This window comes from Candidatus Sulfotelmatobacter sp. (assembly GCA_036500765.1).
Classification (GTDB): Bacteria; Acidobacteriota; Terriglobia; order Terriglobales; family Acidobacteriaceae; genus Sulfotelmatobacter.
Genome location: DASYBM010000009.1, coordinates 173,015 through 288,357, shown reverse-complemented (window position 1 = coordinate 288,357; position 115,343 = coordinate 173,015). Strand labels below are relative to the sequence as shown.

Below are 115,343 nucleotides of genomic sequence, written 5' to 3'. Positions count from 1 at the left end.
CCGATGAGATCAAAGGCGCAGGTCTCGGAGGCGAAGACGACGGTGTCGTGCTTCTGACCTTCGAGCGCGGCGATGCGCCCCATGGCGAGCGGGCGAAAGCCGCGCGGGTCGCGGACGGCGAACACGCGATCGTTGCTCATCATCACCAGCGAAAACGCACCTTCCACCCGCCGCAGCGCATCGGCTACGGCTTCCGGCAGAGTTTGTTCTTTTGAGAGCGCGATCAGATGAACGATGACTTCGGTGTCGCTGTTGGTCTGAAAAATCGAGCCTTGACTCTCAAGGCGGGCGCGCACGTGTTGCGCATTGGTCAGGTTGCCGTTGTGGGCAAGGGCGATCGAGCCTTTGTTGGACTGCACCAGGATCGGCTGCGCATTCAGCAGCGCGGAGTCTCCGGCTGTCGAATAGCGCGTATGGCCGATGGCGAGCGAGCCGCGCATTTTCGAGAGCACGTCTTCGGTAAAGATGTCGGCCACTGAGCCCATGGCCTTGTGGGCGTGCGAAGTCAGGCCGTCGGAGGTGACGATGCCGGCCGATTCCTGGCCGCGATGCTGCAACGCATGCAGCCCAAGGTAGGCCAACTTTTCCGCTTCAGGATGGGCGAAGATTGCGACTACGCCGCACTCGTCGTGAAATTTGTCGGGCATTAAGCTTCTAGCTCCTGGCTTCTAGCTTCTAGCTAGAAGCCTTTGACGCCTCTGTGTTTCTCAGTGACCTCTGTGGTTCAGATCTTTCCTTCTGCTTTAACTTGCTACCAGTTCAGGATCGGTTTGCAGCGCCGACTGCAACGCGTTTTCGTACGAGTTGCATAATTCTTTCACCGGCGCTGAGATTACGATTTTTCCATCCAGCGAAATTTCCAGATGTTCTGGAATTGTTTCTCCGATTACGTCTGCTGTGACGCCGTGACTCGCCGCTACTTGTTTGATTCGCGTTACATGGGCTGGGTCGCAAGAGATCAGGATGCGGCTGGCGTCTTCGCCGAACAGGGCATACTCGGGGAAAAGGCCGTCAGAGGCCAGGTTCACGCGTGCGCCTACATTTTTCGGGAATGCTTTCTCCGCCAACGCAACCGCGACGCCGCCGTCGGCGCAGTCGTGCGCCGATTCGACCAAGCCTTGCTGAATCATTTCGATGATGGCCTTCTGCAACGCGGCTTCCCTTTCGAGATCGAGTTGTGGCGGATATCCCCAGAGGCTGCCCAAAATTTCTTTCGCGTACTCGGAGGAGCCAAACTCGACTTCTGCATCGGTGATATCGCCGGGCTCGCCGGCGCGCAATAGCACGATGGTGCGTCCGGGGGCGGCGAAGTGCATTTTCGCGGCCTTGTGCACGTCTTCGAGAATGCCGACGACTCCGAGCACGGGCGTGGGATAAATGCCCTCGCCGAGCGTCTCGTTGTAAAAGCTGACGTTGCCGCCGGTGATGGGAATTTCGAGTTCCTCGCAAGCTTTGGTGATGCCGTCGATGGTTTGCGAGAACTGCCACATAATGTGCGGCTTCTCGGGATTGCCGAAGTTCAGGCAATTCGTGGCGCCGACCGGAGTTGCTCCAGAGCAAGCGACTTTGCGGGCGGCTTCGGCGACCGCGTGCATTGCGCCGAGGCGCGGATCGAGATAGCACCAGCGGCCGTTACCGTCGAGCGCCATCGCCAGGCCGCGTTGCGAACCTTTGATGCGGATCACGCCTGCGTCACCTGCGCCAGGGGCTTCGACAGTGTTGGTCTGCACCATGTGATCGTATTGCTGCCACACCCAGCGCTTGCCGCAGATGTTAGGGCTGGCGAGCACTTGCTTGAGATTCGCAGTGAAATCTCCGGCGGCGAATTTGACGTGCTCCGGCTTCTCGCGCGGAACCGGCGGTTCCCAGCGCGCCAGCGGACGTTTGTACAGCGGCGCTTCATCGGTCAATGCGGGATTCGGTATCTCGGCTACAAGTTTGCCGTGTTCGAGGACGCGCAGTTTGTTGTCGGGGATGACCTTGCCGACTTCGACGGCATCGAGTCCCCATTTTTCGAAGACGCGGAAGACTTCTTGCTCGCGGCCTTTTTGCGCGACCAGCAGCATGCGCTCCTGCGATTCGCTGAGCATGATCTCGTAGGGAGTCATGCCGGTTTCGCGCTGGGGGACGCGATCAAGTTCGATCTCGATGCCCACGCCGCCGCGTCCGCCCATCTCGCAGGTCGAACAGGTAAGTCCGGCTGCGCCCATGTCCTGAATACCAATAACGGCGCCGGTCTGCATGGCTTCGAGACAGGCTTCGAGAAGAAGTTTTTCGAGGAACGGATCGCCGACTTGCACGTTGGGGCGCTTGGCTTCGGAAGCCGCGCTGAATTCTTCGCTGGCCATGGTGGCACCGTGAATGCCGTCGCGTCCGGTCTTGGCGCCGACGTAGATCACGGGATTGCCTTCTCCCGCCGCCCTGGCATAAAAGATTTCATTTTTTCGTACGAGGCCGAGGGCGAAGGCGTTGACGAGCGGATTGCCGGAGTAGCAGGGCTGGAACTTGGTTTCGCCGCCGAGGTTGGGAACGCCGAAGCAGTTGCCGTAAGAGGCAACGCCGGCGACCACACCTTCGAGGATGGAATGGTTTTTGTGGAGTTCGGCTTGCGTGGGAACGGACGCATTCGTCCGTCCTTCGGAAGGAATGTCGGGCGTGATTTCGGTCGTACCCCGGACGAACGCGTCCGGGGCCACGTGTGGTGTGATCGGGCCGAACCGTAGGGAGTCCATGACCGCTACCGGTCTTGCGCCCATGGTGAATATGTCGCGGAGGATGCCGCCTACGCCGGTGGTTGCGCCCTGGAAGGGCTCGATGAAGCTGGGGTGGTTGTGGGATTCGATTTTGAACGCGCAGGCCCAGCCGTCGCCGATGTCGATGATGCCGGCATTTTCTCCGGGGCCCTGCAAGACGATCTTGCTGCGAGTAGGCAGGCGCTTGAGATGCACGCGGGAGGATTTGTAGGAGCAGTGCTCGCTCCACATCACGCTGAAGATGCCGAGTTCGGTGAGCGTGGGCTCGCGGCCGCCGAGAAGCTGCTTGATTTTTTCGTATTCGTCGGGCGTGAGGCCGTGCTGGCGGAGGGTCTCCGGGGTGAAGGCTTGGGTGACAGTCGTGGGCATGGGAGGAGCTTCTATTGTCGCATAAAGCGGTCGTCGGTCTGGGGTCGTTGGTCGTTAGTCTTCGGTCTTCGGTCGTCGGTCGTCGGCTTACGTCACGCATCCGTTGCGCTGAGATCCTTCCCTTCGCCTGAAGAACGGCTCCGGTCAGGATGACATCGCTCTTTGACTGCAACCTGCGACTGCACGCTCCTGCTACGATTCTGTTGAGATGAAATCGATCATTGTGGGAACGGCGGGGCATATCGATCACGGTAAGACGGCGCTGGTGAAGGCGCTGACCGGGATTGATGCCGACCGGTTGGAAGAAGAGAAGCGGCGGGGGATCACGATTGATTTGGGATTCGCGCACATGGATTTGCCGGCCTCCCCGGACGAGGGCGTCCGGGACTCCACGCTGCGGGGCTCCACACTCCAGGGCTCCACGCTGCGCGGCGAGACGCTGCGGCTGGGATTTGTGGATGTGCCGGGGCACGAACGTTTTGTACGCAACATGCTGGCGGGGGTGGGCGGGATCGATCTGGTGCTGCTGGCGATTGCGGCAGATGAGTCGATCAAGCCGCAGACCCGGGAGCACTTTGACATTCTGCAATTGCTGGGAGTGCAGCGCGGAATCACGGTGCTGACGAAATCCGACGCGGTGGATGCGGAGATGCTCGACGTGGCCCGGTTGGAGGTCGAGGAGTTTCTGCGCGGGACATTCCTGGAAACCCCGAAATCTCCGATTGTTGCCGTCAGCGCGCTGACGGGGGCGGGACTGGACGAACTGAAGCGGGCGATCGTCGCAGCAGCGGCGGAAGTGCGGCCGCGCGATGCGACGACGCTGGTGCGTTTGCCGATCGATCGTGTCTTTACGATGAAGGGATTCGGGACGGTGGTGACCGGAACGCTGGTGGCGGGAACCATTCATCGCGAAGACGAGTTGGAAGTATTTCCTATTGGTCGAAGAATTCGCGTGCGTGGAGCACAGGTCCACGGAGAATCTTCAGACGCGGCGGTGGCCGGGCAACGAACTGCACTGAATCTGGCGGGCGCGAGCAGGGAAGACCTGGCGCGAGGGATGACGCTGGCCCCGGTAGGAACATTCACGACGACGCGGGAAGTAGATGCGCGATTGTGCCTGCTTTCCTCGGCGCCGCGTTCGCTGAAAGATCGAACCAAGGTTCACTTTCATTGCAACACGATGGAGACGGTGGCCGAGATACGTCCGTATGGAGAAAAGAAACAGATTGCGCCCGGCGAGAACCGTTATGCGCGGATCATCCTGCGTGAAGCTGCGCTGCTGTTGCCGGGGGATCGGTTTATTCTGCGCCAGTTTTCTCCGGTCGTAACGATTGGGGGCGGAGTGGTGCTGGATGCGACTCCGCAGAAGCGGGCTAGCGGTGTCACGAGCTTCTTGGAATTGTTGGCGACAGGAAAGGTTGAACAAATTCTTCCGGCGAGGGTTGCGCGGCGGCGCGCGGCGGGACTGACTTTGGCAGAGTTGGTTGCCGAGACTGGACTGACGCGAGGGGCGATTGAGAAGTGGCTGGCGGGCGTGGTGCGGCAAGGGCAAGTTGTCCGCATCGGTGAAGTGCTGGTGGACGCGTCTGCGGCGGAAACTCTCAAGGTGGAACTGGTTCGGATGGCTGAACAATTTCACATGCGAAATCCGCTGGTGGCGGGCGTCGGACGGGAGCAGTTGCGTGAACAGGGGCGTGTTGGCGTCGTGATATTCGAGGCGATAGTCGATGCCCTGGTGCGCGCCCGGAAACTCGAAGTGACGGGCGATCTGGTGCGGTTGCCCGGGCAGGGCGTGGTGATGAAGGATGAAGAGGCGGAGTCGAAGAAGAAAATTGAAGTGGCGTTTGCGACGGCGGGATTGAAGGTTCCGGCGTTGCATGAGGTGATCGCCGGGCTCAAGGTAGATAAGACACGCGCGCAGAAAATTGTGACTTTGCTGTTGCGCGATAAATTGCTGGTCAAGATCTCCGACGAATTGGTATTTCACCGGACCGCGCTGGAAGAGTTGCGGCGGCTGGTCGCTGGGCAGAAGGCGAAGTCTCCGCGAATGGATGTGGCGAGGTTCAAAGAGTTGACCGGAGTCAGCCGGAAGTATGCCATTCCGCTGCTGGAGTATTTGGACCGGGAGCGGGTGACCCGGCGGGTGGGGGATGTGCGGGAAATCCTTTAGCCACGGATTTTCACGGATCGAGACGGATAAAACATTTTTTCGATTTATCCGTGTGAATCCGTGGACATCCGTGGCTAGCTTTTAGATTTTTTCTTCGGGGAATTCTACTTCCAGGCCGAGCGGGTCGGTGAAGCGGTTGGTGAGGTTGGCGAGACCGGTGAGGAGGTGGATGTCGACGATTTCCGGTTCGGAGAAATGCTTAAGCAGCGGAGCGAAGTCGGCGTCGGTCATCTGGGGCGTGCGGGTTAGTTTGTCGACGTAAATCAGCGCGGCGTGTTCTTTTTCGCTGTAGCGAGAATAGTCTCCCGCTTTCAGGGCCGACCAGTCTTCGGCGGTTAATCCCACGCGCTTCGAGGAAGCGACGTGATGTTGAAGGCAATAGTGACACCGATTGATGAACGAAACGCGAAGGTAGATGAGTTCATAGAGTTTGCGGTCGAGGGAGCGACCTACGCTGGCGTAAAAACCGAGAAAGTTCTTAAGCATCTCGGGGCGATGGGCGAGCGCTTTCTGGGCGTTGCCGGGTTTGCCGCGAAGCGTCTTTTCGTAAATTTCCTGAACTTCTGGTGAGGCACTTTCTGGTGTGACTAAAGCGATGCGAGCCATGCAATCCTCCCGGAGGTATCGAATCTCCACATGATAGAGGAAGCGCGGCGACCCAGGCGGGAGCAGAACAGGGAGTTGATAATGGTGCAGGTTGGCCTACGCATCGCGACCGTTGAGTGGGAGATGCTTCACCTTGCCTGAAAAGTGACTTTGCGCGCGATAACGGGAGCGGCTATTGACGCTGATTGAAACGCCCGAAGGCCGCCAGGGCAGCCTGTCCCAGACTTATTCCTCCATCGTTGGGTGGCACGGCATGATTGGTCCAGACCTGCACCGACTGGCCGCTGACAGCGTTCTCGAAATCTTCCAGCAGGAGTTCATTCTGAAAGACGCCGCCGGAGAGAACGATCGTATCGATCTCATTGGCCGCACTCATAGACAACACGGCATCGCGCAGGCCGTGGCTGATGCCCAACTGGAAGGCGCGAGCGATCTCGGCTGGATTCCGGCTGCGCATCCGGTCGTCGATGGCGGCACGCAGGAGAGGCCGGTAGTCGAGTTCTTTTTCCACCAGGGGAAATGGATAGGAATCCGCTGGGCGCGCATTGCGCGCGAGTTGTTCCAGCCAGATCGCGGCCTGTCCTTCGAAACTGATGGGCCGCGTGAATCCGAGAATCGCAGCCAGCGTGTCAAAGAGACGTCCTACGGAGGTGGTGGCGAAGCAGCGAACATTTTTTCGCACCAACTCCAGCGAAGCGCGGTAGCGGCCGGGAAAGTTGAAGGGAAATGCAGAGAGATCGGGCAGATTGTCAATTTCGGCGAGGAATCCAGCCGCCGCCTGCACGGGATTCTGCGCGGCAGCGTCGCCGCCGGCGAGCATCGCCGGCCGCAAGTGGGCGACGCGCTCGAAACCGTGAGTCACGCTGCCGATAAATATTTCACCGCCCCAAATGCCGCCGTCATCGCCGTAGCCGGTGCCGTCGAAGCTTACGCCGACGACGCGCTTTTCCCACGCGCCTCGTTCGGCCAGCACGGATGCAACGTGCGCACGATGATGCTGCACGGCTCTCTTGCGAGCGGCAGGCAGTTCCAAGGCATGCGTCGTTGACGCATATTGTGGATGGCAATCGTGCACCACCAGCAGATCGTCCCATGAGACTTCATACATCGAGACCAGGTCTTCAATGGTTTCGCGAAATGCGCGGAGGGCTTCGTAGTGAGAGAGATCGCCGATATGTTGACTTACAAAGGCCTGCCCTTCAACCACCAGCGTAATTGTATTTTTTAGATCTGGACCTACGGCCAGGATGGGCCTTCCGACTGGCAAAGCTTCGACTGGCAGAAGCGCGAACGCCCCGGGAGCATAGCCTCGAGATCTTCGTAGAATGAGAGGGCCGAAGGCGCCATCGCGCACGACCGAATCTTCCACGCGGCGCGCAATCGGACGCTCGCCGACCAGGAAAGCGTCGGCGATTCCGGCCAGATAGTCCAAAGCTTGCTCATCTTCGTAAGCGATGGGTTCGCTCGATCGATTCGCGCTCGTCATCACGAGAGCGTCGGGCGCGCCAGCGGCGAACAGCAGATGATGAAGCGGGGTGTAAGGGAGCATCAGGCCGAGTTCTCTGTTGCCAGGCGCAATCTCCGGGAGGTTGGTCTTGCCGGGCGCGAGGACGATGGGGCGCGCCACCGAGGAGAGTAGTTTTTCAGCCTCGGCGGAAAGCTCGGCGAGGGTGCGGGCCAGATCGAGATTCCGCACCATAACCGCGAACGGTTTTTCCTTGCGAAACTTCCGCTCGCGCAATGCCGCGACGGCCGCGGCATTCCGCGCGTCGCAGGCTAAGTGATATCCACCCAATCCCTTCACTGCGAGAACCTTGCCCAGGCCCAGAAGCATGGCGGCACGTTCGATTGCGGGCTCCCCGGCAGCGGTTTTTTCTCCGTGTTCGTGCAGGAAATAGTTGGGTCCGCATGCGGGGCAGGCTACGGGTTGCGCATGAAAGCGGCGGTTCCCGGGATTGTGATATTCGGAATCGCAATACGAGTCCAGCGGCCAGCGCTTCATTGTTGTGTTGCAGCGGTCGTAAGGCAGACTGAGCACGACGGAGTATCGCGGACCGCAGTTCGTGCAGTTGATGTACGGGTAAGCGTGGCGTCGATCTGCCGGATCGAAAAGTTCTTGCAGGCAGGCGTCGCAGACCGAAAGGTCGGGCGAAATGCGGACCGTGGGATGTTCCCGATGTTCGCTGCTGTGGATCGTGAAGTCTTGCAGACCTTGCGGCGCAGCGGGAGTGACTTCGATTTCAGAGATGCTGGCTGCGGCAGGCGCCTGCGTTTTCAAAGCGCGAATGAATTCCGACAGAGCGGCCTCAGAGCCCTCGAGGTGGATCTCGACGCCGGCCTCGCCGTTCAAGACCCAACCGGCCAGAGAGTTCTCACGAGCCAGACGATAGACGAACGGGCGGAAGCCGACGCCTTGCACAACGCCGCGGACTCGAATGGAACAGGCGTTTGCCATTCTTTACTCCGCGTCCGATCATAGCGCGTTGGCTTGCGCGCCGGGCTGGTTCCGCTTGAGATCCGCTCGACTTCGCTGAGGGCAGGCTCAGGATGACATCGCATAAATCTCGCGGCGGGTGCGGGTTATTCCTGCTTGCGAGCGATAACGTCAAACGTACACTTCACTTCATCTTTCAGCCTGATGGCTCCGGCGGCGGCGGTTACGGCGGGGATTTCATATTCGCTTTGGCGGATGGAGAACGTACCGCTAGCCCGCACCGAGTTGCCATTAATCACCGCGCGCGCCGAGACCGGCAATGCGCGCGTGACTCCGTGCAGAGTCAGTTCCCCGTTCAACGCGACCCAGTAGCGATCGCCGCCGCCGCTGGCCGAAAGCCGCGAGCATTGGTAGACGATTTCCGGGAAGCGATCGGTCTCCAGCGCCTCTTGCGTCATCTTGCGGTGGATCTCGCTGCGATCCTTCTCGCTGATATCGTCGGCTACTTCCAGAGCGTCGGCTGGAATGCCGATTCGCAGACGGGCATTTTCGATGATCGAGCCGGTCAGGCTGAAGCTCAGTTCGCCCTGAAAGGCTTGAATCGCAATCCTGGGATTGTGCCCGAACGAAGCCAGCAGTCCGGTGGCAAATACTTGCGCCACAAAAGTGCTGGCTTTGGCGTCGATGAAGTAGTGAGTGGTTGCGTGTTTCAACAGGGGTTCGGTGGCAGGCACTATACTTTCCCCCTCATCCATTGGTTCGGCCGATCTTGTTCGTATGAGATCCGGTTAGTCGTAGCTCTCGTTGGTCTTGGATTCGTTGGTCTTGGATTCGTTCGTCTTGGACTGTGACTTAGCTCTGCTTACGCCCGACCACGTAGAAAGAAAACTTGAGCTCGTCTTGCAGCTTCAGCGTCCCTCCTGCGATCGAGGCGATCCGGATTGAGAAATCGCTTTGCAACAACGAAAATTCCCCATAGGCCCGAAATGAATCCACGCCAAATGCTAGCTGGGCAAAAAACGATTGGCTGTTGGTCTCTCCGTGCAACGACAGCCGACCCTCGACATTGACCCGGTTCAAGTTCTCTTTGATCTGGTCGCTGCTGATGTTCGAACTCTGAAACACAATTTCGGGAAATTTCGTGGTTTCCAGCACCTCGTCATACATCACTCGATGCAGTTCCCGCTTGTCTGCTTCTCGTAGTTCGTCCAGAACCTGGAGGCTCGCACTCTTGACCACAACTTTCAGTTTCGCTTCGGCCAGCGTGCCTGGAACGAAATTCACGCTTGCCATATATTCTCGAATTGCGATCTTCGGGCTATGGGCTACTGATGAAATGAGTCCGCTGGCGAAGGCCTGCACCGTAAATTGACTCGCCTTAGGATCGATTGCATAGGTGACCAGCTTTTCCGTTTGCGGCGCCATACGTCGGAGACACCGTTGAACAAAGCTCGACTGAACAAAGCTCGACTGAACGAAGTTCTACTGAACAAAGTTCGAGAGTCACGATGTCATTCCCCTTTCTCGCTCTGGAAATGGGTCCTACCCGCAAACGAAAGCTACATTGATCTCAATTTTATATAACGGTCGAGATCAGGCAAAGCCCCCTGCACCAAGCTGCCCACTCCCATCTGGCCGAGGTAGCGTCGAACGATGGGGTTCGAGAGGATCAGGCCTGCGCCAAACACGATACAGGCCACGCCACCGAGCATCATCAGCGTATCTTTGTCGGTAGCAGAATCGGTATGGTTCTTCTCCTGCACGGTTAATCTCCTTTTGAAATGAGTTCTCGATTGCTTATTGTAGTGGCTTCAGAATCAGGTCGACCACGGACGCGATCATTTTAACTGCTTCGTCTATCGCCGCTGCGACTGGAGCGCTCAAGCCCATCTGGCCTTCTTCACCGCCGAAAGTCATGGGCTCGCAGCCGACGAGCAAAACTTTCTTCAGATTGCTATTGGTCAGCCCGCCGTTCATGGCCGACGCCATTCGCAGCACGTTCACCGGATTCATTCCGTGGGTTTCGAGGACGCCTTCCTGCGATTCGTCGAGATTGCTCAGATCCGGTTCGACCAGGGATACGGTTCCGGGCGCCTGGCCATGAGGGTAGGCATCGACGAAGATGGCGGTTTGGTAGCCATCCTGAAGGGCATACGCGAGATCAAAGCCGCGGATGCCGAAGTCGACGACTTTCACCCCTGTAGGAAATTGGTGAGACGCGAGGCGCTTCGCCACCTCCACGCCAAAGCCATCGTCGCCCAGAAAAATATTTCCAATGCCCGCTACTAGAATTTTCGCTGCGGGCTTGGCAAGAGTGGGATGCGCTTGCTGCGGCGACAAAGGCTCGATTTCTGAGACGTCAAAGAAAAATCTATGCCCCGGCTGCCGGAGCAATCCTAAATCGCGACCGGGATCGCCGTCGAGCACAACGCACACGTGACATTTGCCCTCATAGTCCTGCTCGATGCTTTCGATGAGCGCGACCTGCCCCGCCAAGGCAATGTCGAGCACATCGCCGCCCTGCCGGGGACGCAGGAGCACGCGATCTCCCACATGAACGTCAACGCCGCCGATGGTCGCTGACCGGACTGTGGTTTTGTCTTCCAGCAACTGCCATTCCCACTCGTTCATGGAGTTTCCTCCTTGTGGGGATGCAATCCGCGCATCGCGCCGTGGAGTTTCATGAACTGTTCCGCGGGCATGGACTCAGTCCTGTCCAGAATCTGGCGCGCCCGGTCGTCGGATTCGCGAATTTCGCGCTTTTCCTCGTCGGTCAGAGTCATGATGCGCAATGACAGAATCTCGTCGATCTCGGTGCCGTCGAACAAATCGCCCGGACTCTCCGGTGCAATTTGCGGATAGTCGTAGAGAATGATCGGAGAGGCCAGCAGGGTATCGCGCTGTCCCCGCTCGCCGACGAGCACCGGCCACGCGCCTACGTTCTGGCAGCCCGATGCTAAGTCTTCCAATTCTGCCGGAGGCTCCAGCAGCGAGATGAAGCCGCCATTGTTTATTCCCAGAATCGTGTGTGTCGAAACCAGAGATTGCATGAGGGCCGCGTCGCGATTCGCTGCGGGAATTTCGAGCGGAGTCAGATTTTGCACGTCGATACCGACTTTGTACAGATTGTCGCCAACTAGCTCTGCTGAAACTTCGACCGCTCCTTCGACCGCTTCTTGCCGGAGTTCGACTGCGTTTACCAGCCCGCGAACACGATCATGCTCCGCGCGGGTCCGCATCTGCGAGGGAAACAAGAAGGCTTGCTTCACCGTCTCCTGCAAAAGCTTTTCTAGCACGAGTTCCGGCAGACTCAGTTCCCGCTCGACTGCCTCTTGCCATCCGTCGGGAAGTCCACGTGTTCCCACCTCAACTCCGAGTCGAGTCGAGCGCGTCTGCAACTGCAAAAACCGCAGTCTGACTTCCAGGGTCGGACAAGCCTTGGAATCCGCTCCGCCCGAAACCAAACACTGGGTCCGCATGCCGCAAGGTTCTTCACCGCCGCCAGCCTCGCTGTACGACCGCGGATAGACCACGCCGAAATTCCAGCGCTGCCGATTTTTCACCGACGACGGCCGGTAGGGATACAACATATATCCCTCGTAGAGCACGGCCTTGGCGATCTGATCGACGCATGCCAGATTCATCGGTGCACCGCCCCTTCGGCAATCGCCACTTCCGGCTGCGCCTCCAGCAGGCTTTCGAGCGCCTGCTCCCAGGTGGGAATGCCGTGCTTTACTTTGTATTCGTACACGCGCTCGAAGAGGTCGCGGCGCAGGCAGAGCCATGCGGTGTTGGGATAATAGGAATCCATCATGTCGCGCCAGACTTTTACCGGCATGCTGAAACGCGTTTCTTTCTCCCAGGAGATGAGCGACACCTGCATGGATTCGCCGGAGTGCGAATAGCCGGGGTGCGAATAAAAGATGGTGCCGCTGAACATCACACAGAGCGGAACCTCGCCGTCTCCCAGTCCGTGGAAGTATTTGGTGGCGCCGACATTGAAATCGAATGTACACGGCACGGGCATATCGACCAGCGTGGAACCCTGAAATGGGGGCACGTTTAGGTTGACGTGGGTCCACAGCAGGTTGCGGAGAGTCTGGCTCCAACGATCGGGCTCGCCGAAAAGATCGCGCAGCTTTTGCTGATCTTCTTCGGTGTAGCGGCGGCGCGTGACTTCGATTTGAATCTGGCAGCGCAGTGCGATCGAGTGGATGGTTTCGGCGGGATCGCTGTTGCTGACGCGCAGCTTGAACGCAATCTGGGGCGTCGCAGAGAACTTCACTACTTCAGCGACTTCGATCGTGAACCCGAGATCAGGCATGCGTCTCCTCGGATTCGATTCTTGCCCTGGCTCGCAGTTCGGCGAAGAAGGCGCCAATCTGCTGCCAAACTTCCGTGCCGCCCGACAGCCCACGCCAGTGAAGCCGAATCAATCCCACCAGCTTGTAGCAGGCATCGATCGGCACGATGAAATATTCTGTTGGAGAAGAGCCACGCGCCAGGCCGACGCGGTTCACCAGCAGAGCTTCGACGTCGGGTTGCAGTTGGTTCAACACGGGATTCGCTTGCACGATACTGGTCCAGGCCTCCAGCGGCAGCAGCGACTCGGTCGCTCCCGCCGGGCTGGGATACAACGCGCTGACCCGCGAGTTCAGGCTGTTCTGGAAAAAGAAAGCGAGATTGATGGGGATCAGTAGACCGTCCCACTCGGCGTCGGTGATTCTGAAATTTGGCAGAATGCGCACGTCGCGAGGCACGCGACGATATTTGGTTCCCGCCTGGCCGCTGAACAACATGGCACAGGCCTCGCAGGCGCAATGCAGCCTGCGCTGCGTCAACTCAATCAGGTGCGAATGTTCTGGGTAGAGTTCCGCGCTGCACATCTCGCACTTTTCGATCGGACGGCGCGGCGGCTTGCGGGCGAACTGACGCAAGCTCTCGAAGGCTTGCGATGTTCCTCGAAGCTGTTCCGTCTTCATCATGCTTCGCGATCAAGTTCGCGTTCACGGTAGTGCTTTCAACTCATTTCTTCAACAGTCATACAGAGTGGGGCGACACTGCGAGCAATTTCTCAATGGCAATAAATCCGCCGGAAACCGCGGGCTCTTCCAGGCCTTCCACCACCAGCGAGGTTAAGTCGGGAGCGGCTTCGTAGATTGCTTCTTCCAGAGTTGCCTGCACTGTCCTGCCCGTCGATCCGCAGGCGTGACCGTCGATGCGGGCGCGCACGCGCACCTCGCCGGCATTCACGCTGACCAATTTTGCTTCCGCTCCCATCTTGTGCAGCTTGGACGCGATCTGGCGGAGCTTGCGTTCGACGCGGGTCTCCAATTCGTCCGGGTGAAGTCCGTAGAGCACGAGCAGGCTACCGATCAGTTGATCCTGGCCCAGTTCGTCGATGATTCGGTGTCCCGCATCGCCGGACTGAAAAACAATTTCGAGAATTCGTTCGAGACCGGTTCCGTGCAAATCCATTAGAAGTTGCACGAGTTCCTTGGCCGCGGCCCGCGATGCAGGATCCGCAATGGTTTCCAGGTCATGGACCAGGCTGCCGAGTTTCTGCATGCGCTGCTGGAAATCTTTTTCGTCTTCGTCGAGCACAATCCTCCTTCAGCTCCTCAGGGCTGAACGCCGAACATGGGCGAGTGCCGTGTCTCCAGCACCTTTCCGTTGCCTAGATACATGTGTACGCCGCAGGGCAGGCACGGATCGAAACTCCGCACCGCCCGCATGATGTCGATTCCCTTAAATTTTTCGGGACCGTTTTCCTCGAAGATGGGCGTGTTCTGCACCGCGTCTTCATATGGACCCGGCGTGCCGTAGACATCGCGTGGATTGGCATTCCACGGTGTCGGTGGATAGGGATGGTAGTTCGCGATCTTGCCCTTGCGGATCACGACGTGGTGCGACAGTACACCGCGCACGGCTTCGTGGAAGCCGCAGCCAATGGCCTCTTCCGGAACTTTGAAATCGTTCCAGGTTTTGGTGCGGCCGGAATGCAATTCCTCGAGAGCTTTTTCGGCGAAGTGAAGCGCGGCGCAGGCGGCGTAGACCTGGAAATAGGTCCGGGCCCGGTCGCGTTCAATGGCATTGCTCCACTTCGGAATTTTCCATTCGAATTCGACTTCGGGCAGGGAAGTGGTCTTGGGCAAATACATTTTGACGCTCTGCCCGGTGGACTTGATATAGCCGATGTCAACCAGCCCCGCCAGCGCCGTCGCCCACAGGCGGGCGATCGGGCCGCCGCCGGTATCGAGCGCAAGATGATCGCCGGTGCGCTTGTCGAGCCAGCGTGGCGACATGACCCACGTGTATTTCCCGCCAAAGTCGCGCTTCTGCGGCCGCGGAATCGTGGTCTGGTTCCAGGGATGACGCTTGTCCACCGGATTGCCTAAAGGATCCTGTTTCACGAAAGTTTCGGAATTCTGCCAGTCATCGTAATACGAACTGCCGAGCAGAATGCGGATTTGCAGATTGATATCGACCAGATCGGTCGTAACCAGCTTGCCGTCTACCACAACGCCGGGAGTCACAAACATTTTGCGGCCCCAGTCTGTCATGTTCTTGTAGGTGTAGTCGCAATAGTCGGGATCGTTGAATGAGCCCCAACACCCGAGCAGCACGCGGCGCCGTCCGACTTCTTCGTATCCTGGCAAAGCCTCGTAGAAGAAGTCGAACAGGTCGTCGTGCAACGGGAGAACTTTTTTCATGAACTCGACATACTTCATGAGACGGACGATGTAGTCGGTGAACAACTGGATCGTCGGAACGGTACCGACTCCGCCCGGATACAGCGTGGAAGGATGCACGTGGCGGCCTTCCATCAGGCAGAACATTTCACGCGTCATGCGGCTCATCACCAGCGCTTCCTTATAGAACGATCCAGTGAAGGGATTGAGCGCGGTCATGATGTCGGCGATGGTGCGGAATCCGTGCAGGTTGGAGTGCGGCGCCAAGGTGCTCTGCGCCTTCTCCCAAACTTTCGGGTTCGTTTCTTTCACCATCTGTTCGCAGAAATCCACGCCCACCAGGTTGTCCTGAAAAATATTGTGGTCGAACATATACTCGGCGGCTTCGCCGAGGTTCACGATCCACTCGGCCATGTTGGGCGGGCGAACGCCGAAGGCCATGTTTTGCGCATAGGTGGCGCAGGTGGCGTGATTATCGCCGCAAATGCCGCAGATGCGGCTGGTGATGAAGTGGGCGTCGCGCGGATCTTTGCCCTTCATGAAGATGCTGTAACCACGAAAAATCGAAGAAGTGCTGTGGCATTCAGCCACCTGGTGGTTGGCGAAATCGATCTTGGTGAAGATGCCCAGGCTGCCTACGATTCTGGTGATCGGATCCCAGTTCATCTCGACGAGGTTTCTACCTTTCGTCGCGGCCTCGTTAGTTGGCGCAGTAATCGTACTCATTTCGAATGCTCCTCTCACCGTCTTTCAGTCTTTCAGTGCGTCTCGGGACCGTTCGTCGAGCTTCTTTCGGTCGAGATTCCAAATAGTCGAGGTGCTTAATATGACCTCGGGTGGTAGCCGGTGGTGAGTTCCGCACGCGGATGCCGCCACTTGGGCTCCTTGTTGCAGGTTGACTGTGTCATCGAGCGGAGGGCAGAGATGGCTCGCCCGTAAGCGCCGACGGCAGCGGATGAAATTTTGGCGCCCGGCGGCTCATCCATGAACGGCATGAACTTGTCGGGAAATCCCGGCATGGTACAGCCGATGCAGATGCCGCCGACGTTCGGGCAGCCGCCGATTCCGGCCATCCAGCCGCGCTTGGGTACGTTGCAGTTGACCACCGGTCCCCAGCAACCGAGCTTCACGATGCACTTCGGAGATCCGTAATGCTCGGCGAAATCGCCCTGCTCGTAGTAGCCGGCGCGGTCGCAGCCCTCGTGAACGGTTTTGCCGAAAAGCCAAGTCGGCCGCAACTGGTCATCGAGGGGAATCATGGGCGCTCGGCCGGCCACCTGATATAGCAGGTAGAGCACGGTTTCCATGAAGTTATCCGGCTGCACCGGGCATCCCGGCACATTGACAATGGGTAGGCCGGCCTTCGAGGTCCACTGCCATCCCAGGTAGTCGGCCAGGCCCATCGCGCCAGTCGGATTGCCTTCCATGGCGTGAATGCCGCCATAAGTCGCGCATGTACCGCAAGCGATGACCGCCGTCGCCATCGGCGCAAGCCGATCGATCCACTCGTTGGTGGTGATGGGCTGATTGGTGTTGGGATCGGTGCCTAAGGCTGCCCAATATCCCTCTCGCTTGATCTTCTCGTTCGGGATGGAGCCCTCGACCACGAGGACAAAGGGTTCTAGTTTTCCTTTTTCCGCCAGATACCAGTACTTCATGAAGTCGTCGCCGACTTCGTAGGCCAACACGGGATTATGAAGGTGGACCTTGGGCAGGCCTGGAATGGCTCCCAGCAATACGTCTTCGATGCTGGGCTGGGTTGCGGCTGTAATCGAAACGGAATCTCCGTCACAGCCGAGCCCCGCTGTGATCCAGACTATATGCACCTCTGAGACGGCCGGCGCATGCTGCGTTACACGACCATACGGAACTGTTTCCGCTGCCATAGATCGGTCTCCTCTCCAATTTTTAGTTGGTTCGCGGGCCCTACTTCATAATTTGCTCCGCCGGATTTGCGACTGATCTGGCTGGCGCACGTTACAGGAGATGTCTTGGCAGAACGCTGTGCGAGTGTTGTACGTCCGTTGCATGGAAGTAATGTCGATACAAAGTTGAATCGAATTTCCTATGTTCAGAATTTAATAAATCCGATCTTGGTCACAAGCAGGAGCAGCCTCGTTTTTACCAAGGGGAAACCTAGAAAAAGCATAGGGGAAACCCTGTATCTGCCTAATAACATTGTGGATTTCGTGTGCGCGTTTGCGGACTTTGCGGTTAACTGCTGTTGATACCTGGCACCGCCAAAAAGAAAAATCCTAAAAATCGCAAAGGGCGCTAAGAAAATGCCGCAAAGAACGCCAAGAACGCAAAGAACGCAAAGACCGGCGCGCGTTTTAGGACCGTTACCCGCACGAATTGACGCGGAAACTTGCGCGAAAAGGCGTTCAGGAGCTTTTTTCGGTGACGCTCCATTGAATCGCATGTTGCACCAGTTCGCGGGCGCTGCGCAGCGAGAGCTTTTCCTTGATGTGCGCCTGGTAGGATTCCACGGTCTTCACGCTGATGTGGAGTTCTTCCGCGATCTGGCGGGTGGAGTGACCCTCGCCGATCAAACGGAAGACTTCGAGCTCACGGTCGGTGAGGTCGGCAATGGAGGAGGGCCGGCCGGTGTTCGGACTGCCGATGTAGCGTTGCAGCATGCGGTTGGCGATGCGCTCGCTGACATAAATTTCCCGGCTCAGAATGCGGCGCAGGGCAACCAATACTTTCTCGGTCGCTTCCTGTTTCATGATGTAACCCTGGGCTCCGGCGCGCAACGCGCGCTCGGCATAAATGGACTCGTCGTGCATGGACAGGATGAGTACCGGCAACTCCGGATATCGCAATCGAATGTCCTTCAGCAGATCCAGCCCGTCCGGCCCGTTCAGCGAAATATCGACAATCAGGATGTCCGGTTTAGCCGTGGCCACGGCCTGGACTGCGGTGTGCGCGTCCTCGGCCTCGCCGCAGACCATCAGATCGGACTCCCGGTCGATCAGCAAGGCCAAGCCTTGACGGATGATGGGGTGATCGTCGACTACGAAGACTCGGTTCTTTTTGGGCGCCATTGCGGTCTGGTACATATTCGTTCTCCAGAGTTAGAGGTTAATCGTTTAGAGGCTAATCATTGGTAACGGGAAACTGGCAAATGACGGCCGTGCCATTCGGGTGCTCGCGGCGGACCTCCAGATTCCCGCCGATCATGCCCGCGCGATAATTCATGATGTGCAGTCCGACGCCCGCGTGCGGCGGCAGTGGCCGCTGGATGCCGATTCCATCATCTTTGATGAGCAGGGTTCCCTGCTGTTGGCCGCAAAAAAGACGAATCCCAATATTTTTGGCAAGGCCGTGCTTGATTGCATTGTTCACCGCTTCCTGCGCTATGTGGTACAGGTGGGTGGCCATGGGCGCATCGTGAATCAAAACAGGCTCCTCACACTCAAAGCGGCATGCGATCCCGAACAGATCTTCGATTTCGGTCGCATAAAGCCGCAGCGCGGACATCAAACCGTGAGCCTCGGAAACTACGGGCAGCAGACCGCGCGACAACTCCCTGGTCTTACGGATTGCATCGTTGACTAACTCTACAATTTTCGCGGCATCCGCCGCCTCCGGAATCTGTCTCTCCGCCAGTTTGCGCTCCTGCACTTTGGTCATGAACGCGATTCCGGTCAGATGTTGCCCAAGTCCGTCGTGCAAGTCCTGGCCAATTCTGCGCTGCTCCCGTTCGCTGATCTCAAGAACGGTTTTTTCCAGGCGCTTGCGTTCGCCGATGTCACGGATGGCGCTCGACACCAGCACGCCCTCTTCGGTCTCGAGGGGGCTCAGGCTGATTTCCACGGGAAATTCGTGGCCGTCTTTGTGCATCGCATAGAGATCCAGGCCAGCTCCCATGGGGCGCACCCGGGGCTCGGCAAAAAAGTTTCGACGGTGCGCGGGATGATTTCCGCGCAATCTTTGCGGCACCAATTTTTCCATCTCTTCCCCCAGAAGTTCCTGCCGGGGATAGCCGAATAATTTCTCCACCTGCGCGTTGACCAAAACGATTCTGCCTTTCTGGTTGACCACGACTACGGCATCGGGCGCTGCCTCCAGCAAGCCCCGGAACCGAGTCTGCGCCTGCTTTTGGCCGGTCACATCGATTCCCGAAGCAATGACGTACATTGGCGTCTGCTTGGTTGCCGGCAATACCGTAGCCGACCATGTGATCGTTCGCTGCCTTCCATCGCGGGCCAGGATCGAGCTTTCGTACTCCCTTGGAGATTGCCGCTCGCAAATCTCCTGGAAAATGGTTTTAAATTGTTCCTTCTCTTCCAGTGCCACAAAAAGATCCCAAACCTTTTTTCCCCGCGCCTCTTCCACCGACTGCCCGGTGATTTGTTCGCTGGCGCGATTGAAGCGAACGATCCTTCCTTCCGGGTCCAGAACGACCACCAGAGCGCCGACTGTGTCGAGAATCGCCGATACCACGTTGCGCTCGTCCTGCAACTCCTCCTGAGTCCGCTTCAGATCGGTGATGTCGAACGCAACTCCGTGAATAAACCACGGACGTCCGTCGGGATGGCGGATCATCCGGGCTTCGCAATGAAACCAGATGACCTGGCCATTACGCGCGATTACGCGGTAGGCCGAGCGCAAGGGCCTGCCCGAGACGAACATCTCGGAGGCTTCCATGCTCCAGCGGCCTTTGTCCTCGGGATGCACCTGGCGATACCAGAGCACTGGATCCTCGAGCCACTCGGCCTGGGAAAAACCCAGCGTGGCTTCAATCTGCGGGCTCACGTAAGCCTCGCCAATGCCGCGATCGAGATATGCCATGAATACAACGGCGGGAAGTTGTTCGACCAGAGCGCGGTACTTGGCTTCGGGATTGGGAACCTGCGAGTCCGAGACCGGGGTTTGATCGAGCCGTTCAAAAAAATGGTGAAAGGCGCCGAGAGTGCCCTGCACGTCCGCATCGCTCAAGTATGTACTGGCAAGGGCATTCAGAATGGATTCCGCTTCGGCGGGGCTGAGCGCAGCCTCGTCCGGGAGTGGTGAGTTCGCATCGCTTCCTGCGCCATCGCCCATTTTCCAGAACGTGCTCATTCGAAAAAAATACTCCCGACGATATCAAACGTTACGGCGTGACGGGACTCTTCGCCCGGCTTCGCCAACTCGGTTCCTTGTTCAGCGAAGCTTGCGTAAACCGGCGTAGAGCGTGAATCGCACGACCGTAGGTTTGCACCGCCTGCGACGACAACAGCGATCCGGGCGGCTGATCCATGAACGGCATGAATTTATCGGGGAATCCGGGCATGGTACAGCCGATGCAGATGCCTCCGACGTTGGGGCAGCCGCCAATTCCATTCATCCATCCCCGCTTGCCGACGTTACATTGCACCACCGGACCCCAGCATCCCAGCTTCACAATGCAGAGGGGCGATCCATATTCTTCGGCAAACTGCCCCTGCTCGTAATAGCCGCCACGATCACAGCCTTCGTGCAACGTGCTTCCGAACAGCCATGTCGGCCGGAGCGCCTCATCCAGCGGGATCATCGGCGCACGGCCACCCGCCATATAGAGCAGGTAGAGAATCGTCTCCATCATGTTGTCGGGCTGCACCGGGCAGCCGGGAACGCAAACGATCGGAATCTCCGCCTGCGATTTCCATTTCCATCCCAGATAGTCTGCCAGTCCCATGCATCCAGTCGGGTTCCCTTCCATGGCATGAATTCCGCCATAGGTGGCGCAGGTGCCAGCCGCTATGACGGCCCAGGCCCGCGGAGCCAGACGGTCGATCCATTCGCAGGTCGTAATCGGCTGGCCCGTGCGCGGATCGGTTCCGAACGAAGCCCAGTATCCTTCCGCCTTATTATTTTCATTCGGGATAGATCCTTCAACTACCAGAATGAACGGCCGGTCTGACGCGCCGTCGGCCGCGTCGCGGAACGGCCGCACGAAGTCGTCTCCATTTTCGTAGGCCAGAAAAGGATTGTAGAACCGGACTTTCGGGATCCAGGGCAGAGCTCCCGACACAATATCCTCAATACTCGGCTGGGTGGCGCCGGTCATCGCAATGGTGTCCCCGTCGCAACCTAGACCGGCGGTCATCCAGAGGATGTCGATCGCTTCGATCTTTATAGGAGTCGTCATTGCAGGACGGGCTGGGTTGGAAACGTCGTGGTATTCCTGACCTTAGCAGATGTGGTCCACTTTTCGCCTGCGTATTCTACGCCAATTTGGGGTGCCGTCGCGTGGGTTGAGAGCAAGGTCTTTGACCGGACCCGACCCGGAAGTCGGGCGAAGGTTGCATTTCTGGGCCTTACCCACATTCCGCCTAACCCTATCAACTTCTTCGCCTATTATCATTTCACTAATGGCCCGTTCGAGCCATTCCCATCCCAAGACTGAAGCATTAGTCTCGTTTGTGAGCAGACTTCGGGGGAGGGCTGTTCGACGAACGTCCCAGGACTCAAATCGAGTCCGGGACGTTTTGTTTTGTGAGGAAGACGTTTTGTTTTGTGAGGAAGTCGTATCCAGGCGGGAAGTTTTCGCTTGGGATGTTCAATTACGAAATTGCCCGATTACCCAATTACCCCATTACTCAATCACTTAGACCGGTTTGCCGCGGAAGAAGTACACCAGCTCGATGATCAGGATGACCACCACCATCAGCTCCAGAACGAAGGCGCGGCTCTGGTTGAACTGGTCGACCATGAAGCGGTAAAGATCCTCCGCGGTCTGGAGTTTTTCTTTGACCAGATCTTTGTAATCGGGCACGCCGACCTTCGACGCAGCGAGCTTGTAAAGGCGCGCGGAAAACATGTCGCTGAGGAACTTGATGGCATTGTCGGCGCGCTCGGTGAGTTCGTTCACGTCGAGCAGCACAGTATGAAGTTTTGAAGCGGCCCGCGCAGTTCTCCATCGGGCCCAGGTCCCGGTCCCCCCTTTTTCGAGGAAGTCGTAGACTTTTTCGAGTTCCACGGTGAGCAACTCGTCGTAGTGGCGGAACTCAAGCAACTGCGAGTTGGCATACTGGAGCAGCTGAATCGCTGTCTCTGCGCCGGCGTCGTTGTCGTAAATAAATGCCGCGTTCCAGCCGATCACCGCCAGATCGTTCGGATAGTAGGAAATCCTGGACTGAAGAATCTCCTGGCGCTCGCCGTCGGAAAGCGTCGCCATCTCGCCGCGCACCACCTGGGCAATCTGATCTCCCTGCGTAGCCAGGAGGTCGTTGGCCGACGGAGAGCCTTCGATCTCGCGTACATGAAAGATGAAATAATCCTCCTGGAGCCATTCGCCCGACTTGACGTGATAGGGCTTGACCAGAGCCGGCGCGGCGCGTTCCAGCTTTTGCCGCACGATTCGCGAGGCGAGCGCTTCGAAGTTAGTGTCGGAGGTCCAGCGGCAGGAAAGCTGGATCAAAGTATCCCACCCGCCGGAAAATGGCAGCTCGAATACCAGGCTGAGAACGCCGTAATCGTAATACTTGATCTGCCCTTCCAGCCGCTCGCCATTCTCCAGAACCAGCGGCTCCAGCGTCTCCTCGACCGGAGGACGCTGGTAGCGGACGTATCCGGGAGCCTGATGCTTGAAGCTGGCCTCCGCCGTGCGGGCCCCGAAAATCTTGCGCAGCTCGTCCAGCTTAATCTCCTCACAAACGTCAAACTGGATCAGCACGAGAACCGAGCCGCGTAACGGCGCAGCCACGGCCTGCTGGGCTTGCTGGCGCCCAGCTTCGGCGATGCCGTTGCCGATCATCGTGGTTGTGAGTTCGCGATCCATAAGAACGGGTATCAAGAACTGAAAATGCCGCTGCAGGTCGAACCGGGACCCGGGAAGCGCCGGAAGAGACTTATCTATTGTCCCAGAAAGGAGGGCAATGAGCTATAGGGGAACGGTCGCCGGAACCAGAGAGCGCTAAATACATTATTATCAATGATTTCTGGAAAATTGCCAGAGCATCAATCCTCCGGCGCCAAGGGCCCCGACTCCCACCACAGCTCGCTTCATTGAAGATCGGACCTCGGCCTCCCGCTGCCGGACCGTCGCCGTTTCGGGATAGGGTTCGCCTTCAGAATCGCTCGCGCCGCATGGGGCCGACTCGATCGCCATCTGCAAGACTTCCGCGAAATGCAGCGCGCGCCGCCCGGTTCCCTGTGCGATTTGCTCGCGGCAGCTGAATCCATCGGCAATGATCAGCCAGTCCGGCGGCGCCTTTCGGACGGCGGGCAGAAGCTCTAACTCGCCAATCGCCGCGGAAATCTCGTATTTGTCATGCTCGAAGCCAAAGGACCCTGCCATGCCGCAGCATCCCGGTGCGGGCGCGTGAAAGTCGATGCCGATCCGGCGTAGCATCGACTCCTCAGCGGTCATCTTCATGATGGACTTGTGATGGCAGTGTCCGTGCAACAGGGCCTTCCGGCTGAACTGCGGCAGAGGAGAATTCCCGCACCTGGCGTCGAGAAATTCGCTCAACAGAAAGGTCTGCCGGGCCAGCTTCTGCGCTCGCTCATCGTGGGGGAACAGGTTGAGCAGTTCGTCGCGGAAGATGGCGACGCAGCTTGGTTCCAATCCGATGACTGGGATTCCCGCTTCAATCTCAGGCGCAAGCGCGTCGAGGATATCGAGCAGTAGAGATTCGGCCCGGTCGAGCATGCCAAAATCGTAGAGTGGCCGCCCGCAGCATAAATTCGCCCGTGGAACCATGACGCGGAAGCCGGCGGTTTCGAGAACTTCGACCGCGGCGCGGGCCGTCGCAGGCAGGAAGTAATTGTTGAATGTGTCCGCCCAGAGGATTACGGGAGCGCCATCACGGTTCTCTCGGCCGGTCTGACGTACCGCTGAAGCGCCGCTCTTCCGCCGGTTCTTCCACCCGCTTGTCCGATGCTCTTTGGTTCTACGGAACCATTGCTTGAAAGTTTCCGGGGCGAAGGCGGGGATACTTCGCTGTTTCGGAATTCCCGCAACCAGCTTTGCGATGTCGCGCAGAAACGGCAACTGCGTCGTGAGATTGACGAGGCCGGGAGCGTGCGACGCCAGACGAGCCCATACATCGATGTTGCCAAACGCATAGGCGCTACGCGGGCGCACCCGGCCTTCGTAGTAGTGGGAAAGGAATTCCGCCTTGTAAGTCGCGACGTCGACACTAACGGGGCAATCGCTCTTGCATCCCTTGCATGCTAAACACAGATCGAGCGAGTGCTTGACCTCTTCGCTGCGCCAGCCATCCCGAATCACCGCATCTTCCCGGACTTCTCTTGGGACTGGGCCTGGGAATGCGCCCTGCGTCATCTCCCATAGCAAGTGCGCGCGGCCGCGGGTCGAATGCTCCTCTTCGCGGGTGACGCGATAACTGGGGCACATCACGCCGCCCTCTTCGCGGCGGCACTTGCCCATGCCCACGCAGCGCAGCACCGCATGCGACAGACTGCCGTGATCGTCGGGAAACTGAAAACGAGTCACCGGCTCCCACGGAGCGTAGCCGGCGCCCAGCCGAAGATTCGCATCGAGCTTGTTCGGTCCGCTTCCCGCCGGTCCGATCAACTTGCCCGGATTCATCTTCCAGTTCGGATCCCATGCAGATTTGAACTCGCGGAACGCCTGCATCAACTCCGAACCAAACATTTTCGGCAGCAGCTCGGCCCGCGCCTGCCCGTCGCCATGTTCGCCCGAGAGCGATCCGCCATAGCTCACGACGAGATCGGCGGCATCTTCTACAAATCTGCGAAATTTCGCAATGCCTTCCTTCGATTGCAGGTCGAAGTTCAGCCGCGTATGCACGCAGGCGTGGCCGAAGTGCCCGTAGAGCGAGCCTTTATAGCCAAAGGCGTCCATCATTATTCGCAGGTCGCGAAGGTAGCCGCCCAGCTTTTCGGGAGCCACCGCCGCGTCCTCCCAGCCTTCCCAATTCAGCGGTTCCCCGGGCACATGCGAAGTGACACCCAGGCTTGACTCGCGAATCTCCCAGATGCGTTTAGCTTGCTGGCCGGCAAATAGGCTCATCTTCGGCGGACTTGCAGTGTGTGAAAGTGCTTCACCTAGTGCACGCGCCTGCGATTCGGCCTCCGGCAGCGTCTGCCCGCCGAACTCGACCATCAGCCAGCCTCCGCCCTCGGGAAGCATTGCGACTCCTTCCGTGTTGATCCCCTTGGTGCGCGTGTAGTAGATGAGAAGATCGTCGAAGCCTTCCAGCCCGATCGGCCGATGCGCCATGATTTCCGGAATATGATCGGCGCACTGAAAAATGTCGGGATACGCCACCACCAGCAGAACGCGCTCCGGGGGACTTTCGACGAGGCGGCAGGTTGCCTCGAGAACTGTGGCACAAGTTCCTTCGGAACCGACCAGAGCGCGCGCCACGTGAAAGCCATTCTCCGGCAGCAGGTAATTCAAGTTGTAGCCAGAGACGCGTCGTGGGATGTTGGGGAATTTTTGGCGGATCACGCTTCCGTATTGATCGGCGATTCGTTTCAGGGAGTTGTAGATTTGATCGCGGCGGCTGGAATCGTGTGCGGATGAAGCCGTAACGCTGCCAGGCCGGGCTTCGCCCGGCCGGGCGGACGAGGCGTCCGTCCCTCCACGAGCCGGGCCGACTTTCAGGCGCGTGCCGTCGTAGGTGACGACTTCGAGTTCTTCGATGTTGTCGTCTGTTTTGCCCGCCATCACCGAGTGAACGCCGCAGGAGTTATTGCCGATCATGCCGCCGATGGTGCAACTGGCATGGCTTGCAGGATCAGGCGCGAACGTGAGGTGATGTTTTTCCGCTGCGGCGCGCAGATGATCGAGCACAACCCCAGGCTGCACCCGGGCGATTCGCTGAGCCGGATCGATCTCGAGAATCTTATTCATGTGCCGGGAAAAATCCAGCACTACAGCGGCGTTGCAGCACTGGCCCGAAAGGGAAGTGCCGCCACCGCGGCAGAGCAGAGGCGCGCCGAATTCGCGGCAGATAGAAATCGCGGCGAGTACATCGTCGGTGTCGCGCGGAACGACCACGCCGATCGGGATCTGGCGGTAGTTGGAGCCATCGGTGGCGTAGAGCGCGCGGCTGCCCGAGTCGAAACGAACTTCGCCCTGAAGCTGCGAGCGTAGAGCCTCGGCCAGCCCCAAGGCGCCGGCCGTTGAAACCTTCAACTGCGGGGCTGAAACGGAATCGTCCACTCTCTCGTGCATGAGCCGGTTGCGCTGGTGAACTTCAGTCGCTGGACTTTTTGGTTACGTTGCTGATCGTGATTTTGGTGGTGTCGCCGTGGGCCTCGAGGGCGATCGTGATCATGTTCTTATGGTCGTTTGAGATGACGGTACAGCGGTTCTGGTCGGCGGATGTCGTCATCGCATTCGGAAATTTCGATTTATAAAAGTCGCAGACTTTGTCGAGCGCATCGCCGCTGGTGAAGCTGGCGGTGACGGTGCGAACGTTTCCAAAAGTCATCGTGGCATTGCCGTTCTTCTGAGCCTCCGCGCCCGGATAGATATCCACGCCCAAATCTTTGGCCACCTGGGCCGGGTCTTTGGAAGAGTTGACGCTGCCGAAGGGGGTGTCGATTTTCACGTCCTCGCCATTCTGCGAAACGTGGGCGCTATGGGCAATGCGATATACGAAGAAACTGAAGGCTCCCACACTCAGGATGCCAAGGCCGACAATGATCGCGATCACGATGAGAACGATTTTGAGCGCGCCGCCGCCTCCGGTCGATGCCGGAACCGGCGCAGGTGCAGACGCCATTGGTGTTACGGCAGGAGCAGCGGGCGCAGCCGCAACGGCCGCGCCGCACTTGTTGCAGAATTTCGTCCCCGCATCCAGAGCTGCGCCGCAGGAATTACAGAACGCCATAAGTCACCTCTTGGAGGGTGTCTACAATCTCGACGCGCGAGTATACCGCAGATTGCAAGCGGAAGCAGCGATGGTTGCGGTCGAACTGCATCGCAGCGTTGTTTTCGTGATTTATAGAGCGCTTCGGTAACCTCTCCAGCGATTACCGCTGTGACATTTACCGGCCTCGCCGGAGCCCGTACCTTGATGCTCATGCGCCACTCTGCTGCGGTAATCTGTCGCGATAAACGATCTCTCCAGACCATGGAGTCGACCCTCGAACAACTCGATATCGAGATGGTGAACTGCCACTCGGGCCAGGAAGCGCTCGAACTGGTCATGACCGGTTGCGCCTCCACGCTGATCGTCGACTTTGATTTGCCGGGGGCGGAAGAAGTCATTCGCATGGCCGCGCTATTGCCCCCGGGGCAAAAGCCGACTTTGCTGGCGGTGGCGAGCCGCGCCTGGCCGGGCACGGGACAGGCTTTCCAATCGGGCGCCAGCCGCATCCTTTACCGGCCCATCGAGAGCGAGCAGCTCAAAGAGGCGCTGAAGTCCGAACTGAAGTCCGAGCTAAAGTCCGGCAAGAAATCCCACAAACCCAGCCGCCGCAAGTCCGACCGTTACGAAGTCAAGACTCTGGTCTATTTGGGTGTCGAAAGCGGAACTCTTTCCGCCGTCAGCATCGATATTGGCGAGCACGGACTGGCCGTTCAGGCCACCGAGCCGGTTCCCATGAGTTCGAACCTGGCATTTCGCTGCCTACTGCCCGGCACCGACATTACGCTGCAAGGGCACGCCGATGTGATGTGGGCGAGCGATCAGGGCCGCGCCGGACTTTTCTTTTCCAAGCTTAGCCCCGTCGCGCGCAAACACCTGAAGCACTGGCTCAGCAGCCGCAACTCTCACAGCAAAGACAAGAATAAGAATAACAAGAATAAAGACCAGCACGACCTGCGCGACCTGATGCCGCCCGCCGACGCCAACGTGACTTTTTCGGCTACGGAATAGGCCCTGTCCACATTCCTAGAAAATCCGCGTGCGAACGAATCCGATCGCGAGCGAAGTCGAAGCGCGAAGCCATCACCGGCTCGCCAGTCCCCCCGCGGTCTCTCCTCCATCCATCGTGTACACATGCCCCGTAGCGTACGCCGCGTCGTCTGACGCCAGATAAGCAAACAGCCCGGCAATCTCGGCGGGCGTCGCATGCCGCCCCAGCGGAATCTTCGCATTCACCTCCGCCAGCATGGCGTCGGAATATTCCGCCCGCTGCATCGGCGTCAACACATATCCCGGAGCCACGGCGCACACGCGCACCTTCGGAGCCAGTTCCAGCGCCATCGACCGTGTCAGCTCAATCACTCCGGCTTTCGTCGCGTTGTAGTCGGCGTAGTACGGATATCCCATCACGCCATTGGTCGACGCAGTTTGCAGAATCACGCCGCTGCCCCGTTTAACCGAATCACGCCCGACCGAAGCACGCTCGACGGGATCATGCTCGACCGAATCACGTCCGACGGAGTAACGCTCGCACATGTGCCGCGCCGCAGTCTGCGCAACATAAAAGACGCCCGTCAGGTTCACGGCGATGACGCGATCCCACTCTTCCGGAGTGATGTCGAGAAACTTATGCCGAATGCTGATGCCCGCATTGTTGACCACCACGTCGACGCCATCCATAACCCGGATAGCCTCGGCAAACGCAGCCTCCACCTGCATCAGGTCGGTAACGTCGGCCACGATTGCCGCGGTTAGGCCCGCTTCTCCGAGCGCCGCCAGTTCGTGCCGAATCTGCCCGCAAGCCGTAGCGTCGCGATCAAGCACGCACACCCGCGACCCCTCCTCAAGAAAGCGCGCAGCCGTAGCCGCACCAATCCCACTCGCGCCGCCAGTAATAAGAATGCGTTTGTCTTTAAGTCCTCTCATGACGCTAATCATCGCAGGTTTTGCGAGCGCCCCAAGCTTCAAATTGTCATTCCGAACCTCCCTCACTGACAGGTTGCTCAGTTCTCTTTGTAACTAAAAAAACGTCCAAGAATAATCGCGTCTCGGTTCCCCTTCGCCCTCTCAATCATGTCTGAGGCTTCCTCGTCGTAGTTGCGGCTTTCGTCCACTGGATGCGCTCCTTCAACCGAGATCAGGTGCCATTTGAACGACTCCAGATAGTGCGAGATTTTATCTCTTGCCATCTCGCGAGAATCGGCCCACGTCGTGACGTTCGCAAAAGCTTTTGTAGAGCCGGATGGCAGGTCGCCGGGTTCCACAAGCACTTCACAGGTAGTCATCCAAATAGTTTCCATATTGATCTCAGTCCTCGGGGTAGTTGTTATGGGTGCTGTTCGGCTTCTTGTTTCCTTCGCGATCGGTGGGATGGAAGTGCGGCTTGCCCACAGCAGGATTAGTGTGCTCAACCGCGCCTGAGCCCTGGCCCAGCGTCCTGTTTCTTGCGCCTTCGCGAGTATTGCTATTTGTCTCGTTGACCTGAGGCTTGCCGCTCGGCCCCCGCTTGTTTCCATGGACGTCCGTGGCTTGGCCGCCAGCTGTCACACCGGGTGCATCGGCAGCTTTTGGGCCGCCGCTCGTCTTCGCCTGCGGCTGATCTGTCGAACAGGTGCAGACGTTCGATGTGCCCGGACCGACGAGGTAGGCGAATGCACCGGCCACAGCCACTGTTGTTGATGTTACTGCACCTGCCACTGCGTCTAGAGCTGTGGTCACGATCTTGCCAAGGGCCGGCAGTTCTGGGGCAACGGGGAAGGGCATGGTGTTCGCATTTTGCGCCTGTCCTTGCGTATTCTGGTTTTGCTGCTGCGCTCCACACATCTGCTGATCGTGGGCGCAGTCATTAACCTGCCCATCAGGAGTCAAGCCGCCATTCGGAGCCGCCGTAGTGTCGCCATGACCGTCCAAATCCCCAAACGATTCTGGATCGTCCGCCACCATAGCATACAGGTTCAGGGTCTGCGGGTTGGTCAGATTCGCATACGGAACCGGCACGGGCACAGCCGACCAGTCCGAACTCAGCCAGCGGCCAAGGCGCGAAGAATAGTAGCGTGCACCAAAGTCGTCGTTTTGGGTTTCGGTGTCACGCTCCTTGCCTTCGAACTTGTAGTTCTGGGCGCAGCTGGTGGTATAGGCACGTTCCGCACCGAAGGGAGTGAAATCGGCGTCGTAGCACAGCGTCCCGTTCGATTGCACAATGACGCGCGAGCTGCCCAGCAGGTCTTCGGCATAGTACAGAGCGCTGCCTGTGGCCGGCACCATCGCCACCCGCTTGCCGCCGAAGAAAATGTATTCGTTCTGCGTGTTGCCTGCGGCATCGGTCTCGGCCAGAATTTTCCCAGAACGGCAAGGACCCGCCACACACCGGCGCGCCCAACACCCAAACCCACAGCTAAAAGAAAAACTCCCAGAACACCCCGGCAACCCGAGCACCCACCCCGACCCTCACCCGCTCCCGGATCACTCGCCCTGGCCGCCCGGAAACGCAACCGGCAGCTACTCTACTCGGCGGTCGGATCGCGGACGGACTTACCGCCCCAGTTCGATCCAAGGCCGCATGTCAAACCAAGTGGGCGACCTCCACCGAGAAACCCTTAAGTCCGGCCTCTTGAAGCAGGCGATACATACGCTGCGAAACGATGATCAACGGCGTCGGTCTGAGAAGATTCCGACCTTGTCCGAAAAGAGCGCTCGTAATCGCGATGTCGGAACCGTCCCATGCACTTCTTTGCAGGTAGATTTCTGACAGAAACTCCGTCACCACCGAGTGCCCAAGCGGACATCGCCAACTGATCTGCGACGGGCTAAATGGATCTCGGCCAAGTCTCGTACTCTCAGCCAGTTCTCCCGCCTTCCCGGTGACTCGCAGTTGGTACCAGTCCATCGACTTCTTGGTGGGATTCTTGAACTCGAAAATCGGCCGGAACTCCGCTCCGGCCAGTTTGTTTTCGGTGAAAGTTCGAGCGAACTTCGAAGAGACAACCCACTCCACCCAGGCAATGGTTTCCGAGATGTCTTTGTGCTGAGGCACGCGGCGAAGGTCGAGGATCAAGTCCGAAACCTGGCGGCCCCAGTTGCAGTGATTGCAGAGAGTCTCGTAGATCGTGCCGCATTCTTCCCCAGACGGCTCGAAGTGAGATGCAATCGTGAGCCGGAGAACCTCTGCATTTTGCAGTTCGGCCTTCGTGTACTTCCGAAGGTACCAGCCTATGGTGAAGTCAGAGAAGCCACGCTGCCCTTGTTTCCTTCGTGCGTCGATAAACTTGCGGATTTCTTCGAACTCGGGCGAGTTCGAAGGTACTCGTACCTCGACGCATTCTGTCCCTTCAACAACCGCTCGACCAATCGGCTTTGTGGCCTCCGGGAACCGGGACTTCAGAAACGAAACCAACTCTTCCTGCCCTAAGGTTTCTGAAGCCCTCACATTTACGTATTCGGTCATTCGGCGCTCTTTGGTCTCGGCAATGCTAGATGCGTTCATGGCGTTCCTAAGGGAGCGGATACTTCGAGTAAACCTGCTGGAGGATTCGCCCCACTTCCTCCGCTGTGCGTTGTATCTTCTGTCCGTACGGAGCGAGTGCTCTGAACTCGTTGGTGATCAGTTGGTGGTAGGCGGCAGGTATGCGCGCAGTTGCCCCGTCTTTCGCTCCTCCCAGATATTGAGGAATGATGTGGTGCTCTTGGAACTTGCCGGCCAGTTTGGGATACAGCTTTTCTGCATCGGCGGTTATAGTCCCGATCTTAGTTGCGGCCTTCTCCTCGCCAGCACCGGTAAAGAAGCTGGCTATGAACACGCCAGCCATCGCGCTCTTCTCACCAGAAGTGGAACCTTGGTATTCCGACATCTGTCCAAACTGGAAGCTCGTGAAGTTGGAAAGCAGCGCGTCAATTGGCTTGTTCACGGTGTTTGCTGCATCTATGACCGTGTTAGCAACTTCTTTCGCTCCGCCGACAACGGTGTCCTGGACAACCTGCACCACCGGATTTTGCGCCTGCGCGTTCTGATTCTGAGAGGTCTGGTTTTGTTGCTGCGCTCCACACTTCTGCTGATCGTGGGCGCAGTCATCGGCCTGCCCACCAGGAGTCAGTCCGCCATTCGGAGCCGCCGTAGCGTCGCCATGCCCATCCAAGTCCGCGAACGACTCCGGATCGTCCGCCACCATAGCATACAGGTTCAGGGTCTGCGGGTTGGTCAGATTCGCATACGGCACCGGCACGGGCACCGCCGACCAATCGGAACTCAGCCAGCGGCCAAGGCGCGAGGAATAGTAGCGTGCACCAAAGTCGTCATTTTGGGTTTCGGTGTCACGCTCCTTGCCTTCGAACTTGTAGTTCTGGGCGCAGGTCGTAGTGTAAGCGCGCTCTCCACCGAAGGGAGTGAAGTCGGCGTCGTAGCACAGCGTCCCGTTCGACTGCACAATGACGCGCGCGCTGCCCAGCAGATCTTCGGCATAGTACAGAGCGCCGCCTGCGGCCGGCACCATCGCCACCCGCTTACCGCCGAAGAAAATGTATTCGTTCTGCGTGTTGCCCGCGGCATCGGTCTCGGAAAGAATTTCCCCTCCCGAGCCATACCAATAAAGTTTGCTGCCGACCTTGGCAACACGGCGTCCGTCACCGTCATAGGCGTAGGTAACACCAGCGGCACTCTTAAGCTGACTCTCGCCGTCCCAAGTGTAAGTGTAGCTGCCATCGCTCTGTGTATTGCCGGAGGCATCGTAGGTCAAGCCGCTGATGTGGTTGTATGCGTCGGCAGTGACAAAGCCCATCGTCGCCTCGGTGCAACTGTTGTAGGTGGGTGACCATCCAGCCTGGGAAAGCAGATTCCCCCAGGCATCGTAGGAATATTGAAATCCCCAGCAGTACGTGCCGGTGGTTGACGAGGTCCCTGCGGAACTGATCCGGTTTAGCTGATCATACGTATATGTTTGGGTGCGGCTGGAGTTCAGATTATTCGTGATCTGGTAGACGTGCCCTGCGTTGTGGCTCGTTGAGAGGGCAAAGTTGTAAGTAATATCGATGGCGGTGCCCGCTGTGGACGACGCTTTGATCTCGCTTGGCTGCAGCCGGTTGGTGAAGGTTTCGAGAGTATTGAAGCCGGTGAAAGATGTGGTTTGGCCAATGCTCAACGCATAGATGCTGCCTTGCGGCGTGTAACAGACGGCGCTCGCCGTACAGTTCGTACTGCCGGGCGGAGTCTTCCAGCCAGTTGCGTAGGTAATCCCGTTGGAAGCGTCTGTGGCGTTGCTTGGCCGGTTGGCCGAGTCGTAGCTGTAGTTAATCGTTCGTCCCGTGGGGTAGACGATCTGGGTCACGTTGCCCGCGAGATCGAGATAGTAGGTAGTGGTCTTGGTGATGTTGCTGGGAGAACTGTTTGTAGCGCGCTGCTCGCGGTGGATGCTACGGTTGTTAGCCTTGTCGACCTGATAGGCCCACGCCTCGGAGCCGCCGCCGTCGGTCATACCGGTGCGATGTCCGATATTCTGGCAAGCGGTGAGGCTGAGGCAGTTTGTGCCATCATAGGTGAATATGAGCGCCGGATCGCCGTTCGAATAGGTGACTCCGGTTTCGCGATGCAGTTTGTCGTAGGCATAGGTCGCCGTGATAGCGCGCGCGTCTTTCTTAGTAAGCACGGTACCGTCAGGGTTATAGGTGTAGGTAATCGAGCCCACTTCCGGATTGCTCGAGGTAAGCAGGCGCGACAGTGAGTCGTAGGTGAACGTGCGCGTGTGAGAGCCGTTCTGCACCACCTGCTTGAGATTTCCGAGGGCATCAACTGTGTAAGAAGTGACCCAAATGGGCTCGTTGGTCCCTGTGCATCCCGTTGAGAGCACGGTCGCGGTGGCGGAATTGGGCTCATCAACCTCAACGAGGTGACCAAGGCCATCGACGCGGCTGCGCCGCCACTTGCCAGTGGGGTCGGTGACAAGTGTGTTCGCGCCACAGTACGCAGTGGTGATGGTAGAACCATCAGGAAGGGTTTCCAGGGTCTTGCGACCCAGCGGATCGTACGAGTACGTTGTCGTGCCGGGGCTGCTCGTGGCATCGGTGCCGGTCCGATACGGATTGGAAACAGACGCAACCCGCCCGAGCGCGTCATAAGTGTTGTCGATGTAAACGATGCCTTGCGGGTCAGAAGTGTGCTGAGTCTGGCTGGTCCGTCCCAGGCCGTCAAACACGGTGAGAGGGATGGTGTTCTGACCGGTATTGATCGTGGAGGTCAGGGTCGCGGTGAATGGGTACGTCGATTCCTGGCGGGTGATTGTGTCGAGGGCATTATCAGGGTGATTGGCCTGATACAAGCGCCACATTGAGTCGAAGGTGTAACTCGTGGTGAGTTGATTGGGGTCCGTCGTCGATGTTTTGAGACCCGTATTGAAGTCGTAAACGTTGGTTGTCTGTTGTTGCAGGGCGTTCGTGACAGTGGTGGGAAAAGCTCCAGCGTAAGTCGATGAATAAAGATAGCTGGTGGAATTAGCGCAAGGGTCGCTAGCTGCGTTGACCATGCCAGTGTCGAAGAACGTCGTTTTGCTGATGAGGTATCCGCCGGAACCGCCGGAACCGCCGCCCGGGCAGGTAAACGTCCCGGAGTTGAGCCACATGTGAACCGAAGTGCGATTGCCTCGGTAGCTTCCGCCGGGCGGATTGGAATCGTGCTGGGTCGTGATGCCAGAAGAGGATGGGGTGTTTTCGTCGTAATTGTAGGTCGCGTAGGAGAGCTGGTTGGCGTTACCGTCCGACACCTGAACGCTGCTCACCAAGTTGAGCATGTTGTTATTCAGGTAGTTAGAACTATTCTGGAACATGTAACTGGTCGCGGTCGAGCGCAGCTTAGGGTAGGTGCCATTGGTAGTGTAGTCGGACTCGGCCTCTGAGATGACTTTGCCGTAAGGCCCGGTGCTATTTTGAGCCGCATTGTAAAAGCTGAATCCGCCGTCGTAAGTCTTTGTAACTTGACTCGCCTGACCATTCGGCCAGGTCGTTGTGATGCTAGTGGGAAATGCGGCAGCCGCGTCACCGGCGCCGTAGTCGATGATGTAGTTGTACTGAGTAGCAACGGTCTTTAGCACGGCATTGTTGGCCTTTGGTCCTAGAAAGAATTGAGTACTGGTTTCGAACTCCGTGCCGCTACCCGCTAGGGTGAATGTGTGAACAGTATCATTCAGAAGAGGATCAGTGACGGTTGTGGTGATCGGGCTGTTAGGATTGTAGGCATAAGTCCATGTGTGGTTTCCGGTCCCGTCGTTTGCGTTTACGATGCGACTGGCTGCCCAGCGGCTACCAATATCGTGGCCGCCCGTCAGGGTGCTGTACGTGTAGGAGATTGTTCCGCCCGTGGGCAGGGTGATCTTGGTCAGACTACCGTAATTAACCGGAAGGTTCTTATACGATGTTCCGTCCACGTCGTTGTATTCGAAACTCCAGGCAGTGTTGTTTGCGAGGAACACGACGCTCTGAAGCGTGTTGACTCCATGCGGGTTGCCGGGGTATTGGTTGACTTGTTCAGTGTCAATTGTGAGGGGCGGGATATTTACAGTTACCAGGGCATAGCAAAACTTGACCTGAAAACTCCCTCCGTTCAATCCCGGCAACGTCCACACAGTCGCAAAGTTGATGGGCAGAAGCGTTCCGCCCTGCGGGCATGAGCTTGAGTCACTGGGCGGGGATGTTGTGTTTGGAATGGAGGGGATGTTTCTCCCCATAGTGTCGATGATGCCACCGGTGGCTCTCGTCACCTGATTGCCGTTTGGGTCTTCTTTCCACACGGTTGGAACGCCGGACGCTCCGCCTTGATAGTATTTGACCCCTGCGGCGTCCGTAGTGGTCCAATTGCCCGAACCATCGACCGCAAAGCTGTACCCTGTCCCGTCTATGGCCCGGAAGGCTGCATTCGTCAGAGATGTGTTAGTTGTTTCCCAAACTCCGCTTGTCTGCCCTACCAAGTGGGAGGTTCCATCGGACCCAAACAGTCGCCCGTAGTAGTAATAATTCTGCGTTCCTCCAGGCAAGACGTTTCCTTTTACCTGTACCACACCGGCACCGGGTGCCTGGTCGTCCACCGCGAATACAGTAGCACTCACTCCTGCTCCCGCTTGAGATTTTGAGCTACCCGCGTCCCATTCGTAAAGGCACGAAACATCCGGCGGCGGGGTGCAGATTTCTTGCACCTGTAGAGCGTTGCTTCCGTTGACGAGTGAAAAATTTTCCTTGAGCAATCCGCCACGCTGAGGATAAGAGATTAACGGAACGTGAACCGAGACTCGACCGTTGGATAAATTGACGCTGTCGATATCACCGCCGTGATAGGACTGATAAGGAATGGACCCCAGTTGATCGGCCAACGTTTGGGAAGGCCCAGTTTGTGCGACGGCGGTTAGCTGAAAGCTTCCAGCGAATACTAGCATCGCGAATAGAGCTGTGCCGGAACACCTAAATGGAGTCATTACCATCCTTCTTAAAAAGAGAGTGACGATGCTACTTGGCGAGTTGCGAAAGCATCGAAGCAACGGTGCGGTCACAGAAGTACCCTCCGTCGATTCGAATCGACGCAATGTTCTCAAACATGTGGGGAAGCGGCGAGGAAAGATTAACGGAACTGAGATCCGCCGCTCTTATTGGCCGACCCTGTTCGCCGATTTGCATGGAACGATAATGGGAAGAGGCTGTGGATGTCAACGGCTAAACCTCTCTTGGGCCCCCATATTCTCGATTGACCCCGTTTGACCCTTCTTTTCTCGCGCCTGTAAGATCAGGAGTTAATCTTCCGCTGGCGGATTCTTCTGGGTCGAATCCTGTCATCGCGCACTATTTCAAAGATGCCTCACGAATTGCCCAAAGCTTACGAGCCGGGCGCGATTGAAACGCGCTGGGCCGACTATTGGATCAAAGAAAAACTCTTCTCCGTGGCCACGCCGCCGCCGAGCTTGTCCGAAAAAGAGACCCGGCCCGTGTTCACGCTGCTGCTGCCGCCGCCCAACGTTACCGGGCGTCTGCACATGGGCCACATGCTCAACCAGACGCAGATGGACATTATTGTGCGCTGGCATCGCATGCGCGGCTTCATCACGCTGTGGCTGCCGGGGACGGATCACGCCGGTATTGCCACACAGATGATGGTGGAGCGCGATCTCGCCAAAGAAGGCAAGAACCGTCGCGACCTGGGGCGAGAGAAATTCATCGAGCGCGTGTGGGAGTGGAAGAAGCTCTACGGCGGCGCGATTCTCGATCAGATGAAGCGCCTGGGCGCGTCCGTCGACTGGGACCGCGAGTACTTCACTATGGACGAACATCTCTCGTCCACGGTGCGCGAGGTGTTCGTTCGACTCTATGAAGAAGGCTTGATCTATCGCGGCAACTACATGGTGAACTGGTGCCCGTGGCACGAGACCGCGATCTCCGATCTGGAAGTGAAGCACGAAGAGGTGTCGGGGAAGTTGTGGGAGATTCGCTATCCGGTGGCGAGCGGCTCTTCCGTAGGAAAACAGGAGTTCATCACCGTGGCCACTACGCGGCCAGAGACGATGCTGGGCGATGCGGCGATTGCGGTGAATGCCAAAGACGAACGCTATACCCATTTGCACGGCAAAAAAGTTTTGCTGCCGCTGATGAATCGGGAGATACCGATCATCACCGACGAACTGGCGCAGCCCGAGTTCGGTACCGGCGCGGTGAAGGTCACTCCGGCACACGATCCCAATGATTTTCAGGCAGGCCTGCGCCACCATCTGCCGCAGATCAATGTGATGGATGGACGCGCGCGCATGAACGAGAACGCGGGCCGATACGCCGGTCTCGATCGATTCGAAGCGCGTAAGCGCGTGCTGGCCGACCTGCAGCAGCAGGGATTTCTGGTCGGCGAAAAAGATCATACGCTCGCGTTGGGAAAGTGCGAGCGCTGCGGAACCATCGTCGAGCCGCGCGTCTCCGAGCAGTGGTTCGTGAAAATCCAGCCGCTCGCCGATCGCGCCAAGGCCGCGGTGGAGAGCGGCGAGATCACGATCGTCCCGGACAACTACCGCACTATCTATTTGAACTGGATGAACAACATCCACGACTGGTGCGTGTCGCGGCAGTTGTGGTGGGGGCACCGGATTCCGGCGTGGACCTGTGAAGGTTGCAAGGAAGTAATCGTGGCGCGCGAAGCGCCGACAACGTGCACCAAGTGCGGCGGCGCAAAGCTGGAGCAGGTTCCTGACGTGCTCGACACCTGGTTTTCGTCAGGATTGTTGCCGTTTACGACGCTGGGCTGGCCGGGAAAGACGCGCGATCAGGCGGTGTTCTATCCAACCACGCTACTGATCACCGCGTACGAGATTTTGTTCTTCTGGGTGGCGCGGATGATCATGTTCGGGTGCCACTTTATGCAGGACCACGAGCAGGATCCCGCGATCAAGAAAGCCAATGGCTGGGCGGACAAAAAGGACGACAGCGTGCCTTTCCGCCACGTCTACATCCATGCACTGGTGCGCGACGCGGACCGCCAGAAAATGTCGAAGACCAAGGGGAACGTGATCAATCCACTCGATATCATCGAGCGTTTCGGCACCGACGCAGTGCGCTTTACGCTGGCTGCGATGGCCGCGCCGGGCACCGACATTGCGTTCAATGAGAGCCGCACCGACGGCTACCGGGCTTTTGCGAACAAAATCTGGAATGCGGCGCGGTTCATGTTCATGAATGTGGATAGAGTCGAGCCGGGCCTGCGGCCCGGAGGCGGACAGGAGTGTCCGCCCTACACGAGGAATGCGACTCTCGAAGATCGATGGATTCTGTCACGCTTCAATCGCGTTGCGGCCGATGTAAACGACACGCTCGCGGCCTACCGCTTCCATGAGGCCGCCAATCGCATCTACGATTTTTTCTGGGGCGAGTTCTGCGACTGGTACCTGGAGTTGATCAAGCCGCGGCTCATGTACGACGAGGGAGGCGACAAGGGCGCAGCACAGGCCGCTTGTGCAAATCTCGTCAATTTGTTCGACGTCTCGCTGCGCCTGCTGCATCCGATCATGCCGTTTATTACTGAAGAAGTCTGGCACGCGCTATACGACGGAAAGCCGCCGTACAAGTCGATTGCCCTGGCGAGTTATCCGCAAGCGGATGAGACACAGTTCGATATGGCTGCGGAAACCGAAATGGCGATCTTGCAGGACTTGATAGTAACCGTCCGCAATGTGCGCGCCGAACTTAAAGTCGAGCCCAAGCTGAAAGTGCCGGTCGAGATTTTCGCGCCGGAAGCGGGAATTCGTAAAATGATCGAACAGAATCGGGGTGCAGTCGAGCGCCTCGCGGGTGTCGACAAAATTATCTTTGCGGAAAGCTCGCTCTCCAACATGCCCGCGGCCCGCAGTTCCGCTCGCTTCGATGTGCATGTGGTCTACGAAAGAAAGATCGACGTCGCCGCCGAGTGCGACCGCCTGAAGAAGGAACTGGAGAAGATCGAGAAAGAGCTGACCAACAATCGAAAGCAACTTGGCAACGAGCAGTTTCTTTCGAAGGCTCCCGAGAAAGTAGTGGACGGACTGCGCAGGCGAGGCCAGGAGCTGGTTGTACTGCATGAGAAGTCGCAGAGTAAGCTGAAGGAACTAAATTGTTGAATGTGAGGACACCCACCTTCAGCTGACCCTCGAAGCGCAGCTCGACTGGTTTGTGGTGGTAGCCGGGCTGTCGCCCGTCTGGACCGCCGAAGGCGGCTGTTTCCACGGGAGCAAGAACTGGCCACTGACAATTGGCCACTGTTTTATGGACTGGAATTCACGACGCCTCACCGCCATTCTTGAGAACGCGCTGGTCGAAGACCGGGCCACGCGCGATGCGACCAGCTATGCCTGCATCGATCCCAATCAGCGTGCGTCTGCGACCATTATTTCCAAGCAGGACTGCATCCTGGCCGGGATTGGCTGCGTGGCGCGCATTCTCGACGTCTATGCCGCACTCGACGGCGCCGTTACGGCCCATTACGAAGTCACAACGCATCCTGAAATTTTCGACGGCGTGCGCCTGCACAAGGGACAGTCGGTCGCGGTCATTCGGCATAATGCGCGGGTGATTCTTTCCTGCGAGCGCGTCATCCTCAATTTTCTGCAGCGCATGAGCGGCATCGCCACTCTGACTCGCAAGTTCGTGGAAGCCGTGTCGGGCACTAAGGCTCGCATTCTCGATACGCGCAAGACTGCTCCCGGACTGCGCGTGATCGACAAGAATGCTGTGCGCTGCGGCGGTGGGCAGAATCATCGCCTCGACCTCTCCGATGGCGTGCTTATCAAGAACAATCACATCGCGCTCGCGGGCGGCATCGTTCCGGCTCTCGATCACGCGGTGCGCAATCGCCGGGGCTCGCAGATCATCGAAGTCGAAGTGCGTACACTGGAAGAACTAGAACTCGCTGTCGCGCATGGCGCGGAAGCAATCCTGCTCGACAATATGTCGGTGGACGACGTGCGCCGCGCGGTTGAACGTTGCGGCCAAACCGAAGCCCTCAAGGAGGGAAGGCGCATTCCAGTCGAGTGTTCAGGAGGAATTCGCCTGGAGAATGTTCGGGCGTACGCTGAGACCGGCGTCGATTTCATCTCTGTGGGCCTGCTGACGCACTCGCCTCAGGCCGTAGATATGAGCATGCGCGTCGTGCCCGCCTGAAAGGATGTTAGTCTTCGTTCTTTGGAACCGGTTTCCCGTCCCGAATCACCAGATCTCAGCGATGATAGACCGCCTTGCCTTTTAACTTCTTAGCGGGATTCTTAACCCCGAAGGTGTGAGTCCTGCCGCCACGACCTTCCCCAGCGGTGCTCTTTTCGTGCTTGGGCATCCCATAGCTACATTGACAGAGACGGGTCAATAACGCGGCGTTTGTCGTTTCATATTTGTTGTTTCATGGGGATTCGCGCATAATCTCCGCATCGGCAAGACCAGTACAATTCGCAACCGGCGTTCGGGCGCAAAGACGCTCGCGACGCACCATCCGCAGGCGACCGATTTGCGGCTCGGTCGCATCGTGCGCCTGCTGATGGAGCATGCTACCGTTGTCGTCAGCGGGACTAAGATCGCTCAGGAAATTTCTTGCACCCGTTCTGAAGTCTGGCGCTTGGTGCAGCAACTGCGGGGACTTGGCGTCGATGTGGCAGGCCATCCTGCCAATGGGTATCAGCTGCGCTCGGTTCCGGATTTGCTCTTACCGGAAATTCTGCGGCCGCTCTTGCGCGGCACAATCTTTGGCCAACATCTTCATCATTTCTATAAGATCGGATCCACCAACACCGCTGCCATGGCGGCCGCAGCCGAAGGGGCTCCGGAGGGCAGCGTGTTTCTTGCTGAGGAGCAAACCGCAGGCCGCGGCCGCGGCGCGAATTCATGGCAATCGCCGCGGTCGAGTGGTATTTATTGTTCGGTGGTTTTGCGTCCCGCGCTACCCCCGGCGGAGGTACTCGTTTTTTCTCTCGCTGCCGGACTCGCGGTGCGCGCCGCCCTGGCGCAGATGGACTCACGGGTGGCCGTCGACTTGAAGTGGCCCAACGACGTTCTGATCGCGGGCAAGAAAGTTTGCGGTATCCTCACCGAGATGAATGCCGAAGCGACCCGCGTTCGCTATATTGTGGCCGGCATCGGTATCAATGTGAATCAGGCGAACTTCCCGAAAGATTTGCCCGCAACATCTTTGCGCCTGGTGACCGGAAGCGAATGGTCGCGCGTCGAGGTATTGGCTGCTTTGTTAAAATCACTTGATCGCGAATATCGGCGTTTGATCGAAGATTCTGATGCTCGCGAATCGATTCTCGGGCGTTTCGCCGAGAATTCTTCGTGGGTACGAGGCAAGGCCATTCGCATCGAAGAAAATGGCTCGTCCTTTGAAGGAACGACCGAGGGGCTGGATTCGCGCGGATTCTTGCAGGTACGAACAGTGCACGGGCTGCGCACCGTTTTAAGCGGAACCGTGCGGGAACGGTAAGATTTGAATTTTGGTCTGGAGCTAGAAGCCAAGAGCTAGAAGCCAACAGCCAAGAGCCAAGAGCCACGAGCCACGAGCCAAGAACATGCTCCTCGTCATTGACGTCGGCAACACCAACACGGTCCTCGGCGTTTTCGCCGCAGCGGAAACTCCGTCCGGCGCTGTGCGCGAAACTTCGAGCTACGAGCGCCTGGTTGCCAACTGGCGCGTAGCTACGTCCCGCACCAGCACGGTCGATGAATATGGAGTGCTGTTTCGCAACCTGTTTTCCATGGCGGGCCTTGAGGCGAAAGGCATACAGGGGATTGTGATCTCGTCGGTCGTGCCGCCACTCGATTCCGTGTTGCGCCAGGTCTGCGAACGCTATTTCAATCTGCGTCCGCTATTCATCGAGCCCGGCGTCAAAACCGGTATGCCAGTGCATTACGACAATCCGGCGGAGGTCGGCGCCGACCGCATCGTGAACGCCGTGGCTGCGTTCGAAAAATATGGCGGCCCGTGCGTGATCGTCGATTTCGGCACGGCCACAACGTTTGACTGCGTATCGGCCAAGGGTGAATATCTCGGTGGCGTAATCTGCCCCGGCATCGGCATCTCCGCCGACGCTCTCTTTGAACGCACCGCGCGTTTGCCGCGCGTGGAGATTCGCAAGCCCGCCCGCGTCATTGGCTCGAATACAGTCGGCAGCCTGCAATCCGGACTTTACTACGGATATCTCGGTCTGGTCGACGGCATCATCGAACTGCTGCTCGTGGAGCTAGGTCAGGAAACGCGCGTGCTTGCCACCGGCGGCCTGGGTCCAATGATAGGCACCGGCTCGAAGTACATTAAAATCGTCGACGACTCGCTCACTCTTGAGGGCCTGCGCATCATCTGGGAGCGGAACAGTTCGTCGCGCAAAGATGTCGCTTCGCCGAAGCCTCCGCCACAGGCGGATGCGAAGCCGTTATCTAAATCAGTGCAGCCGAAGTCCGAGAACGGCGGAGCACCAACCGCCGCGCCTTCGCGTTCCGCTCGCTGACCCTGCCGTGGAAAAAGTAAATTACTTCAACTACTTTACCGAGATCGAAGACCGCTACCTGCACCGCCGCGGCGGCGGCCTTCTTCTTTCCACTCTCGATTGGGCGCTGATTGAAACCTGGAAAGAGGCCGGCGTTCCGCTGGAGGCCGTGCTGCGCGGCATCGACGACGCCTTCGACCGGTACGATCAGCGACCGTCGAAAACTAAGAAGGTGAACAGCCTGGCCTACTGCTCGCAGCTTGTGCTGGCCGCGGCCGAAGATATGAAAGAAGCCGCAGTCGGGGCGGCAGTCGGGGCGGCCGACGGGAACGAGACGCCAACGAAGTCCCGCTCCAGCCAAGGCTTTGAGCCGGACGTCATCGCGCCTTTCCTGCGGCGCAATGCCGACCTGTTGGAGACCGCGAAGTTGCCCGAAGGAACTGGGATCTCGGCGCGATCGGTGGCCCGCGATAGCGCGAAGACTCTTCGCCAACTAGCGGAAGAAATAGAGAACAAGCCCGCCGGCCGGTTGGAGGATCTGGAGCGTCGCCTAACCGTGCTCGAAGAAAAACTCTTTGCCGTGCTGTTGGCGTCTACCTCAGACCAGGAAATCGTCACGGTCCGCGCCGAAGCTGACCGCGATCTCGCTCCCTATCGCAGCAAGATGTCTGGGTCTCAGATTGATCAATTGCAGAAGCAGTACGTCCAGAAGCGTTTGCTGGAAAAGCATAAGTTGCCGCGCCTGAGTCTCTTTTATATGTAATTGCGTTTCGCCTGGCCTCCAACGTGACGACCCATCATTTCGATGCATTGATAGTTGGAGGCGGCGCCGCCGGCCTGATGTGTGCTATGGAAGCGGGCAAGCGTGGACGCCGCGTCGCCGTCCTCGAACATGCCGACCGCTTAGGCAAGAAAATCCTGATCTCCGGCGGCGGCCGCTGCAATTTCACCAACCTGCACTGCCGGCCCGAGAATTTTATCTCGGCCAATCCGCACTTCGCCAAGTCGGCGCTGGCTCGTTACACCCCGGCCGATTTCATCGCACTTGTCGAAAAGCACCACATTCCTTATCACGAAAAAACGCTCGGACAATTATTCTGCGACCGCGCCGCCCGCGACATTCTGGGAATGCTGGAGACCGAATGCTCTTCTGCTGGCGTAGCAATTTTCTTGAACACAAAAATAAACGAGATCAGCCACGCCGCTGATTTTGTGGCGCGCACGGCCCGCGAAGAATTTCACGCGCCGGCGCTCGTCGTCGCAACTGGAGGGCTTTCCATTCCGAAGATCGGCGCCACTTCGTTCGGCTACGAGTTGGCGCGCCAGTTCGGCCTCAAGCTTCGCGAGCCGCGTCCAGGCTTGGTGCCGCTGCTTCTGGACGATGAAGACCGCACCCGCTACTGCGACCTGGCTGGGGTCTCGGCCGATGTCATCGCCGGTTGCGACGGCCGGCAATTCCGCGAGAAAATGCTGATCACCCATCACGGCCTGAGCGGGCCGGCGATCCTCCAGATTTCCTCTTACTGGAAAAAGCCCCAGAACATCCAGATTGACCTGGCTCCGCAGCGCGTGATAACGAGCATCTTCCACGATCCAAGAATGCCGCGCACAATCGCGACGCTTCGAGCGGAATTTCGTAAGAGTCTTCCCGCTCGCCTTGCAGACCGCTGGCTTGACGAAAACGCGCCCACTTCATGGACGAACGCAGCGTTGGCCGACCTCGAGCGCCATGCGCATGCGTGGACTATTTTACCGGCAGGCACCGAGGGATACGAGAAGGCCGAAGTGACCTGCGGCGGGGTCGATACCGACGAACTATCCGCCAAAACAATGGAGAGCCGCAAAATACGCGGCTTGTTCTTCATCGGCGAAGGCGTTGACGTCACCGGCCACCTGGGCGGCTTTAACTTTCAGTGGGCCTGGGCCTCAGGCGCGGCGGCAGGCCGGGCGTTGTAAACTACGTGACATCGGAGGAAACATGAGCAGGGCGAGAAGGATATTAGGAGCTGTGGGTTGCCTCGTGATTGGAACATTTCTTGTGACCGTTGCCATTGCCCAGACCTCAAGTATCCTTGCGCTGTCCAAGGACGAACACACGGTCGCGATCGTAGACCCCGCGACGTTGCAGGTATTGGCGAAACTCCCTTCCGGCCCCGATCCGCACGAGATCATCGCATCCGACGACGGCCGCCTCGCCTTCATCTCCAACTATGGTGGCTTGGATAGCAATCTCAACACCATTTCTGTCGTCGATCTGGTGGCCCGCAAGGCGCTGCCGCCGATCGACCTTGGCGCGCTGCATTCTACGCACGGTTTAGCGTTCGCGAGCGGAAAACTTTATTTCACGGCGGAAACCAACAAAATCATCGGCCGTTACGATCCCGCTACTCAGCGCGTCGATTGGATTCTCGGCACCGGTCAGGATCGCACACACATGATTATGGTCTCGAAGGGTCTCGACCAGATCGTCACCTCCAACGTCAACTCTGCCACCCTCAGCATTATCAATCAAGTCTCTCCGCCGACCGGAGGATTCGGTCCGCCCCCAGGGAATCCGACCTCGGGTGCGCAGCCGCAACAACCGCCGCCGGGCATGCCTCCGCAAGGAGAACCGCGGTTAACGTGGGAAGTCACAAATGTTCCTGCCGGCCGCGGAGTGGAAGGCTTCGACATCTCTCCCGACGGAAAACAGATCTGGGCCGCCAATGCCCGCGACGGCTCCGTCACCATCATTGATGTTGCGGCGAAGAAAGCAGTGGAAACATTTCCGATCCCAGTGAAGGGCGCGAATCGCCTGAAGTTCACACTCGACGGCAAGCAGGTCCTGATCTCCGCGCTGGGCGCACGCGCCGCCGGTGACACGAGCCTGCTGGTGCTCGACGCCACGACTCACAAAGAGGTCAAGCAATTGAAACTTGGAGGCGGCGCAGCCGGAATCCTGATGGCGCCCGACGGTTCCCGTGCGTTCGTCGCCGTCAGCACCGCCGACAAAATCGCAGTCGTAGATTTGAAAACGCTGGAAGTCACCGGCCAAATTCTACCCGGCAAGCAGCCCGACGGATTGGCGTGGGCGGTCCGCAAGTAGACATCCTGAGTAGATTCCTTTGCGTTCTTCGCGGCATTTCTTAGCGTCCTTTGCGGTTGAGAGGTCGACTCTGCCGGTAGCCAAAGCAAGAAAATCGGATCGCAAAGCACGCCAAGAAAATGCCGCAAAGGTCGGAAAGATTACAGTTGAGCCGCATTCCGACGACGCCTGCATACCGTAGAATCAACTCTTGTTCCTCACCATCGAAAAGCTGATCTACGGCGGCGACGGCCTCGCTCGTCTGCCGGCTGATGCCCACGGGCGCGGCAAAGCTGTCTTTGTTCCTTTCGTCCTGCCGGGAGAAAAGATCGAAGCGTCACTTACGGAGCAGAAAGCAGGTTTCGCGCGCGCCCAAGCTGACAAGATACTCCAGTCGTCCCCGCACCGGATCCAGCCTGCCTGCCCATATTTCTCTCGCTGTGGCGGATGCCATTACCAAAATGCCGCCTACCAGCAGCAACTCGAGATCAAAAAAGAAATCCTGCGCGAGAGCCTGAGGCGCACGGCCAAGCTGGAGTTGCCGTTCGACATTGCAATACATCCTTCGCCGCCGTGGAATTATCGCAATCGCTCGCGCCTGCAAGTGCAGGTCCGGCCAGCATTCGCCGCTGGATATTTCAAATTCGCATCGCACGAACTTCTGCCGGTCGAAGAGTGCCCTATCAGTTCGCCGCTGATCAATCGCGGCATTGCATCTCTCTGGCAGAGCGGACGCGCGGGAAAGGTTCCAGAGGGCGTGCGCGAAATCGAGTTCTTTGCCAACGGTGATGACACTCAACTCCTGGCTACCGTCGGCTGCGCACGGGAAGCGCGCCGCGCAGCCGTTCGCGACTGGGCCGAGGAGTGGCGCGGCGTTATGCCCGAAATCGCCGGAGTCGTGGCCTTGCGCGAACCCAATCCCGGCGACCGCAAGGCGGGCGCTCCAGAGATTCTGGTAGCCGCCGGTGCCACGCATCTCACCTATCAAACTACGAAGGCAGCCTACCGCGTCAGCGCCGGATCATTTTTCCAGACCAACCGCTCTCTGACCGACGAACTGGTCAAGATCGTTACCGGGGGACAATCCGGCCAGCTCGCCCTCGACCTCTACGCCGGCGTCGGATTGTTTTCCACAGCCCTGGGCTGTGACTTTTATCACGTCGTTTCTGTTGAGTCGTCACAGACATCCACAGCCGATCTTGCCTACAATCAGGCCTCAAACGGTGAAAACGTCCAGGCCACCGCGGAACAATACCTCGCCCGCGCGGAGAATCGAGGGCACGTCGGCAAGGGCCAGGGAACCCCGAATAAGCCCGACCTGGTGGTAGTGGATCCGCCCCGGAGTGGTCTGGGAGAACGCGTGGCGCGACTGCTCGTGACCTCAGGCGCGCCACGCATTTGTTACGTTTCGTGCGACCCGGCAACGCTGGCACGCGATCTCGTTCCCCTGCTCGCCGCAGGTTACCGTGCCCAGCAAGTGCATCTGGTGGATCTGTTTCCGCAGACTTACCACCTGGAAAGTGTTGTGCATCTGGTTCGCTGAAACTGGTTTCTGGAGGCTTCGCGTGAGCGAAGAGCACAGCGTACCCGTGTCACTAGTTGATATCGCCTTAGCGCCTGAGGAATTTCCTCGCTGCGTTTCCAATATGAATTCTGAATCGGGCTTTCGGATGGACCACCCAGCCGTATGATGCCGGCCGCCCCAGCGCCGCCTCCAGCATTCCGCTTCAAGGCCGCGCGCGAACCTATGCTCTGGGCCGCGGTCGCCTATTCCGCCGGAATCATCGCCGGAATCTACCACTGGCGTCCCGCGCTCTGGTGGATTGTGGCTGGCTCATCCTTCATCGCCGCCGCAGCATACTTCGCTCGCCGCCGTTCCGCGCTGGGGTGGGGGTTGGCGCTCGGAGCGTTTTTTCTCACGGGCGCACTTTATATTCAAGTCCGCGGAGCTTCTCCACGTCTCGACACCAACATCGATCGCTATGCCGACCGCCAGAAGCTCGAAATTACCGCCCACGTTACGCGCGACGGCCGCTTGCAGCGAGGTGGTCTCAATGAACTCAAACAGACCGTAGAGGTCGAAACGGAATCGGTTCGGAACACGAAGGGTCAAAGCGAGGCGATTCATTCGGGCATTCATTTGAGCATTTACAGCCCTCGCCTAAACGACGTTGCTGCCGACGATGATGCCGAGACCGGCCCTGCCGTCATGCCCATCCTCCACTATGGCGACCGCATTCGCTTTTCCACAGAGCTCAAACTTCCGCACAACTTTCGCAATCCGGGAGCCTTCGACTATCAGCACTATCTCGCCGATCGTGGCATTGCTGCACTAAGCTCGGCCAAAATGGAAAACGTCGAGCGGCTTCCCGGCTTTGCCGGAAGCCGTGTTGCCGCCTGGCGCAGCCGACTTCACCGTGGCGTCGTCGATAAAGTGCAGGAACTTTGGGCCCCGCGCGAGGCGGCCCTGATTGATGCGATGGTCATTGGCGAGGAGGCCTTTATCGACCGCGACACCCGGGTCGACTTCCAGCGCTCCGGCACCTACCACGTCCTGGTCGTTTCTGGAATGAACGTCAGCATCCTCGCCTTTGTGGTTTTCTGGACGCTGCGCCAACTGCGCGTAGCGGAGATTCCAGCCACGCTATTGACGATATTGTTCTGCGTCGCTTATGCCTTTGTTACGGAAGTCGGCGCCCCGGTCTGGCGTGCCACGCTGATGTGCGCCATCTACCTCGGCACCCGCCTGCTCTACCGCGATCGGGCCATGGTCAACGCCCTCGGCGCAGCGGCTTTGGGTCTGTTGATCTTCGATCCGCGTCAGCTCTTCACTGCCAGTTTTCAGATGACTTTTCTCTGCGTGCTGATTGTGGCGGCTATTGCGATTCCGATTCTCCAGCGTACTTCGCAACTGCAGAAGCAGGCGCTGGCCAATTGGGATTCCGACGACTACCCTGCGCTTCTACCTCCGCGGGTGGCCCAATTCCGCGTGGACTTGCAGTTCATCGCCGCGCGTGGTGCGCTCTTCGTCGGAGAGAAGTGGTCGCGCCGCTTAGTTTGCGGCACGACTGCGTTCTTCCTGGCCGCGTGGGAGTTGCTCTTCGTTTCCGCGGTTATGCAAATGGGACTAGCGTTGCCCATGGCCTACTACTTCCATCGCGCCACCACCATCGGATTGCCCTCTAACCTCGTCGTCGTGCCCCTTACCCAACTGATGATGCCGGCCGCCGCCGCCGCGATCGCTCTGGGTTTCATCTCACTTTGGCTGGCCAAAGTGCCGGTATTTCTGACCACGATTGCGCTGCATGGTATCACCGGCACGGTCCATGGACTCGGCTCGCTGCGCGCGGGGGACCTCCGCGTTCCAATGCCGTCGATCGTGGTCGTAGCGATCGCGGTTGGCGCGCTCGTGCTGGCCATCTGGGCCGCACGTCGTCGTGCTTTTTTCGCCGCCCTCGGACTGGCCGCCATTCTCGCGGCCTCGCTGGTTCTGGCATTCACCCCAGCTATGCCCCGCGTGCGACCGGGCGTCCTGGAAGTCACCTCCATCGACGTCGGCGAGGGCGATTCCATCCTGCTGGTCACGCCGCAAGGCCGCACTCTGCTCATCGATGCCGGAGGTCCCATCGGTCCCGGCGGCTCGCAACTCGATTTCGGCGAAGACGTCGTCTCTCCCTATCTCTGGAGCCGCGGCATGTCGCGCCTCGACGCCGTTGCCATTACTCACGGGCATTCCGACCACATCGGCGGCATGATTGCCGTTCTGAAAAACTTTAAGCCAAGAGAATTGTGGATCGGACTATTGCCACCGAGTCGTGCGCTCGCAAGCGTGGTCTCAACTGCCGAAGCCCTCGGCATCAAAGTTGTGCGCCATTGGGAGGGGGATGAGTTCGAACTCGGCGGAGCAAAAGTGTCGGTGTTGTTCCCGCCGTCCGACTGGCCTGTCGGCCCCAAGCCTGTAAACAATGATTCCCTGGTGCTGCGCGTCGGTTATGGCGATTCGTCGGTTTTGTTGGAGGGGGACGCCGAGAAGCAAGTGGAGCGCCGCATCGCCGCGCTTCACCATCCCCGAGCGAATCTATTGAAGGTTGGCCACCATGGCAGTTCAAACGCGAGCACGCCGGAGCTGCTATCTTCGGTCCGGCCCCAATTCGCCATCATTTCTGTCGGATCAGGAAATTCCTTCGGCCTGCCTCGTCTGGAAGCTCTCACCCACTTGTCGGACGCGGGGGCCCGTGTCTACCGGACCGATCTCGACGGGGCCGTCACCTTCTACCTTGACGGCCACTCCGTTACGCCTTCTGTGGCGGTTCTTCAGGCCATCGGTTTTTACTAAGGGAGGAGTTAATCGTGGCAGCTTGTGTTAAACTTCTGCCGATTCTGGGAGTGGGCATGGCGACTCGCCGAGACTTTCTTGAAAAATGGACGCAGTTGGCTGCTGGCGCGGTCGCCGCCGGGGCCGTTACCGCTTCCACCAGCGAAGGGCAGACTCAGCAACTTCAGACGCCTAAGAAGAAATTGCACATTTTGATGAGAAGTTCTTGGGGAACCGACGAGCCGACCCGAGCGTCCTTCGTCTTTTCCCACGGGCTAGCATTGGCAGACGCCGGGCATGACGTGCAGATATTTCTCACTCACGAAGCTACGTACCTCATGCGCAAGGCGACGATTGATGCGGTCAAACCTATTGGATGGCCTCCCCTGAACGAGACCATGACGAAGGTTGTAGCTAAACGCATCCCGGTATTTTCTTGAGGGGCCTGCTCCCGGGCCCGTGGGGTCACGGATGCTGACTTGAGCAATTGGAACGCTCAATGGGGCACGGTTCCAATCTACGTTTCCCTGGTGGAATGGGCCGACCACGTCATCAGTGAATGAAGCCGCGGATGCGGGGGGAACCGCCCCTAACTTTGATCCGTCATCTCATCATCATCCTCAATAATCGCAATCTCAGCGGTCTCGTCATCGTCTGCGGGCGATCGCAGTTGCTCCGCCACCAGACTGCGCGCCGTTTCCGCATCCTCTTCGCGCACCAGTATGATCATCCCGCCCAGCCCCGGAAAGGCGTCCTGCACCAGCGACGCCGAAGTCAGATCGCTGTCGATCCCCGCCGAATCGAGCAATCCCTTGACCACCAGCGCCTCAGACTCCTGCTCGGATTCGAACACCTTCACCAGTCTCTCGTTCGGATTAGGGCCCGGATTAGGGCGCGGCTGCCCGCCGCCGGCTAACTTGACAGGTTCTCCCATGATTCCTCGCTTCCGGAATCGGCCAATTCCCAAGTCCGATCCCCACCCTGCTAGCCGATTCTACTCTTCTTCCAACTCATAGGGGCGGCACCGAAACGGCACTTTAGAGTTATTGCTTTCTTTTATGACTGCGGCAGAATGGCTACAACGACCAAGGGAGGTCGCGTCATCCAAGTCTGTGGAACAAAGGGGACTTCATGAACATTCACGGTCAGGCTTCGAATGAACCAATTTTTCCTGTAAGCGAAGGATCGAGCCGCGAGCGCGAAGAGGAAGCCCGAAAAATACGCCGCCTGCAAGTGATGATTAACATGGTGATGTCCGTTATCGGCCAGGACTCCAGCCTCACCATCGAGGAAGCTTCCGAACTTGCAGCCGCAGCTAAACGCGCAGCTCTCGCCATGTTTCCCGACAAAGAACTCGCTTTCGATCTGCTGTATAAGCCTCGATTGCAGCGGATTATGCGGGAGCGGTTCCGCCTCCAATAGAACCCATCTCCTGAGCAGCGAAAACCTTTTTCAAGTCCTGGAAGCCCTTAGAGGAATGCGCCGGAGCCGTATCGCCTGGCTCCGGCGCACTGTCGATGAGCGGCGCGCGGTTGGAAGTTTGCGACTACGCCGTCATACTAAGCGGTCATGGCCTAAGCGGTCATGGCGCGGCGCTGTGGACGAGTTTCGCGAATGGACGACACACCCCTACGAACATTCAGCCACCCATTCTCTTGACACAGGCGAAAAAGATCGTAGGAATAAGGAATTTCGCCAGTGATGATCTCTTCTTTGCCCTGATCATCGACGACCGAAAACGCAACTTGCACGGGTTCGTCAGGCGAGTTCTGCTTGGTAAAGTGAACGAGTTTGACGTTGAGAGTTTCTTGCTCTTGCGGTTGAATTGGCATTGTTTCTCTCAGATCCCTGGTTGGGATTCGCCTTCAATTCTAGGAGAGTATCGGGGTCCGTCAATCTTTTCGTAAAAAGAAATCTGTGAATTCCGAAAGACTCTGGAGATTTTTTCCTAGGGGATTGCCCCATTGCAGGGTCAGGCGGGAGACATAGGTTGACAAAATCACGAAGCAGCCTGGAGTTGCAGAAACCTGCTGAAGCGATCGATCTTCATCCGCGTCGAAGTGGCGCAGGGCAAAAGGCTTCTGCTCCGTTCTCTTTTTTTAATGTTTTGTTCATTACTGCTTTTATTTTCATTACTGCTTTTAGATGAGCAACTCTTTTTTCAGCAGCGATTCATCAGCGCTTTTTCATTCGTCCACAATTGAATTTCTCAACGTCCCTGCACCCTCCACGCTAACTTCTACCACATCTCCCGCGACGAGTGGCCCCACCCCAGCGGGCGTCCCGGTGGGAATGAGATCTCCTGGAAACAAAGTCATCGCCTGCGCAATATGCCGGATCACCACGTCAAGTTCGAAGATGAAATCCCGCGTATTCCCTCGCTGGCGAATCTCGCCGTTAACGCGGGTTTCAACTCCAATGCCTTCCCAAGGATCAATATCATCCGTCACCACTGGCCCGACCGGACAAAACGTATCGAAGCCCTTGGCCCGGCTCCATTGGCCATCTTTGTTTTGCAGATCGCGAGCTGTCACGTCGTTCACGCATGTGTATCCCAAAATAAACTGCCGGATGTCCGAATCTGCCGCTGGCTGGTAGCAAGTCTTGCCAATGACCACGCCGAGTTCGCCTTCATGATCGACGCGCTGGGAAATCTTCGGCCGGCGCACGATTCCGCCCGGCGGCAGAAGCGCCGACGTGGCTTTCAGAAAAATAAGCGGCTCCTGTGGTACATCGTGACCGAGTTCGGCCGCATGTTCGCGATAGTTGCGGCCGACGCAGACGATCTTTGACGGCCTTACGGGCGGCAGCAGCGACGCTTCCGCCAAAGGAATCGGTTCAATGCGTCGCGTCCGAAGGCTCTCCATGTCCCCGTCGGCTTCTTCCGGAGCGGTGAGCAACACACGCACAATCGCATCCTGCCCGCTGACGGACTCGACCAGTCCATACTGAGCCTGGCCGTTGAATTGAAATCGGCAATATTTCATTGCACTCTATCTAAACATATCTCAGAGACTCGAACGCTAACCAAGCGAAATATTTTCTGAGTTGCTCTCATGGCACTGCTTCACCTGCTTCTTCCGACCGCGCACTCTCGTTTGCCCGGATGTCCACAGCCGAGACCGAATACAAATAACGCTTTCCCGACGCGACCGCCATATCCCGGTACGCCGGCGTTTTCACCGGGGCCGCATTGATCTTGACCGGCGCGTTTCCGTCCTGACGGCCTTCCTCACGACGATAAACGTTGTAGCCGTCAAGATCGGCGTCCGTCACTGGAGCCCACACCAGATCGATGAACGTCTTCTGCCCCGGCCCGGAGGCTACAGCCTGTAGTCCTGAAGGCACTGCCGGCGGAAAAATGTCATGCGTAAAGATTTTAATCTCCGGCGTGTCATCGCCTTCGACTTGCACCTCGGGCCTGTTCTCCTGAGCGATCACCGTCACCGTTTCCGCCCGATACTGGTACGTCTTCTCCCACTCGATACCTGCGTCCGTAAAACTGCGTGCAGTTTGACCTCCAAATGGAATCTCTGTCACAAGAACCGGGGCCTGGTTTTCTTCAGTTCGTCGGTAAATGCGATCGACATAGTGGATGGATTGCAAACTGTTCGCGGGCGCAACGACGCTCGTCCACGTCAACACAACTCCCTGCGGGGTAACTCGCGCCGCGAAGTCCGATGGCGGTGGCAGCGTGCGCGCCAATGAAACCCGCACCTGATTTGAAAGCCCAGCGCCGCGCTCATTCGCGTTGAGCACTTCGACGGCATAAGTCATAGAGCCGAGGTGGTTATCGAGTTGAGTCTGGCCGGCCAGCGAATCGGTGTACGATGTTGTCGCTTTCTTTTTGACGGACGGAGTAGTGCTGGTTGCGGTCTGCGCCGGCGCCTCACCCACCGGTGTTCCGCACTGACTCAGCTTCGGCTCCAGTCCACGGCATATCGTGGTTGGTCCTCTGCTTCGCACGGTCTGTCGGTCAGTGGTAACAGTTGGAATTGTCCATGTGAGCGTGACCCGGTCGCCCTTGCGTGTCGCCCGCAGATCCGAGGGCGGCCTCGGCAAATCCAGTGACGGAGGCTGCGGCGGCCCAATAGTCGCACACGCCGTGAACATGAGCGTGGCAGTCAGCGCCAATGTTCTTCTGATGAAAAGAGTCATGCGGGACGCAATCAGACTACCAGAATGAACCATCCACTCTGTGATTCTGCATCTGTTATCCCTGCACTTGCCATTCTGAGCGAAAGCGCGACGCGAATGAGCACGCGCAGTCGAAGAATCCCTATCCGTTCATTACCGCGTCGACCTCGTATTAATTCTCTTCATAGATCCGGGGGGCCTTATTCCACCAACTCCCGTACCGCTTCGCGAAATACCTTCGTGTGCCGGTCTACATCGTCGCTTTCCGTCTGCGGCGACATCAACGCCATGTTGTGAAACGGCGTCAGCAAGATTCCTCGATTCATCGCGTAGAGATGCATGAATCGCTCCAGTTCAAAATCCATGGTGTCATGGGCCTGCGAACCATTCTTCGGCTCTTCGGCGCTGAAAAGATATTCCGCGCGGCACCCGAGGCCGGTCACATGCCAGGGAAGTTCCGCCGCAGCAATTGCCTTGGCGACGCCAGTAGTCCAGCGTTCGGCCATCGGAATCGTGCGGGCGAAGGCCTCTTTGGTAAGAACCTTGGTCAGCGTAGCGCGCATAGCCGCCAGCGATAATGCGTTTCCTGCCAGCGTGCCTCCGATCCCGCCAACGTCGCAGTTCTCAAGTTCCTGCCTGGCCGTAATCCGCTCGGCCACCTCCTGCGAGAAGCCATAAGCCGCGCCCGGTATACCTCCGCCAATGGCCTTGCCGAACACGAGAATATCCGGATCGAGGTTCTCCGCCCTCGTATATCCGCCCGGTCCCGCACAAATCGTGTGCGTCTCATCGATTATCAGCAGCGTTCCATACTCGCGGCTGAGTTCGCGCAATGCTTTGTGAAATCCGGCTTGCGGATGCACGATGCCGACGTTCGTCATTGCGGGCTCGGCCAGGACACAAGCCACATCGCCGGAAAGGAGGGCAGCCTCGAGCGCGTCCACATCATTGAACTCGACAACCTTCGTCGTGACTGCCGGATTTACCGGCGGACCAACGTTTCCCGGCCGCGGCCCCGCCGCTCCTTTAGCATCGAGCGTAATGAACGTCTCATCCACCGTGCCGTGATAGCACCAGTTGAACACCAGAATCTTCGGACGCCCCGTAATCTGCCGCGCCAGCCGGATCGAAAACCGATTCGCATCCGTCGCCGTCAGCGCGAATTGCCAATACGGCAACTGAAAGCGCTTCTGCAATTCCTCTGCTACAAAAATCGCGTCTTCTCCCGGCAGCATCAGCGTAATGCCGCGGCGCGCCTGATCTTCCACCGCCTTCACGGTTGCGGAGGGAGAATGCCCGGTCATCGCTCCGGTGTCGCCCAAACAAAAGTCGATATAGCGATGTCCGTCCACGTCGAAGAAGTGCGCGCCTTGCGCCTCACGCACGAACGGCGGAAACGCCCCCGCCCACTTCACCATCCAATTCATGGGAACGCCGGCCAGCAGCGACTTCTGCGCCCGTTCAAACAACGCCTTCGACTTAGGGCGCTCATCTACAAACTTCTTCTGCTCGCGGTGCATCAGCGACTGGAGACGGGCCCGATCAATGGTTTTCATAGTCGGATTTGAAAATCAAAAGCGAAACCACAAAGGGACACAGAGTAACACTGAGGAATCCGCTTTTTTCCCTCCGTGCTCTCTGTGTCCCTCTGTGGCTCAGATTTCCTACAGAATGTACCGTGACAAGTCCTGATCTTTCACGATGTCCGTCAGCATCTTGCGGACATACTCGGCGTCAATCGTAACCTGCTCGCCTTTTTTCTCGGGCGCGTTAAAACTCAGCTCGTCCAACACCCGCTCCATGATCGTGTGGAGCCGCCGCGCGCCGATATTTTCCGTGCTCTCGTTCACCCGGAAGGCGAAGTGCGCAATCTCATCCAGCGCCTCTTTGGTGAACTCCAGCTTGACTCCTTCGGTTTCCAGCAGCGCCGTATACTGCTTCACCAGCGATGACTTCGGCTCGGTAAGAATGCGGACGAAGTCTTCCATGGTCAGCGATTGCAACTCGACGCGAATTGGGAATCGTCCCTGGAGTTCCGGGATCAGATCGCTCGGTTTTGAAACGTGAAACGCCCCCGCCGCAACAAACAGAATGTGATCGGTCCGGACCATGCCATAGCGCGTGTTTACAGTCGTGCCCTCGACGATCGGAAGAATATCCCGCTGCACGCCTTCGCGCGAAACGTCCGGCCCGTGACCGCCTTCGCGGCCTGCGATCTTGTCGATCTCGTCCAGAAAGACGATCCCAGAATTCTCCACGCGGTCAATCGCCATCCGCGTGACCTGATCCATATCGATGAGCCGCTGCTCTTCTTCCTGAATCAGATATTCGAACGCCTCGTTGACCTTCATCTTCCGCTTTTTGGTGCGCTGCCCGAAGATGTTCGGCAACATGTCTTTGATGTTGACGTCCATTTCTTCCGCGCCTTGATTGGTCAGAATTTCAAACGACGGAAAATTGCGTTCGCGAACATCGATCTCCACCATGCGGTCGTCGAGTTTTCCTTCGCGCAATTGCTGCCGTAGTTTTTCGCGCGTCCGGTTCGAAGATTCCGCCAGAGATGTGCTTCCATCGATCACGACACCACCAGCAGTCGCCGAAGTCCCGTCGACCCGCGGCGCCGGCGAGGGCGGCAGCAGGATATCCAGCAGCCGCTCTTCCGCGTTCAACTCCGCTTTATCGGCGACGTCCTCAAGCTTTTCTTCGCGCACGTTGTCGATGGCGATTTCCACCAGATCGCGCACCATCGACTCCACGTCGCGCCCGACATAACCGACCTCGGTAAATTTGGAGGCCTCGACTTTCAAGAATGGAGAATTCGCCAGCTTGGCCAACCGCCGCGCAATCTCCGTCTTGCCAACGCCCGTCGGCCCGATCATGATGATATTTTTCGGAATAATCTCTTCCGCCAGTTCGGGAGCGAGTTTCTGGCGGCGCATGCGGTTGCGCAGCGCAATCGCCACCGCGCGCTTGGCATCCTTCTGCCCAATCACGTGTTTGTCGAGTTCAACCACAATCTCGCGCGGAGTGAGTTCATCCAGCGCAAGCTGTTCTTCTTCGGCAGTGGAGGGAAGGTAAATGGCCATAAATCAGTCGTTTGTCGATGGCCGTTCGTCGTCCGCGTTAGGTTTTGGCTAACGACCAACGACGAGCGACCAACGACCTCTACAATTCTTCAATCGTTACTCGGTCATTGGTATAGATGCACATCTTGCCCGCAATCTTCATGGCTTCTTCGGCAATCTGCCGGGCGGGCAGTTCCGTGTGCTCTGCGAGGGCCTGCGCCGCGGCTTGCGCATAAGGGCCGCCGCTGCCGATCGCCGCAACCGCCCCATCCGGCTCGATCACGTCGCCCTGCCCGCTCAGCAGAAACGTCTGCTCTTTGTCACACACCAGCAGCAGCGCTTCCAGATGGCGCAGAAACTTGTCGGTGCGCCAGTCTCGCGCCAGTTCCACCGCAGCGCGCCCCAGGTTTCCGTGATACTGCTCCAGTTTCGCCTCAAAGCGGCTGAACAGAGTAAACGCATCCGCCGTCGACCCGGCAAATCCTGCCACGATCTTGTCGTTATAGAGGCGCCGGATCTTCTTCGCCGAATGCTTGATTACTGACTCGCCGAGCGTGACCTGGCCGTCGCCGGCCAGAACAACCTTCCCATCCCGCCGCACCGACAAAACTGTAGTGGATCGAATCAGTCGCTTCGTAGTCATGAGCGCAATCCCCAATTATAACAGCGACGGGCCTGGCTTAGGCCGCATCGAAGCGCCAAGGTTCGACTTGTTTAATCTTGTTTAGCTCAAAAGGCGGGTGCTGTAGTCGGCCATCGAGAGCACGAGCAGAATGAAGAGAAAGAATATCGTCGATATCACGACCAGCTTAAGCAGCTTTTCGTGTGCGCCCTTCAGGTGCATGAAGAATAGCGCGACCAGTAGCGCCTTCGTGGTGGCAATGATCAGCGCCACTGCGGCGTTGAAATGACCAAGATCCAGCTTCGCGGCTTCATACGTGAGAAACGTGCCCAGCAGCAGGGCTCCCCATACGGAGAAGTAAGTTGGGAGCGGCGATGATTTCGAATGGTTTGACATGCCTACCTCACTTGCGCCCGTCTTATCGTACCGATCTCACTTGTGCCAAAATTACTTTTGCCAATCTTACTGGTGCCGATCGATCAAATAAAGCAAAGGGAACAGGTAAATCCAAATGATATCGACGAAGTGCCAATACAGGCCGCCGATTTCGAGCGGGGTGTGATATTCCGGCGTGAAGCGTCTCTTCCACGCCATCCACAGAAGCCAGGTAAAAATACCGAGGCCGATAATCATGTGCAGCGCGTGCAGCCCGGTCATGATGAAGTACAGGGCGAAGAAAATCTCAGCGTGGCGGGGATTCGCATATTGATCGGGATGGCTGGGGATGGCGACGTGGTCAAAGCTGAAGGACGCGCCCGGCACGTGGTGCTCGTCGAATTTATCCTTGTATTCCTTGCCTTTGATGCCAAGAAACGCCATGCCGAAAATCATCGTAAGAACGAGCATGCTCAACAGCATTCCTCGTCGCGATGTCTGCGCCGCCCAGATGGCGAGCACAACCGTCAAGCTGCTACAGATCAGCACGGCCGTGTTCGTGCCCCCGAGAAGAGCGTCGATGGAAGTGCTGGCCGCCGCGAAATCGTCGAAGTACCAGCCGCGATAGATTAAATAGGCGCAGAAGAGTCCGCCGAAGAACATGACTTCAGTGGCCAGAAAAATCCACATGCCTAAGTTCGATGCGTCACGCTGCTGCTCTTCGGTGGCGAAATGATGCAACAGCGCCGGATTCTGCGCATGCGCTTCGCCGTGGACGGTCGCGCTGACTGTACTATCCGACAATAGGAGCCTCCCCGCCTGTGCGAGCGTCGATCTCTTCGTAGTTGTAAGCTTCCCAGGTCACAACCGGTTCCTTCTCAAAATTAAAAGTCGTCGGCGGCGATTGTGTCTGCCATTCCAGCCCGGCGGCGTTCCAGGGATTATCCGGCGCCGGCTTGCCGTAGCGCATCGACCACAGGAAATAACACATGGGCAGCAAATATCCGACGGCGAGCACCGTCGCACCGGCGGTTGAGAGCACATTCAGCACCTGGAACTCAGGCGGATATTGGTAATAGCGCCGCGGCATACCGAGATAGCCGAGGATGAACTGCGGGAAGAATGTCAGATTGAAGCCGATAAATACGATCAGCGCGGCGAGGCGCGCCCATCCTTCAGGATAGAGCTTGCCGGAAATCTTCGGCCACCAGAAGTGCATCCCGCCGAGATATCCCATGACCGCGCCGCCAACCATGATGTAATGAAAATGCGCGATTACAAAATAAGTGTCGTGGACGTGAACGTCAATGCCGAGGGCAGCGAGAAATAGTCCGGTCAGGCCGCCCATCGTAAACAGGCCAATGAACCCGAAAGCGTAGAGCATGGGCGCGTCGTAACGGATGGACCCCTTGTAGAGAGTCGCCGTCCAGTTGAAGACTTTTACAGCTGAGGGTACCGCTACGGCGTAGCTCAAAATGGAGAAGACCAGAGCCGCGTAAACGGAGATTCCAGCCACAAACATGTGATGCGCCCACACCAGGAAACCGAAGACCGCGATCGCGATCGAGGAGAAAGCGACGAAGCTGTACCCGAAGATGCGCTTGCGCGCGAAACACGCGATGATTTCGGTGACGACTCCCATCGAAGGCAGAATCATAATGTAGACGGCGGGATGGGAATAGAACCAGAACAAATGCTGAAACAGCAGCGGATCTCCACCCAGTTTAGGATCGAAGATTCCGAGATGCAGGGCGCGTTCGGCAATCACCAGGACCAAAGTGATGGCGATGATGGGGGTACCGAGAATCTGGATGATGCTGGTGGCGTAATGCGCCCAAATGAACAGGGGCAGGCGCGACCAAGTCATGCCGGGGGCGCGCATACGATGGATGGTGACCACGAAATTCAAGCCGGTGAGGATCGACGAGAATCCGGCAACGAAGATGGCCAGTCCAGCTTCAATGACTTTGGTATTGCTGAAGGCCGTACTGAACGGAGTGTAAAAGGTCCAGCCGGTGTCGACGCCGCCGGTCAGCATGCAATGCACCATCATCGCGCCACCGATGATGTAGAGATACCAGCTCAACAGGTTGATTCGCGGAAAGGCGAGATCTTTGGCGCCTACCATCATGGGCACCAGAAAGTTGCCGAGCACAGCCGGGATCGATGGGATGAGGAAGAAGAAGACCATTATCTGGCCGTGCTGCGTGAAAAGCTTGTTGTAGGTGTCGGCCTGGACGAGGTCGCCTGCGGGAGTGAGCAATTCGAGCCGAATGAGTAACGCGAAAAAACCGCCTATAAAAAAGAAGAAGGTGATCGAGATCAGGTAGAGAAGCGCAATGCGCTTGTGGTCGGTGGTCAACAGCCAGGAGCCGACCCCGTACTCTTTATTCAGATAATTCTCGCGCTCAACGGGTTTAACGGCGGTTGCAGTTGCCATACTCATTGCACCTTACTTCCGGCTTGGTTTTCGTTCTGCGGAACGACTGCGGCAGTGCTGGGGTTGGCTCCGACCGCCGGTTGGGCTATCGATTTTATATATGCCACCAGGGCGTTTACTTGCTCTTCGCTCACCAATCCCTGGAACGTCGGCATGATGGGCTGGAACCCTTTGACTCGCTTCGCGCCCGGATCGAGAATGCATTCCCGAAGATAATTTTCGTCGGCGGTCACGGTCCGTCCATCTGCAAGTTGAACCGGCTTGCCGAAAACGCCTTGCAGATTCGGCCCGCGGCCTTGCGCGTCCGTGCGATGGCAGGTAACGCAGCCGAGCTCGGAGAATACTTTTTCTCCACTGGCAGAGAGGGGGCCACTGCTGCCGCCGCTCATCCAGGCTTCATACTGAGCTGGTTCCATGACCACGATGGAGCCAATCATGCTCGAGTGCTGCGTGCCGCAATACTGCGTGCAGAACAAGTGATACGTGCCCGGCTTGGTGGCGCGGAACCAGGCTACGGTGTAGCGGCCGGGCAACACGTCCTGTTTCATTCGAAACGCCGGCACGAAGAAGCTGTGGATCACGTCCTGCGAAGTCATGATCAGCTTCACGTCCCGCCCCACGGGAACATGAAGTTCGTTGATTTCGCGCTGGCCTTCGGCGTGCTGCAGTTTCCACATCCATTGCTTGGCGACCACATAGACTTCAGCCGAGTCGCGAGCTGGAGTGCGGCTCTTAAAGTAGACGACCGCTCCCCAGACGAAGATCACCATGAATACGGCGAAGGGGATGATGGTCCAGGTCAATTCGAGCGGTATGGATCCCTCGATCTGCTCTGCCGGCACCCCGTCACGCCGGCGGTAGCGCGCCGCGAAATAAACAACGGCCGCAAAGATCAGCAGGGTCATCAACCCGGACAGAATCAGCAGGAAGATGAACAGGGCATCCACGTTGCCCGCCGCGGCGGAAGCCCGATCCGGCCAGAATGGAAAGTTATCGAACATATTTTGCTAACTTCAGTTTTACTAGCCTCAGTTTCGCTAAGTCAGTCTGGTTTAATCGGCTCCGCCTAAATCGGACGTGCCTTCCCCAGCGACGGCTGATTCGAAATCCTCCGCTGTGCGGCCTTATCCAAGCGGAACAGAATGAACAGCAGCCCCCCGAGCAGCAATATGGTCAGCCCGGCCCCGAGCCGCAGAATATTGCCGATGATCGCGCCGTATTTTCCCGTCGCCGGATCATAGTGATAGCAGTACAGCAGCACGGCGTCGACCGCATTGCCGATCTCGCCTTGTGAGGCTTCCACCAATCCCATGCGCAAGTCTTTCGGCGGATAATCCACTCCGTAGAAATAGCGCGAAATGCGGCCTTGCGGCGTCAACACCATGATGGCGGTGGCGTGCGCATACTGATTATTCTTGGGATCGTATTGATACTGAAAGCCGACAGCCTTGGTCAAAGCGTTGATCGATTCCGCCGGCCCGGTCAGAAAATGCCAGCCGGATGCGGCCCCAGTGCGGCCATAGCGTTTGAGGCAATCTTTCTTTTTCTCGGCGGCGATGGCCGGAGTTTCGTTCGGATTGAAGCTCACCGTAACCACGTCAAACTCGTCGCCCACATTGAACTTAATCATCTTCATGGAGGCGCTCAGTCCGGCGAGCGCTTCCCCGCACAGCATGGTGCAGTTGTAGTAGACCAGGTTAAGAATCAGTGGCTTCTTTCCGAAATAGTCGCCCATCTTGACCGCGCGTCCGCTGTCATCGACAAAGGCAAGGTCTGGCGGCACCTGACCATCGAGATGCTGCTCGATGCCCACATTCTGCAAGTAGGGCGGCCGTACATTCGCCGGCGGCGATATGATGTCCTTGCTCATTCCCTGTCCCCAGGCGGTCGCAGCCAGCAGCGCGACCGTTAACAACATTAGCGCCCAAGACATCGAATTGTGTTTCGAACCATTCACTTCTTCGTCCCCTTTTTCTTTGCCGGCTGAGTTGGAGCCGGCAGTGGAGTCGCCGATTCCTTAGGCGCCCCCTGGGCCCGCGTCGGCAGTCCGCGCTGCGCGATCAATTCCATCGCCCGATCAATTGGGATGCGCACCGTGCCGGCGTTCTTATCGATGTAGTCGTAAGTGCTCAGGGTCTGCTCTTCCTTGAGACGAATTCCATTCAACTGTCCGCGCTCATCGTCTTCCAGCCTCGGATTGGGAAATGCTTCTTTCGGATAATCCTTCGGAATGAGCCGCGTGTCCGCCGGTGCATTGGTGACTAACGGATTCACTGGAGCCTGCTGAGCCTCGGAATGTTTGTCCAGATACGAATAGACCCCATCCACAATGAAGTAAACGAGCACTCCAGCGATAACGAGACCAAGGAGGAAATACAAGACTCCCGCCGCCCCGATGTCGCTATGCTCATAGTTCCCGGGCCCGCTGGAATTCGCGTGATTGGCTTCGTTGCTCATGCTTGTTGAAATTATGTTCTCTGAATCGCTTTCCTAAACCATGTTCCTGAAATCACGCATTCTCCGGATGGTGATGCTCCGGTTGCAGAACTTCGACCGCTGTCGGATCAAAAGCCGGCAAAAGCGGCAGCCCTCCAAGATTGTGAAAGAAATAAGCCATCCACAACGCGCCGATCGCCACCGGCACGACGAGATCCGCCAAAGTGAATTGGAACGTCTTTGAAAAATTCGGCTCGATGATCCAGAACAGATCCACAAAGCGCATCAGCAGCAGCCAAGTCGCCAGCCAGACCAACTTGTAAATATTGCGCTTGAAGGGGCGCGACAGCAAAATTCCAAACGGAACCGCGAAGTGGAAGATCACGATGAACAGCCCAACATACCCCCAGCCGCCGTGCAGTCGCGTCATGTAATATGTGATCTCAGCGGGCAAATTGCCGGCCCAGATGATCAGCCACTGCGAATAGTTGAAGTAGGCCCAGACCATCGTGAAGGCCAGCATCCACTTGCCGTGATCGTGAACGAAGTCGGGAGTCAGCATCTCCGACATGGGTTTGTAATTGAAGAGAATGCGCTCGATAACCACCGCGAAGCACATGGCGGCGAGCACCTGGCCGATGAGGATCACTAGCCCAAAAATAGTCGAAATCCAGCTCGGATCCAGCGACATCACCCAGTCAATCGCGGCGAAAGAGACGGTGAAACCATAGAGGATGAGGCCGGGTCCGGCAACCGCTTTGAAGCGATCCGAGTTATCGCGGGCGCCGGGCAGGTCGCCTTCCTTCGACCATTTCGACAACAGGTAGGAAAGCAGATTCCAGATGGCGAAATAAATGACGGCGCGATAGACGAATCCCGTCTTCGTCAGATACGTCTGCGTAATGTCTTTCAGGTGCTCACGCAGATGTTTGTCGGAAACATTTTCCAGAGGCTGCGCCCAGATATACAGCTTGTTCATTCCAAGCGCGATCGGAACGAACAGCAATGCGAGCCCTGGCAGAGTCCGCATGGCAGCGCCCTGGATGCGGCGAACGACCACGCCCCACCCTCCGCCGGTGAGATGGCGGATCATGATGATGGCCATGGAGCCCAGGGCTACTCCGAGCCACTCCATAAAGCCGAGCAGATAGGCGCGATAAAACTCCGTCGGCCGGATGAAAGCGAGGATGACCGCGCCAACGCCGAATACGAGGCCGATGATCAACGACCGCTGCGCCAGGGTTTTCACCACTGGCGGGGGCGTCAAGTCGAGTTGTTTCGAGGGCGCCGCGCTCATAGCTATTTCGCTTCCTCTGCTCTCGAGTTGGTTTCCGGCACAACCACGGGCATCGTCGCGCCCGATCCGGGCTCGCGGAACTGCGGTGGTTCGGACGGAACCTTCTCGCCCGCGGGTACGTCGGCCATGGTCGCGTTCTGGCTCAACTGCAACGCCCGCACGTAAGCCACAATGTCCCAGCGATCCTGAGGCGGAATCTGCGACGCATAGTCCGGCATGATCCCGAAGCCTTCGGTGATCACGTCGAAGAAATATCCAACTGGAGCGTTCCGCAGCCGTTGAATGTGAAAGGAAGGCGGCATGCGCGAGAATCCCCGCGACGGTACGAAACCGTTGCCATCTCCGAGCCGCGAATGGCAGGGCGCGCAGAAAATATTGAAGCGCTCGCGGCCGCGTTCGAGAATTTCTTTGGTCGCCGGGAAGGGCATGACGTCGCCGGGATTATTTCCGATCTTGCCGGTATAGAAGTAATTGTCTTCGTGCAGTTGCCCGCGAGCCACGGTGCCCTCGACGATCGGGCGCTCCGAGCGTTGGTCGGAAAAGAAATCGCTGCGCGAAAGAGGGTTCTGGCGAGGTTGCACGTGCATGTCGATGCGGCAGGCCGAAAGCAGCGCCAGTGCCAGCAGTATCGTAATTAGGGACAGTCTGTCGCGCTTCGCTCGACCGGACAGCCGAGGGCGGCTGCGACCGCATAACCCGCTCCCGTGTTTTCTCAGGCGCAGCATTTAGCTGGGCACCTCCGAAACTGAGCGCGGCGACAGGCCTTCCAGAAACTTGCGCGTGCCTGCGAGATCGTATTTCTTGTCGGAGGAAAACACGATCAGAAAGAATCGGTCTTTCGAAGCCGAACTGAACCGCGGCACGTTGAACACTGGATGGTACGGCATCGGCAATCCATTCAGTGCCAGCATTCCGAACACTGCTGAGATTCCCGCGAACAGAATCGTCATCTCGAACGTGATGATGATAAATGCCGGCCACGAGTGGTAGGGCTTGCCGCCAATATTCAGCGGATAGTCGACCGCCGACATCCAATACTGCATCAGGTAGCCGCTCAGCCCGCCGATGATCCCACCGATCAGCACAACGAGGGGAACTTCATCGTGGGAAAATCCAATTTCTTCCGCCAGCCCTTCCACCGGAAACGGACTGTAGGCATCGATCTTCTTGTAGCCAGCCCCGTACGTAGCCTTCGCGGCGTCGACCAGCGCTTGCGCTGAATCGAACTCAGCCATGATGCCGTAGATGGGATCGCGCTTCATATAATGAACCTCAAAAGCGACCTCGCCATCGTCGTCGTCACTGTTCCTTCACCTCCGCCTCAGGCAGAAGAGTGCGCATCTCAAAAATGGAGATCGCCGGCAGGATGCGCAGGAACAGGAACATTGCCGCCAGGAACATGCCGATGGTGCCAACGTACGTCATCCAGTCCCAGCGCGTGGGATAGTACATTCCCCAGGACGAGTTGAGGAAGTCGCGCGACAGGCTGACGACGACAATGATGAAGCGCTCCAGCCACATGCCGACGAGAATCACGCCCGAGATGAAGAACAGCGCAATTGGACTTGTCCGCAGCCGGCGAATCCACAGAAGCTGCGGGATAAAAATGTTGCAGGTCAGCAGCATGTAGTACGGGATGGCATAAGGCCCGTGCAGGCGGTTCCACAGCGTGAAGGCATCGTAGCGGTCGCCGCTGTACCAGCCCATGAACGCTTCAATGCCGTAGCCGTACGCCACGATCAGTCCCGTCGCCAACATGACTTTAGCGGAGTTCTGCAGATGGCGCTCGGTGATGAAATCCTCCAGCCCGTAGATTTTGCGAATGGGAATCGCCAGCATCAGCACCATCGCGAAGCCGGAGTAGATGGCGCCCGCGACGAAATAAGGCGGGAAGATGGTCGTATGCCATCCCGGTACGATGCCGACCGCAAAATCGAAACTGACAACGGTATGAACCGAAAGCACCAGCGGCGTGGCTAAACCAGCAAGCAGCAGATACGCAGTCTCGTAGCGATGCCAGTGCCGTGCCGATCCACGCCATCCGAAGGAAAGCATGCCGTAGACAATTTTCAGGATTTTCTTGTCGGAGCGGTCGCGCAAGGTGGCGAGGTCGGGAATCAATCCCATGAACCAGAACAATGCCGAAATCGTGCCGTAGGTGGATACGGCAAAAACGTCCCACATAAGTGGACTGCGGAATTGCGGCCAGACGCCCATCGTGCTGGGATAGGGAAAGAGCCAATACGCAAGCCACGGGCGCCCGACGTGGACGGCGGGGAAGATTCCGGCGCTGGCGACGGCAAACAGAGTCATCGCCTCGGCGAAGCGATTGATCGAGTTGCGCCACGATTGGCGCAGCAGTAACAGAATGGCTGAGATCAGAGTTCCGGCGTGGCCGATTCCGATCCACCACACGAAGTTGACGATGGCAAAGCCCCATCCGATGGGGATGGTGACGCCCCAGATCCCGACGCCCTTAAGGAACAAATAGCCGAGGGCGAAGAGCAGCATCATCGTCAGCATGAACGCGATGCCGAAGCCGACGAACCATCCGTTGGTCGCGGGGCGCGTCAGCACAATGGAGCTGATTTTTTCCGTGACCGTGCCGAAAGTGTGTCCTGGCTCGATGACCGGAGCGCGGTCGAGCTCGGCTGCCGATTTGTATTGCTCGTTCATGTTTGCTCGTTCAAATTCGCTCGTTCACGCTTGCTGCCGCATGCTCCCCGGAGATGTCATCGTGAGGACGGCGCAAGCCGTCCTAGCGACCTTACAATCGTCGAAAGCCGAACGTGCAGCCGACAGGGTACACAACGCTGCAGGCGGGGTGGGTGTTCCCGTCGACTGCATCGTCATCTTGCCGCTGACGTAAGGTCCTTCGCGCCGGCTTTGCCGCCGCTCAGGATGACAAGAATGCATGGTCGTCGTCGTCATCCTTCCAACTCCGGATTCGGATTGCGCACTTCTGCTAAATACGTCGTACGCGGCCGCGTGTTCAATTCTCCCAGCAGCGTGTAATTCCTCGCCTGCGCCTTCAACTTCGAAACTTTGCTGTTCGGGTCGTTGATGTTTCCAAAGATGATCGCATTCGCAGGGCAGGACTGCTGGCACGCCGTCACCAATTCGGTGTCATTGATCTTGCGATCTTCTCTCTCGGCGTCGATACGCCGTTCATTAATTCGTTGGACACAATAAGTACATTTTTCCATGACGCCGCGGCTGCGCACGCTCACGTCGGGATTGCGCATCATCTTGTATTGCGGCGTCTCCCAATCCTGGAACAGCAGGAAGTTGAAGCGGCGCACTTTGTACGGACAGTTGTTCGAGCAATAGCGCGTACCCACGCAGCGGTTATAGACCATGTCGTTCAGGCCTTCGGTCGTGTGATTCGTCGCGCCGACCGGGCAAACGACTTCGCACGGCGCATTTTCGCATTGCATGCACGGCACCGGTTGGAAAAACGCCTTGGGATTGTCGCGGTCGCCCTGGTAGTAGGCGTCGACGCGAATCCAGTGCATGTGCCGGCCGATCACGACTTGCTCCTTGCCGACGACCGCAATGTTGTTCTCCGACTGGCAGGCCACCATGCAATTGTTGCAGCCCACGCAGGAGTTCAGATCGATCGTCATGCCCCACGCGTAGTCTTCTTCTTTATAGGGATAATTTTTGTAGAGAGTGAGATCGTACGGCGTCTCTTCTTCCTGCGCGAAGTTCGGCTCTTTGCGATATTCCTCCAGCGTGGTTTCGCGAACCAGCGGGCGATGCGCGCCATCGGGCGTGTCCATCGACTGCATGCCTTGGGTGGAGGCGAGCTTGTAGGTTTCTCCGGTCTTGGTGATCTTCACGCCAGAAGCGATCCAGGGATTGGCGCTGGTGCGCAGCGCGTAAGCATCGAACCCTTGCGCAGTGCCGACGCGGCCCGCACGGGTGCGTCCGTAGCCCAGGAATATCGTCGCTGAATTATCAGGATGACCAGCCTGAATCCAAACCGGCCCTTTGATTTTCTTCCCGTTCAACTCAAGCTCGACCACATCTTCGGTCGCGATGCCCAGCCGCTGCGCCATCTTTGGGCCGATGAGCACGGCGTTGTCCCAGGTGAGCTTGGTCATCGGCTTGGGTAGTTCCTGGAGCCAGCCGTTGTTGGAGAATTGCCCGTCGTAGATGGTGGGATCGCGGCGGATGTTGAGCTCTGGGCCGTTAGCCGACTGTCCGCCTCCGTCAACCTTCGCACGAACCGGGACCGAAACCTCTTTCTTAGGCGCGGCGGACGCGAAGGTCGTTCCTTCGATCCAGCCATCATGTAACGATTTGCGCCAGAACTGATCGAAGTCAGCGCCAGTGTGTTGCTTCTGCCAATAGGCGCGGACCAAATCGTAGCCGGTGGCGTCGGCTTGGCCGGAGAGCAATGCGACGAATTCCAATGCGCTCTTTCCGTTGTAGAGCGGCGCGATCAGGGGCTGAATAATGCTGACCGTCCCGTCATAGACGCGGGCATCGCCCCAGGCTTCGAGTTCATGAGCCGCTGCGACGTGCCACTGACAAAGCTCGGCGGTTTCATTCTGATAGAGCCCGTGATGAACGCGCAGAGGAACCTTGCCGTTCTTCAGGGCGTCGGCGAAATTGAGATCGAAAGGTGCGTCATAGGCGGGATTGCCGCCGAGGATGATCAGCAGATCGACTTTGCCGGCCTGCATGTCAGCAACGAGGTCTTTGAGGGACTCGGTTTGATTGACCGGATTCGCATCGACTGGGTCGGCGTAGAAGACGGTCTTGCCGACATTGCCCAACCGCTGGTTCATGAAATGTGCAATCGCGTGAACGTACGGATGCTGATGATCACCGGCAATGACCAAACTCGAACCATTGTGAGCTTCAAGGTCGGCAAACAATGGCTTGCAGAAATGCTCGAACTCGACGGGGATATCACCTTTCACCGACAAGACGCGGGCAAAGCCCTCGACCTCAGAGGCTCTCATTGACAGCCGATGATCCGCCTTCACTCCTGTTGAAGTCGGGGTGCTCTCAATGACATACAGCCGATTCATCGGCGCATCCGGATTGCGGCGCTTGGCGAAGTCGCGGATGTAGCGGGTGTTGCCGGGGAATCCGGCGTAGAGGAAGTCGGCGTCGAGCGAGACGATTACGTCGGCCTTCGAGAAATCGTAGCGCGTCTCGACCGGCTGTCCGAAGGCCAGCTTCGCGCCTTCGAGCACGTTGTCGCGATTGCACGGCTCGTAGACGTGCCATTTGGCCTGCGGATAAACCTTCAGGAAGCCGCGCAGCTGATCGGCCAGCGTAGGCGAAGAGATAGTCGGCGTCAGAATGCGAATGCCCGCGCCCTGCAACGCCTTCTGCGCATTCAACGGCCCGCGGATCGCGCCGAGAAACGCCTGCCACGAGCGCTGATCGCCCATCGAAACCACGCTCTGCGACCGGTCGGGATCATATAGTCCGAGAATCGAAGCCTGCGTGAAAATGTCAGTCCCGCCCAGCGACGCCGGATGCAGATCGTTGCCTTCGATTTTCGTCGGCCGCCCCAGATGGCTTTCGACCAGCACCGGGCTGGCATATCCGCCTAGCGTGACCGCAGTCGCGTAATACATCGGCCGCCCGGGAACGACGCCTTCGGGCTGGCGAACGTAAGGAACGATAGGCTCAAGCGGAAGTTTGACGCATCCCGTCATGCCCGCCAGGCCGAGGGACGCGCCCATGACTTTCAGGAATCCACGTCGCGAAACGGAGTCGACCCACTCCGACGCGCCCTTAGGAAATTCCCGATGTAGGGCTTGCTGGAAGTCTTCGCTGCCCGCCAGCTCTTCGAGAGAGCGCCAATATTCCGGCCCCGTCTTCTCGGCAGCATCATGCGCAGTAGCCTGATCGATTTTTTCGCGTACGTCGGCGAGGTCGAGCTTCTTGCTCGGGCAGACATCCTCGCGCTTCTTGATCTCGATCAGACCGCCGTTATTTTTCTTATCGCTCGTCATGATTCGTCTGGGGCTTTTCCGCTCCCGCCCTACCGATGACACGTGCTGCAATTCGTAATGTCCTTTACGCTGCGTACGTTGTACTTCTTCACTAACGCTGCGCCCAGCTCCGCCTGATCGTCAAAACTCTTGCCATCCACAACCACCGGATTCGCCCCGGTAGGCTGCTGGTAACGCATGTTGAATACTTGGTCGCGTGGCCGTAAATTATTCTCCGGCGCGCGATGGCACTCCAGGCACCACTCCATCTGCAAAGAATTCTGCTGGTACATCAGCGGCATCCGGTCAACGGGGCCGTGACACGTATTGCAACCGACTCCCTTGTTGACATGAATGCTGTGATTGAAATAAACAAAGTCGGGAAGCTGGTTGACCCGCGTCCATTGCAGCGACTCGCCCGATTTATAGCTCGCCCGCACCGGTTCAAGCAGTTTGGCGTTAGTCCATATCTGCGAATGGCAATTCATGCACGTCTTGGTCGGAGGGATGCCGGCAAAGCTCGAAGTCTCCACCGAGGTATGGCAATAACGGCAGTCGATGCCCAACCCGGTCACGTGATGCTGATGGCTGAAGGGCACCGGCTGCGGCTTGCGGACGCCCGCGTAAGTTATGTAGGGAGAGCGCTGAATCTCCATGGCCATCCAGCCGAGCGCAGCAAGTATGAATACCGCGCCGAAAATCGTGGCGCGAGACAGGGTATTCGTACTGCGATGAAAAATCTGCGACATTCCCTTATGAGATCTGGCTTAAGAGACCCGGCGGATCGTTTTTCCTTCGATGTCCGCGATGATGTTCGCTACTGGTTCGTACTGCGAAAGTGAAAACCACCCACTGCTTCTTGAGTTGGTATGAGACTGGAAATTATAAATACTCCGCCGGAATTTGTCGCGGATTTTTAGATTTTGAAACCGAAAAAGATCTCAGCCGGAACGTCGCGCAAGAAGTTGATGAACTGTTTCTAACGACGGTTCGCCAGCGTACCCAGCAGAATCCTCGCTTTGCCTGAAGAATGGCGGCATTTGGGTGACTCCGGAACGGGAACGTAGCTCGGGAAACTTGGGACATTTTGCACTAACGTAAATTCATGACCATAAGCTTCGGTTCAGTCATCTCTTCGATGGCGTAGCGTAACCCTTCGCGGCCCAGGCCGGAATCTTTCACGCCGCCATAAGGCATCTGGTCGATACGAAACGAAGGAACATCTCCCGCAATCACACCGCCGACTTCGAGTTCTTCGTAAGCCTGAAAAAGCAGCTTCGCGTCGCGGGTAAAAATCCCAGCTTGTAACCCGTAGGCGGAGTGGTTCGCCTGGCGCAGTGCTTCCTCGAAGTCCCGGTAGGGTTCAACCGTTACCACCGGCCCGAACACTTCCTGGCAGTTCACTTTCATCTCGGGCTTGGTCCCGGTAAGCACCGCAGGTTCCACCACCAGATTCCTGCGTCCGCCGCCGCACAGCAAGCGCGCTCCCGCATGTACCGCTTCCTCGATCCAAGTCGTGGTGCGGATCGCGTCGCTCTCGCGGATCAGCGGTCCTACATCGGTCGACTCATCGAGTGGATCACCGGTCTTCAACTTCTTCACGCCCTCCACAAAAAGATCGATGAACTTTCCGTACACCGAGTGCTCCACCAGAATCCGCTGCACCGAAATACAGGTCTGGCCGGCATAGCCGAAACCGCCGGTCACACACCGGTCGGCGGCATACGCGAGGTCGGCGTCGCTATGAACGATCACGGCAGCATTGCCCCCGAGTTCAAGCACGACTTTCTTTTTCCCCGCGCGTCGCTTAATGTCCCAGCCCACCGGTACGCTGCCCGTGAAACTGATCAGCTTGATGCGGTCGTCTGTCACCAGAAGTCCGGCGTCTTCATTCGACAGCGGCAGCACGTTGAGTCCGCCATCGGGCCAGCCCGCCTGCTGCACGCATTCCGCCAGAAGCAGCGAGCAGAGCGGCGTCTGTGGCGCGGGCTTTAATACCATCGAGCAGCCGGCGGCGATCGCCGGCGCGACCTTGTGCGCGACCAGATTGATCGGAAAATTAAACGGCGTAATCCCGGCAATCGGCCCCAGCGGAAAGCGCCGCACAATGCCCCACCGCCCCGCCGTCGATTCCTGCCAGTCGAGCGGAAGATATTCCCCGTAAATGCGCGTAGTCTCTTCCGCAGCTACGCCGAATGTAAAAATGGCGCGGTCAACCTCAGTGCGCGCGGCCCGGATCGGCTTGCCCGCTTCCTGCGCCAGGGTACGGGTAAATTCCGCTTTACGCTCCGTCATGAACGCTGCGATCTGCCGCAGGACGCGCTGCCGTTCGAATGCCGGCAGCCGCCGCGTTGTACCGAATGCCTTGACTGCGGCGGCAATGGCTGCCTCCGCATGCTCGCGCCGCCCCTGCACCACACGCGCAATCACACTGCCGTCGTAGGGTGCGCGAATCTCGACAACGTCGCCATCTTCCCGCCAACGGCCATCCACGAAGAACCCATGCGTCGCCACCGGCGCGATCGTCATTTCTGCCATGATTTTTCTCCGGCCGCTTGAGGCAATCGGCCTGAACGATTATAGGACCTTTGGATGTCTGGAAAGTCATCGAGGGTTTTTCGGAAACTACTTATGAGCACTCCGCCCGCGCTCTTCTGCGCCCTCTGTGGTTAGGGTTTTTCTACGCTCGATTACAATCGGGCTCGATGAGCGAGTTGACCACGATCTCAGACCTAGCGCCGCGGCTGCGGCGAAAAGAAATTTCTCCAGTGGAGATCACGCAACACTGCCTGGCGCGTATCGAGAAGTTGAACCCCGCGCTAAACGCCTTCATCACCATCATGGCGGAGTCGGCGCTAGACGAGGCGCGCACGGCCGAAGCCGAGATTCTCCGCGGCCAGTGGCGCGGCCCTCTGCATGGCGTACCAGTGGCGCTGAAGGATCTCATCGACACCGCCGGCCTTCGCACCACGGCGGCCAGCGCCCTATATAAAGATCGCATTCCCACCGAAGACGCGGAAGTGGTGCGGCGCTTGCGGCAGGCCGGGGCCGTCATCATCGGAAAGAATAATCTCCACGAATTCGCCTATGGTGGTAGTTCGCTGGTCGGCTATTTTGGCGACGTTCACAATCCCTGGGGGCGGAGCTGCATTGCCGGAGGATCGTCCGGCGGGTCGGCCGCCGCAGTCGCCGCCGGTCTCGCCTACGCCGCGATCGGCACCGATACCGCAGGCTCGATTCGCGAACCGGCCGCGCTCTGCGGTTGCGTAGGCCTGAAACCGACTTACGGACGCGTGTCGAGCCGCGGAGTCATTTCGCTGTCGCCCTCGCTCGATCATGTTGGCCCTCTGGCCGCGACCGTTGAAGACGCGGCAATCATGTTGCAAGCCATCGCAGGATACGACGGCGCTGATATTACTTCGGTCGATGTTCCGGTAACAGATTATGTTGGCGGCCTGCGAGAGGGAGTGAAGTCGTTGCGCGTCGGCGTGCTCCGCGAATATTTCTTCGACGATCTCGATCCGGAAGTCGCGTCCGCGATCGACCACGCGCTGCGGGGAATCCAATCTCTCGGTGCGGATGTAAGAGAAGTGAAGCTCGATGTGCCGACGGACCGCACGCTGCAAGGGGCCGAGTCCTACGCCCTCCACGCCGAGAGCTTAGCTCGCAGCCCGGAGCTGTACCAGCCCGAAACTCTACGCCGCATTCGCTCGGGAGAGAGTGTCTCCGCAGCGGCGTACATTCAGCGCCGCCGCGAACTAGAAGAGGCTCGCCGCAGCATCCGGCAAATCTTCGCCGATGTCGATGTGCTGGTGACTCCAACCATCCCGATTCCAGCCCCGGCGATCGCGGAATTGAAAACGAATCCGGAAGCGCTCCGCCCCGCAGAATTAAAGTTGCTGCGCAACACGCGCCCCTTCAATGTCTGGGGATTGCCCGCGATCTCACTCCCCTGCGGATTCACAAATAGCGGACTGCCCATCGGCCTACAGATCGCTGGCCCGCACTGGCGCGAGGATTTAGTCCTACGTGTAGCTCATGCCTACGAGCAGGTAACGGCGTGCCGGGGCGATGGTGCTTGCGTTGAGTGATATCAGGGTTTCGGTGACTTATTCGAGGCGTATAATAGCCGCTCCATTCCTGCCAAGCTCGGTGGTTCGGGCTTAGGACGACGTGGCAGGCCCTGGCCCTGCAGTTCACTGATAGGTGGAGGCTCACTGTGCCAACAATTACGCGTCCGGCCGCATTAGTTCGTCAAGGTTCCCTTAAGCTCTACACGACCTCGATCAAGGTTGCAGACCTCAACCTTCCTAACTTTTACACGATCAGCAAACTAGACCCGGAGGAGGAAGGCCCCGGCTATCAGCGCATCCTCAACCAAGGCCGAGCCAAGCGGCTAGCAGATTATCTTCTGGATGGGCAAACGGAGGGCGACGCATTTCTCCCCACTTCGATTTTTCTGGCTACGAGCAAAGAAATTCCGTTTGATAAGGCCACAAACACCATCACTTTCGATGTGGCACAGGTGGGGCCCTTTAATGTCGTCGACGGCCAGCATCGGATCGCGGGCTTGATCGCGGCAGCTGCGAAGAACCCAGATCTGTTAGAGTTCGAGATTCCTGTCAACATCGCTGGTGGACTAGATGACGTAAGTCAGATGTGTCACTTCCTCATCGTAAATACGACTCAGCGCTCAGTGGACAAGGCGGTGGAGCAGCAGATCGTGGCGCGTCTGACGCGGATGGTCAATCTGGAAAAGATGCCCACAATCCCGCGCTGGATCATGCGCCAAGTGGAAAAAGGAGAAGATGCCCGCGCATTGGTGGTCGCGAATTTTCTGAATGCCGATCCCGGTTCAGCGTGGTTCGGTAAGATAAGGATGGCGAACGACGACGACGGAGCTGCTGCGACGATAAACCAAAAGAGCTTTGTCAATTCGCTAAAGAAGTACATCTTCTCATCCAATAACCCTCTGTCGAATCCCGAGTGGGATGGCAATCGGCCGAAGATACTATCAAACTACTGGAAGGCGGTCGTCGAACTGCTGGTTGACGATCAGTCTGACAAACCCTCCGTTATTTTCAAGACAAGCGGAGTCGACTTGTTTCACATTGTTTCCGCTACGGTCTTTCTCCACCTCGCGAACTTGAAGGACTTTAAGAAAGAAACCGTGAAGGAGTTGTTTCGTCGCGGATTCAGCAATTTAAGCGGAGATAACGTTGGCATTTCCGATCGTGAATGGTGGCAGCGAGGTGGCGTCGCTTCGGGCCTAAATTCGGCGGCGGTGCGAAAGTTAGCGATGGCTCTCAGTTCTGCCATTAACGTCCAAGATAACGTCGGCGCGATCTCGTTGTGAGGCGATGTGAAAGTTGATCAGCTACTGCCTGCTCCAGATCAGCGTACGGAATTCGCATGGTCTCACTGTGTAACAGTGCCAATGAAATCTGGCTGTTACGCTCTGGTCGCCTATAGCGGAGAGGTCCTCTATGTAGGCCTTGCGACTGACAGCATCCGGGACCGGATGCAGGTTCACCTTGAAACCCCAGAGAAAAGAGCGCTTGGCACCAAGGGCGTCCCCTTCTGGTTTTACTACCTTCTTCGAAAGCCCGCTGAAGTCACTGCCGTCGAGCGAGGGTGGATGAACCAATCAATTCTGGAAAACGGAGACATGCCGCTCCTCAACAAAGTCTACAGCCCGTCTTGAAACCGAGCGATCCCTCTAGTCCACAGTCCTAACATCATCCGGCAGCGTCAGCACAAACTCGCACTTACCCGTCGCGACCGCACAAGACAGCGTCCCGCGCCGGAACACTTTCACCGGCGTGTCATCCGGAAACGTCAGATGGTAGTCGGCCGTCCGCAGCGCGTCGGTATAGGACTTGAGCTTCTCGTCTCCACTGACAAATTTCACCGCATCGACCTTCGCCGCCGCACCGCCACCGCCACTCAGCAAGATAAAGAAATCCGCATTGCCCGTCTGCGCAGCCTTGCCCAGGTTGATCGTGCTCAGGTGTTGCAAATCATCTTTGTAGCGCGCCACGACGGCGTCGGCTTTGGCGTCACCACCGGCTAGCGAAGCTAGACGGCCGCGCGTCTCAGGGTCAGGACGCAGCCCATTCATCGAGAGCGCATAAGTCCGCAGCGCGCGATCTTTCTCTCCGCGCTTCTGATAAATCTGTCCCAAATGGTCGCCCACTTCGCCGTGATGCCCCAACTCCCACGCCGCGGCCACATACTTTTCCGCCTTGCCTAGATTGCCCTCCCCGAAGTGTACCCAACCGAGCGTGTCCCAATAGGCGATCAGAGAAGAAACCAGCGGTAATTCTTTATTCGACAAGTGATCGAGCGAAACATTGCGCAGCGCCGCCGCCGTGGCCGACACCGCTGACTCCGCATATTGCTGCGCCCGGTCCAGATGAGAATCTTTTAGCGAAAGCTGATATGCGATGTTGTTCCATACGAGCGGTGTAGCCGACAGTTCCACCGCATGGTCGAACGCGCCCAACGCCTTCTGGTCCTGCCCTAGATTTAAGTAGGCGTCGCCCAGGCTCACCTGCAACTCGCCCGCTTCGGGCTCCGTGTCAGGAGTCAGCGAAGCAGCCTTCTCCAGCTCCGCCGCAGCCAGATCGTACTTATGCCACTCCGAATACATCTGCCCCAGGTTGGCATGGGCGAACTTGTCGAGCGGATTGTTTTCCAGTTGCTTCTTGAAGGCCTTCACCGCTTCGTCATATTTGCGGTCGTTCCAATAGACACGCCCCAGATTGTTGTACGCGTACTCGTCGTAGGGATTCACTTCAATCTGCTTCTGGAAAGCCGCGATCGCATGATCGTTCTCGCGGATCGCGAAATAAATCAGGCCCAGGTTATTCCAGGCGAATTTATTCTTAGGATCGACCTCGGTCGCGCGCTTCAGCAGCACAATCGCGACCGGATAGTTGCCGTTTTCGGCGGCGGCTCGGGCGCTGTCAACCAGATCGTCCGCTTTCATGTCGCCGGGCGGCGCAATCGTTCCCACCACCGCGCTTTCTACCGATAGTTTCTGCGCCAGGTCGGCGCCCACGGCTCTGCGAAACGATTCATAATCCGACTCGCGGGCGACGGGAAGCTCGTCCTGCCGCAGGATTAGCTTCCGGCCCGCCGTAAAAATATCGCCCTCAATCTTGTAACTGGCGTCATATTCCGCATAGTCGCGTTTCAGCGAGAATGCCAGCGGCGCGCGGGCCGTGTACTTGCCGGGCAATTCCAGCTTGACCTCATACGAATATTCGGCCTTGGGCCCCAGCTTCAAAGGTTCGGCGTCCGGGTCGCCATCGTCGCCGTTCACGTCGGGCAAATTGAACTGCACCAGCGGCAAAACAATTTCCGTCTTTTTCTTGGACCAGTCGAGAAAGTTAACCTTGGCCACGTCGTACGACATCGTGAAAGCCTCGCGCGTCGCGGCCGGATCGCTGATCTTCAGGTTCGTGATGTCCCCGCCCAGGCTGGAGTTGACGTTCTCAACCACGCGCTGCCAGTTTGCCTCTGGCACGCGGCGAAAAACTGAACGCAGCATCAGTTCTTCGTCGCCGCGAAACTCGTAATGCACGTGGGCTTCGAGTTTGCCGATGTCGTTGATCTTGCCCTCGACCCGCGAGAACTCCGTGTCGGGCATGGGAGTATCTGCCGGCGTCATCGCTAGATGCGGCGCTACGCTCGACGGCGGCTCCGCCGGAGGAATTACCAGAGCCTGCTTCTTGCGTAGCGTATAGGCCAGCAGACGGAACGGAGCGACCTCGGCGGTCGTATCCATCCAGATTTCCTCATTCCCCATTGGAAGCATAGTGATGACGTGGTCGAACTGCGACGGTGAAGGGACATCAGGATCCAGTTTGCGGCTCGAATTGATCAGCACCGACGAGGCGTGCAGCCCTTCCGCCTCCAGCAGCGAAGCCAGCAGGGTATGCTTATCTTTGCAGTCGCCATACTGGTCATGCAGCACATCTGACGCGGCATGCGGCTGATAACGGCCAACTCCCAGAGACAGGCTGACGTAACGGAAGTTTTTGGCCACGAAATCGTAAAGCGCTTCGGTCTTTTCCAGATCCGTGTTCAGCCCCTTCGTCAGTTCCTGCGCCTTAGCGCGAACCTCTGGCGAGGGCGCGCGCCGGTCTTTTTCCAGCTCGGCGTACCAGCGGCCGATCTGCTCCCAACTCTCGAAAGTTGTCAGCTGGATATCGGGCCGCTCATCGTCCGGACGATGCTTCTTTTTCTTCTTCTCCGCCTTCGCCGAGTCGTCTTCGCGCTCCAGATGATTGCCCGACCAGTGGTAGATCCGGCGCCCATTTTCTTCCGTGATTTTCGGATCCATTCCCGGCTTGCATTTCAGTTTCAGCGAGCGCCCTGTGGGAACGTCAACGTCCAAGGTCTCGTCCAGCGTGATATTGCTTTTGTCGAAATCGTAGTCGGCCCAGAATTGTCCCGCGGCCAGCGGCGTATGAATCACCGTGACCATGTCATATTCCAGCACTTCTCCCGGCCTCAGCCCGGGAACGGTGATGTGCTTCTGCCGGTAATCGGTGTAGACCGGCGCTTCGTGCTCCACGGGCGCACTCAGATCCTGCACCGCATCTTCGCCCGCCTTCACCACGCTGCCATCTTCTTTCAGCACTCGCACGTAGGGAATTTCAACCTTCTCGTTGGCCGAGTTGTATCCCTCCTGCAACTGTCCCCATTGCTGTACCCCGGCTTCGCTTTGCACTCGGATGCGAGCCTTGGTCTCTTTGCGTCCCGTCCCATCGGCTTCGAAGGTGTAGTGCGAGTGCATCTGCTCGATGACGAACGACTCCTGCGCATAGTCCGGAGACTTAGCGTTCGTAGCCGACTCCGCTGCTTTCTCGGCAGCCGTTCCTGCGGAGGTTTTGTCGGCCTGCTTCGACTGTTCTGCCGGGTTTGGCTTCTGAGGTGGAGGCGTAGTACGCGAGGGAACTTGGCTGGACTGCTGCGAAAGTGCGCTGGCGCTCAGCCAGCACGAAAGGATAAGAACAAGGCAACGATCACGCATAAGTTTTTTGGAGAACGATTCCCAACCATTATCCCATGTAGCCGCGACGGGCATCGGAAAGTGGGTGAAAATGTAGGGAACCTCGCGTTTGGCCGCCCGCTATTTTCATTATTTTTTCCTTAATTATGGCTTCTAATTCGGGGTAAAATACCGCCCAGATAGTCCTGTCTCGCCACGTCGCGGGATAGGCGTGACGCATAACGTACTTGCGCCACGATCTTTCCGTTGGAGGGTTTGCATGGAAGATCGGGCCCCTGTCGTCTCTTCTGTTGCTTCCGAACAGACTTCTACTTCCACTACCACTTCTGCCATCCGGCGTCGTGAAGGCCGGGGAGCATGGGTGCTTACTGCCTATGGCATCTCCGGCCTGGCTCTGTTCGGAATATTGGCCTACTTTTTCTCGGACTTCATCTCCCACTAGTTGGTCCGGGTCCAGGTTAGCGAACGGGCGTGTGCGTCCGCGGCCTGATGAGACGTGTCTCTGTGTGGTGCGGGCACTCCTGCCCGCGAAATCTATCCAGCCCCACAACAGAAAAACACCAAAGAACCCATGTCCTGCGGCTCGACCAATTCGGCCAGCTAACTCCTCGTGCTACAATGAGCGGCCTTAGGTTGTCGCTTCGGCGCCCGACAAAACCCCACGCTAGATTTAGAGACTCAGAGAAGAATCTGTGGCTAAGACTCCCACCCCCAGCCCGACGCCAATTACCTACGCCGATGCCGGAGTCGACATTAGCCGCGCCAACCGCACCAAGCAGCGCATCAAGTACCTCGCCCATAAAACCTTCACCCGCGGCGTTCTCAGTGAGATTGGTGGCTTCGGCGGCTTGTTCGCCGTCGACAAAACGAAGTACGTCGATCCTGTGCTCGTATCGAGTGTCGATGGAGTCGGCACGAAGCTAAAGATTGCATTCGAAATGGGGCTGCACTCGACAGTCGGCGCCGACCTGGTCAACCATTGTGTCAACGATATTGCGGTGCAGGGCGCTGCGCCCATGTTTTTTATGGACTACCTCGCCACTGGCACTCTCGATTCCGCAATTGTCGAGAAAGTCGTGGAAGGCATTGCCGACGCCTGCAAACACAACGGCTGCGCTCTCATCGGCGGCGAGACCGCCGAGATGCCCGGCTTTTATCCCGACGGCGAATACGATCTGGCGGGCTTCATCGTGGGCGTGGTCGAACGCGAAAAAATCATCACAGGCAAAGACGTGCAGATTGGCGACATCATCCTCGGCCTGCCCTCCAACGGCTTGCACACCAACGGATATTCCCTAGCCCGCAAGCTGCTCTTCGAAGTGGCGCACTATTCGCCCGACACCTACGTCAATGAGGTCAAGAACAAAGTCGGAAATGAGTTGATGCGCACCCACAAGAGCTACTGGCCCGCCCTGCGCAAGCTTATCGACGGGCAGTGCGTGGCCGCCCTGGCGCATGTTACCGGCGGCGGAATTACAGAAAATCTCCCACGTGTCCTGCCCCGCGGAACCGCTGCCGTCATCGAATTGGGATCGTGGCCGGTCCTTCCGATTTTCGAACACCTGCAACAACTCGGCAACGTGCCGCAAGACGAAATGCTCCGCACTTTCAACATGGGCATGGGAATGCTTCTGGTTGTCCCGTCGGCGAAATTCAAGAAAGCTCAGTCGGTCTTAGAGCGCGTCGGAGAAAAGGCCTACACCATCGGACGGATCATAAAAGGCGAGCGCAAGGTTACTTACAGCTAAGCTGCGAGGTCATCCTAAGCGGAGCCTCATCCCGCTGGCTGTCGCGAGTGCGTGAGGCAGTCGCCCGCGGCCAGCGATTCCGTGCCGTGTTGAATTATGATGTTGAGCTCAAAGCTGAGAACTGACAGCTGAAGCTCACATGAAATCTTTAGGAATCCTGCTCTCCGGACGCGGCTCCAACTTCGTCGCCATTGCCGACAGTATCGACGCCGGCGGCATTTCCGGTACCAGCATCGCAGTTGTCATCTCGAATAAGCCCGATGCGCTGGGAATCGCCATCGCCCGCGAGCGCGACCTGAATGCTTTGGTGATCCCCTCCAAGGGCAGGCCGCGCGAAGAGCACGATCGCGAAGTCGTCGCCGCCCTCAAGCAGCACGGCGTTGACTTGGTCTGCCTCGCCGGATACATGCGGCTGCTCTCTCCCTGGTTCGTGCAGCAGTTTCCGCGCCGAATTCTGAACATCCATCCTTCGCTCTTGCCCGCGTTTCCCGGCCTCGAAGCGCAGGAACAGGCCTTCGCCTACGGCGTGAAAGTCTCCGGCTGCACCGTGCATTTCGTGGACGAAGAACTCGACCACGGGGCCATCATCGTGCAAAGGTCGGTTCCGGTTCTCGATTCCGACGACGAACACAGCCTCGCCGCAAAGATTTTGGAGCAAGAACACCAAGCCTATACGCAGGCCATCAATATGGTCCTCCGGGGGCAGTTTGAAATTGTTGGACGGCGGTTTGTCCTGAAGTCGTAGATATAATCAGACTGATGCCGAACTTCGCTCCGGTCGACGAACAACTTACTTACCTGAAAAAAGGCTCCGCGGAAATCATCCGCGAGTCCGATCTTCGCGCCAAGCTGGAAAAATCGCGCAGCACGGGCAAACCGCTCCGCGTGAAGCTCGGCATGGATCCGACCGCCCCCGACCTTCATCTCGGGCACACCGTCGTTCTGCGCAAGCTCAAACACTTTCAGGATCTCGGCCACACTGCCATCTTTCTCATCGGCGATTTCACCGGCATGATCGGCGACCCGACGGGCCGTTCGGTCACACGCCCTCCGCTGAGCCGCGAGCAGATTGAACAGAATGCTGAGACCTACAAAGCCCAAGTCTTCAAAATTCTCGATCCCAATAAGACGGTAATCGACTTTAACCGCCGCTGGATGGGTGCCTTCACCGCCGACGACTTCGTCCGACTGATGGCGAAATACACCGTCTCGCAGCTGCTCGAACGCGAGGACTTTCACAAGCGCTTCCAGGAAGAAAAACCCATCTCGGTGCACGAACTGCTCTATCCGTTAGTGCAAGGCTACGACTCGGTCGCCCTCGAAGCCGACGTAGAACTCGGCGGCACCGACCAGAAATTCAACCTGCTGGTAGGCCGCGAACTGCAACGCGCCTGCGGCCAGGAATCGCAGGTAGTGCTGACGACTCCAATTCTCGAAGGCCTCGACGGCGTGCAGAAAATGTCGAAGTCCCTGGGCAACGCCATCGGCATCCACGAGCCGCCTCTGGAGATGTACGGCAAGGTAATGAGCATCTCCGACGAAATGATGTGGAGATACTACGAACTGCTAACGGATGTGCAACTCGCCGACATCGAAAAGATGAAAACCGAATCGCACCCGATGCAGGCCAAGAAAGATCTAGCCCGAAGAATCGTCGCAGACTTCCACTCGACGGAAGCAGCCGCCAAAGCAGCCGAAGACTGGGCCAAGCAGTTCCAGAAGGACGAGGTGCCGGACGTGTTGGAGCAGATTACTGTACCAATCTCGAAGATCATGATTGGATTCGGCGAATCCATTGGGACGCATAACCCGCCGCGTGACGTCCACGTTCTCGCTAGCGATCGCCTTCAACCGGTTGTGATGTTGGTACGGGTCGACAAGCTCCTAGTCGAGGCCAAACTCGCCGAGTCGGCTTCTGACGGAGGCCGTAGGGTGAAACAGAAGTCGGTTAAGATTGACGACGAGCTAGTGGAGAAGCCAAAACTGGCCGTGCCGAGTCCTGCGCGCCCGCTCGTGGTGCGGGCGGGTAGGTCGATGAAGATGGTGATGATCGTCTAGATTGTCATCTCAATTGAATCCCCAACCCCCTTGTCATCCTGAGCGCAGCAGAGCAATTCGCTTTGCGAATTGCTCTGCGGAGTCGAAGGACCTCGTGCTCGCCGAAACTAGCAACGGCCTTGCAGGGAGTTCTCTCGACAGGCTCACGGAAAAGAACTCCCTGCAAGGCCGTTGGTGATGCAAGCAAACACGGGGTCCTTCGACTGCGTTGTCGTCCGTTTCACGGACGACAACTTCGCTCAGGATGACAATTCGGTTTAGGCAACCTTCGCTCCCTGCCGCTGTGTCGCCCGCTCTGAATTCTGCTACGCTCTCCCCGCACATGCGCGCCGCCGCTATCCTCGGGCTGGGATGCTCTCCGAAAAATCTGCAAGCTTTTCAGTCTGATGAAACATTCGAATGGACCATGGGCATCCCAGCATCGCCCGACGAAGCCGATGCCATCCTCCTCTTCGGCGGCGATGGCACCATCCACCGCCATCTCGGGCAATTGGTGAAACTGGGACTGCCTGTGCTCATAGTGCCTGCCGGCAGCGGCAATGATTTTGCTCGTGCCCTTGGGCTGCGTAGTGTCCGCGATTCGCTCGCCGCGTGGCGGAAATTTTGCGCCGGGACAGGCGATGTACGCGCCATCGATCTGGGCGTAATCTCGGCGCTTGCAGAATTGGACGGGACACGTCCACAGAACCCGCGCTATTTCTGCTCCGTGGCGGGCATCGGCCTCGACGGCGAAGTCGTGGCGCGAGCCAACCGCTTGCCGCGCTGGCTGCGCGCCCACGGCGGCTACGTAATCAGCCTTGCTCCTACAATCTTCACTTTCGCCCCGCTGCCTATGAAGATTCTGGCGCCTTCAGAAACCAACGCCGACACTTGGACCCCACGCCGCGACCAATCCACCATCCTCGCCGCGTTCGCCAACACTCCGTTATACGGCGGCGGCATGAAAATCGCTCCGCACGCCAAAATGGACGACGGCCTGCTCGACATCTGCGTCGTCGGCGCCGTCGATCCTTTCAAACTTTTCTGTCTGTTTCCCACGATCTACAGCGGCCGCCATCTGAGCATCCGCGAAGTCGATTATTTCCACGCTCCACGAGTGCGCATCGAAACCGAGCATCCGCTCGATGTTTACGCCGACGGCGAGTACGTCTGCCGAACTCCAGTCGAGATATCCATCCAACCCACCGCTCTCACAGTCGTGACTCTCTAGCCGCCCAAAGTGCTAAACTTTCCCCATGTCAGAAGGACGCTCGCGCACACTGCTCTGGGTTCTGATTGGCGGAGGAGCTTTTTTCCTCTTCGTTCTGGCCGTATTTACGCTGGTCTATCTCACGCTGCATGCGGGCGGCGCTGAGTCCAGCATCGGCGGCTTCGGCGACCGCATTGGCGTCGTCGATCTCGACGGCGTCATTCTTTCGCCCCAGCCCGTCGTCGGCCAGCTCAAGAAGTTCGGCGACGACTCGTCGATCAAGGCCATCATTCTCCACGTCAACTCTCCCGGCGGCGGCGTCGCTGCCTCGGAAGAGATTTATCGCGAAGTCAAACGCATCCGGAACGAGAAAAAGAAGAAGATTGTGGTCTCGATCGAAACCGTCGGCGCCAGCGGCGCATACTACGTCGCCTCGGCTTCTGACAAGATTTATGCCGACCAGGGCAGCATCGTCGGCTCCATCGGCGTAATCGCAGAGTGGATGAATTATGGCGACCTGCTGAAATGGGCGAAGCTGAAAAATGTGGTCATCAAGACCGGCGAATTCAAAGATACCGGCAACCCCGCCCGCGATCTCACTCCCAGCGAACAGGCCTATATGCAGGACCTCATCAATAACATGTTCGGCCAGTTCGTCCAGGCCGTCAGCGAAGGCCGCGGCATGAAGTTTGCAGACGTGAAGTCCATCGCCAACGGCAAAGTCTGGACTGGCGAACAAGCCATGTCGATGAAGCTGATCGACGGCGTCGGTGATTTTGAGACAGCGGTGCAAGATACGGCGAAGTCCGTCGGAATCAAAGGCGAGCCCACTCTGGTCCGTCCCGACCGCGACCGCAAAACGCTAATGGATCTGCTGCTCGGCGACGTTTCCCAGTTCCTCCCCGGCCGCGAAAAAATGCTCGAACAGCAGGTCGGCTTCTACTACCTATGGAAGTGATTGTCTGCAAGTCATTCCGAGCGTTGTCATCCTGACCGGGGCCGTTTTTCAGGCGAAGGGAAGAGCCTGCCCTGAGCGAAGTCGAAGGGATCTGCGGCTTATTCGCCCTCACGCGTAAGCCAACCCAGGCGCCCTCTGTGGCGTACCCACACCGCGACTTGCGTACAACCCCTGAAATTTGAGAAGGTTAAGCAGGCTGTTTGCCGCAACGAGGGCCTATGACCAAAGCCGATCTGATTGACGAAGTCTCGCGCCTGGCGGAACTTACGCGCAAAGACAGTGAAGTGATCGTGGAGACGATTTTCGACAGCGTCGTGCGGTCCTTGCGCGCTGGCGACAAAATCGAGATTCGTGGCTTTGGCAGTTTTCGCACCCGCCAGCGCAAACCGCGCGTTGGCCGCAATCCCAAGACGGGAGAGCGCGTCGAAGTCCCCGCCAAGAAAATTCCGTTCTTCAAGCCCAGCAAGGAATTGAAAGATCTGGTAAATGACGCCGCCACTGCCGCTGCTGCGACTCCAGTAAATTCAGCACCGCCAGCCACTTCGGTCCCACCGTCCGCGTAAACCCGCAGTGCGGCAAGTCCCGACTCGGCGCCACCGTACTTGATCGTACAATCCAATGTGCGAAATCGCTAGGCAACCAGCACCGAGGAGAGTACGATTAAGGAGTCTCTTCTAGCATCTTCCCGCCGCGCCCGTCGGGTGACGGTTCGTTGCGACAATCAGACAACTTAGGTTGCACTAAGGAGCCCAAGATGGCCACCATTCCCCGTCCGCCTACCAGATTTGCGTCCAAGCTTCCCGACGAAGACGGCGATGGTAATGCCGTTCACAACACCATCCTGCTCGGCTTGCCGCCCCAGGAGTCCAAACTTCTATTTCCGAAGCTCGAGTTTGTCAGGCTCATGACGCACCACATACTCCATGAACCCGGCGACACGCTGAAGTCAGCCTACTTCTGCAATAGCGGACTGATTTCGATCCTGAGCGCATTTCCCGATGGAAAAACTGTAGAAGTCGGCTTGGTGGGCAAAGAAGGTTTTGTCGGCATTCCTCTTTTGGCGGGCTTTCAGACGGCGTCTACACGCGCCATCGCCCAGATCGAGGCGACTGCCTTTCGCGTGAACAGCGAGGTTCTGATCGCAATTCTGCGCCAGTGCCCGTCGCTCGAACGGCGATTGCAGCAGTTCGCCCAGATCATTGGCATGGAGACCACGCAGATTGCGGCCTGCAATCGGCTGCACGGAGTGGAAGAGCGCCTGGGCCGATGGCTACTCATGAGCGCCGATCGGATCGAATCGAATTCCGTTCACTTAACTCAGGAATTTCTGTCACAGATGCTGGGGACGCGCCGTTCCAGCGTCACCGTCGCGGCGGGAATCTTGCAGAAAGCTGGACTGATCTCCCATGTCCGTGGTGACGTAGAGATCATTGATCGTCCCCGACTGGAAGACGCCGCCTGCGAATGCTATGCCATCATGCGCGGGCAGACTGCGAGGTGGTACCGCGAAGTACAGTAGCGAAGTGCAGATAGTAAGTTGAAGTAGGGAAGTGCAATAGTATCGAGTCCCAAACCGGGCGGTCGGCGCGGGCAATCAAACGTACTTTCTCCTGTTCCTCACCGTACCGACAAACTCCCGACAGTGTGAGTAATATCGCAATGGGGCTTGTCCGCGATAACGACCGACGACCGGAGAGTCCGCTGTGTCAAAAGTACGTCTCGATCTCGATCTCCATATACTCGAGTGCCCACACTGCCAAAAACAGACGGTACATCCGTGGCCCGGCAGCACCATTCAGTTTGCCACGGCCAAATGTGAGCACTGTGGGGAAGAATTCTTGATTGTTCAAAATAAGCCGTGGCAACGCTACGGCCAATCAGCCGGATAACCCGCTAAAATCTCTTCCGCAATCATGTTTCGCGAATTCCGGCCACGCCCATCATGCGCCCCGTCCTGCCCTTCTCGGCGCGGTAAGAAAATAGCAAATCAGGATTACAGTTCGTACACAGTGGCGACGATTCGATATTCTTCACGGCCACTCCCGCATCCAGCAATTGCCGCCGGTTCGCTTCCACCAGGTCGAGAAAAATCTTGGGCGGCAGTTCGCCGTGTCCCGGCGCCCTCGCCGTCAGAAACAGCAGCGGATATTTCTCGTGCACCGGATCGGAGTCTTTGACCTCGCGAAACAGTTTCGCGGCATAGCCAAACTGCGACTCAAACTTGACCCGAACTTCTTCCCCGACTTCATAACAGCAACCCTGAATCCCCGGCCCGATCGCCGCCTTCAGATCCTCCGGACGGCTCCCGAAGCAGCGCTGCATCTCGCCTACACCCTTCTCCACAATGCGCTGCACCGTCCCGCGCCATCCCGCATGAAAAACGCCCACAACTTTCCGTTTTGTGTCCGCCAGAATTACCGGCAGACAATCGGCCGTCTGAATTGACAGCAATAGGCCAGGCATAGCAGTGATCATTCCGTCGCCGCTGAGCGGTTCGCTAACGTGGGGATCGGGAATCGAGGCAATGTAACGAATCACGTCGGAATGAATCTGACGCAGCGTAACCAGCGGCCACAACGAATCGCCAGCGCTTCGCGCACCCTTAGAAGTACGACTCTTGCGCTCGACCGCGCCCAGTTCACGCAGAAACGAGTCGCGATTGCGCTCGACCGCAGCCCGGGCGTCGTCCTTGGTGAAGCCTAGATTGAGATTTCCCTTGCCGTAAGCGCGAGACCATCCCCCCACCCGCGTCGAAAACCCATGCACGAGCCACGGAATCTGGCTCAAATGCCGCGCCTGCAAAATCTTAATTTGAGTCTTGCTGGAAGCCCGAGTTAGCACGACTCTATGTTATCAGCGTGAATTGTATGGAGCATGAATGTGTGGAGCGGACACTCCCGTCAGCTGTCTTTAATTTTCTTCTTGGCGGCAGTCGAATCATAATTTTCATTTCACGCCAGAAACTCTTAATACTTCCAACTCTTCAAATCCGCGCCCGCCGGCGCCGTCTGCTCCATGTGCTTCACCATTTCGGGCCAGTAGTGCTGGTTCAGGCCAACCGCCTGGTCGTAATCTCCCGGATAACAATGCGGCTTTCGCACTCCGAACTCGAACGTTCCCCGATAGTAAGGATCGGTCGTCGTATCCAGAAAATCTTTCAGCAAATGCACCGCCCGATCCAGATAGAACGTGTCCGCCTCGCCGACGTAAAGATGCAGTTTGCCTGCGAGTTTAGGGCCCAGCGTCTTCCAGTCGCGCTGCATGATGGCGCTGAGATCGTAGTGCTCCTGGAAATACTTCGCGACCTCATGATCGATCTCGCCCGTGCGTTTGTTATAGATCGGCTTGGGATAGCCGTCATCGCCAACCGAACTGAACACAGCTTGCCAGGCATCCAGATTTTCCCCGGATCGGGTGTGCGTTCCCTCTACCAGTTCAAACCGGTTCATCTGCTCCATAGTCGTACGGATGAGGCCGTCCGGCTGCCGCACAGCGGGCCGTGGCACGCGCGCATAAGGGCTCTCGATCCAGAACGCATTCTTGTCGTCATAAAGGTCGATGGTCATGTAGGCGCGGAAATCGACGGTATCCGGACAGAACACCCACGCCCCATTGTAAAAATCAGGGTAGAACACCTGCGAGGCCAAACTCTCCCAGCCGCCGGTCGAGCCCCCATAAACCGCCCGCGCCCACTCCTGCCCGATGCCGCGGAATTGCTGCTCGATGTAAGGAATCAGTTCCTGCGTAATGGCATCGCCGTACGGACCTACGTTTGCCGAGTTCACGGCGTAAGAGTCGTCGAAGTACGGTGTGGCGTGCTGAATGCTGACTACGATGACGCGCGGCAAGCGCCCCGCAGTCCAATCCTGAAAAAGTTTGTAGCCGTTCTTTGCGCTGCGCAGCTCGCCGCCTTTCATGTTATCGCCCGGCGGTTCGGTGCGGAACGCAACAATGCCAGGAAGGCCGCGATGAAAATGATCCTGCTCCACGATCACCGGATAATGCGCGTCCGGATGCTCTTCCCATCCGTCGGGCAATAAGATCACCGCTCCCAGATAAGTCGGCCTGCCCCAGAACCTGGTCAGCAGATCGCTCTGAATCCGGATGTGCTTGACCCACTTGTTGTCGACAATAATATGGTCGTCGTTACTGGCGTCCCAGCCGACCTTTGTGTCAACTATTTTGGGATTGTCTTCGACGGAGGGCATTTTTTCGGTCAGCGCGACTCGGATCGTTCCACCTGATCTCGGATCGATATGAATCTTCATGGGTTTGCTGTAGAGATTGCCCGGCTTCACCTGCCAGTGTTGGCCTTCGCCCTTGTCGGGAGGCAGTTTGAGCGTGCGCCCGTCGCCGAGATGGAAAGTCTCATAGATGTTGAGAACCGCCTGCACCCAGTAATCGCCTGGTGGCACATCCTTCAGACTCTCGGCCGGATAACCCAACGTTGACCCATCGACGACGGCGGGCACGCCCGGCGCGAGTGCGTCGACGTCCACGCCAAACACCTGCTGCGAATCGGGAGTCATGAAACTGATCTGGAAGCGCGGCTCTTTTTCGTCATTGTTGGAGATCAACAACAAAACATGCCCGTCGAGCGGCGCTGCGCTAATCTCTTTGGAAAAGGAAATTTCAAAACGGGTGCCGGCCGGCTTGGCACCAGCCTTGGAGGACGCCGCCAGCGCCGGAAAGGAGACGAAGACACACACAACAACGGCGATCCAGATCGAACTTCTCTTGAGCATTGAACAGTGTTCCTCGGACGAACGCAGAGATTATCAGCGAGCACTGTGCCCAGTCAAAATCGTGCCCTGAGGTTTGCCGGAGCGCAAGCTCTCGACTATAGTTTATGCATGTTCTCCGACTTCACCGCCACCGACCGCTGGACTAAGAAGTCGGTCCACTGCGTCTACCAGGCGCTGATCGTCGCCATCTCAACGCGCCACGCCGACGCCGTCGACATTAAATTTCTGGTCGATGGCCGCAAAATCTGGGTCGCTCTTCCACATCCCGCCTGGGTGGAATACAAGAAGCGCACCGGCAACGCCATCACCGATTCGCTCGCGGTGGAAATCGCAGGACACTATCTGAAAAGTGCGCTGGAGGCGGGCGAAGGCCTCGGCCGCGAAATGTACTCACTAACAGTTGAGGAAACGCTGGCTCACCTGGAAGCCGCCGTCGCCGAAATGCAAGCCCAACCGGCGTAAATCTCATGTGGGGGCGGCCGCCTCGGCTGCCCAGTCCGAGAAGAAGTCTCTGCCCTAGACCACCACCGCTTCCTTGTACTCTCCAAACACCCGCCGCATCGCATCGGAAATTTCTCCGACTGTCGCATAAGCTTCGACCGCCGCCAGAATACGCGGCATCACGTTCGTACCCGACCGCGCCGCCTCTTCGACTCCAGCTAGCGCGGCCTTCCACGGACCGGCATCGCGCCTCGACCGCAACGCCCGCACCCGCTCGATCTGCTTCGCCTCCAGCGCCGGATCGATCCTCTGAATCGGGATTGGCTTTTCTTCCTCCACTTCGAATCGATTCACTCCCACCACCACCGCCCGCTCTTCATCCACCGCCTGCTGATATTCGTACGCCGCATTCTGAATTTCCTGCTGCACAAATCCCCGCTCCACCGCCTTCAGCATCCCGCCGAGCACTTCGATCTTCCCCAGATACTCGGCCGCGCGCTTCTCAATCTCATTGGTCAGCGACTCCACGTAATATGATCCCGCCAGCGGATCGATCGTCTGCGGCACTCCCGACTCATACGCAATCACCTGCTGCGTGCGCAGGGCAATCCGCGCCGCCTGCTCCGTCGGCAGAGCCAGAGCCTCGTCATAAGAATTCGTGTGCAGCGACTGCGTCCCGCCCAGCACCGCCGCCATGGCTTGAATCGCCGTCCGCACAATATTGTTTTCCGGTTGTTGCGCGGTCAGCGTCGATCCCGCGGTTTGCGTATGGAACCGCATCATCCACGACTTCGGATTCCGCGCCTTGAAATGTTCGCGCATAATTCGCGCCCACATCCGCCGCGCCGCCCGAAACTTCGCCACTTCCTCGAGAAAGTTATTGTGCGCGTTAAAAAAGAACGACAGCCGCGGCGCAAACTGATCCACATCCAGCCCCGCCTTGATCGCGGCTTCCACGTACGCCATCCCATTCCCCAGCGTGAACGCCACTTCCTGCACCGCCGTCGACCCCGCTTCGCGCATGTGATAGCCGGAGATCGAAATCGTATTCCACTCGGGCACATTCTCATGCGCCCAAGAGAACATGTCGGTAATCACACGCATCGCCTGCTGCGGTGGATAGATATAAGTTCCACGCGCAATGTACTCCTTGAGCACGTCGTTCTGCACCGTGCCCGACAGCTTGCGCACGTCCGCGCCCTGCCGCCGCGCCACCGCCACATACAAAGCTAGCAGAATCGACGCCGTCGCATTGATGGTCATCGATGTAGAGATCTTTGTCAGCTCAATGCCATCAAACAGGCGCTGCATGTCTTCGATGGAATCAATCGCAACTCCCACCTTGCCGACTTCACCCGCCGCCAGCGGATGATCCGAGTCCAGCCCAATCTGCGTCGGCAAATCGAACGCCACCGACAACCCGGTCGTCCCATGCGTCAGCAGATACTTGTAGCGCTTGTTCGATTCCTCCGCATCTCCCATACCCGCGTACTGCCGCATAGTCCACAGCCGCCCGCGGTACATCGTGGCCTGCACGCCGCGCGTGAAAGGATATTCACCGGGATATCCCACTTCACTCTCGTAATCGGAGCCCTTCAGGTCGGCCGGCGTATAGAGAGGATTCACCGGAATATGCGAGGAAGTTTCGATCCCAGTCGATGGGTCGGGGCGGCTCTTTACCTTTAACTTCTCCGTCATTCATACCTCTAAACCAAACCGCGATGTCATCCTGAGCGAAGCCGTTCTTCAGGCGAAGAGAAGGATCTCCCGCTAAACCGGCCCGGCGCACCAGCCAAACTGCACCCGTAACGACGCTTTCACGGCCGCTGACTCTTCCGCCGCACTCGCCAGAACGAGCTCACTCCAAACCACCCAAAGGTCAGTGTGAAACAAATCGCAATCAGCACGCGTCCCGCCGGAGCATGCCCCGCCGAGTACTTCAAATATTCCCGCACGCCCGCAATCCCGCCGAACGCCGCCATCGCCAGAAACATCGTGCCCACCACCTCCAGCCACAATAAATGCAGCACATGTCCGGTGGATCGTGCAACGGTGCGAACCGCGCCCTTCACCGCCCCCAGCGTACGATTGCGCCGCGCCACCTGCCGCGTGACCCGCACCACCACGCCCGTTTTTTGCCAGACAGAAAGCTTGCTCACGGCCTCGATTTTAACAGCCTCGAGCGCTACAATGGCGCAGCGCTGGTCGCGCGGCGAACCGTTCTGGCGCCGACCGCATCTAAAGTACGTGGCGGCGGAATCTGTCGAGGGGGACTCAGTGGATCCACAACTTAAGCAACTCATGAAAGAACTCGGCGACGCCATCAATGAATCTCTGTCCGACTCCGAACAGATTTCTGAAGTTGTCTCCCGCATCAAAGAGGGCGGTTACGATATTTTCCTGGTGCTCGAAGCCACGATTGGCGTCAGCAAGCAGGGCGAGAAATCCCCCGATAAAACTTCGCTGGTGACCACCTTGTCGACTAATCCCGAGTTCAAGATCAACGACCAGGACCTGAAATTCCTGAAATCCCTACGCATCAAAATCGACGAAGACAAACTCGACAAAGATCGCCCTGACAAAGGCAAGAACGACAAAGACAAGTAGATGCGCCTCCGCGTGATTGGATAACGACGTTGGATGCCAGTCGCTTTGTAACCGGGCTGCAAGCGATACTCCCAGAATTCTAATTTCTGAAATTCTAAAGATACAACGTAGAATGCTGAGTGCTGCTGACCAGCTTTTCAGGCCTCCGTCGGTGCGACTGAGAACTGAGAACTGAGAACTACTTTTGGATCCTGCTTATTCGATTGTGATTCCGGCGTATAACGAGGGCGCGCGCCTGGGGGCGACGCTCGAGAAGGTGCTGGCCTACATTCATGCGCAGCGCTTGGACACGGAAGTGATCGTGGTCGATGATGGGTCGCGCGACAATACTGCGGACATTGTTCGTGACTACATTGGCGCCTTCGCGGCGAAGGATGCGACGCTGCGGTTGGTGGAGAATCCCGGGAATCGTGGTAAAGGATACAGTGTGCGCAACGGAATGCTCAGTGCGCGCGGGCTCATCGTGTTGTTCAGCGACGCCGATCTGTCGTCGCCGATCGAAGAGGCTCCTAAGCTGTTTCAGGCGTTGGACCAGGGGGCCGATATTGCCATCGGTTCGCGCTGGCTGCGGGCCGAGACCCAGACCCAGCGGCAGCCGCTGCTTCGGCAGATGCTCGGGCGCATTTTCAACCTGATGCTGCGACTTACGCTGGGGCTGCAATTCGCCGACACGCAATGTGGCTTCAAGGCGTTCACGCAGCCGGCAGTGCAGGCGATATTTCCCCGGCAGAGAATCGAACGCTGGGGATTCGATCCGGAGATTTTATTCCTGGCGCGGAAGTTGAAGTTCAAAGTGAAGGAAGTTCCGGTGGCCTGGGGACACAGCGGCGGAACCCGCATCCATCCGCTGGTGGACGGCTTTCGCATGTTTACGGAGATGCTGCACGTCCGGTGGTACGACTTGACGGGAAAGTACGATGGATGTTCCGCTATGCCGGAGCGTCCCACTAATCCTGTGCCCGGCAATCGCCGGCCGCCAAGCTAAACGCTCTTTACTCTTTGCTCTTTTGGCCTCCGCCCGCAGCCTCGACATACCGGCAACCCCCGATAGCCTCTTTCTCATCTGAATCGGGCGCACTTGGAGGTGTCCGTCATGCCGCGCTTCGCCTTTCTGCTTGTGATCCTCTCGCTCTCTCTTCCCCTGACTGCTCTGGCCGAGAATCCGCAAGCAATGAAGGCTCCGTCTTCCTCGGTTGTGCAGGTGGTCTATGTGCTCGATAACTCGAATATTCTCACCTACGACATTGATCCGCAGACTCTTTACGCCACGCAGGTCGGCACACTCGCGACTCCCGCTTCCACCTCCGATGCGTACGTAAGTACGTCGCCGAACGGCCGCTTCCTTTACTTTTCTGCCTACGATACGAGCTTGAACCAGCACCTTTGGATTTACGAAACCGACGCGACCGGCTCGCCACAAAACCCACCCGTTCAGGAGATCAGTCCCAAGGGTTTTTTTGCGCCGATCGAGATCGATCCCACCGCAAATTTCCTTTACGCCGTATATTCCGCTCCCGCCAATGGCTATAACAACATTTTCACGATTGAGCGCTATGTGCTCGATCCCGCCACTGGAAAAATCAGCCAGGCGCAGCCGCAGGCCAAGTACTCCCTGCCCAACGGCGCTGAAGGCACCGAAGAGTGCTGGGTGTTCCTGGTCGGCTTCAATGCGGGCGGCACCAGGCTTTACGACGAAGAGTCTTGCAGCTACCACGGCGGCGGCTCGGCAACTTATTATGAGCGCGCAGTGAATCCGCAAACCGGTGCGCTGGGGCCCGACACTCAGGTGATCGGCTGGAATAATTCGAGCGGGGGCGGAGACAGGGTTCAATTCGTGAACAATCTCGTCTTCGATTTTGATATGCCCAACGACTACCAGCAAAACATCGACAGCGTGAATATTTATCCGCTGCAACCCAATACCGGCACGCCGCTGGTGCAATGTACGGGTGCCATGCTCCAGGCCTGCGGAAATTCCTGGGGCTGGGTCCATCCATCGGGCAAATATATTTTCATGGATATCTCGCAGGATTCAACGCAGATCGATCAGGTTGACATAAGCACAAAGACAATCGTCGACACTGGCCACTATATTCCGTACAGCTTCTGGGGACAATTCAGTCCGGATGGAACGCTGGTCTATCCGACTTACAATTTCAACACGACGCAATACTACATTGAGATTTTCGGATTCGATCCCGCGAACGCCAATATCACGCAGGGCGGAATCATTGACGTGCCATCGAACCTGGATCCATTCTTCGTTTCGCAGCGATACTAACTGTTGCTGGCGCTCTTTGCCGAGTTGACGGCTTCGACGACGCGACGCCCCATCTCTGCGGTCGAAATTGCGGAGCGGGATTTGCCCGCAAGATCCGCCGTGCGCGCGCCTTGCGCGAGCACGGCTGAAACCGCGTTCTCGACAGAGACGGCTTCGGCTTCCAGTTGGAACGAGTGACGGAGCAGCATTGCAACCGAGAGGATCGCGCCCAGGGGATTGGCGATTCCCTTCCGGGCGATGTCTGGCGCGGAACCGTGTACGGGCTCGTACAGTCCTACTGGGCCGCCGACACTCGCGGAAGCTAGCAGCCCTAGAGAACCGACAACGCCTCCAGCCTGATCGGAGAGAATGTCGCCGAACATGTTTTCGGTGAGCAGAACGTCAACGTCGGTGGGGCGCTGGACGAGGAGCATGGCGGCGGAATCGACGTACTGGTGGGCGAGCTTTACCTCGGGATAATCTTTTGCGACGCGCGTGACGACTTCGCGCCAGAGGCGCGAACATTCCAGCACATTCGCTTTGTCGACGGATAAAACTTTGCGGCGGCGCTTCATCGCCAGGTCGAACGCGACGCGGGCGATGCGTTCGATTTCCGATTCGCTGTAGCGCATGGTGTTGAGGGCGACGCGCGAGCCCGGATTGCCCTCGATGGAGCGGGGCTGGCCGAAGTAGGCTCCGCCAAGCAGCTCGCGGACGATCATGATGTTGGTGCCGCGGACGATTTCGGCGCGCAGCGGAGAGCAGTCTTCGAGTGCCGGAAAAAACACTGCGGGGCGCAGATTCGCGTATGCGCCCAATTCGCGTCGAATGCGCAGCAGGCCGGCTTCGGGCCGCAGATGACCGGGATTGTGATCGAACGCGGGACTGCCAACTGCGCCGAGCAGGACGGCCGACGATGCAAGACAGGCTTGGATGGTATCCGGCGGCAGCGGATCGTTGACGGCAGAGAGTCCGGCTCCGCCGATGAGTTTGTGTTGCAGCTGGAGTTGATGGCCGAAAGCTGTGGATACGGCTTGCAGGACTTGTACGGCCTGCTCGGTGACTTCGGGGCCGATGCCGTCGCCGGGGAGGATGGTGAGATTCAGGAGCATGCGGGAGGATTTAGAAATTGGGAAATTTGGTAATTGGGTAATTGAAAACCTTGCGTCGCCATTCTAATCGAGGGGAAGAGACAGCTCGCGCTTTCGGATCTTTAAATTACTCAATTACAAAATTACCCAATTACCTCAATTCACTAGACGCCCCAGAGATAGTCTTCCTGCTGGGTTTGTTCGTGATGAGGATCGTTGTGAACCGGGAGGGGAACGGCGAAAGCATTCGTCTGCGGGACTACCGGGAACGGCTTGGCTGGTTCCGCTATGGGCTCCGGTGCGGAGGCGCTGACGACTGCCGGTTTCGTTGCGATGATCGGCTCGATGAGCGGCGTCGCCGAGCCTGTGGGCTTGTGCGTGTCGCGGATCAATTCGAGCAGGTGGTGGTCTTCTACTTTCTTGATCTTGTCGGCGAGGCGAACGAAGCGGCGGTAAATGTCGTCGAGAGCGCGCCGATCGAACTGATAGCCGAGTTGCTCGCAGCGCAGGCTGAGAGCGTGGCGGCCGGAGTGCTTGCCCAGCACGAGTTTGGAATCGGGCACGCCGACCGATTGCGGAGTCATGATTTCGTAGGTCAGCGGATTTTTCAGCATGCCGTCCTGGTGAATGCCGGCTTCGTGGGCGAAGGCGTTGCGGCCGGTGATGGCTTTGTTGGGCTGCACCGGGACGCCCGTAATTTCGCTCAACATCTGGCTGGCGGGAAAAATCTGGTCGCCGACCACGCCGGTTTCGTAGGCGAAGCGGTCGGGGCGGACCCGCATGGCCATCACAATCTCTTCTAAAGACGCGTTGCCGGCGCGCTCGCCGATGCCGTTGATGGTGCACTCAACCTGCCGCGCTCCGGCGTCTACCGCGGCCAGCGCGTTGGCGACGGCCATGCCGAGATCGTTGTGGCAGTGCGCGGAGATAGTGACATTTTCGATTCCCTTCACTTGCCGCCGGATCTGTGTAATCAGATCTCCGAATTCGGACGGCACGGTGTAGCCGACGGTATCGGGAATGTTCAGCGTGGTGGCGCCGGCTTCGACGACGGCTTCGAGGACGCGGCAAAGAAAATCCGGGTCGGTGCGAGTCGCGTCTTCAGGCGAGAACTCGACGTCGTCGCAGAGCGATTTGGCGAAGCGAATCGCTTCGCGGGCCTGATTGACACATTCATCGCGCGTGATACGCAGCTTGTATTGCAGATGAATGTCTGAGGTGGCGAGAAATACGTGGATGCGGGGATGGGCAGCGTGCTTCAAAGCGTCCCAGGCGCGCTCAATGTCCAGGCGGCAGGCGCGGGCGAGCCCGGCGATGACAGGACGGCGCACGACCGCGGCGATCGCCTTCACCGATTCGAAGTCTCCATCGGAGGCAATGGGGAAGCCGGCTTCGATCACATCGACGCCCAGGCGATCGAGCTGATGAGCCAGCCGCAGCTTTTCCTGCTGGTTCATGCTGCAGCCGGGGGACTGCTCTCCGTCGCGGAGGGTGGTATCGAAAATGATGATGCGAGCGCGTTCTGCTGTCATGCTCTCCTCAACAAAGCGAACGGCAAATCACCACGGGGGCACTGAGGTACGCGAACGAACAACCGACCTGCCCTCCAGGTTGCCTTTGACCCTCTATGGTATGGGCAAAGGCCCCAGAAGGAAAACTTATAATTCTTCAGCAATCATTAGTTATTATTGTATAGTAAGCATTGCTAATAGAATCTGGAGAATCGATTAAGGAGCTTTGGGGATGGAGCTTTCCCAACTCGAAGTGTTTCTCGCCGTCGCCCGGGAGCACCGATTCTCGCGGGCGGCGGAAAAACTGTATCGCACGCAGTCGGCGGTGAGCCAGACCATCCGCAAGCTGGAGGATGAACTGGGAGAGGCTTTGTTTGACCGCTCGTCGCGCGAGGGCATATTGACGGACGCAGGCAAGGTTCTATTCGAGTATGCGGAGAAGCTGATTAATCTGCGAAGCGAGGCCGCGGAGTCGCTGACCGAGCTGCGGGAGTTGCAGAAAGGCAAGCTCGTAATCGCAGCCAACGAGTTTACGGTCCTATATTTGTTGCCCCTGCTGGCGGAGTTCCGCAGGCTGCATCCCATGATCAAGATCACGGTGGAACGCGCCCTGGGAAGTCATATTCCGGACGATGTTTTACGCTACAGCGCGGAATTTGGCGTGCTTTCTTATGAGCCGCAGGAAGCGAGCTTGTATTCGGTGGTTGTCTACCTGGACGAACTGGTGTTTGTGGTGCCGCCGAAGCATCCGCTGGCCACGACGGCGCGGGTGAGCATACGGCAGTTGGGGGCGGAGTCGTTCGTGGCGCACATTGTTTCGTCGCCGTATCGAGAGAAAGTGCTTCAGCTGTTTACGACGCATAAGACGCCGCTGCACATGGATCTGGAACTGCCGACGCTGCAAGCAATCAAACAATTCGTGGCCATGGGGCAGGGCGTGGCATTGGTGCCGGAGATCAGCGTGGAGAACGAACTGGCGCGAGGGGAATTGGTGGCAATCCCGGTTAAGGAGTTGCAAATCAAACGCAAGCTGCGGTTGATTTATAGGAAGGACGCGAATTTGTCGCACGCGGCGCGGGCATTTTTGAAAGTGGCAGAGGCGGTGGCATTAGAGCGCAAGGGGCGATACCGGTTTCAGCGCGAGAATTAGCCTCGGTCACGCGAGCGCCCAAAAAACGACGAAGGAGCAAAGCGAACTTTGCTCCTTCCAGAACAATCTTGCGCCAGCGTTAACAGTCGACCCAGGCTTGCTGCTGTGGCTCGTCCTGGAACGATCCGAGGGCCGCGTCTACCGAGGGATGAATTTCCAGAACGGAATCGAGATTCGTGAGTTCAAGCAACGCGCTCACGAGTGGCGTGGGGGCGGCGCACTTCAGGCTTACGGACACGCGCTGCGCCCAGGTTTGCAGCAGGGCAAGTTCGCCAATGCCGGCGCTGTCGATGGAACTGACGCCACTGAGGTCGAGTACGAGCGTGCGAGTCTGTTGCAGCGCTTCGCCGACAACGGTCGACAGAGCGGCGGCTTCTTCGCGATACACGATACGGCCTTGGCAATGCACGATGATGACATTGCCGTGATTACGAGTTTCGAGACTGAGTTTCAACTTCAACTCCTTGTGATTTCCAAGCCGGCCAAGATCGCCGGCGGCTGCCCTATTTGCCAATTCGTGTCCATTGGTTGCATGCTAGTAGATAGACGCTCGTGAGTTGGCTTTGGCACCATGAAAATCTGGTAAATTTTCGTTGATCAATTTTCACGGGTGCTTATTGTCGATCGCTTTCGTCAATCCTGCGAATCCCAAGGCCCGATTCCAGGCGGGACAAATTTTGTAAACTGGGACATCTTGGGCGTCCGGTACACTGCATCTAACGGATTTCGTTGAGCACAATAGACTTTTTTGCCGGCACCGAGCGCCGGGGAGGAATGATTCGTGTCCAAGTCTGCCGCCACAGTGCTGGCGTTTGTGGTTTTGATGTTGTTCTCGATCCCGATGACCGCACAATTTAACGGACTTCTTCCCAACGGAAACGTGTACGCCGGAATCTCCTACGCGCAACTCACCGACGTCGTCAATAAGCAGAGTTATCGAGGCTTCAACGGAAGTTTTGAGGCGCTTCCGTTTACGCGCTTTCCGCGGGTCGGACTCGTGGCTGACGGCAGCGGGTTTTTTCGCACGGGGCTGAAGCAATACAATATAGTGGCGGGCCCACGGCTGTCGGCCAACTATGGAAAATGGCGGCCGTTCGTGGACGCGATGGCGGGAATTCGACACGTCGATTCGTATAATTTCGTATATAACCCGCTCGTGCTCGATTTCGGTGGCGGCGCCGACTATAAGCTTCCCTTCAAGAATTTTTCCTGGCGCCTGCAAGGCGATTACATGCATACCCATTACGCCAGCGCCAGTCAGAACGATTACCGGGCGTCTACGGGAATTGTCTGGCGCTTCTGAGCCGCCTTCCTTCCAAATGCTCTTCGAAATAAGCGCGAAACCGGATCTTGCCCCAGCGCATCCAAGAACTTTCGAAGTCTGTTTGGGTTAACAGACGCTGAAAGAGGAGGAAGGTCATGCGCAAGGCGATAATCATCGCATTTATGTTGGCGGGATTTGCCAGTCTGGCGGCAGCCCAGGTTCCCACTTCGGGGAACGTCTATTTGGGATACGCATTTTATAATACCGATTTGTCTTCGATTGATCGAGCGAACACCAACGGATGGGAAGCATCATTGGAGGGAAAAGTATTTCCGCACATCGGGATCGTCGTTGACTACAACGAGAATTACGGCTCGCAGAATTTTCCAGTTAATTTGTGCCCCGGGGGTATCTGTCCCGCAACCTTTAATGCCAACTTTACTGAACGGAACATCTTATTCGGACCGCGGGTGTCGGCGCGAGTGGGCAAGATTCGTCCATTCGCAGAAGTGCTGGTGGGACTGGGACATGTGAATGCGAACGCGGCAGGCTCGGACACGTCGTTTGCCACTGCGATCGGGGGAGGCGTCGATTACAGCCTGATTCGTCTGGTGTCATGGCGTCTTCAGGGAGACTATGTGGCAACGCGCTTCTTCGGGACCACGCAAAACAATGTGCGCATCTCGACGGGGATTGCGGTGCATTTCTGATTGTACTTTCTCACCACGAAACAAAAGCGGGTTCCAGGATCGAAGCAAAAACAGGATTCAGCTGGTTGGCTGAATCCTGTTACTTGTCGCCACGGAGAAACATCGCGCAGCAAAACGTCGAAAACTAACTACGCGCGAGGAGAGCTATCGGCTTCTGTCGCCCAATATTTGTGATCGCGCAGAAAGTAGTCCTCATTCCAGAAATTCATGACGGTCCACAGGAACAACCACCCGACCTGCAAGTGCCCCATCTTTTTTAAGCGGCGATTGGTGGTGTAGACGCCGCCACGTACGATGGCGAAATGCTTGCGCTCGACTTGCTGGCTCAGGCGGTAGTCTTCCGCGAACAGAATCTGCTCATTGAATCCGCCCAGCTCCCAGAACTTCTTACGGTCGAAGAACATGAACATACCAGTCGCAAAGGGACGGTGCAGGTACGAGAGGTACTGAAAAAAATCGTTGACCGTATAGAAGGCCTTGTCGAGCCAGCTGCAATCTTTGCACAAAATGTTCGTGGTCACGCACTGCAACTGCTGGCTCTGCGCGCGTTCCACGCAGCGGCGCACCAGCGACGGGTCGGCTAGCTCAACGTCCGCGTCCAGAAAGAGCACGTAGGGAGTGTCGGCTTGCGCGGCTCCCTGGTTGCGTCCGACCGAGGGCATGCCGCCGCGGATGACGCTGACGTTGAGGCGGTCGCGGAAACTCATGACGATCTCGGGGGTACCGTCGGTCGAGTTAGCGTCAGCCACTAACACCCTCGTACTCGACATCTTCGTATAGTCCTGAGTCGTCAGCGAGGTCAGCAAACGCGGGATCAGCTTCGCCTCGTTCTTCGCCGGAATCACGATCGTCAAGTCGTTCGGATTCATGCTGGTTGGATTCGTGTTCGTTGTACTCATCTTCGTTGTAGACATGGATTTCGACCCCCGTTTCGTCGATGGTCAGATAAGTAAGCCGCGAATCGACCCACCCGCCGGAGTTGTAGTAGTCGACTCCGTCTTTTTGCAGATGGATCGCTTCGTGGGTGTGGCCGCAGAAAATGCGATCTGTGCCATGTTGCCGCGCATAGCTGAGCGCGCCGGAGGCCACTTTCGGCGACATCCGCAACCAGCGCGTGTTCAGACGGTCGATCATGCGCACGATCGGTTTGCTCTTGAAATCGAGCTTCTGCAGTTGCAGATAAAGTGATGTGCCCCACTGGCTGAGGCGGACGCGGTTCACCTGAAAGCCATCGAACTGATGGCCGTGGATGGCAATGTGCCGCTGGCCGCGGTATTCCCAGCTGTAATCCTGATAGACGCGAACCCCGACCAGATGCGACATGATGTTGGCCAGGCCGTGATCGTGATTGCCCTCCACCCACACGACTTCGATGTTGCGCTTGGGGTTCGAGAGCTTGCGGATATAGCCGAGAAATTTCCAGTGGTCTTTGGTGAGACGGGCAAAATTGAGGTCGGCAAAAATGTCGCCCAGCAGAATCAGGCGCTGGAAGCGGTTTTGCTTGAGCACCCGGGTAGCTTCACGGGCATGACTGGTCTCTGCACCCAGGTGCAGGTCGGAGAGGATCAGCGTGTTGTACACGTGCAGATCCATTCCCCCATTCTGACAGTGGAATGTTACGGGGGGATTAATGGTGCATCAATATTGGTGCATGGTAACTACAGAAGTAACCCTAGAGGACTTACCCCACCATGTGAACTTATATCCCCGGCCAACTCTCTGATGAGAAATACTCGAATATCGCGTGAGCGACAACAAGCCCGAATCGAGCGTCCTGTTGAGAAATGGGAACCGGAGTCTGAGGTGTCGGTATCGGCTCGTGAGGGCCGAGTTGGAGGAAGTCTCGAAAGGCAGTGAATGAGCCCAGCAGCCTGCTTCGGACATCCGTGTGAGTGTGGGTCAATAGCTTTTCCCAAGTCTCTCTACTTGGGCCTTTTTGCGAGTACGCCTCTGCCACTGCATCAAAGGCAGAACGCAACTGGGACAGCACATGTGGGTAGTCGCCGGCTCGGTAAAGTTCTTCAGCCTTGTCCAATCTCGCACGAGCCGTCACCATCTCTTTTCGGCTCTCACCTGGAAATTTGATTTCGAGTAATCTCAAGTCAGACAAACCCCACGCATTCAACCCGGTCTCAATCCAATGCGAGTAGGGAATCGAGACGTGAAGGCTAACTTCCTCCCACCGTTCGAATTCATTCATTTGTTTCAGCGAGACCAATCCGGAGAGCACGATTCTCAAGGACAAATTGCTTCCACTGCGAATGTCCTCAATGTGCTTTATCTGGGTTAGTGTCAGTGGCACAAGCAGATTGAGAGGGCGATCAGACGCATTCGGCATCGAATCTTCCGATAGAGGTGGATGCTCGGCGGTTGCCACGGGATGGTGTTCATTTCCGACGTAAATCTTAACGCTCATTCTCAGGAGCGTGCATGTCGATGGGCCGAATGGTGAGAGCTGAAACTTCAGCGGCAGGATGAGTTGTGGATTTGCCGGGCTGCCGGTGCCAATGATGTCGGTCGCTTCCAGTCGAACTCGTCCGACTGGATTGCCCCTCACGGTGAATGATGCTTGGCTCATCTGGCACCTTGCGGTTACGTGGAAAGACTAGCATACAAACTGTGGCGAATCAAAGGCGAAGAGTGTACTCTATTGGAAATGGACGAGGTGAAAAATGAACACACCACCGATGACGGCGATTCAGGTTGGGTACCCCGACTTCTGGCCAGTTGTGTTGGAAAAGCACAAGAGTTTTTTCTTCGTGACACGAAATCTAGGACCGACTATTGACGATCTCTTCTCAGTGGCTCACTCAGAACCGATTCATAAGGTTTGTCGCCATCTAGCGAAAATGGTTGCGAATTCAGTCGGGGCGGTGCTTCTTTTAGCAATGAACGGATACGGAATCGATGCGATAAAGGTCGCACGCACGATGTTCGAGGCGGCTGTGACAGTCGCCTATCTCAAAAAGCATCCTGATGAGTTCGATGATTATTTCGACTTCCACTTTATCGTTGGAATGAAGAGACATCGGTACATCGAGAAGCACGCTCCCGCCCACATGAAGAACGTGACACCAGAAGTCATCGAATCTATCAAACGGGGATACGCACGCGTCTCGCCGAGATTCATGGCTAACGGCAAAGTGCGCGGTCGTTGGAGCAAGAGACATCTCTCACAATTGTGCTCGGACCTCGGTCTTGAGGAGTATTACCTTTCCTTTTACGAACTGGCTTCCAACATCACTCATGCGAATATCAGTGGCGTGATGTCGCAGGCGGACCCGCAGCCTGGAGTATTAGATGTAGACCTCGCTCCGTCAGAGCAGTTCGTCGACATGGCGCTCTCCACAGCTCACTGCATGTTCGTACTGGCCATCGCGCAATACGTCGCTCTTGCTCGTCCTGAAAAGCAATCGGTTGTGGACCAGATTGAGAGTGACTTTGTGCAAGCATGGAAGGGATAACCCATTGAGAAGGTGGCGTTAAGCACCCTGCGTCGCCGTGGGCAGTTATTCGCTGGTGAAGTAATCGACCGTCACCGGATTCTCGAAGAGGGAATAATCGCGGGTGACCACGGTGATGCCGCTCTCGGTAACGAAGTAGCGTTGGCGGTCGGCCTCGGCGTCGTAGCCGATAGTGGTGCCTTCGGGAATGTGGACGTCGCGGTCGAGGATGGCTTTGCGGATTCGGCAGCGCCGGCCCACGCTGACGTGGGAAAACAGGATGCAATCGTCGACTTCGGAGTAGGAATTAACGCGCACGTCGGGCGAGAGGATGGAATTTTTCACGCTGCCGCCGGAGACGATGCATCCATTGGAGACGATGGAATCGAGCGCGGTGCCGGTGCGTCCGATTTCGGCGAAAACGAATTTCGCGGGAGGATACTGCCGCTGGTGTGTGCGGATCGGCCACTCTTCGTCGTAGAGGTTGAAGATGGGCGAGACCGAGACGATGTCCATGTTGGCTTCGTAATAGGCCTCGAGCGTGCCCACATCGCGCCAGTAGAGCGCTTCTTTCTTGTTTTCGTCGACGAAGTCGTAGGCGAAGACGCGGTAGTCGTCGACCATTTTCGGGAGAATATCTTTGCCGAAGTCGTGGCTGGACTGATGATTTTCGGCGTCTTTGAGCAGCACCGGAATGAGCACGTCGGCGTTGAATAGATAGATGCCCATCGATCCTGCCACTTTTTCTGGATTCAGCGGCGAGCGCAGAGCCGTCGTCTTCGGCTTTTCCTCAAAGCCGTTGATGCGGCCGTCCTTGTCGACATCGACCACCCCGAAGCGATAGGTCTCCTCCAGATCGATCTGGATGGTGGCAAGGGTGATATCGGCAGCCGAATCCTGATGCTGCTTCATCATCTTTCCGTAGTCCATCTTGTAGATATGGTCGCCGGAAAGAATCATGACGTGCTTGGGTTGCTCGGAGCCGATGGAATAAATATTCTGGTAAACGGCGTCGGCGGTGCCCTGATACCACTGGTCGCTGACGCGCTTCATCGGAGGCAGCACCTCGACAAACTCGCCGACCTCGCGGCCCAGGATGTTCCAGCCCTCGCGAATGTGGCGGTTGAGGGAGAGAGCCTTGTATTGCGTAAGAATGTAGACGCGGCGGAGGTCGGAGTTCAGGCAGTTCGAGAGAGTGATGTCGATGATGCGGTAGATGCCGCCAAAGGTGACCGCCGGCTTAGCCCGGTCGCGAGTCAGAGGATACAATCGTTCCCCGGCGCCGCCTGCCAAAAGAACCCCGAGAGTATCTTTCATTCCGGCCCCTCAGATTCCGTTCCGGCGGTGCAGCCACCGGAATCTTACCTTCCAGACGGTAGATGCAAAAACAGTAGATGGTAGCACAAGGGATAAGGTTGCGGACGGTCTGCGCCGCGGCGTTTATAATCCGCACGATCAACCTTAAATCTATTTCCAATGGCAACACTAACGCCGGGCGCCAGATTCGCGACGGTTTGTTTGAGAGCCCGCCCGTGAGCAGATCGAGACCGGTCGAAATCTAATAATTGCGTCGTGGTGGGCGGCGGAATCAGCGGAGTGGCGCGCCAGTTCCCGCCCAGATGCGGGAAGGGTTGAAGAGTTGATGCGGGAAGGGTTAAAGAGTTATTGAAGTATCAATCGCGATGGTGGCCGGCAGGCGCCGCCCCTACGCCACTTGCCGCTTCTGCTCCAACATCGAGAAATACTCCGCCACCAACTCCTCGTCCCAAAGTCCCCGCGCCGCTTCCTCGCGCATGGTTTGGGACGCCAGTTCATGAGTCAGCGCCGGCTTGTAAGAACGCGCCGTGCGCAGCGCGTCATACACATCTACCACTTGCAACACCCGCGGCAACACGGGAATCTCCGAACCGACGAGCCCGTCCGGATAACCCGATCCATCCGTATGCTCATGATGGTTCCGGATAATCGGCAGCACCGGCCGCAGCGAATGCAGCGGCTTGCAGATATTCTCGCCGGTAATGGGATGCAGTTTCATGATCAGCCATTCCGCCGGCGTGAGGTCGCTGCCTTTTTTCAGAATTTCATCCGGCACTGCAATCTTCCCCAGGTCATGCAAATACCCGCCGCGCTTCAATGCCAGGATGGAATCTTCATCCATCCCAAGATGCCGGCCCAAATCCGCTGCGTGCACCGACAGCCGCTCACAATGCCCCTCGGTATAGGGGTCGCGGCCCTCCACGATCAACCCCAGCGTGCACAACACGGAGTCCGCGGTCTCCAGTTCGTCAGTAAATTCTTTCACCCGCAGCAGGGACTTCACCCGCGCCACGAGTTCTTCCGCCAGCACCGGCTTGTTCAGAAAATCGTCCGCGCCGGCTTCAATGCCGCGCACCTTATCACTGCTGTCGCTCAGTCCGGTAATCAGCACAAAAGGAATCAGCCGGGTCGCCGGATTTTCTTTCAAGCTGCGGCAAAGATCGTAACCCGACCTCCCCGGCATCATCACATCCGAGAGAATCAGGTCCGGCAGTTGCCGCCCCACCTCGAGCTCCGCCTGGTCGGCATTCGACGCGGTAGTCACGTCGTATCCACGCATCCCGAGTAACTGGCTCATCAGCCCGGCAATGCTCGGCTGATCGTCGACTACCAGAATTCGCGGCGCACGTCGTCTTGGTAAAAGATCGCCCATCTAAAGATTGCCCCTACTGATAAGAAGCGCTTCCCCCGGTCGAAGTTGTCCGCCCTTCCCGTCGCGAAAGCGTGCAGAGTCAGGCGAGATAATAAACCAAAAAACCGCCTGCGGATTTTCTGATTCTACCCCGATCTCGCAAATTTCGCCGCGGGCTTAAGCCAGCTCGTTGAACACTAACACCCTTTCTGGTACTCGGCTATTCCCACTTTGGCACAAGCGCCGCACGTGCGGTGACGAGAAACCTTGCGTTCGCCTCTCCTGTATGCCTACTCTCGCGTTATGCGACTAAGGCGAATCAATGGGAATGAATAAAGTGCGAATGGATAGATCTCAGTTTCAGCGAATATCGACCGGCCTCGCTCGCTGGATAATCTGGAGCTTGCTGGCGGCATGTGCTGCGCAAGCGGCGACGAAAATCCACGTCATCGCCTTCGGCAAGTGGACCTCCGTGCAGTGGTTTTCGGGATCCTCCTCAAACGACAAGCCCCTTACCATCAAGATCCGCGCCTTGCTCGTCGATGGCCGCGCCAAAGAATTCGTCCTCGGCTCGCCCCACGACGTGACTGACCGCCTGTTCGTAGTGCGCCGCGCCTTTCGCGTGAACGACAGCCTCCCCGACGATTCCGCGCCCCATTGGCAATGGCAGCGCGGAGGCTGGCTGCTCATCGATCGCTCCACCGGCCGCATCTCTCCCATCAATCTTCCGGAGTTCGATGTCTACCACTCCGCCGCCAGTTGGTACCGCGACTACGTCGCCTATTGCGGCGTGGACGACGATAGCAAGAAAACCTACGCCATCGTAGCCCAACTCAGCCGCCGCAAGCCGGTTCTAAAGAAGCTGCTCTCCGAGAACTCCCGCACCAACGACCCGACACCCGAAGATGCCCCACCCGACTCCTCCTGCCCCAGTCCTACCTGGCAACGAGCGCCCGCGAGAGTCAGCTTCGAGCCCGCCGGCGTCGCCAAGCAAACCTTCGCCATCCGAGGACACGTAGTGGATTTGGTGAACGATGCCGAGGAGGAAGAAGAAGGATCGAAGTAGCGGGCGTCAGGCGTCGGACCTTGGACCACAAGCGACGCGGTTGTTACCCTGAGCGGAGCCGTTCTTCAGCCTGAGCGCAGTCGAAGGGGAAGGATCTCCTGCTTAACGGTCGCGGCGCGAAAGCCGAGTTGCATCATCAGCCATCGTCACCGACTCTTCGGTGGATGCATAGTTCTCAGGTGGACACCCAAACGCCCGACGCCCGCTCTATCCCGCCGCTTCCACCGCCGGCAGCTCCTCCCCCACACTCTTCGCCTTCACCTTCGCGCTCGTAACGAGAATCACCGACAGCACCACGATCGCGCTTCCCCCCAGAATGAAGCGATCCACGCGTTCATGCAGAATCAGCCACCCCAGAAACACCGCCACTACCGGATTCACATACGCATACGTTGAAACCTTCGACGTAGGCACATGCTCCAGCAGCCAGATGTAGGCCGTGTACCCAATCCACGACCCGCACACCACCAGATAAAACGTGGCGCTCAGACTCCGCGGAGTCCAGCGCACCCGTGCAAGGTCGCCTGCGAATAACGCAAAAATAAAATTCCCCGCTCCCGCCGCCGTAACTTGCCACCCCGTCGCGCTGAATACGTCCATCCCCGACTGCCAGCGCTTCGACAGCACCGACCCGAGCGCCCAAGTGAATGATCCGGCAATCAGGCTGATCGACGCCCACAATTCCCGCCGCCCCATCGTCCCCGATTGCAACTGCGGCCACACCAGCACAAACAATCCCAATATTCCCAGCGCGAGCCCCGCTTTGCCGCGATTTGAAATGTGATGGTCGCCCAGCAGCAACGAGTCCAGCACCAGAAACCACAGCGGCGTAATGGCGACAATCAACGCCGCCAGTCCCGACGACACCACCAGCTCTGCATAAGAGAGCGTAAGATTCCCGCCCATCAACAGCAGCAATCCCACTATCGCCGCCAGCGCAATCTGTTTGGGCGAATAAAAAATCCGCCGCCCCGTCGCCGCGCACACCGCGAGCATCACCACGCCCGCAATCGAAAACCGCACCGCGCACATCAGCGCCGGAGGAATCGTCTGCACCGCAATGTCGATCGCAAGGTAAGTCGAGCCCCAGAACAGATACACGAGTCCAAAGGCAAGAATCACCATCCACCGGCGTGGGCGCTGAGCAGAATTCATTGTCGTGAGAAATGGAGGAAGTTAAAAGATATCAGACGAGCGGGTAGATGTTCTGGATTCAGAACTCCGAGACCCAGCACGAACCATGTAGGGACAGCCGCTTCGGCTGTCCAAGCCAGGAGCGAAGCCCGGCGCCAACGTAGCGCCGGCATCCTGCCGGCTGTCCCGAGGGCGTCTCGCCCTCGGCGTCGGAAAGCCACAGAGTGTCGAGGCATCTCCCAGACGCGCCGGAGTAACTCCAGCTTTCAGCGCGGCGGGCGGAACGCCCGCCGGACAGCCGCCGGGACGGCGGCGCTACTCAACTCGTCTAAGCGTGGATGTCTGCAGAGACCGCAAGCCTACTTCAACTTCTCATACTCCGCCTTCGCCGCCACCAGCACCGGCACATCCGCGTCAGCATCTTTCCATGCCGCAAAGAAATCCTGATACGCGGTCCGTGCCTTGGCCGTGTCGCCCTGAAGAGCGTAAGCGCGCCCCAGATTCAGCCGCGACAACGGATACTCCGGGTCATTGGCTCCGACCCCCCGATGATCAAGAATATGCTGAAACTCGGCCGCGGCTTTTACCCCATCCTTCAGCTTCAGATATGCAATCCCACGTAAGTACGCTGGCCCGTCCCCAACTCCGTTTGGTCCGATCCCGAATTCATACGGTCGCGTCGACTCCAGCACTGAGATCGCATCGGCAGGCTGATTCTTTTGCAGAAACTGCTCTGCCTGCACCATGGGCCCCAACTCTAATTTCAGAAACCGGTTGTCGGGATACTCGTGGACCACTTCGGCCAGAAGCGAAGCGGACTTGGTCACATCCCCTGCCGCGGCCAGAGCGCCCGCCGCAAACATCCGCACGTCGCGAGCCTGCGAAAGTTCCAGCGCCTGCTCCGCTTTGCGTTTCGCATCCGCCGGATATCCCACCAATGCCTCGTTGTACGCCTCAATGTTGAATAATGTGGCGGCAAAATCTTTGTCTCCGCTAGCCAGCATCTCCGCGCGGGCTTGTTGCCAGGTCTGGCGCGATGCCTTTACCTTTCCCAGAACGCACTGCCCATTTGCTTCCCAGAACAACGTAAACGACTCGTTGGGGGTGCCTCGAGTCGATTCAATTTCATGGTTGTAACCGGCCCAATCTCCTCGAATAGCGGCCAGGTTCATTGCCACTATAAGTGTGCCGAAACTATCCAGTTTCTGTGACGAGGCCTGATCGACAATGCTTTTCGCTTCGTCAAACCGATTCAGCCCGAGGTAGGCAGAGGCCAGATTCGCATAGGCGTAGCGATCTTTAGGATCAATTTGCACACTTTGGCTCGCCATATCCCTCGCCTTATCGTACTGCCCTATGGTGCTATAAATTAACGCCGCATTATCGTAGGCGACCGTGTCGCGGGGATAGGTTTGTTTCCACTCCGCGTAGGTAACCAAAGTCTTGTCAAAGTCCAACAGCACCGTGTCGTAGTAGTGTGCTTGAATGTAAAACTTCTCGCGCTCGCTGGCGCGCTCGCGCAATTCGTTAGCCTTCGTGAGTGCGGCGATGGCATCGGTAATCCGGCCGAGGTTGTTGGAAGTGACTCCCAAGGTAGCCCAGGCCATGGCAAAATTCGGATCCAGTTCCACCGCCCGCTTCAGGTGTGGAACAGCGCCCTCCTCGTTGACTTTTTGATGTTCGGCCTGGCCGAGACTGAAGGCCTGCAACGCCTCCAACGACGAAGTCGTCGCCTGCTCCAGCGGCTTGGTGAATTGCTGTACCGAAGCCAGCGACTCGCCCATCTTCTGCCGCAGATTCGACGCAGCTTTGTCGAGCGCCTTCAAAACTTCTTCCTTGCTGTCGGCCTCCGCCTGCTCGCGCGCCAGCGCGTCTCCGGTTTGACCGTTCACAACCGCCAGATCGATGACGAAGTGATTGCCAAGGCTGGCAATGGACCCGGTCAGCATCGCCTTAATCCCCTGCCGCTGGCAGATTTCGCGCGCAACATCGTTGGTAAGGCGTTCATCCGGAGCACGCCCCATCAGCCGCAACGCCGCGCGAATCCTGGATTCCGGAACGATGTTGAGATATGGCGACTGCTCCAGTTGCACCGCCAGCGCTTGCTTCAGCGTGCCATCAAAAACGGAATCGCCAGTAGTATTGACGAAGTCGGCGAGCAGCACGGAGTCTTTCTCAGTAAGCTTCGCCGATTGCCGCGACCGGAAAAACAATACGCCACCGATCAGCAAAGCGACCAGCAGGGCCAATACGCCAATCAACAGCTTCGAAGACTTCTTCGGCGCGCCGGCCGCTCTCAGCTCCGCCGAAGATGCAACCGCCTGCTGCGAAGAAGCCGAAGCCGGAACTGGACGCACATTCACTGACGACGAACCGCTCGCCGCAGCCTGCGCATGCGCTTCCTGCGCCACCGCCACCGACCCCGAACTGTGCGCCACCGCGCGTCCGCTATCCGTATCGCGCTTCAACCGCTGCAAATCGGCGCGAATGTCCGCCGCGCTCTGGTACCTCAGATTGCGATCCTTCTCCAGCGCCTTATTGATGATGTCTTCCAAGTGCTGTGGCAAATCCGGATTCAACCGCACGGGCGAAACCGGCGCGCGGTCGAGAATCGCCTGAAAAATCAGCGCCGAAGTCTCGCCGCGAAAGGGCAACGTTCCAGTCGCCATTTCGTAAAGCACCACGCCAAAAGAGAACAAATCTGTGCGTGCGTCAAGTTCCTTTCCCTTCGCTTGCTCCGGAGACATATACGCGACCGTCCCGAGCGTGGAACCGGGACTAGTCAAATGCTCGTCGACCACCACGCTGGTTGGCGCAGTAACGTCCGGTACCGCGGCCGAATCGCCCGGCCCCGCCTTCACTTTGGCCAATCCAAAGTCGAGAATCTTTGCGTGCCCGCGCTTGGTAACAAAAATATTTGCCGGCTTGATATCGCGATGAACAATCCCACCCGCGTGCGCCGCATCCAGGGCGTCGGCAATCTCAATCCCCAGCGAAAGAATCGTCTCCAACTCCATCGCCCGGTTGCCGATCACGTGCTTCAACGTCGCGCCGTCCAGAAACTCCATGACGAGAAACGTGCGCCCATCTTCTTCGCCAATGTCATAAATGGTGCAGATGTTGGGATGATTCAGCGCCGACGCCGCCTTGGCCTCGCGCCGAAACCGCTCCAGCGCCTGCCGATCCTGCGCCAGATCGTCGGGAAGAAACTTGAGCGCCACGAAACGCCCGAGTCGCGTGTCCTCGGCCTTATAGACCACACCCATCCCGCCGCCGCCCAGCTTCTCGACAATCCGGTAATGCGAAATGTTCTGTTCGAGCAAGGAGGCCTTCCGATGCGGTCGAGCTATGTGGTCGAGCCATGCTAAGACCTGTGCCGTGGGAAGTCAAAAATGGCAGCTGCGAAAGATTAAAGATTCATGTGGGGACAGCCGACCTCGGCTGTCCGGTCGAGCGAAGCTAGACTGCTCTCACCACGCGGGACAGCCGAGGGCGGCTCTCCCCACATAACTCACGTCGATTCGTTACCAAAGGGGTTACGCCGCACATTCCTACGAGCTATAATCAATCAGTGATGTCGACGTCCGCCGATGCTGCGCAGAAACTCCAATCCGCACCTGCCTCATGCCCAGTCCGCCGAATGCTGGTTGCACTGTCTGGTGTGTCCGCGCCGTTATCGTGCGAATCTTCCCTCGCGCCTCCGTCCCAGCCTCTTCGGTAGCGACTAATTTCCCAATCCTCCTATTCCTACCCGGTTGGCGAATTCTGCACGCACGCGTGCATGACTCGGCCAACGACCAACGACGAACGACCGTCCCCGGAGGATTCCATGACCACAAAAACCATGACGGCAACAAAGCCCGCAACATCGCCCGCCGCCAACCGCGCAACTGTCGGGCCAAAGATCAAGACCGCCCTGCCCGGCCCCAACGCCCAGCGCGTGCTCGCCGGCGACCAGCAATATATTTCGCCGTCCTACACCCGCTCGTACCCACTCGTCGCCAAGTCCGGACGCGGCATCGTCGTCACCGACGTCGACAGCAACGAGTTCTTCGACTTCTCAGCCGGCATCGCGGTGACCTCCACCGGCCATTGCCATCCGGACGTTGTCGCCGCCATTCAGAAACAGGCCGCCGAACTCATCCACATGTCGGGCACGGATTTCTATTACGAGAGCATGGTCACACTCGCCGCGCGCCTCTCGAAGATCGCGCCCATGCCCGGCCCGCATCGCATTTATTACGGCAACTCCGGCGCCGAAGCCATCGAGTGCGCGCTCAAGCTGGCCCGCTACCACACCAAGCGCCAGAACGTGATCGCTTTCTTCGGCGCGTTTCACGGACGCACCATGGGCGCGCTCTCCTTGACCGCCTCCAAGCCGCAGCAGAAGCGCCGTTTCAGCCCCCTCGTCCCCGGCGTGACGCACATTCGCTATCCAGACGTCTACCGCAGCGACGCTTATCGAAGTGGAAGCTCGCAATCCCCCGACGACTTCGCGCTAAGCTGCGCGCGCTTCATCGAAGAAAAGCTTTTCAAGACGATTCTCGCTCCCGAAGAGGTCGCCGCCATCTTCGTCGAGCCCGTCCAGGGCGAAGGCGGATACGTCGTCGCTCCCACCATCTTCATGCAGGAACTGCGCCGCATCTGCGACCGCCACGGCATCCTGCTGGTGGTCGACGAAGTGCAAAGCGGCATCGGACGCACCGGCAAATGGTTCGCCGTCGAGCACACCGGCGTCGAGCCCGACATGGTCTGCATCGCCAAAGGCATCGCCTCCGGCATGCCGCTCGGCATCACCATGACCCGAGCCGAACTCATGGACTGGGTCCCCGGCTCGCACGCCTCCACCTTCGGCGGCAATCCCATCTGCATTGCCGCGGCCATGGCGACTCTGGATGTAATCGAAAAAGAGAACCTGCTCGCCAACTCCACCGAAGTCGGCAATCACATGCTGAAACGCATGGCGGACTGGCCAACGAAACTCAAGCTGGTCGGCGACGTTCGCGGCCGCGGCCTGATGATCGGCGTCGACATCGTGAAAGACAAAGTCACGAAAGAATACGCCGCCGTCGAACGCGACCGCATCGTCGAGCAGGCCTTCGAACACGGAGTCCTCTTCCTGGGCTGCGGCCCCAGCACAGTAAGAATCTGCCCCGCGCTGGTCGTGACCAAAGAAGAGGCAGACGTTGCGGTCGACGTGCTCGAAGAGTGCATCAGGAAAGTAGACCGAAGCACGTAGGCAAATTCCTTGATGAAGTCCAAACGGGCGGGCCATTGGTCCTGCCCGTTTTTCTTGCTTGTCATTCCGACCGGAGCGAGGAATCTGCTTTTTCTCTTGCTCTTGTTCGTGTGTTTTATTTGTGTGGGGACGGACGCATTCGTCCGTCCGGGCCGAGCAACGCTCGGCTGGTTCTCGTCGGCGCCCCCTCGGACGCTCAACTTTAATACCCCTCCCCCTCCCCCCTCCTTGCCCGCGATCTATTGGAATCATCGCTTTGGCGTGAAACTCAGAAAAGATCCTAGAGCTGGAATAACTTAGGGGCAAAATATTCCATCGAAAGGACTTGGGGTATTTTGTTCTCAAAGAGCGAAGGATTATGCACATTAGATGCGCGGAGGAGTGGGATTATCGCGCGGCACCGGGAAAAAAACTTGAGGCGTTTTCGGCTCGGAAACTAGATCCGAGGAATGTTCCGAGAAAATATTCGGGGGTACCCGGGTGCCCCATCTCTCGCGTCCTTTGCGAGACGTGGGGATTTTGATCTCCCATAGCCCACTCGTGCCCCGCGCCCCCACCCCAGTGCCCTTTGCATTCCCCCGACCCA

General features: G+C 57.8%; 95 protein-coding genes (1 of these 95 cut by a window edge). 35 read left to right on the top strand and 60 right to left on the bottom strand.

Annotated features, from left to right (window positions below):
* Both purF and purL read right to left on the bottom strand, forming a co-directional pair.
* Positions 1-647: the beginning of an amidophosphoribosyltransferase gene (purF, locus tag VGM18_13420; GenBank protein HEY3974000.1), read on the bottom strand. The gene continues 775 nt to the left of window position 1, outside the view; only the first 647 of its 1,422 coding nucleotides appear in the window; its start codon is at positions 645-647; its stop codon lies beyond the left edge, outside the window.
* 96 nt (positions 648-743) lie between these two features.
* Positions 744-3,122: a phosphoribosylformylglycinamidine synthase subunit PurL gene (gene purL / locus VGM18_13415; protein ID HEY3973999.1), complete on the bottom strand. Its 2,379-nt coding sequence runs from the start codon at positions 3,120-3,122 to the stop codon at positions 744-746.
* A gap of 208 nt (positions 3,123-3,330) precedes the next feature.
* On the opposite strand from purL, the gene selB reads away from it, so the two are divergent.
* Positions 3,331-5,292, top strand: coding sequence for a selenocysteine-specific translation elongation factor (gene selB, locus VGM18_13410; protein HEY3973998.1), 1,962 nt, complete (start codon positions 3,331-3,333; stop codon positions 5,290-5,292).
* Positions 5,293-5,373: 81 nt separating this feature from the next.
* Here selB and VGM18_13405 read toward each other — a convergent pair whose 3' ends face one another.
* The 18 genes from VGM18_13405 to VGM18_13320 form a co-directional block, all read right to left on the bottom strand.
* Entirely contained in the window at positions 5,374-5,898 is a 525-nt protein-coding gene (locus VGM18_13405; protein HEY3973997.1) for a carboxymuconolactone decarboxylase family protein, read from the bottom strand.
* Between the two features lie 172 nt (positions 5,899-6,070).
* Entirely contained in the window at positions 6,071-8,353 is a 2,283-nt protein-coding gene (gene hypF, locus VGM18_13400) for a carbamoyltransferase HypF (protein ID HEY3973996.1), read from the bottom strand.
* A gap of 125 nt (positions 8,354-8,478) precedes the next feature.
* Positions 8,479-9,066: a YceI family protein gene (locus tag VGM18_13395; protein ID HEY3973995.1), complete on the bottom strand. Its 588-nt coding sequence runs from the start codon at positions 9,064-9,066 to the stop codon at positions 8,479-8,481.
* Between the two features lie 118 nt (positions 9,067-9,184).
* The gene (locus tag VGM18_13390; GenBank protein ID HEY3973994.1) at positions 9,185-9,757 is read right to left on the bottom strand and encodes a YceI family protein; all 573 of its coding nucleotides are present in this window, start codon (positions 9,755-9,757) and stop codon (positions 9,185-9,187) included.
* A gap of 134 nt (positions 9,758-9,891) precedes the next feature.
* On the bottom strand, positions 9,892-10,095 hold the full coding sequence (locus VGM18_13385) for a hypothetical protein (GenBank protein HEY3973993.1): 204 nt from the start codon (positions 10,093-10,095) through the stop codon (positions 9,892-9,894).
* Between the two features lie 34 nt (positions 10,096-10,129).
* Positions 10,130-10,963 carry a hydrogenase maturation protease gene (locus VGM18_13380; GenBank protein HEY3973992.1) on the bottom strand — a complete coding sequence of 278 codons (834 nt, stop codon included), beginning with the start codon at positions 10,961-10,963 and terminating at the stop codon, positions 10,130-10,132.
* On the bottom strand, positions 10,960-11,976 hold the full coding sequence (locus tag VGM18_13375; GenBank protein ID HEY3973991.1) for a hypothetical protein: 1,017 nt from the start codon (positions 11,974-11,976) through the stop codon (positions 10,960-10,962). Before VGM18_13375 ends, VGM18_13380 begins: the two co-directional genes overlap by 4 nt.
* Positions 11,973-12,656 (bottom strand): DUF6084 family protein, encoded by a 684-nt coding sequence (locus VGM18_13370; GenBank protein ID HEY3973990.1) that lies wholly within the window; start codon positions 12,654-12,656, stop codon positions 11,973-11,975. The genes VGM18_13375 and VGM18_13370 overlap by 4 nt, the downstream gene beginning before the upstream one ends.
* The gene (locus VGM18_13365) at positions 12,649-13,317 is read right to left on the bottom strand and encodes a DUF5947 family protein (protein ID HEY3973989.1); all 669 of its coding nucleotides are present in this window, start codon (positions 13,315-13,317) and stop codon (positions 12,649-12,651) included. The genes VGM18_13370 and VGM18_13365 overlap by 8 nt, the downstream gene beginning before the upstream one ends.
* A 55-nt stretch (positions 13,318-13,372) precedes the next feature.
* A complete protein-coding gene (locus VGM18_13360; GenBank protein ID HEY3973988.1) occupies positions 13,373-13,936 on the bottom strand; it encodes a hypothetical protein in 564 nt (187 codons plus the stop codon).
* 17 nt (positions 13,937-13,953) lie between these two features.
* Positions 13,954-15,750 carry a nickel-dependent hydrogenase large subunit gene (locus tag VGM18_13355; GenBank protein HEY3973987.1) on the bottom strand — a complete coding sequence of 599 codons (1,797 nt, stop codon included), beginning with the start codon at positions 15,748-15,750 and terminating at the stop codon, positions 13,954-13,956.
* 95 nt (positions 15,751-15,845) lie between these two features.
* Complete coding sequence (locus tag VGM18_13350) at positions 15,846-16,910, bottom strand: hydrogenase expression protein HypE (GenBank protein HEY3973986.1); 1,065 nt, start codon at positions 16,908-16,910, stop codon at positions 15,846-15,848.
* 498 nt (positions 16,911-17,408) lie between these two features.
* Positions 17,409-18,086 carry a response regulator transcription factor gene (locus VGM18_13345; protein HEY3973985.1) on the bottom strand — a complete coding sequence of 226 codons (678 nt, stop codon included), beginning with the start codon at positions 18,084-18,086 and terminating at the stop codon, positions 17,409-17,411.
* A 37-nt stretch (positions 18,087-18,123) separates the two neighbouring features.
* Complete coding sequence (locus VGM18_13340; protein ID HEY3973984.1) at positions 18,124-20,091, bottom strand: PAS domain S-box protein; 1,968 nt, start codon at positions 20,089-20,091, stop codon at positions 18,124-18,126.
* Between the two features lie 31 nt (positions 20,092-20,122).
* The gene (locus VGM18_13335; protein ID HEY3973983.1) at positions 20,123-21,139 is read right to left on the bottom strand and encodes a hydrogenase expression protein HypE; all 1,017 of its coding nucleotides are present in this window, start codon (positions 21,137-21,139) and stop codon (positions 20,123-20,125) included.
* A 459-nt stretch (positions 21,140-21,598) separates the two neighbouring features.
* Positions 21,599-22,771 carry a hypothetical protein gene (locus VGM18_13330; protein HEY3973982.1) on the bottom strand — a complete coding sequence of 391 codons (1,173 nt, stop codon included), beginning with the start codon at positions 22,769-22,771 and terminating at the stop codon, positions 21,599-21,601.
* A gap of 150 nt (positions 22,772-22,921) precedes the next feature.
* Positions 22,922-26,161, bottom strand: a complete 3,240-nt coding sequence (locus tag VGM18_13325; GenBank protein ID HEY3973981.1) for an FAD-linked oxidase C-terminal domain-containing protein — start codon at positions 26,159-26,161, stop codon at positions 22,922-22,924.
* A 22-nt stretch (positions 26,162-26,183) separates the two neighbouring features.
* The gene (locus tag VGM18_13320) at positions 26,184-26,822 is read right to left on the bottom strand and encodes a zinc ribbon domain-containing protein (protein HEY3973980.1); all 639 of its coding nucleotides are present in this window, start codon (positions 26,820-26,822) and stop codon (positions 26,184-26,186) included.
* Positions 26,823-27,065: 243 nt separating this feature from the next.
* Between VGM18_13320 and VGM18_13315 the strand changes: the two genes are divergently transcribed.
* Positions 27,066-27,812 carry a PilZ domain-containing protein gene (locus VGM18_13315; GenBank protein ID HEY3973979.1) on the top strand — a complete coding sequence of 249 codons (747 nt, stop codon included), beginning with the start codon at positions 27,066-27,068 and terminating at the stop codon, positions 27,810-27,812.
* Positions 27,813-27,884: 72 nt separating this feature from the next.
* Here VGM18_13315 and VGM18_13310 read toward each other — a convergent pair whose 3' ends face one another.
* The 5 genes from VGM18_13310 to VGM18_13290 all read right to left on the bottom strand — a co-directional run bounded on the left by VGM18_13310 (position 27,885) and on the right by VGM18_13290 (position 36,208).
* A complete protein-coding gene (locus VGM18_13310) occupies positions 27,885-28,727 on the bottom strand; it encodes an SDR family oxidoreductase (GenBank protein HEY3973978.1) in 843 nt (280 codons plus the stop codon).
* Between the two features lie 77 nt (positions 28,728-28,804).
* Positions 28,805-29,101 carry a hypothetical protein gene (locus VGM18_13305; GenBank protein ID HEY3973977.1) on the bottom strand — a complete coding sequence of 99 codons (297 nt, stop codon included), beginning with the start codon at positions 29,099-29,101 and terminating at the stop codon, positions 28,805-28,807.
* A gap of 7 nt (positions 29,102-29,108) precedes the next feature.
* On the bottom strand, positions 29,109-30,164 hold the full coding sequence (locus tag VGM18_13300; protein HEY3973976.1) for an RHS repeat-associated core domain-containing protein: 1,056 nt from the start codon (positions 30,162-30,164) through the stop codon (positions 29,109-29,111).
* 199 nt (positions 30,165-30,363) lie between these two features.
* A complete protein-coding gene (locus VGM18_13295; protein HEY3973975.1) occupies positions 30,364-31,284 on the bottom strand; it encodes a hypothetical protein in 921 nt (306 codons plus the stop codon).
* A gap of 7 nt (positions 31,285-31,291) precedes the next feature.
* Complete coding sequence (locus tag VGM18_13290; GenBank protein HEY3973974.1) at positions 31,292-36,208, bottom strand: RHS repeat-associated core domain-containing protein; 4,917 nt, start codon at positions 36,206-36,208, stop codon at positions 31,292-31,294.
* A gap of 411 nt (positions 36,209-36,619) precedes the next feature.
* On the opposite strand from VGM18_13290, the gene VGM18_13285 reads away from it, so the two are divergent.
* From VGM18_13285 to VGM18_13240, 10 genes are all read left to right on the top strand, one after another.
* Positions 36,620-39,397 carry a valine--tRNA ligase gene (locus VGM18_13285; GenBank protein HEY3973973.1) on the top strand — a complete coding sequence of 926 codons (2,778 nt, stop codon included), beginning with the start codon at positions 36,620-36,622 and terminating at the stop codon, positions 39,395-39,397.
* Positions 39,398-39,542: 145 nt separating this feature from the next.
* Entirely contained in the window at positions 39,543-40,436 is an 894-nt protein-coding gene (gene nadC / locus VGM18_13280) for a carboxylating nicotinate-nucleotide diphosphorylase (protein ID HEY3973972.1), read from the top strand.
* A gap of 337 nt (positions 40,437-40,773) precedes the next feature.
* Positions 40,774-41,742, top strand: a complete 969-nt coding sequence (locus VGM18_13275; GenBank protein ID HEY3973971.1) for a biotin--[acetyl-CoA-carboxylase] ligase — start codon at positions 40,774-40,776, stop codon at positions 41,740-41,742.
* Between the two features lie 85 nt (positions 41,743-41,827).
* Complete coding sequence (locus VGM18_13270) at positions 41,828-42,763, top strand: type III pantothenate kinase (GenBank protein HEY3973970.1); 936 nt, start codon at positions 41,828-41,830, stop codon at positions 42,761-42,763.
* Positions 42,764-42,770: 7 nt separating this feature from the next.
* Positions 42,771-43,505, top strand: coding sequence for a hypothetical protein (locus tag VGM18_13265; GenBank protein HEY3973969.1), 735 nt, complete (start codon positions 42,771-42,773; stop codon positions 43,503-43,505).
* A gap of 23 nt (positions 43,506-43,528) precedes the next feature.
* Positions 43,529-44,698: an NAD(P)/FAD-dependent oxidoreductase gene (locus VGM18_13260; protein HEY3973968.1), complete on the top strand. Its 1,170-nt coding sequence runs from the start codon at positions 43,529-43,531 to the stop codon at positions 44,696-44,698.
* A 22-nt stretch (positions 44,699-44,720) separates the two neighbouring features.
* Entirely contained in the window at positions 44,721-45,827 is a 1,107-nt protein-coding gene (locus VGM18_13255; protein HEY3973967.1) for a YncE family protein, read from the top strand.
* Positions 45,828-46,017: 190 nt separating this feature from the next.
* Positions 46,018-47,349, top strand: coding sequence for a 23S rRNA (uracil(1939)-C(5))-methyltransferase RlmD (rlmD, locus tag VGM18_13250; GenBank protein HEY3973966.1), 1,332 nt, complete (start codon positions 46,018-46,020; stop codon positions 47,347-47,349).
* Positions 47,350-47,493: 144 nt separating this feature from the next.
* Positions 47,494-50,142, top strand: coding sequence for a ComEC/Rec2 family competence protein (locus tag VGM18_13245; GenBank protein HEY3973965.1), 2,649 nt, complete (start codon positions 47,494-47,496; stop codon positions 50,140-50,142).
* 14 nt (positions 50,143-50,156) lie between these two features.
* Positions 50,157-50,561 (top strand): DsrE family protein, encoded by a 405-nt coding sequence (locus VGM18_13240; GenBank protein HEY3973964.1) that lies wholly within the window; start codon positions 50,157-50,159, stop codon positions 50,559-50,561.
* Between the two features lie 149 nt (positions 50,562-50,710).
* On the opposite strand, the gene VGM18_13235 is transcribed toward VGM18_13240, so the two are convergent.
* Positions 50,711-51,055: a DUF2007 domain-containing protein gene (locus VGM18_13235; protein HEY3973963.1), complete on the bottom strand. Its 345-nt coding sequence runs from the start codon at positions 51,053-51,055 to the stop codon at positions 50,711-50,713.
* Positions 51,056-51,252: 197 nt separating this feature from the next.
* On the opposite strand from VGM18_13235, the gene VGM18_13230 reads away from it, so the two are divergent.
* Positions 51,253-51,543 (top strand): hypothetical protein, encoded by a 291-nt coding sequence (locus VGM18_13230; protein HEY3973962.1) that lies wholly within the window; start codon positions 51,253-51,255, stop codon positions 51,541-51,543.
* A gap of 152 nt (positions 51,544-51,695) precedes the next feature.
* Here the strand turns inward: VGM18_13230 and VGM18_13225 are convergent, their stop codons facing one another.
* From VGM18_13225 to VGM18_13140, 18 genes are all read right to left on the bottom strand, one after another.
* A complete protein-coding gene (locus VGM18_13225; GenBank protein ID HEY3973961.1) occupies positions 51,696-51,953 on the bottom strand; it encodes a hypothetical protein in 258 nt (85 codons plus the stop codon).
* A gap of 354 nt (positions 51,954-52,307) precedes the next feature.
* The gene (locus VGM18_13220; GenBank protein ID HEY3973960.1) at positions 52,308-53,108 is read right to left on the bottom strand and encodes a fumarylacetoacetate hydrolase family protein; all 801 of its coding nucleotides are present in this window, start codon (positions 53,106-53,108) and stop codon (positions 52,308-52,310) included.
* A gap of 67 nt (positions 53,109-53,175) precedes the next feature.
* Positions 53,176-54,018 (bottom strand): hypothetical protein, encoded by an 843-nt coding sequence (locus VGM18_13215; protein ID HEY3973959.1) that lies wholly within the window; start codon positions 54,016-54,018, stop codon positions 53,176-53,178.
* A gap of 440 nt (positions 54,019-54,458) precedes the next feature.
* On the bottom strand, positions 54,459-55,814 hold the full coding sequence (locus VGM18_13210; protein HEY3973958.1) for an aspartate aminotransferase family protein: 1,356 nt from the start codon (positions 55,812-55,814) through the stop codon (positions 54,459-54,461).
* Between the two features lie 108 nt (positions 55,815-55,922).
* A complete protein-coding gene (hslU, locus tag VGM18_13205) occupies positions 55,923-57,344 on the bottom strand; it encodes an ATP-dependent protease ATPase subunit HslU (GenBank protein ID HEY3973957.1) in 1,422 nt (473 codons plus the stop codon).
* Positions 57,345-57,423: 79 nt separating this feature from the next.
* Entirely contained in the window at positions 57,424-57,966 is a 543-nt protein-coding gene (gene hslV, locus VGM18_13200; GenBank protein ID HEY3973956.1) for an ATP-dependent protease subunit HslV, read from the bottom strand.
* A gap of 81 nt (positions 57,967-58,047) precedes the next feature.
* Complete coding sequence (locus VGM18_13195; GenBank protein HEY3973955.1) at positions 58,048-58,341, bottom strand: cytochrome C oxidase subunit IV family protein; 294 nt, start codon at positions 58,339-58,341, stop codon at positions 58,048-58,050.
* Positions 58,342-58,407: 66 nt separating this feature from the next.
* The gene (locus tag VGM18_13190) at positions 58,408-59,124 is read right to left on the bottom strand and encodes a cytochrome c oxidase subunit 3 family protein (GenBank protein ID HEY3973954.1); all 717 of its coding nucleotides are present in this window, start codon (positions 59,122-59,124) and stop codon (positions 58,408-58,410) included.
* Positions 59,114-60,766, bottom strand: coding sequence for a cytochrome c oxidase subunit I (ctaD, locus tag VGM18_13185; protein ID HEY3973953.1), 1,653 nt, complete (start codon positions 60,764-60,766; stop codon positions 59,114-59,116). Before ctaD ends, VGM18_13190 begins: the two co-directional genes overlap by 11 nt.
* Positions 60,763-61,761 (bottom strand): cytochrome c oxidase subunit II, encoded by a 999-nt coding sequence (coxB, locus tag VGM18_13180; protein ID HEY3973952.1) that lies wholly within the window; start codon positions 61,759-61,761, stop codon positions 60,763-60,765. The genes ctaD and coxB overlap by 4 nt, the downstream gene beginning before the upstream one ends.
* 65 nt (positions 61,762-61,826) lie before the next feature.
* The gene (locus VGM18_13175) at positions 61,827-62,693 is read right to left on the bottom strand and encodes an SCO family protein (GenBank protein ID HEY3973951.1); all 867 of its coding nucleotides are present in this window, start codon (positions 62,691-62,693) and stop codon (positions 61,827-61,829) included.
* 20 nt (positions 62,694-62,713) lie between these two features.
* A complete protein-coding gene (locus tag VGM18_13170) occupies positions 62,714-63,217 on the bottom strand; it encodes a hypothetical protein (GenBank protein HEY3973950.1) in 504 nt (167 codons plus the stop codon).
* A gap of 52 nt (positions 63,218-63,269) precedes the next feature.
* Positions 63,270-64,493, bottom strand: a complete 1,224-nt coding sequence (locus VGM18_13165) for a hypothetical protein (GenBank protein ID HEY3973949.1) — start codon at positions 64,491-64,493, stop codon at positions 63,270-63,272.
* A gap of 2 nt (positions 64,494-64,495) precedes the next feature.
* Positions 64,496-65,218 carry a cytochrome c gene (locus tag VGM18_13160; GenBank protein ID HEY3973948.1) on the bottom strand — a complete coding sequence of 241 codons (723 nt, stop codon included), beginning with the start codon at positions 65,216-65,218 and terminating at the stop codon, positions 64,496-64,498.
* Entirely contained in the window at positions 65,219-65,755 is a 537-nt protein-coding gene (locus tag VGM18_13155; GenBank protein HEY3973947.1) for a DUF3341 domain-containing protein, read from the bottom strand.
* A 37-nt stretch (positions 65,756-65,792) separates the two neighbouring features.
* A complete protein-coding gene (gene nrfD / locus VGM18_13150) occupies positions 65,793-67,169 on the bottom strand; it encodes an NrfD/PsrC family molybdoenzyme membrane anchor subunit (protein ID HEY3973946.1) in 1,377 nt (458 codons plus the stop codon).
* 251 nt (positions 67,170-67,420) lie between these two features.
* Positions 67,421-70,474: a TAT-variant-translocated molybdopterin oxidoreductase gene (locus VGM18_13145; GenBank protein ID HEY3973945.1), complete on the bottom strand. Its 3,054-nt coding sequence runs from the start codon at positions 70,472-70,474 to the stop codon at positions 67,421-67,423.
* 29 nt (positions 70,475-70,503) lie between these two features.
* On the bottom strand, positions 70,504-71,202 hold the full coding sequence (locus VGM18_13140; GenBank protein ID HEY3973944.1) for a cytochrome c3 family protein: 699 nt from the start codon (positions 71,200-71,202) through the stop codon (positions 70,504-70,506).
* Positions 71,203-71,291: 89 nt separating this feature from the next.
* Here VGM18_13140 and VGM18_13135 point away from each other — a divergent pair, with 89 nt between their 5' ends.
* Complete coding sequence (locus tag VGM18_13135; protein ID HEY3973943.1) at positions 71,292-71,480, top strand: hypothetical protein; 189 nt, start codon at positions 71,292-71,294, stop codon at positions 71,478-71,480.
* 65 nt (positions 71,481-71,545) lie between these two features.
* Here VGM18_13135 and VGM18_13130 read toward each other — a convergent pair whose 3' ends face one another.
* A complete protein-coding gene (locus VGM18_13130; GenBank protein HEY3973942.1) occupies positions 71,546-72,991 on the bottom strand; it encodes an aldehyde dehydrogenase family protein in 1,446 nt (481 codons plus the stop codon).
* 167 nt (positions 72,992-73,158) lie between these two features.
* Between VGM18_13130 and VGM18_13125 the strand changes: the two genes are divergently transcribed.
* The 3 genes from VGM18_13125 to VGM18_13115 all read left to right on the top strand — a co-directional run bounded on the left by VGM18_13125 (position 73,159) and on the right by VGM18_13115 (position 76,157).
* Positions 73,159-74,544, top strand: a complete 1,386-nt coding sequence (locus VGM18_13125; protein HEY3973941.1) for an amidase — start codon at positions 73,159-73,161, stop codon at positions 74,542-74,544.
* A gap of 128 nt (positions 74,545-74,672) precedes the next feature.
* Positions 74,673-75,809, top strand: coding sequence for a DGQHR domain-containing protein (locus VGM18_13120; GenBank protein ID HEY3973940.1), 1,137 nt, complete (start codon positions 74,673-74,675; stop codon positions 75,807-75,809).
* A gap of 81 nt (positions 75,810-75,890) precedes the next feature.
* The gene (locus VGM18_13115) at positions 75,891-76,157 is read left to right on the top strand and encodes a hypothetical protein (GenBank protein ID HEY3973939.1); all 267 of its coding nucleotides are present in this window, start codon (positions 75,891-75,893) and stop codon (positions 76,155-76,157) included.
* A 15-nt stretch (positions 76,158-76,172) separates the two neighbouring features.
* Here VGM18_13115 and VGM18_13110 read toward each other — a convergent pair whose 3' ends face one another.
* Positions 76,173-79,496, bottom strand: coding sequence for a DUF3857 domain-containing protein (locus tag VGM18_13110; GenBank protein ID HEY3973938.1), 3,324 nt, complete (start codon positions 79,494-79,496; stop codon positions 76,173-76,175).
* Between the two features lie 238 nt (positions 79,497-79,734).
* Between VGM18_13110 and VGM18_13105 the strand changes: the two genes are divergently transcribed.
* The 8 genes from VGM18_13105 to VGM18_13070 all read left to right on the top strand — a co-directional run bounded on the left by VGM18_13105 (position 79,735) and on the right by VGM18_13070 (position 86,947).
* A complete protein-coding gene (locus VGM18_13105) occupies positions 79,735-79,917 on the top strand; it encodes a hypothetical protein (GenBank protein HEY3973937.1) in 183 nt (60 codons plus the stop codon).
* A gap of 250 nt (positions 79,918-80,167) precedes the next feature.
* A complete protein-coding gene (gene purM / locus VGM18_13100) occupies positions 80,168-81,223 on the top strand; it encodes a phosphoribosylformylglycinamidine cyclo-ligase (GenBank protein ID HEY3973936.1) in 1,056 nt (351 codons plus the stop codon).
* Between the two features lie 139 nt (positions 81,224-81,362).
* Positions 81,363-81,968 (top strand): phosphoribosylglycinamide formyltransferase, encoded by a 606-nt coding sequence (gene purN, locus VGM18_13095; GenBank protein ID HEY3973935.1) that lies wholly within the window; start codon positions 81,363-81,365, stop codon positions 81,966-81,968.
* Between the two features lie 14 nt (positions 81,969-81,982).
* Entirely contained in the window at positions 81,983-83,281 is a 1,299-nt protein-coding gene (gene tyrS, locus VGM18_13090; GenBank protein ID HEY3973934.1) for a tyrosine--tRNA ligase, read from the top strand.
* 322 nt (positions 83,282-83,603) lie between these two features.
* Positions 83,604-84,491 carry a diacylglycerol kinase family protein gene (locus VGM18_13085; protein HEY3973933.1) on the top strand — a complete coding sequence of 296 codons (888 nt, stop codon included), beginning with the start codon at positions 83,604-83,606 and terminating at the stop codon, positions 84,489-84,491.
* A 25-nt stretch (positions 84,492-84,516) separates the two neighbouring features.
* Positions 84,517-85,428: a signal peptide peptidase SppA gene (gene sppA, locus VGM18_13080; GenBank protein HEY3973932.1), complete on the top strand. Its 912-nt coding sequence runs from the start codon at positions 84,517-84,519 to the stop codon at positions 85,426-85,428.
* 218 nt (positions 85,429-85,646) lie between these two features.
* Positions 85,647-85,991, top strand: coding sequence for an HU family DNA-binding protein (locus VGM18_13075; protein HEY3973931.1), 345 nt, complete (start codon positions 85,647-85,649; stop codon positions 85,989-85,991).
* Positions 85,992-86,182: 191 nt separating this feature from the next.
* Positions 86,183-86,947 carry a Crp/Fnr family transcriptional regulator gene (locus VGM18_13070; protein HEY3973930.1) on the top strand — a complete coding sequence of 255 codons (765 nt, stop codon included), beginning with the start codon at positions 86,183-86,185 and terminating at the stop codon, positions 86,945-86,947.
* A 392-nt stretch (positions 86,948-87,339) separates the two neighbouring features.
* Here the strand turns inward: VGM18_13070 and pgeF are convergent, their stop codons facing one another.
* Both pgeF and VGM18_13060 read right to left on the bottom strand, forming a co-directional pair.
* The gene (gene pgeF / locus VGM18_13065) at positions 87,340-88,269 is read right to left on the bottom strand and encodes a peptidoglycan editing factor PgeF (protein ID HEY3973929.1); all 930 of its coding nucleotides are present in this window, start codon (positions 88,267-88,269) and stop codon (positions 87,340-87,342) included.
* Between the two features lie 125 nt (positions 88,270-88,394).
* Positions 88,395-90,173, bottom strand: a complete 1,779-nt coding sequence (locus VGM18_13060; GenBank protein ID HEY3973928.1) for an alpha/beta hydrolase-fold protein — start codon at positions 90,171-90,173, stop codon at positions 88,395-88,397.
* 45 nt (positions 90,174-90,218) lie between these two features.
* Between VGM18_13060 and VGM18_13055 the strand changes: the two genes are divergently transcribed.
* On the top strand, positions 90,219-90,635 hold the full coding sequence (locus VGM18_13055) for a hypothetical protein (GenBank protein HEY3973927.1): 417 nt from the start codon (positions 90,219-90,221) through the stop codon (positions 90,633-90,635).
* Positions 90,636-90,689: 54 nt separating this feature from the next.
* Here the strand turns inward: VGM18_13055 and VGM18_13050 are convergent, their stop codons facing one another.
* Both VGM18_13050 and VGM18_13045 read right to left on the bottom strand, forming a co-directional pair.
* Complete coding sequence (locus VGM18_13050; GenBank protein ID HEY3973926.1) at positions 90,690-92,312, bottom strand: methylmalonyl-CoA mutase family protein; 1,623 nt, start codon at positions 92,310-92,312, stop codon at positions 90,690-90,692.
* A gap of 119 nt (positions 92,313-92,431) precedes the next feature.
* Positions 92,432-92,773: a hypothetical protein gene (locus tag VGM18_13045; GenBank protein HEY3973925.1), complete on the bottom strand. Its 342-nt coding sequence runs from the start codon at positions 92,771-92,773 to the stop codon at positions 92,432-92,434.
* 118 nt (positions 92,774-92,891) lie between these two features.
* Between VGM18_13045 and VGM18_13040 the strand changes: the two genes are divergently transcribed.
* The 3 genes from VGM18_13040 (at position 92,892) to VGM18_13030 (ending at position 95,502) form a co-directional block, all read left to right on the top strand.
* Positions 92,892-93,221, top strand: a complete 330-nt coding sequence (locus VGM18_13040) for a hypothetical protein (protein HEY3973924.1) — start codon at positions 92,892-92,894, stop codon at positions 93,219-93,221.
* A gap of 184 nt (positions 93,222-93,405) precedes the next feature.
* Positions 93,406-94,206, top strand: coding sequence for a dolichyl-phosphate beta-glucosyltransferase (locus VGM18_13035; GenBank protein ID HEY3973923.1), 801 nt, complete (start codon positions 93,406-93,408; stop codon positions 94,204-94,206).
* A 108-nt stretch (positions 94,207-94,314) separates the two neighbouring features.
* Entirely contained in the window at positions 94,315-95,502 is a 1,188-nt protein-coding gene (locus VGM18_13030; GenBank protein HEY3973922.1) for a hypothetical protein, read from the top strand.
* Here the strand turns inward: VGM18_13030 and leuB are convergent.
* Together leuB and VGM18_13020 are read right to left on the bottom strand one after the other, a co-directional pair.
* Positions 95,499-96,593, bottom strand: coding sequence for a 3-isopropylmalate dehydrogenase (gene leuB / locus VGM18_13025; GenBank protein ID HEY3973921.1), 1,095 nt, complete (start codon positions 96,591-96,593; stop codon positions 95,499-95,501). The genes VGM18_13030 and leuB overlap by 4 nt on opposite strands.
* A 143-nt stretch (positions 96,594-96,736) precedes the next feature.
* Positions 96,737-98,104 carry a 2-isopropylmalate synthase gene (locus VGM18_13020; GenBank protein HEY3973920.1) on the bottom strand — a complete coding sequence of 456 codons (1,368 nt, stop codon included), beginning with the start codon at positions 98,102-98,104 and terminating at the stop codon, positions 96,737-96,739.
* 211 nt (positions 98,105-98,315) lie between these two features.
* Here VGM18_13020 and VGM18_13015 point away from each other — a divergent pair, with 211 nt between their 5' ends.
* Positions 98,316-99,233 (top strand): LysR family transcriptional regulator, encoded by a 918-nt coding sequence (locus VGM18_13015; protein ID HEY3973919.1) that lies wholly within the window; start codon positions 98,316-98,318, stop codon positions 99,231-99,233.
* A gap of 79 nt (positions 99,234-99,312) precedes the next feature.
* On the opposite strand, the gene VGM18_13010 is transcribed toward VGM18_13015, so the two are convergent.
* On the bottom strand, positions 99,313-99,687 hold the full coding sequence (locus tag VGM18_13010; GenBank protein HEY3973918.1) for an STAS domain-containing protein: 375 nt from the start codon (positions 99,685-99,687) through the stop codon (positions 99,313-99,315).
* Positions 99,688-100,014: 327 nt separating this feature from the next.
* Here VGM18_13010 and VGM18_13005 point away from each other — a divergent pair, with 327 nt between their 5' ends.
* Both VGM18_13005 and VGM18_13000 read left to right on the top strand, forming a co-directional pair.
* On the top strand, positions 100,015-100,536 hold the full coding sequence (locus VGM18_13005) for a hypothetical protein (GenBank protein ID HEY3973917.1): 522 nt from the start codon (positions 100,015-100,017) through the stop codon (positions 100,534-100,536).
* A gap of 116 nt (positions 100,537-100,652) precedes the next feature.
* Positions 100,653-101,207, top strand: a complete 555-nt coding sequence (locus VGM18_13000) for an outer membrane beta-barrel protein (GenBank protein ID HEY3973916.1) — start codon at positions 100,653-100,655, stop codon at positions 101,205-101,207.
* A 128-nt stretch (positions 101,208-101,335) separates the two neighbouring features.
* Here VGM18_13000 and VGM18_12995 read toward each other — a convergent pair whose 3' ends face one another.
* The 3 genes from VGM18_12995 to VGM18_12985 all read right to left on the bottom strand — a co-directional run bounded on the left by VGM18_12995 (position 101,336) and on the right by VGM18_12985 (position 103,785).
* Positions 101,336-102,052, bottom strand: coding sequence for a glycosyltransferase family 2 protein (locus VGM18_12995; GenBank protein ID HEY3973915.1), 717 nt, complete (start codon positions 102,050-102,052; stop codon positions 101,336-101,338).
* Positions 101,949-102,800: a UDP-2,3-diacylglucosamine diphosphatase gene (locus VGM18_12990; protein ID HEY3973914.1), complete on the bottom strand. Its 852-nt coding sequence runs from the start codon at positions 102,798-102,800 to the stop codon at positions 101,949-101,951. Before VGM18_12990 ends, VGM18_12995 begins: the two co-directional genes overlap by 104 nt.
* A 106-nt stretch (positions 102,801-102,906) precedes the next feature.
* Entirely contained in the window at positions 102,907-103,785 is an 879-nt protein-coding gene (locus VGM18_12985) for a hypothetical protein (GenBank protein ID HEY3973913.1), read from the bottom strand.
* A gap of 94 nt (positions 103,786-103,879) precedes the next feature.
* Between VGM18_12985 and VGM18_12980 the strand changes: the two genes are divergently transcribed.
* Positions 103,880-104,671 (top strand): DUF5677 domain-containing protein, encoded by a 792-nt coding sequence (locus VGM18_12980; protein ID HEY3973912.1) that lies wholly within the window; start codon positions 103,880-103,882, stop codon positions 104,669-104,671.
* Between the two features lie 45 nt (positions 104,672-104,716).
* Here the strand turns inward: VGM18_12980 and glgC are convergent, their stop codons facing one another.
* Both glgC and VGM18_12970 read right to left on the bottom strand, forming a co-directional pair.
* Positions 104,717-105,967, bottom strand: a complete 1,251-nt coding sequence (gene glgC / locus VGM18_12975; protein ID HEY3973911.1) for a glucose-1-phosphate adenylyltransferase — start codon at positions 105,965-105,967, stop codon at positions 104,717-104,719.
* A 388-nt stretch (positions 105,968-106,355) separates the two neighbouring features.
* The gene (locus VGM18_12970) at positions 106,356-107,339 is read right to left on the bottom strand and encodes an HD domain-containing phosphohydrolase (protein ID HEY3973910.1); all 984 of its coding nucleotides are present in this window, start codon (positions 107,337-107,339) and stop codon (positions 106,356-106,358) included.
* A gap of 322 nt (positions 107,340-107,661) precedes the next feature.
* Between VGM18_12970 and VGM18_12965 the strand changes: the two genes are divergently transcribed.
* On the top strand, positions 107,662-108,384 hold the full coding sequence (locus tag VGM18_12965; GenBank protein HEY3973909.1) for a hypothetical protein: 723 nt from the start codon (positions 107,662-107,664) through the stop codon (positions 108,382-108,384).
* A gap of 207 nt (positions 108,385-108,591) precedes the next feature.
* On the opposite strand, the gene VGM18_12960 is transcribed toward VGM18_12965, so the two are convergent.
* Positions 108,592-109,539 (bottom strand): EamA family transporter, encoded by a 948-nt coding sequence (locus VGM18_12960; protein ID HEY3973908.1) that lies wholly within the window; start codon positions 109,537-109,539, stop codon positions 108,592-108,594.
* A gap of 338 nt (positions 109,540-109,877) precedes the next feature.
* Positions 109,878-112,841 (bottom strand): protein kinase, encoded by a 2,964-nt coding sequence (locus VGM18_12955; protein ID HEY3973907.1) that lies wholly within the window; start codon positions 112,839-112,841, stop codon positions 109,878-109,880.
* Positions 112,842-113,347: 506 nt separating this feature from the next.
* Here VGM18_12955 and VGM18_12950 point away from each other — a divergent pair.
* Positions 113,348-114,757: an acetyl ornithine aminotransferase family protein gene (locus VGM18_12950; GenBank protein ID HEY3973906.1), complete on the top strand. Its 1,410-nt coding sequence runs from the start codon at positions 113,348-113,350 to the stop codon at positions 114,755-114,757.
* Positions 114,758-115,343: the final 586 nt, after the last annotated feature.

What these genes read in the sequence shown, in the direction of transcription:
- VGM18_13140 (HEY3973944.1), bottom strand. Translation starts at nt 71,202, where the DNA reads ATGTCGCAGATTTTTCATCGCAGTACGAATACCCTGTCTCGCGCCACG.
- ctaD (HEY3973953.1), bottom strand. Translation starts at nt 60,766, where the DNA reads ATGAGTATGGCAACTGCAACCGCCGTTAAACCCGTTGAGCGCGAGAAT.
- hslV (HEY3973956.1), bottom strand. Translation starts at nt 57,966, where the DNA reads ATGACTACGAAGCGACTGATTCGATCCACTACAGTTTTGTCGGTGCGG.
- VGM18_13110 (HEY3973938.1), bottom strand. Translation starts at nt 79,496, where the DNA reads ATGCGTGATCGTTGCCTTGTTCTTATCCTTTCGTGCTGGCTGAGCGCC.
- hypF (HEY3973996.1), bottom strand. Translation starts at nt 8,353, where the DNA reads ATGGCAAACGCCTGTTCCATTCGAGTCCGCGGCGTTGTGCAAGGCGTC.
- VGM18_13325 (HEY3973981.1), bottom strand. Translation starts at nt 26,161, where the DNA reads ATGCACGAGAGAGTGGACGATTCCGTTTCAGCCCCGCAGTTGAAGGTT.
- VGM18_13350 (HEY3973986.1), bottom strand. Translation starts at nt 16,910, where the DNA reads ATGGCAGCGGAAACAGTTCCGTATGGTCGTGTAACGCAGCATGCGCCG.
- VGM18_13075 (HEY3973931.1), top strand. Translation starts at nt 85,647, where the DNA reads ATGACCAAAGCCGATCTGATTGACGAAGTCTCGCGCCTGGCGGAACTT.
- VGM18_13355 (HEY3973987.1), bottom strand. Translation starts at nt 15,750, where the DNA reads ATGAGTACGATTACTGCGCCAACTAACGAGGCCGCGACGAAAGGTAGA.
- nrfD (HEY3973946.1), bottom strand. Translation starts at nt 67,169, where the DNA reads ATGAACGAGCAATACAAATCGGCAGCCGAGCTCGACCGCGCTCCGGTC.
- VGM18_13320 (HEY3973980.1), bottom strand. Translation starts at nt 26,822, where the DNA reads ATGGCGTTCTGTAATTCCTGCGGCGCAGCTCTGGATGCGGGGACGAAA.
- VGM18_13175 (HEY3973951.1), bottom strand. Translation starts at nt 62,693, where the DNA reads ATGTCTTGGGCGCTAATGTTGTTAACGGTCGCGCTGCTGGCTGCGACC.
- VGM18_13365 (HEY3973989.1), bottom strand. Translation starts at nt 13,317, where the DNA reads ATGATGAAGACGGAACAGCTTCGAGGAACATCGCAAGCCTTCGAGAGC.
- VGM18_13340 (HEY3973984.1), bottom strand. Translation starts at nt 20,091, where the DNA reads ATGAGCACGTTCTGGAAAATGGGCGATGGCGCAGGAAGCGATGCGAAC.
- tyrS (HEY3973934.1), top strand. Translation starts at nt 81,983, where the DNA reads ATGCCGAACTTCGCTCCGGTCGACGAACAACTTACTTACCTGAAAAAA.
- coxB (HEY3973952.1), bottom strand. Translation starts at nt 61,761, where the DNA reads ATGTTCGATAACTTTCCATTCTGGCCGGATCGGGCTTCCGCCGCGGCG.
- VGM18_13285 (HEY3973973.1), top strand. Translation starts at nt 36,620, where the DNA reads ATGCCTCACGAATTGCCCAAAGCTTACGAGCCGGGCGCGATTGAAACG.
- VGM18_13015 (HEY3973919.1), top strand. Translation starts at nt 98,316, where the DNA reads ATGGAGCTTTCCCAACTCGAAGTGTTTCTCGCCGTCGCCCGGGAGCAC.
- nadC (HEY3973972.1), top strand. Translation starts at nt 39,543, where the DNA reads ATGGACTGGAATTCACGACGCCTCACCGCCATTCTTGAGAACGCGCTG.
- VGM18_13130 (HEY3973942.1), bottom strand. Translation starts at nt 72,991, where the DNA reads ATGGCAGAAATGACGATCGCGCCGGTGGCGACGCATGGGTTCTTCGTG.
- VGM18_13195 (HEY3973955.1), bottom strand. Translation starts at nt 58,341, where the DNA reads ATGTCAAACCATTCGAAATCATCGCCGCTCCCAACTTACTTCTCCGTA.
- VGM18_13230 (HEY3973962.1), top strand. Translation starts at nt 51,253, where the DNA reads ATGAACATTCACGGTCAGGCTTCGAATGAACCAATTTTTCCTGTAAGC.
- VGM18_13405 (HEY3973997.1), bottom strand. Translation starts at nt 5,898, where the DNA reads ATGGCTCGCATCGCTTTAGTCACACCAGAAAGTGCCTCACCAGAAGTT.
- VGM18_13155 (HEY3973947.1), bottom strand. Translation starts at nt 65,755, where the DNA reads ATGAAGCGCGATCCCATCTACGGCATCATGGCTGAGTTCGATTCAGCG.
- VGM18_13020 (HEY3973920.1), bottom strand. Translation starts at nt 98,104, where the DNA reads ATGACAGCAGAACGCGCTCGCATCATCATTTTCGATACCACCCTCCGC.
- VGM18_13165 (HEY3973949.1), bottom strand. Translation starts at nt 64,493, where the DNA reads ATGAGCGCGGCGCCCTCGAAACAACTCGACTTGACGCCCCCGCCAGTG.
- VGM18_13225 (HEY3973961.1), bottom strand. Translation starts at nt 51,953, where the DNA reads ATGCCAATTCAACCGCAAGAGCAAGAAACTCTCAACGTCAAACTCGTT.
- VGM18_13160 (HEY3973948.1), bottom strand. Translation starts at nt 65,218, where the DNA reads ATGCTGCGCCTGAGAAAACACGGGAGCGGGTTATGCGGTCGCAGCCGC.
- VGM18_13105 (HEY3973937.1), top strand. Translation starts at nt 79,735, where the DNA reads ATGGAAGATCGGGCCCCTGTCGTCTCTTCTGTTGCTTCCGAACAGACT.
- VGM18_13305 (HEY3973977.1), bottom strand. Translation starts at nt 29,101, where the DNA reads ATGGAAACTATTTGGATGACTACCTGTGAAGTGCTTGTGGAACCCGGC.
- VGM18_13390 (HEY3973994.1), bottom strand. Translation starts at nt 9,757, where the DNA reads ATGGCGCCGCAAACGGAAAAGCTGGTCACCTATGCAATCGATCCTAAG.
- VGM18_13235 (HEY3973963.1), bottom strand. Translation starts at nt 51,055, where the DNA reads ATGGGAGAACCTGTCAAGTTAGCCGGCGGCGGGCAGCCGCGCCCTAAT.
- VGM18_13170 (HEY3973950.1), bottom strand. Translation starts at nt 63,217, where the DNA reads ATGAGCAACGAAGCCAATCACGCGAATTCCAGCGGGCCCGGGAACTAT.
- VGM18_13255 (HEY3973967.1), top strand. Translation starts at nt 44,721, where the DNA reads ATGAGCAGGGCGAGAAGGATATTAGGAGCTGTGGGTTGCCTCGTGATT.
- VGM18_13315 (HEY3973979.1), top strand. Translation starts at nt 27,066, where the DNA reads ATGGAGTCGACCCTCGAACAACTCGATATCGAGATGGTGAACTGCCAC.
- VGM18_12970 (HEY3973910.1), bottom strand. Translation starts at nt 107,339, where the DNA reads ATGGGCGATCTTTTACCAAGACGACGTGCGCCGCGAATTCTGGTAGTC.
- VGM18_12985 (HEY3973913.1), bottom strand. Translation starts at nt 103,785, where the DNA reads ATGAGCCAAGCATCATTCACCGTGAGGGGCAATCCAGTCGGACGAGTT.
- VGM18_13330 (HEY3973982.1), bottom strand. Translation starts at nt 22,771, where the DNA reads ATGGATCGCGAACTCACAACCACGATGATCGGCAACGGCATCGCCGAA.
- VGM18_13345 (HEY3973985.1), bottom strand. Translation starts at nt 18,086, where the DNA reads ATGTACCAGACCGCAATGGCGCCCAAAAAGAACCGAGTCTTCGTAGTC.
- VGM18_13335 (HEY3973983.1), bottom strand. Translation starts at nt 21,139, where the DNA reads ATGACGACTCCTATAAAGATCGAAGCGATCGACATCCTCTGGATGACC.
- purL (HEY3973999.1), bottom strand. Translation starts at nt 3,122, where the DNA reads ATGCCCACGACTGTCACCCAAGCCTTCACCCCGGAGACCCTCCGCCAG.
- VGM18_12965 (HEY3973909.1), top strand. Translation starts at nt 107,662, where the DNA reads ATGGATAGATCTCAGTTTCAGCGAATATCGACCGGCCTCGCTCGCTGG.
- sppA (HEY3973932.1), top strand. Translation starts at nt 84,517, where the DNA reads ATGTCAGAAGGACGCTCGCGCACACTGCTCTGGGTTCTGATTGGCGGA.
- VGM18_13085 (HEY3973933.1), top strand. Translation starts at nt 83,604, where the DNA reads ATGCGCGCCGCCGCTATCCTCGGGCTGGGATGCTCTCCGAAAAATCTG.
- VGM18_13295 (HEY3973975.1), bottom strand. Translation starts at nt 31,284, where the DNA reads ATGAACGCATCTAGCATTGCCGAGACCAAAGAGCGCCGAATGACCGAA.
- VGM18_13125 (HEY3973941.1), top strand. Translation starts at nt 73,159, where the DNA reads ATGAGCGAGTTGACCACGATCTCAGACCTAGCGCCGCGGCTGCGGCGA.
- VGM18_13270 (HEY3973970.1), top strand. Translation starts at nt 41,828, where the DNA reads ATGCTCCTCGTCATTGACGTCGGCAACACCAACACGGTCCTCGGCGTT.
- hslU (HEY3973957.1), bottom strand. Translation starts at nt 57,344, where the DNA reads ATGGCCATTTACCTTCCCTCCACTGCCGAAGAAGAACAGCTTGCGCTG.
- VGM18_13370 (HEY3973990.1), bottom strand. Translation starts at nt 12,656, where the DNA reads ATGCCTGATCTCGGGTTCACGATCGAAGTCGCTGAAGTAGTGAAGTTC.
- glgC (HEY3973911.1), bottom strand. Translation starts at nt 105,967, where the DNA reads ATGAAAGATACTCTCGGGGTTCTTTTGGCAGGCGGCGCCGGGGAACGA.
- VGM18_13310 (HEY3973978.1), bottom strand. Translation starts at nt 28,727, where the DNA reads ATGAGAGGACTTAAAGACAAACGCATTCTTATTACTGGCGGCGCGAGT.
- VGM18_13060 (HEY3973928.1), bottom strand. Translation starts at nt 90,173, where the DNA reads ATGCTCAAGAGAAGTTCGATCTGGATCGCCGTTGTTGTGTGTGTCTTC.
- VGM18_13115 (HEY3973939.1), top strand. Translation starts at nt 75,891, where the DNA reads ATGAAATCTGGCTGTTACGCTCTGGTCGCCTATAGCGGAGAGGTCCTC.
- VGM18_13375 (HEY3973991.1), bottom strand. Translation starts at nt 11,976, where the DNA reads ATGAATCTGGCATGCGTCGATCAGATCGCCAAGGCCGTGCTCTACGAG.
- selB (HEY3973998.1), top strand. Translation starts at nt 3,331, where the DNA reads ATGAAATCGATCATTGTGGGAACGGCGGGGCATATCGATCACGGTAAG.
- VGM18_13380 (HEY3973992.1), bottom strand. Translation starts at nt 10,963, where the DNA reads ATGAACGAGTGGGAATGGCAGTTGCTGGAAGACAAAACCACAGTCCGG.
- VGM18_12990 (HEY3973914.1), bottom strand. Translation starts at nt 102,800, where the DNA reads ATGGATCTGCACGTGTACAACACGCTGATCCTCTCCGACCTGCACCTG.
- purN (HEY3973935.1), top strand. Translation starts at nt 81,363, where the DNA reads ATGAAATCTTTAGGAATCCTGCTCTCCGGACGCGGCTCCAACTTCGTC.
- VGM18_12980 (HEY3973912.1), top strand. Translation starts at nt 103,880, where the DNA reads ATGAACACACCACCGATGACGGCGATTCAGGTTGGGTACCCCGACTTC.
- VGM18_13210 (HEY3973958.1), bottom strand. Translation starts at nt 55,814, where the DNA reads ATGAAAACCATTGATCGGGCCCGTCTCCAGTCGCTGATGCACCGCGAG.
- VGM18_13145 (HEY3973945.1), bottom strand. Translation starts at nt 70,474, where the DNA reads ATGACGAGCGATAAGAAAAATAACGGCGGTCTGATCGAGATCAAGAAG.
- VGM18_12950 (HEY3973906.1), top strand. Translation starts at nt 113,348, where the DNA reads ATGACCACAAAAACCATGACGGCAACAAAGCCCGCAACATCGCCCGCC.
- VGM18_13030 (HEY3973922.1), top strand. Translation starts at nt 94,315, where the DNA reads ATGCCGCGCTTCGCCTTTCTGCTTGTGATCCTCTCGCTCTCTCTTCCC.
- VGM18_13220 (HEY3973960.1), bottom strand. Translation starts at nt 53,108, where the DNA reads ATGAAATATTGCCGATTTCAATTCAACGGCCAGGCTCAGTATGGACTG.
- VGM18_12960 (HEY3973908.1), bottom strand. Translation starts at nt 109,539, where the DNA reads ATGAATTCTGCTCAGCGCCCACGCCGGTGGATGGTGATTCTTGCCTTT.
- leuB (HEY3973921.1), bottom strand. Translation starts at nt 96,593, where the DNA reads ATGCTCCTGAATCTCACCATCCTCCCCGGCGACGGCATCGGCCCCGAA.
- VGM18_13050 (HEY3973926.1), bottom strand. Translation starts at nt 92,312, where the DNA reads ATGACGGAGAAGTTAAAGGTAAAGAGCCGCCCCGACCCATCGACTGGG.
- VGM18_13000 (HEY3973916.1), top strand. Translation starts at nt 100,653, where the DNA reads ATGCGCAAGGCGATAATCATCGCATTTATGTTGGCGGGATTTGCCAGT.
- VGM18_13245 (HEY3973965.1), top strand. Translation starts at nt 47,494, where the DNA reads ATGATGCCGGCCGCCCCAGCGCCGCCTCCAGCATTCCGCTTCAAGGCC.
- VGM18_13070 (HEY3973930.1), top strand. Translation starts at nt 86,183, where the DNA reads ATGGCCACCATTCCCCGTCCGCCTACCAGATTTGCGTCCAAGCTTCCC.
- VGM18_13290 (HEY3973974.1), bottom strand. Translation starts at nt 36,208, where the DNA reads ATGCTAGTATTCGCTGGAAGCTTTCAGCTAACCGCCGTCGCACAAACT.